The sequence below is a fragment of the Soonwooa buanensis genome, assembly GCF_900167905.1.
Lineage (GTDB): Bacteria > Bacteroidota > Bacteroidia > Flavobacteriales > Weeksellaceae > Soonwooa > Soonwooa buanensis.
In genome coordinates this window covers 1-115,343 of sequence record NZ_FUYZ01000003.1, presented here as the reverse complement: position 1 = coordinate 115,343, position 115,343 = coordinate 1, and the positions used below count along the sequence as shown (strand labels likewise).

Annotated in this window: 107 protein-coding genes and 1 tRNA gene (1 of these 108 running past the window's edge); 54 read left to right on the top strand and 54 right to left on the bottom strand. The window is 36.0% G+C overall.

The annotated features are described in order from the left end of the window. The 5 genes from B5X62_RS05850 to B5X62_RS05830 form a co-directional block, all read right to left on the bottom strand. Positions 1–452: the beginning of a DUF6080 domain-containing protein gene (locus B5X62_RS05850; protein ID WP_144038311.1), read on the bottom strand. Its footprint begins 823 nt before the window's first position; 452 of the gene's 1,275 nt are visible here — the first part of the coding sequence; its start codon is at positions 450–452; its stop codon lies off the left edge, out of view. Between the two features lie 104 nt (positions 453–556). Then, positions 557–2,098, bottom strand: a complete 1,542-nt coding sequence (locus B5X62_RS05845) for a protein adenylyltransferase SelO (protein WP_079666475.1) — start codon at positions 2,096–2,098, stop codon at positions 557–559. A gap of 36 nt (positions 2,099–2,134) precedes the next feature. Next, positions 2,135–4,507: a penicillin-binding protein 1A gene (locus B5X62_RS05840; protein ID WP_079666474.1), complete on the bottom strand. Its 2,373-nt coding sequence runs from the start codon at positions 4,505–4,507 to the stop codon at positions 2,135–2,137. Between the two features lie 7 nt (positions 4,508–4,514). Continuing rightward, positions 4,515–4,979, bottom strand: coding sequence for a gliding motility lipoprotein GldH (locus B5X62_RS05835; RefSeq protein ID WP_079666713.1), 465 nt, complete (start codon positions 4,977–4,979; stop codon positions 4,515–4,517). Continuing rightward, positions 4,972–6,399, bottom strand: a complete 1,428-nt coding sequence (locus tag B5X62_RS05830) for a PSP1 domain-containing protein (protein WP_079666473.1) — start codon at positions 6,397–6,399, stop codon at positions 4,972–4,974. Before B5X62_RS05830 ends, B5X62_RS05835 begins: the two co-directional genes overlap by 8 nt. Positions 6,400–6,777: 378 nt before the next feature. Between B5X62_RS05830 and B5X62_RS05825 the strand changes: the two genes are divergently transcribed. The 5 genes from B5X62_RS05825 (at position 6,778) to B5X62_RS05805 (ending at position 12,959) form a co-directional block, all read left to right on the top strand. Then, positions 6,778–8,013, top strand: a complete 1,236-nt coding sequence (locus B5X62_RS05825; RefSeq protein ID WP_079666472.1) for an OmpP1/FadL family transporter — start codon at positions 6,778–6,780, stop codon at positions 8,011–8,013. A gap of 14 nt (positions 8,014–8,027) precedes the next feature. Then, positions 8,028–9,548 (top strand): SGNH/GDSL hydrolase family protein, encoded by a 1,521-nt coding sequence (locus B5X62_RS05820; protein WP_079666471.1) that lies wholly within the window; start codon positions 8,028–8,030, stop codon positions 9,546–9,548. Positions 9,549–9,641: 93 nt separating this feature from the next. Continuing rightward, positions 9,642–10,583, top strand: a complete 942-nt coding sequence (locus B5X62_RS05815; RefSeq protein ID WP_079666470.1) for a ribose-phosphate pyrophosphokinase — start codon at positions 9,642–9,644, stop codon at positions 10,581–10,583. 68 nt (positions 10,584–10,651) lie between these two features. After that, entirely contained in the window at positions 10,652–11,308 is a 657-nt protein-coding gene (locus B5X62_RS05810; protein WP_079666469.1) for a 50S ribosomal protein L25/general stress protein Ctc, read from the top strand. A 130-nt stretch (positions 11,309–11,438) separates the two neighbouring features. Beyond that, entirely contained in the window at positions 11,439–12,959 is a 1,521-nt protein-coding gene (locus B5X62_RS05805) for a GH3 auxin-responsive promoter family protein (RefSeq protein WP_079666468.1), read from the top strand. Here B5X62_RS05805 and B5X62_RS05800 read toward each other — a convergent pair whose 3' ends face one another. Then, positions 12,960–14,201: a DUF445 domain-containing protein gene (locus B5X62_RS05800; protein WP_079666467.1), complete on the bottom strand. Its 1,242-nt coding sequence runs from the start codon at positions 14,199–14,201 to the stop codon at positions 12,960–12,962. 135 nt (positions 14,202–14,336) lie between these two features. Here B5X62_RS05800 and B5X62_RS05795 point away from each other — a divergent pair, with 135 nt between their 5' ends. The 7 genes from B5X62_RS05795 to B5X62_RS05755 all read left to right on the top strand — a co-directional run bounded on the left by B5X62_RS05795 (position 14,337) and on the right by B5X62_RS05755 (position 25,379). Next, complete coding sequence (locus tag B5X62_RS05795) at positions 14,337–15,557, top strand: aminotransferase class V-fold PLP-dependent enzyme (protein WP_079666466.1); 1,221 nt, start codon at positions 14,337–14,339, stop codon at positions 15,555–15,557. Between the two features lie 191 nt (positions 15,558–15,748). Beyond that, positions 15,749–18,145, top strand: a complete 2,397-nt coding sequence (lon, locus tag B5X62_RS05790; RefSeq protein WP_079666465.1) for an endopeptidase La — start codon at positions 15,749–15,751, stop codon at positions 18,143–18,145. Positions 18,146–18,381: 236 nt separating this feature from the next. Continuing rightward, entirely contained in the window at positions 18,382–18,990 is a 609-nt protein-coding gene (locus B5X62_RS05780) for a class I SAM-dependent methyltransferase (protein ID WP_079666463.1), read from the top strand. 13 nt (positions 18,991–19,003) lie between these two features. Beyond that, on the top strand, positions 19,004–20,884 hold the full coding sequence (htpG, locus tag B5X62_RS05775) for a molecular chaperone HtpG (protein ID WP_079666462.1): 1,881 nt from the start codon (positions 19,004–19,006) through the stop codon (positions 20,882–20,884). A gap of 337 nt (positions 20,885–21,221) precedes the next feature. Continuing rightward, positions 21,222–22,271, top strand: a complete 1,050-nt coding sequence (locus B5X62_RS05765) for a WG repeat-containing protein (RefSeq protein WP_079666460.1) — start codon at positions 21,222–21,224, stop codon at positions 22,269–22,271. Between the two features lie 889 nt (positions 22,272–23,160). Continuing rightward, positions 23,161–24,552, top strand: a complete 1,392-nt coding sequence (locus B5X62_RS05760) for an RtcB family protein (protein WP_079666459.1) — start codon at positions 23,161–23,163, stop codon at positions 24,550–24,552. 308 nt (positions 24,553–24,860) lie between these two features. Continuing rightward, the gene (locus B5X62_RS05755; protein WP_079666458.1) at positions 24,861–25,379 is read left to right on the top strand and encodes a tetratricopeptide repeat protein; all 519 of its coding nucleotides are present in this window, start codon (positions 24,861–24,863) and stop codon (positions 25,377–25,379) included. 19 nt (positions 25,380–25,398) lie between these two features. On the opposite strand, the gene B5X62_RS05750 is transcribed toward B5X62_RS05755, so the two are convergent. The 14 genes from B5X62_RS05750 to B5X62_RS05685 form a co-directional block, all read right to left on the bottom strand. After that, positions 25,399–27,480 carry a hypothetical protein gene (locus B5X62_RS05750; protein WP_079666457.1) on the bottom strand — a complete coding sequence of 694 codons (2,082 nt, stop codon included), beginning with the start codon at positions 27,478–27,480 and terminating at the stop codon, positions 25,399–25,401. Positions 27,481–27,482: 2 nt separating this feature from the next. Further along, complete coding sequence (locus B5X62_RS05745) at positions 27,483–28,037, bottom strand: LptE family protein (RefSeq protein ID WP_144038310.1); 555 nt, start codon at positions 28,035–28,037, stop codon at positions 27,483–27,485. Positions 28,038–28,050: 13 nt separating this feature from the next. Continuing rightward, complete coding sequence (locus B5X62_RS05740) at positions 28,051–29,334, bottom strand: sigma-54 interaction domain-containing protein (RefSeq protein ID WP_079666455.1); 1,284 nt, start codon at positions 29,332–29,334, stop codon at positions 28,051–28,053. A gap of 96 nt (positions 29,335–29,430) precedes the next feature. Beyond that, positions 29,431–29,778 (bottom strand): hypothetical protein, encoded by a 348-nt coding sequence (locus tag B5X62_RS05735; RefSeq protein ID WP_144038309.1) that lies wholly within the window; start codon positions 29,776–29,778, stop codon positions 29,431–29,433. Positions 29,779–29,781: 3 nt separating this feature from the next. Continuing rightward, positions 29,782–30,885, bottom strand: a complete 1,104-nt coding sequence (locus tag B5X62_RS05730; protein WP_079666453.1) for a PDDEXK nuclease domain-containing protein — start codon at positions 30,883–30,885, stop codon at positions 29,782–29,784. A 22-nt stretch (positions 30,886–30,907) separates the two neighbouring features. Then, entirely contained in the window at positions 30,908–32,344 is a 1,437-nt protein-coding gene (gene miaB, locus B5X62_RS05725) for a tRNA (N6-isopentenyl adenosine(37)-C2)-methylthiotransferase MiaB (RefSeq protein ID WP_079666452.1), read from the bottom strand. A 142-nt stretch (positions 32,345–32,486) separates the two neighbouring features. Continuing rightward, positions 32,487–33,176, bottom strand: coding sequence for an energy transducer TonB (locus B5X62_RS05720; RefSeq protein WP_079666451.1), 690 nt, complete (start codon positions 33,174–33,176; stop codon positions 32,487–32,489). Between the two features lie 52 nt (positions 33,177–33,228). After that, positions 33,229–33,960: a hypothetical protein gene (locus B5X62_RS05715; RefSeq protein ID WP_079666450.1), complete on the bottom strand. Its 732-nt coding sequence runs from the start codon at positions 33,958–33,960 to the stop codon at positions 33,229–33,231. Positions 33,961–34,124: 164 nt separating this feature from the next. Continuing rightward, positions 34,125–34,808: a M15 family metallopeptidase gene (locus tag B5X62_RS05710; protein WP_079666449.1), complete on the bottom strand. Its 684-nt coding sequence runs from the start codon at positions 34,806–34,808 to the stop codon at positions 34,125–34,127. Positions 34,809–34,837: 29 nt separating this feature from the next. Next, positions 34,838–36,091, bottom strand: a complete 1,254-nt coding sequence (gene rodA, locus B5X62_RS05705; protein WP_079666448.1) for a rod shape-determining protein RodA — start codon at positions 36,089–36,091, stop codon at positions 34,838–34,840. Then, positions 36,088–38,067: a peptidoglycan D,D-transpeptidase FtsI family protein gene (locus B5X62_RS05700; protein WP_079666447.1), complete on the bottom strand. Its 1,980-nt coding sequence runs from the start codon at positions 38,065–38,067 to the stop codon at positions 36,088–36,090. Before B5X62_RS05700 ends, rodA begins: the two co-directional genes overlap by 4 nt. Continuing rightward, complete coding sequence (locus B5X62_RS05695; RefSeq protein WP_079666446.1) at positions 38,064–38,570, bottom strand: rod shape-determining protein MreD; 507 nt, start codon at positions 38,568–38,570, stop codon at positions 38,064–38,066. Before B5X62_RS05695 ends, B5X62_RS05700 begins: the two co-directional genes overlap by 4 nt. Continuing rightward, entirely contained in the window at positions 38,560–39,414 is an 855-nt protein-coding gene (mreC, locus tag B5X62_RS05690) for a rod shape-determining protein MreC (protein WP_079666445.1), read from the bottom strand. The genes B5X62_RS05695 and mreC overlap by 11 nt, the downstream gene beginning before the upstream one ends. 29 nt (positions 39,415–39,443) lie before the next feature. Next, the gene (locus B5X62_RS05685) at positions 39,444–40,469 is read right to left on the bottom strand and encodes a rod shape-determining protein (protein WP_079666444.1); all 1,026 of its coding nucleotides are present in this window, start codon (positions 40,467–40,469) and stop codon (positions 39,444–39,446) included. 256 nt (positions 40,470–40,725) lie between these two features. On the opposite strand from B5X62_RS05685, the gene hemA reads away from it, so the two are divergent. Genes hemA through hemE form a run of 4 tightly spaced genes read left to right on the top strand, consistent with a single transcriptional unit; the run spans position 40,726 to position 44,622 of the window. Further along, on the top strand, positions 40,726–42,015 hold the full coding sequence (hemA, locus tag B5X62_RS05680; RefSeq protein ID WP_079666443.1) for a glutamyl-tRNA reductase: 1,290 nt from the start codon (positions 40,726–40,728) through the stop codon (positions 42,013–42,015). Further along, positions 41,990–42,904 (top strand): hydroxymethylbilane synthase, encoded by a 915-nt coding sequence (gene hemC / locus B5X62_RS05675; protein ID WP_079666442.1) that lies wholly within the window; start codon positions 41,990–41,992, stop codon positions 42,902–42,904. The genes hemA and hemC overlap by 26 nt, the downstream gene beginning before the upstream one ends. Positions 42,905–42,922: 18 nt before the next feature. Continuing rightward, the gene (locus B5X62_RS05670) at positions 42,923–43,591 is read left to right on the top strand and encodes a uroporphyrinogen-III synthase (RefSeq protein ID WP_079666441.1); all 669 of its coding nucleotides are present in this window, start codon (positions 42,923–42,925) and stop codon (positions 43,589–43,591) included. A 5-nt stretch (positions 43,592–43,596) separates the two neighbouring features. Continuing rightward, positions 43,597–44,622: a uroporphyrinogen decarboxylase gene (hemE, locus tag B5X62_RS05665; protein ID WP_079666440.1), complete on the top strand. Its 1,026-nt coding sequence runs from the start codon at positions 43,597–43,599 to the stop codon at positions 44,620–44,622. A 36-nt stretch (positions 44,623–44,658) separates the two neighbouring features. Here the strand turns inward: hemE and B5X62_RS05660 are convergent, their stop codons facing one another. The 3 genes from B5X62_RS05660 to B5X62_RS05650 form a co-directional block, all read right to left on the bottom strand. After that, positions 44,659–44,919, bottom strand: coding sequence for a hypothetical protein (locus B5X62_RS05660; protein WP_079666439.1), 261 nt, complete (start codon positions 44,917–44,919; stop codon positions 44,659–44,661). Between the two features lie 228 nt (positions 44,920–45,147). Beyond that, positions 45,148–45,453 carry a hypothetical protein gene (locus B5X62_RS05655; protein ID WP_079666438.1) on the bottom strand — a complete coding sequence of 102 codons (306 nt, stop codon included), beginning with the start codon at positions 45,451–45,453 and terminating at the stop codon, positions 45,148–45,150. Between the two features lie 112 nt (positions 45,454–45,565). Beyond that, a complete protein-coding gene (locus B5X62_RS05650) occupies positions 45,566–46,057 on the bottom strand; it encodes a YkgJ family cysteine cluster protein (RefSeq protein ID WP_079666437.1) in 492 nt (163 codons plus the stop codon). A gap of 215 nt (positions 46,058–46,272) precedes the next feature. On the opposite strand from B5X62_RS05650, the gene B5X62_RS05645 reads away from it, so the two are divergent. Further along, a complete protein-coding gene (locus B5X62_RS05645) occupies positions 46,273–46,650 on the top strand; it encodes a group III truncated hemoglobin (protein ID WP_079666436.1) in 378 nt (125 codons plus the stop codon). On the opposite strand, the gene B5X62_RS05640 is transcribed toward B5X62_RS05645, so the two are convergent. Genes B5X62_RS05640 through hflX form a run of 6 tightly spaced genes read right to left on the bottom strand, consistent with a single transcriptional unit; the run spans position 46,647 to position 51,502 of the window. Next, positions 46,647–46,973, bottom strand: coding sequence for a DUF6122 family protein (locus B5X62_RS05640; RefSeq protein ID WP_079666435.1), 327 nt, complete (start codon positions 46,971–46,973; stop codon positions 46,647–46,649). The two genes, B5X62_RS05645 and B5X62_RS05640, sit on opposite strands and share 4 nt — an antisense overlap. Further along, the gene (locus tag B5X62_RS05635) at positions 46,973–47,692 is read right to left on the bottom strand and encodes a DNA alkylation repair protein (RefSeq protein WP_079666434.1); all 720 of its coding nucleotides are present in this window, start codon (positions 47,690–47,692) and stop codon (positions 46,973–46,975) included. Before B5X62_RS05635 ends, B5X62_RS05640 begins: the two co-directional genes overlap by 1 nt. A gap of 5 nt (positions 47,693–47,697) precedes the next feature. Beyond that, positions 47,698–48,330: a CatA-like O-acetyltransferase gene (locus B5X62_RS05630; protein WP_079666433.1), complete on the bottom strand. Its 633-nt coding sequence runs from the start codon at positions 48,328–48,330 to the stop codon at positions 47,698–47,700. Beyond that, on the bottom strand, positions 48,331–49,617 hold the full coding sequence (locus B5X62_RS05625) for a cation:proton antiporter (RefSeq protein WP_079666432.1): 1,287 nt from the start codon (positions 49,615–49,617) through the stop codon (positions 48,331–48,333). 21 nt (positions 49,618–49,638) lie between these two features. Continuing rightward, complete coding sequence (locus B5X62_RS05620; RefSeq protein ID WP_159447629.1) at positions 49,639–50,298, bottom strand: DUF4919 domain-containing protein; 660 nt, start codon at positions 50,296–50,298, stop codon at positions 49,639–49,641. Beyond that, complete coding sequence (hflX, locus tag B5X62_RS05615) at positions 50,288–51,502, bottom strand: GTPase HflX (protein WP_079666430.1); 1,215 nt, start codon at positions 51,500–51,502, stop codon at positions 50,288–50,290. The genes B5X62_RS05620 and hflX overlap by 11 nt, the downstream gene beginning before the upstream one ends. Before the next feature lie 40 nt (positions 51,503–51,542). Here hflX and B5X62_RS05610 point away from each other — a divergent pair, with 40 nt between their 5' ends. Further along, complete coding sequence (locus B5X62_RS05610) at positions 51,543–51,893, top strand: hypothetical protein (protein ID WP_079666429.1); 351 nt, start codon at positions 51,543–51,545, stop codon at positions 51,891–51,893. Here B5X62_RS05610 and B5X62_RS05605 read toward each other — a convergent pair. Together B5X62_RS05605 and B5X62_RS05600 are read right to left on the bottom strand one after the other, a co-directional pair. Continuing rightward, entirely contained in the window at positions 51,890–52,303 is a 414-nt protein-coding gene (locus B5X62_RS05605; protein ID WP_079666712.1) for an OsmC family peroxiredoxin, read from the bottom strand. The two genes, B5X62_RS05610 and B5X62_RS05605, sit on opposite strands and share 4 nt — an antisense overlap. A 17-nt stretch (positions 52,304–52,320) precedes the next feature. Continuing rightward, positions 52,321–52,755, bottom strand: a complete 435-nt coding sequence (locus B5X62_RS05600) for an META domain-containing protein (protein WP_144038307.1) — start codon at positions 52,753–52,755, stop codon at positions 52,321–52,323. Between the two features lie 95 nt (positions 52,756–52,850). Here B5X62_RS05600 and B5X62_RS05595 point away from each other — a divergent pair, with 95 nt between their 5' ends. From B5X62_RS05595 to B5X62_RS05585, 3 genes are all read left to right on the top strand, one after another. Continuing rightward, on the top strand, positions 52,851–54,983 hold the full coding sequence (locus B5X62_RS05595) for a S46 family peptidase (RefSeq protein WP_079666427.1): 2,133 nt from the start codon (positions 52,851–52,853) through the stop codon (positions 54,981–54,983). A gap of 100 nt (positions 54,984–55,083) precedes the next feature. Continuing rightward, entirely contained in the window at positions 55,084–56,151 is a 1,068-nt protein-coding gene (locus B5X62_RS05590; RefSeq protein ID WP_079666426.1) for a calcium:cation antiporter, read from the top strand. 2 nt (positions 56,152–56,153) lie between these two features. Beyond that, the gene (locus B5X62_RS05585) at positions 56,154–56,672 is read left to right on the top strand and encodes a GNAT family N-acetyltransferase (RefSeq protein WP_079666425.1); all 519 of its coding nucleotides are present in this window, start codon (positions 56,154–56,156) and stop codon (positions 56,670–56,672) included. A 236-nt stretch (positions 56,673–56,908) separates the two neighbouring features. On the opposite strand, the gene bcp is transcribed toward B5X62_RS05585, so the two are convergent. Beyond that, on the bottom strand, positions 56,909–57,358 hold the full coding sequence (gene bcp, locus B5X62_RS05580; RefSeq protein WP_079666711.1) for a thioredoxin-dependent thiol peroxidase: 450 nt from the start codon (positions 57,356–57,358) through the stop codon (positions 56,909–56,911). A gap of 28 nt (positions 57,359–57,386) precedes the next feature. Here bcp and nth point away from each other — a divergent pair, with 28 nt between their 5' ends. Beyond that, positions 57,387–58,007: an endonuclease III gene (gene nth / locus B5X62_RS05575; protein ID WP_079666424.1), complete on the top strand. Its 621-nt coding sequence runs from the start codon at positions 57,387–57,389 to the stop codon at positions 58,005–58,007. 56 nt (positions 58,008–58,063) lie between these two features. Here nth and B5X62_RS05570 read toward each other — a convergent pair whose 3' ends face one another. Then, on the bottom strand, positions 58,064–59,875 hold the full coding sequence (locus B5X62_RS05570; RefSeq protein ID WP_079666423.1) for a DUF885 domain-containing protein: 1,812 nt from the start codon (positions 59,873–59,875) through the stop codon (positions 58,064–58,066). Positions 59,876–60,044: 169 nt separating this feature from the next. On the opposite strand from B5X62_RS05570, the gene B5X62_RS05565 reads away from it, so the two are divergent. The 6 genes from B5X62_RS05565 to B5X62_RS05540 all read left to right on the top strand — a co-directional run bounded on the left by B5X62_RS05565 (position 60,045) and on the right by B5X62_RS05540 (position 64,342). Continuing rightward, positions 60,045–60,503: a hypothetical protein gene (locus B5X62_RS05565; protein ID WP_079666422.1), complete on the top strand. Its 459-nt coding sequence runs from the start codon at positions 60,045–60,047 to the stop codon at positions 60,501–60,503. A gap of 96 nt (positions 60,504–60,599) precedes the next feature. Further along, positions 60,600–61,529, top strand: coding sequence for a ferric siderophore ABC transporter substrate-binding protein (locus B5X62_RS05560; protein ID WP_245797159.1), 930 nt, complete (start codon positions 60,600–60,602; stop codon positions 61,527–61,529). Positions 61,530–61,586: 57 nt separating this feature from the next. Continuing rightward, positions 61,587–62,225 (top strand): MotA/TolQ/ExbB proton channel family protein, encoded by a 639-nt coding sequence (locus B5X62_RS05555; RefSeq protein ID WP_079666421.1) that lies wholly within the window; start codon positions 61,587–61,589, stop codon positions 62,223–62,225. A gap of 1 nt (position 62,226) precedes the next feature. After that, the gene (locus tag B5X62_RS05550) at positions 62,227–62,877 is read left to right on the top strand and encodes a hypothetical protein (protein ID WP_079666420.1); all 651 of its coding nucleotides are present in this window, start codon (positions 62,227–62,229) and stop codon (positions 62,875–62,877) included. A 74-nt stretch (positions 62,878–62,951) separates the two neighbouring features. Further along, the gene (locus tag B5X62_RS05545; RefSeq protein ID WP_079666419.1) at positions 62,952–64,220 is read left to right on the top strand and encodes a bifunctional folylpolyglutamate synthase/dihydrofolate synthase; all 1,269 of its coding nucleotides are present in this window, start codon (positions 62,952–62,954) and stop codon (positions 64,218–64,220) included. A gap of 47 nt (positions 64,221–64,267) precedes the next feature. Continuing rightward, positions 64,268–64,342 (top strand) — tRNA-Val (locus B5X62_RS05540). A 428-nt stretch (positions 64,343–64,770) separates the two neighbouring features. Here the strand turns inward: B5X62_RS05540 and B5X62_RS05535 are convergent. The 4 genes from B5X62_RS05535 to B5X62_RS05520 form a co-directional block, all read right to left on the bottom strand. After that, a complete protein-coding gene (locus B5X62_RS05535) occupies positions 64,771–65,061 on the bottom strand; it encodes a hypothetical protein (RefSeq protein WP_079666709.1) in 291 nt (96 codons plus the stop codon). Between the two features lie 114 nt (positions 65,062–65,175). Continuing rightward, positions 65,176–65,796: a hypothetical protein gene (locus B5X62_RS05530; protein WP_079666418.1), complete on the bottom strand. Its 621-nt coding sequence runs from the start codon at positions 65,794–65,796 to the stop codon at positions 65,176–65,178. Beyond that, positions 65,796–66,182, bottom strand: a complete 387-nt coding sequence (locus B5X62_RS05525) for a hypothetical protein (protein ID WP_079666417.1) — start codon at positions 66,180–66,182, stop codon at positions 65,796–65,798. The genes B5X62_RS05530 and B5X62_RS05525 overlap by 1 nt, the downstream gene beginning before the upstream one ends. A 28-nt stretch (positions 66,183–66,210) precedes the next feature. Beyond that, on the bottom strand, positions 66,211–67,095 hold the full coding sequence (locus tag B5X62_RS05520; protein ID WP_079666416.1) for a cupin-like domain-containing protein: 885 nt from the start codon (positions 67,093–67,095) through the stop codon (positions 66,211–66,213). Positions 67,096–67,322: 227 nt separating this feature from the next. Here B5X62_RS05520 and B5X62_RS05515 point away from each other — a divergent pair, with 227 nt between their 5' ends. The 5 genes from B5X62_RS05515 (at position 67,323) to porW (ending at position 74,812) form a co-directional block, all read left to right on the top strand. Then, positions 67,323–70,031: a Plug and carboxypeptidase regulatory-like domain-containing protein gene (locus B5X62_RS05515; RefSeq protein ID WP_079666415.1), complete on the top strand. Its 2,709-nt coding sequence runs from the start codon at positions 67,323–67,325 to the stop codon at positions 70,029–70,031. Between the two features lie 96 nt (positions 70,032–70,127). Then, positions 70,128–71,018, top strand: coding sequence for a GLPGLI family protein (locus B5X62_RS05510; protein ID WP_079666414.1), 891 nt, complete (start codon positions 70,128–70,130; stop codon positions 71,016–71,018). 66 nt (positions 71,019–71,084) lie between these two features. Continuing rightward, positions 71,085–71,606, top strand: a complete 522-nt coding sequence (locus B5X62_RS05505) for a KdsC family phosphatase (RefSeq protein WP_079666413.1) — start codon at positions 71,085–71,087, stop codon at positions 71,604–71,606. 1 nt (position 71,607) lies between these two features. Further along, the gene (locus B5X62_RS05500) at positions 71,608–72,186 is read left to right on the top strand and encodes a Maf family nucleotide pyrophosphatase (RefSeq protein WP_079666708.1); all 579 of its coding nucleotides are present in this window, start codon (positions 71,608–71,610) and stop codon (positions 72,184–72,186) included. 85 nt (positions 72,187–72,271) lie between these two features. Continuing rightward, a complete protein-coding gene (gene porW / locus B5X62_RS05495) occupies positions 72,272–74,812 on the top strand; it encodes a type IX secretion system periplasmic lipoprotein PorW/SprE (RefSeq protein WP_079666412.1) in 2,541 nt (846 codons plus the stop codon). A 44-nt stretch (positions 74,813–74,856) separates the two neighbouring features. Here porW and B5X62_RS05490 read toward each other — a convergent pair whose 3' ends face one another. From B5X62_RS05490 to miaE, 3 genes are all read right to left on the bottom strand, one after another. Further along, positions 74,857–76,233, bottom strand: coding sequence for a tryptophanase (locus B5X62_RS05490; RefSeq protein ID WP_079666411.1), 1,377 nt, complete (start codon positions 76,231–76,233; stop codon positions 74,857–74,859). Positions 76,234–76,326: 93 nt separating this feature from the next. Continuing rightward, the gene (locus B5X62_RS05485) at positions 76,327–76,941 is read right to left on the bottom strand and encodes a DUF502 domain-containing protein (protein ID WP_079666410.1); all 615 of its coding nucleotides are present in this window, start codon (positions 76,939–76,941) and stop codon (positions 76,327–76,329) included. Position 76,942: 1 nt separating this feature from the next. Continuing rightward, positions 76,943–77,521: a MiaE family protein gene (miaE, locus tag B5X62_RS05480; protein WP_079666409.1), complete on the bottom strand. Its 579-nt coding sequence runs from the start codon at positions 77,519–77,521 to the stop codon at positions 76,943–76,945. 66 nt (positions 77,522–77,587) lie between these two features. Between miaE and B5X62_RS05475 the strand changes: the two genes are divergently transcribed. Continuing rightward, the gene (locus B5X62_RS05475; protein WP_079666408.1) at positions 77,588–78,448 is read left to right on the top strand and encodes a DUF4846 domain-containing protein; all 861 of its coding nucleotides are present in this window, start codon (positions 77,588–77,590) and stop codon (positions 78,446–78,448) included. A 116-nt stretch (positions 78,449–78,564) separates the two neighbouring features. After that, the gene (locus tag B5X62_RS05470) at positions 78,565–78,801 is read left to right on the top strand and encodes a hypothetical protein (protein WP_079666407.1); all 237 of its coding nucleotides are present in this window, start codon (positions 78,565–78,567) and stop codon (positions 78,799–78,801) included. Positions 78,802–78,829: 28 nt separating this feature from the next. Here the strand turns inward: B5X62_RS05470 and B5X62_RS05465 are convergent, their stop codons facing one another. Then, complete coding sequence (locus tag B5X62_RS05465) at positions 78,830–79,921, bottom strand: acyltransferase family protein (RefSeq protein WP_079666406.1); 1,092 nt, start codon at positions 79,919–79,921, stop codon at positions 78,830–78,832. A gap of 147 nt (positions 79,922–80,068) precedes the next feature. Between B5X62_RS05465 and mutL the strand changes: the two genes are divergently transcribed. From mutL to B5X62_RS15440, 4 genes are read left to right on the top strand one after another with little or no spacing between them, the layout of a single operon-like run. Next, positions 80,069–81,862 carry a DNA mismatch repair endonuclease MutL gene (gene mutL, locus B5X62_RS05460; protein WP_079666405.1) on the top strand — a complete coding sequence of 598 codons (1,794 nt, stop codon included), beginning with the start codon at positions 80,069–80,071 and terminating at the stop codon, positions 81,860–81,862. 3 nt (positions 81,863–81,865) lie between these two features. Continuing rightward, a complete protein-coding gene (locus tag B5X62_RS05455) occupies positions 81,866–82,618 on the top strand; it encodes a rhomboid family intramembrane serine protease (protein ID WP_079666404.1) in 753 nt (250 codons plus the stop codon). After that, the gene (locus tag B5X62_RS05450; protein WP_079666403.1) at positions 82,618–83,598 is read left to right on the top strand and encodes an endonuclease/exonuclease/phosphatase family protein; all 981 of its coding nucleotides are present in this window, start codon (positions 82,618–82,620) and stop codon (positions 83,596–83,598) included. Before B5X62_RS05455 ends, B5X62_RS05450 begins: the two co-directional genes overlap by 1 nt. A 4-nt stretch (positions 83,599–83,602) precedes the next feature. Continuing rightward, positions 83,603–83,974, top strand: a complete 372-nt coding sequence (locus B5X62_RS15440; RefSeq protein ID WP_144038305.1) for a hypothetical protein — start codon at positions 83,603–83,605, stop codon at positions 83,972–83,974. A gap of 21 nt (positions 83,975–83,995) precedes the next feature. Here the strand turns inward: B5X62_RS15440 and B5X62_RS05440 are convergent, their stop codons facing one another. From B5X62_RS05440 to B5X62_RS05415, 6 genes are all read right to left on the bottom strand, one after another. Continuing rightward, entirely contained in the window at positions 83,996–84,679 is a 684-nt protein-coding gene (locus tag B5X62_RS05440) for a hypothetical protein (protein ID WP_079666402.1), read from the bottom strand. A 102-nt stretch (positions 84,680–84,781) separates the two neighbouring features. After that, entirely contained in the window at positions 84,782–85,867 is a 1,086-nt protein-coding gene (gene prfA, locus B5X62_RS05435; RefSeq protein WP_079666401.1) for a peptide chain release factor 1, read from the bottom strand. A 212-nt stretch (positions 85,868–86,079) separates the two neighbouring features. Then, positions 86,080–86,439, bottom strand: coding sequence for a DUF4260 domain-containing protein (locus B5X62_RS05430; RefSeq protein ID WP_079666400.1), 360 nt, complete (start codon positions 86,437–86,439; stop codon positions 86,080–86,082). A 127-nt stretch (positions 86,440–86,566) separates the two neighbouring features. Beyond that, on the bottom strand, positions 86,567–86,839 hold the full coding sequence (locus B5X62_RS05425; protein WP_079666399.1) for a hypothetical protein: 273 nt from the start codon (positions 86,837–86,839) through the stop codon (positions 86,567–86,569). 121 nt (positions 86,840–86,960) lie between these two features. Further along, on the bottom strand, positions 86,961–87,509 hold the full coding sequence (locus B5X62_RS05420) for a HutD family protein (RefSeq protein ID WP_079666398.1): 549 nt from the start codon (positions 87,507–87,509) through the stop codon (positions 86,961–86,963). A gap of 267 nt (positions 87,510–87,776) precedes the next feature. Continuing rightward, a complete protein-coding gene (locus tag B5X62_RS05415) occupies positions 87,777–89,384 on the bottom strand; it encodes a fumarate hydratase (RefSeq protein ID WP_079666707.1) in 1,608 nt (535 codons plus the stop codon). A 166-nt stretch (positions 89,385–89,550) separates the two neighbouring features. Between B5X62_RS05415 and B5X62_RS05410 the strand changes: the two genes are divergently transcribed. The 6 genes from B5X62_RS05410 (at position 89,551) to fumC (ending at position 97,094) form a co-directional block, all read left to right on the top strand. Next, positions 89,551–90,309 carry a Rossmann-fold NAD(P)-binding domain-containing protein gene (locus B5X62_RS05410; RefSeq protein WP_079666397.1) on the top strand — a complete coding sequence of 253 codons (759 nt, stop codon included), beginning with the start codon at positions 89,551–89,553 and terminating at the stop codon, positions 90,307–90,309. Between the two features lie 141 nt (positions 90,310–90,450). Then, the gene (locus tag B5X62_RS05405; RefSeq protein WP_079666396.1) at positions 90,451–91,452 is read left to right on the top strand and encodes a helix-turn-helix domain-containing protein; all 1,002 of its coding nucleotides are present in this window, start codon (positions 90,451–90,453) and stop codon (positions 91,450–91,452) included. Between the two features lie 374 nt (positions 91,453–91,826). Next, entirely contained in the window at positions 91,827–92,066 is a 240-nt protein-coding gene (locus B5X62_RS05400; RefSeq protein WP_079666395.1) for a hypothetical protein, read from the top strand. Between the two features lie 29 nt (positions 92,067–92,095). Continuing rightward, complete coding sequence (locus B5X62_RS05395; protein ID WP_079666394.1) at positions 92,096–93,907, top strand: serine hydrolase; 1,812 nt, start codon at positions 92,096–92,098, stop codon at positions 93,905–93,907. A gap of 291 nt (positions 93,908–94,198) precedes the next feature. Beyond that, positions 94,199–95,587 (top strand): tetratricopeptide repeat protein, encoded by a 1,389-nt coding sequence (locus B5X62_RS05390; RefSeq protein WP_144038304.1) that lies wholly within the window; start codon positions 94,199–94,201, stop codon positions 95,585–95,587. Between the two features lie 112 nt (positions 95,588–95,699). Continuing rightward, positions 95,700–97,094 (top strand): class II fumarate hydratase, encoded by a 1,395-nt coding sequence (fumC, locus tag B5X62_RS05385; RefSeq protein ID WP_079666392.1) that lies wholly within the window; start codon positions 95,700–95,702, stop codon positions 97,092–97,094. A 311-nt stretch (positions 97,095–97,405) separates the two neighbouring features. On the opposite strand, the gene B5X62_RS05380 is transcribed toward fumC, so the two are convergent. The 4 genes from B5X62_RS05380 to B5X62_RS05365 form a co-directional block, all read right to left on the bottom strand. Continuing rightward, complete coding sequence (locus B5X62_RS05380) at positions 97,406–99,445, bottom strand: M16 family metallopeptidase (protein ID WP_079666391.1); 2,040 nt, start codon at positions 99,443–99,445, stop codon at positions 97,406–97,408. 4 nt (positions 99,446–99,449) lie between these two features. Next, positions 99,450–100,763 carry a M16 family metallopeptidase gene (locus tag B5X62_RS05375; protein ID WP_079666390.1) on the bottom strand — a complete coding sequence of 438 codons (1,314 nt, stop codon included), beginning with the start codon at positions 100,761–100,763 and terminating at the stop codon, positions 99,450–99,452. Between the two features lie 88 nt (positions 100,764–100,851). After that, complete coding sequence (locus tag B5X62_RS05370; protein WP_079666389.1) at positions 100,852–101,553, bottom strand: ABC transporter ATP-binding protein; 702 nt, start codon at positions 101,551–101,553, stop codon at positions 100,852–100,854. Between the two features lie 12 nt (positions 101,554–101,565). Beyond that, positions 101,566–103,032 (bottom strand): DUF5687 family protein, encoded by a 1,467-nt coding sequence (locus B5X62_RS05365; protein ID WP_079666388.1) that lies wholly within the window; start codon positions 103,030–103,032, stop codon positions 101,566–101,568. Between the two features lie 201 nt (positions 103,033–103,233). Between B5X62_RS05365 and dnaB the strand changes: the two genes are divergently transcribed. From dnaB to B5X62_RS05320, 9 genes are all read left to right on the top strand, one after another. Continuing rightward, positions 103,234–104,853, top strand: a complete 1,620-nt coding sequence (dnaB, locus tag B5X62_RS05360; protein ID WP_079666387.1) for a replicative DNA helicase — start codon at positions 103,234–103,236, stop codon at positions 104,851–104,853. Positions 104,854–104,863: 10 nt separating this feature from the next. Next, a complete protein-coding gene (rnhA, locus tag B5X62_RS05355; RefSeq protein ID WP_079666386.1) occupies positions 104,864–105,340 on the top strand; it encodes a ribonuclease HI in 477 nt (158 codons plus the stop codon). A gap of 192 nt (positions 105,341–105,532) precedes the next feature. Then, complete coding sequence (locus B5X62_RS05350) at positions 105,533–106,159, top strand: NAD(P)H-dependent oxidoreductase (protein ID WP_079666706.1); 627 nt, start codon at positions 105,533–105,535, stop codon at positions 106,157–106,159. Positions 106,160–106,176: 17 nt separating this feature from the next. Next, a complete protein-coding gene (nadB, locus tag B5X62_RS05345) occupies positions 106,177–107,748 on the top strand; it encodes an L-aspartate oxidase (protein WP_079666385.1) in 1,572 nt (523 codons plus the stop codon). A gap of 60 nt (positions 107,749–107,808) precedes the next feature. Then, entirely contained in the window at positions 107,809–108,669 is an 861-nt protein-coding gene (nadC, locus tag B5X62_RS05340) for a carboxylating nicotinate-nucleotide diphosphorylase (protein WP_079666384.1), read from the top strand. Between the two features lie 142 nt (positions 108,670–108,811). Next, on the top strand, positions 108,812–111,415 hold the full coding sequence (locus B5X62_RS05335; protein WP_079666383.1) for a TonB-dependent receptor: 2,604 nt from the start codon (positions 108,812–108,814) through the stop codon (positions 111,413–111,415). Positions 111,416–111,495: 80 nt separating this feature from the next. After that, entirely contained in the window at positions 111,496–111,927 is a 432-nt protein-coding gene (locus B5X62_RS05330; protein WP_079666382.1) for a hypothetical protein, read from the top strand. A gap of 94 nt (positions 111,928–112,021) precedes the next feature. Beyond that, positions 112,022–113,011, top strand: a complete 990-nt coding sequence (locus B5X62_RS05325; protein ID WP_079666381.1) for an aspartate-semialdehyde dehydrogenase — start codon at positions 112,022–112,024, stop codon at positions 113,009–113,011. A 77-nt stretch (positions 113,012–113,088) separates the two neighbouring features. Continuing rightward, positions 113,089–114,093, top strand: a complete 1,005-nt coding sequence (locus B5X62_RS05320) for a cation diffusion facilitator family transporter (RefSeq protein ID WP_079666380.1) — start codon at positions 113,089–113,091, stop codon at positions 114,091–114,093. Here B5X62_RS05320 and B5X62_RS05315 read toward each other — a convergent pair. From B5X62_RS05315 to B5X62_RS15630, 3 genes are all read right to left on the bottom strand, one after another. Beyond that, positions 114,090–114,527: an exosortase F system-associated membrane protein gene (locus B5X62_RS05315; protein WP_079666379.1), complete on the bottom strand. Its 438-nt coding sequence runs from the start codon at positions 114,525–114,527 to the stop codon at positions 114,090–114,092. The two genes, B5X62_RS05320 and B5X62_RS05315, sit on opposite strands and share 4 nt — an antisense overlap. Further along, complete coding sequence (xrtF, locus tag B5X62_RS05310) at positions 114,514–114,993, bottom strand: exosortase family protein XrtF (RefSeq protein ID WP_079666378.1); 480 nt, start codon at positions 114,991–114,993, stop codon at positions 114,514–114,516. The genes B5X62_RS05315 and xrtF overlap by 14 nt, the downstream gene beginning before the upstream one ends. A 170-nt stretch (positions 114,994–115,163) precedes the next feature. Then, on the bottom strand, positions 115,164–115,343 hold a 180-nt coding region (locus B5X62_RS15630), incomplete at its 5' end, for an integrase core domain-containing protein (RefSeq protein ID WP_079666377.1).

The following is a 115,343-nucleotide window of genomic DNA, read 5'->3' as shown; positions in this document are numbered from 1 at the left end:
GACAATAAAATATTAGTGGTGAAAAGTCCAAAAAATATAACAATCAAAAGACTTAACCAAAGTGGAAGTTTAATAATGTTTTGTAAATACTTAAAAACCTGAACGATTGACAAACTTACTATAAAACTTGAACAAAGCGCCAAAACAATTCTAAAGTCAGCATTCATTTTTCCATTAGAAATCCAAAGCGCAAATTCGCGGATCCAATCAAAAAAATAATTGGAAAGCGGATGTCTTTCAAAACCGCCACCAGTCATGACAATTGCGCGATTGTCAAAACTAAAATAGGCATCCCACGGAATGCGGTCATCAAAAACGATCCTGAAATTCTTAGCAATAAAATAGGCAAAACTCGAATAACAACTTAGTGCAACAGCAAAAACAATCCATTCCCATTTCTTTGATGGAAAAACAAGTTTCAGAATATTGATAAAATAAGTCTTAATCTTCAAATTAAAAATTTTTGCAAAAGTAAGGATTGTAGCAAAACAAAGCGATTAAAAAGCAAAAGCCTTTCAGAACTTCGAATTCTGAAAGGAATATTTTATTTAAAATTCTACGAACTACACGACAGTTGCGAGCAGCCGTAGATTAAATTATACTTTTGAGGACGTTTTTGGTTAAGGCTTGCGTCGCCTTTTTGATAAGGATTTTTTAAAGTTTTTAAAAGAACATCAAATTTAGTTTGGTCGCCGTTTTCCAAATCTTGTATCGCTTCGTACAACAAGTAATTTCTTAAAATAAATTGCGGATTATTTTTTAACATCAATTGTTGCGGATCATCTTTTGAAATTTTATTTTGCGCTAAACGTTCTTGATAAGATCTTAAAAACAAATTAATCCTTTCTAAATCTTCTGTTTTGGGAACCGAATAAAATGTTGAAATAAATTTCTGTGCATCAAGATTATCTTCCAAAATATTATCAGTCAAAACATTAAAAAACAAAGTGTAATCCAACTTAAGATCTTGCATCATTTGCTGCCAAGTCGTAAAAAATTGATCGTCATTTTTTAATAAAACATCAAAACCGAATTTCTTGCAAAGCATCTCGTCATGAAGTTTCCAGAAATTAGAAGCATAATCTTCCAAAACTGTTTGTAAAGCTTTTTCATCTTTAATCACAGGAAATAAAGAATTGGCCAATTGTAAGAGATTCCAATGCGCAATTTGGGCTTGTTTTCCAAAAGCGTAACGCTTTCCTGGCAAATCGGTTGTATTGGGTGTAAACTCCAAATCATATTCGTCCATCATCGAATATGGACCGTAATCGATTGTTAAACCCAGAATCGACATATTATCGGTATTCATCACACCATGCACAAAACCAACGCGATACCATTCGATAATCATTTTGGCGGTACGATCTGCAATAGCTTTAAAGAAATCCAAGTTTTTTGTTTCGGAATTGATTTTAACCTCATCAAAATAGTTTTCGATCGCAAAGTCAATAAGTTTTTGCAACGTATCAAATTCTTTGCGAGCTGACAACAATTCAAAATGTCCAAATCTCAGAAAAGATTCTGCAACGCGAAGCACCGCAGCACCTTGCTCTTGTTTGGGATGTCCATCGTAGGCAATATCTCGAGTCACCAATTCGCCTGTTTTAACCAAACTTAAAGCTCTGGTGGTCGGAACTCCTAGATGAAACATCGCTTCACTCATTAAAAACTCTCGAACCGACGATCGCAAAACGGCGCGTCCATCAGCAAAACGCGAATATGGCGTTGCGCCAACACCTTTCCATTGTAATTCGAAACTTTGATTATTTTTATTCTTGATTTCACCAGCAAAAATTGCACGTCCATCGCCCAGTTGTCCAGCCCAATTTCCGAATTGATGTCCAGCATAAGCTGTAGCGTAAGTTTCGATAGTTGCGGGCAAATTTTGAGCCGCCAAAAAATCTAAATCTTGATCTAGATTACCAAGACCAATCTCTTGACTTAACTCTTCATTAAAAGCAATGAGTTCAATTTTATTAAATTCGGCAGGAAGCACATTTGCGAAAAGAAATCCTGGTGTTTGTCTTTGATGTAGATCTCCAGAAAAATCTCCTGGAAAAGAGTCAACAAACTTATGTGTAATATTTTTAATATTCATTGTTAAAAAAAGCCCACAAATTGTGGGCTTTGGAATTTATTTATTAAAATCTATATCGTCAGTCGTATTAACTTTTTCATTAATATTCTCTTCCTTTTTAGGTCCAGAATTATTATGATTAGTTGGAGGTGGCGTTGGATTTTTGATTTCATCCATTGTCCTTAATCCGCCTTCGTCACCATAACCACCACGAAGTCCGCTAAGGTCAGAACAACTTCCTGTCCAATCGCTTGGTTTTATAAATTTATCTTCTGGTGAGATATTTAATGTTTTATCTGCGTATACTTTTTTCATATATATTGCCCAAATCGGCAATGCCATTTTCGCACCTTGACCTTCGCCAGTACTTCTAAAGTGCGTTGCACGGTCTTCCCAACCAACCCAAACACCAGTTGCCAATTTAGGAGCAATCCCCATAAACCAACCATCGGAGTTTTTCTGAGTTGTACCAGTTTTACCAGCAATTTCAGCAGCTTGTACACCTCGACGTTTAAGCTCTCCCGAAGCTGTACCAAATTCGGTTACACCTTTCATTAAGTCAATCATCGTGTACGCATACATCTCGTTCATGACTTCTTTAACAATAGGTTTCACTTCTTTAATCACGCGTCCGTTGGCATCTTCAATACGCCAAATCATCTCTGGCTTGGTATAGTTACCGAAGTTTGCAAACGTACTATACGCACCTAGCATTTCATAAATTGTAATATCCGATGTACCTAATGCCATTGGTAAACTTGTATCAATCGGGTCTGTAACTCCGAGATCTCTAGCTGTTTGAATGACATTTTTAGTTCCAACCATTTCAGCAAGACGAATAGCCACAGGGTTTTTGGAATGCGCAATGGCGTCTTTAAGTGTTAACATTGCACCGTTACCTGGTACTGACCAATTACCTTTAGAATAAGTAGCATTCGATACCTGAGAACAAGGCGTCATCCCAAGATGCATAATCGCCGTTGCATAAACAAAAGGTTTAAAAGTTGAACCTACTTGACGTTTACCCTGTTTAACGTGATCATACTGGAAATGCTGCCAGTTGATACCACCAACCCAAGCTTTGATATCACCTGTCTGCGGATCCATCGACATCAAACCTGCTTGTGCAATTTGCTTGTGATAACGGATAGAATCCCATGGTGACATTTCAATTTCTTCTTCACCATTCCAAGTGAAACGCGTCATTTTAGTTGGTGTTTTGAAATCCATCATAATAGAATCTTCTGGCATGCCTTCAGCTTTCATTTGCTTGTAACGACCAGTTCTTCTAACGGCAGACATCATCAGTGCTTCAATCTGTTTCTTATTCAAATTATAATAAGGACGATTGGAGTTGTATTTCATCTCGTTATCGAAATTCTTTTGCAGAGAAGTCAAGTGCTCTTTAATAGCTTCCTCGGCATATTTTTGCATTTTAGAATCTAGAGTAACATAGATTTTCAAACCATTTTTATAAAGGTTAAGTTCTTTACCAGTTTGCTTTTCGTATTCTGTAAGATATTGTTGAATCTCTTTTCTTAAATAAAATTTATAATAAGCAGAATAATCTTCTTCAACCTTTTCAATTGGTGAAAACGTAACAGTTATAGGAGTTGCAATGGCTTGCTCGTATGTTGACTGATCTATATAACCAGTATCCAACATCTGCTTAAGTACAACATCACGACGATTTTTTGACCTCTCAGGATTACGGTAAGGATTGTTTCTACGAGGGGCTTCTAGCATTGCTACAAAAGTCGCAGATTCAGGTAAAGTTAATTGACTAGCCGACTTATTAAAATAAACCTTAGATGCCAACTCAATACCTTTAGCATTGAAAAGAAAGTCCATCTTGTTAAAATACAAAGTAATGATTTCTTCTTTAGTATATCGTTTTTCTAAACTTACAGCAACACACCATTCTTTCAACTTTTGGAAGGCACGTTGAAACTTATTCTGAGAAGCTTGTCCAGTAAACAACAACTTCGCTAACTGCTGAGAAATTGTAGAACCTCCACCTCTATCGCCACCAAAATAAACGGCTCTCGCAATCGACTTTAAGTCAATACCAGAGTGCTCCTTAAAACGTTCGTCCTCTTTTGCTTGTAACGCGTACACCAAATAAGGTGGCAACTGCTTGTAAGTAACAGGAATAGTTTTTTCTTTTTCAAACTTACCAAGAAGCTGATTGTCAGAAGAATAAATTTCTGATGCGACATAAATATCTGGGTTATCCAAATCCTTCACATCTGGCATATCGCCGACAAATCCTTGTGAAACAGCAAAAAATAATCCCGAAATCCCAAGAATTACTGCTATTAATCCTAACCAAATAAATTTAATCCATCTTTTAGTACCAGAAGATGTTTTTTTCTTCTTTGGTGGTAATGGAAATCCACTTGCAGGTTTTGATTTTTTATTGTCTTCCATATATTATTTATGGCTTTACATTTACAATTTTAACGCCCAAATCTTCAATTCCTGGCAGATTATCTTTTCGCATCGCTTGTATCACGCCTATGCTAAATTGACCATCTTTCGGAAATTTGAAATCTGATTTGTACTGAAACAATATCTCTTTAGTATCTCCAAATCCGCTTCCTAGCCATTGACCATTAGGTTTTGCAAGGACATAATTGAGCGTATCTTTCGACAAAACTTTTTTCTTGTCATCTAGAATTGTACCAATTAATCGCAGATTACTATAAGGATAGTTGTCATTGTTTCTAACGACAAATATAATATTTTTCGGATTTTGATGATCTTTCACCTCAAAAGTTAATTCTTGGATTTTATTTTTATTCCAAGAACCAGCCAAAGATTGCATACTAACAACCTCATTGGCATCATTACAACTAATACAAAATAGTCCCAAAACAAAGACTCCTAAAAACTTACGCATTGTTCCCATTATTGGAATTAGGATTAGAATTTGGTTTTTTATGAAACTTCTTTTTATTGTTAAAAGGTTTTTTAGCCTTTGGCGCTTCTGCATTGTTAGCTTCTGCAGAAACTTCAACTTTCTTCACCTCTTTTCTTACTTCTTTTTGCGCATTTCCATTTTGGTTATTTTGACCATTTTGGTTAGGCTTAGAAGAATTTCGGTTTTGGTTTTGTCCAGAATTGTTACGCTCTCTTCTTTCGCGATTATTGTTCGGTCGATCAGAGTTATTTTGATCATTAGAACTACGATCGTTATTGCGATTTCGAGGATTCTTTTTATTATTTGGACGTGATTTCTTTTCAAAACGATCTAGGCTACTTTCTTGGATTAAATCCACATTAGCAACCGGCGCGCTTTGAGCCTTGAAATCTTCCAAAGCTGGCGATGGTTTTCCTTCTTGATTAACAGAAATCATCATCTTAACATCCGTAATATCAATATCATACCAAGCCATAGAATTTTCTACGTAAGCAAACCACATTTTTCTTTTAAAAACGTCGATTTTAATACAAAAAGCTTTTCCTTTTTCGGTATTTAAAACAGTATTGGTTGCAGGAAAATCGCGTAAAGTGTCCATATAACTATCCAGTTCGTAGTTAAGACAACATTTAAGCTTTCCACATTGACCAGCCAATTTTTGAGGGTTGATACTCAGTTGCTGATAACGCGCTGCATTGGTATTAACAGATCTAAAATCTGTTAACCAAGTCGAACAACAAAGCTCTCTACCACACGATCCAATACCACCAACTTTCGCTGACTCTTGACGGAAGCCAATCTGCTTCATGTCAATTTTTGTACGGAAAGCGCCTGCATATTCTTTAATCAACTGACGAAAATCGACGCGAGAATCGGCTGTGTAATAAAAAGTGATTTTGGAACCATCACCTTGGTATTCTACATCGGTGATCTTCATCGCTAGACCAATTGAATATGCAATTTTTCTAGCCTGAATTTTCACATCGTTTTCCTTTTTGCGAAGTTCTTGCCAAACTTCGATGTCCTTTTGTGTAGCGTGTCGATAAACTTTAAGAAGTCCTTCTGTAGAGGTTTTCTTCTTTTTCATCTGGATTTTTACTAATTCTCCAGTTAAACTAACTACGCCAATATCGTGACCGGGATTCGCTTCTAACGTAACGGTGTTACCTGCCGCAAGAGGCAAGTTATTTGTGTTTTTGAAAAAACTTTTTCGATCGTTTTTAAATCTTACTTCTACATATTCGTTAGAAGAAGTGCCTGGGTTTTTGACATCAGACAACCAATCGAAAACATTTAATTTATAGCTATTACCACAAGTATCTACACTGCTACATCCATTCGAGGATTTTGTTCCACATGAATGTCCTGAATCGCCGGATGTCTTACATCCACAACTCATATTAAAATATATTATTCTCGCAAAGTTAACTTTTTTTGATTAAAGTTGTATTGCAGATTTTAGAAATCCTGATTTTATATTTTATCTAAACTTTTATTAAAAACAATTAATATTTAATAATGATATGTTTAATTTATTAACACATCAAAACTTAAAATTAACATAGTTTATTATGGTTTGCATTGCAATGTTTAACATTAAACAAAACATTAAATAAATATAACAAAACCCTCATTAATCCAATATTTAAGATATGTTTTAATCATTTTTAAATTTAAACAAGCTTAAAAACTAAATGCTTGTTTAGTTAATTTTATAAAATTTTAACATTCTTAAAAAAATAAATTTTATATTTGACCATAATATAACATTACTTCTATGAAAAAATTACTTATAACAACGGCTTTAGCAGCAGGTGTTTTATCATACGCAGGTGGATTCCGAGTTTCGTTACAAGGGGTTAAGCAGCTTGCGATGGCACACACAAGTGCACATGCCGAAGATGCGAGTGTGACTTTCTTTAACCCTGCGGGTATGTCCTTCATCCCAGCTAAACTAAGCGTTGTTGCAGGTGGTTTCGGAGCCATAAATAAAGTGACTTTCCAAAATCTTTCTACGCTACAATCTACAGAAACTGACAACCCAATTGGTACACCTTTGTATGCGGCTGTAGCCTATAAAGTAACAGATGATGTGTCATTAGGTTTTAACTTCGCAACACCATTTGGTAGCACCATCCAATGGCCAAGCACTTGGGAAGGCGCTGAAATGGTACAAAAAATGGAGCTAAAGAGTTTCTATTTCCAACCAATGGTTTCTTTTAAACTTGCACCTTGGGCATCATTCGGAGCAAGCTATATTTACGCAAAAGGAAAAGTAGATTGGGACAAAGCAATTACTGGTTACGGAGGAAGTCTTAATATTAATGATGAAAAAGCATCTGGATCTGGTTTCGGTTTTGGTTTTTATTTCCAACCAAACGACAAGTTAGACCTAAGTGTTGCTTACCGTTCTCCAATCGACATGAAAGCTAAAAACGGAACTGCAACATTCAACGTTCCAAAATCTTTATATCCAAATCTAGGTATTGACGCTAATGGTCAAGACAAATTTAAAGCGACACTTCCATTAGTTGACGAATATACATTAGGCGCAACTTATAAAATTACACCAAAGTGGTTAGTATCAGCTGACTTCAACTACACAGGTTGGTCAAGATATGAACGTCTTACTCTTGATTTTGAACATGCTCCAGTTGGCAATCAACCAAACGACCCAACAGTTTTGGTAACACCTAAGAACTTTAAAAACACTAAAACTTTCAGACTTGGTACACAATATATGTTTAATGACATGATTGCTGGTAGATTGGGAGCTTATTACGATGAATCTCCTTATTCTAATGAAAACTTCATCCCAGAAACGCCATCATTTAACTCTTATGTTATTACTGCGGGTCTTGGATTCAAGTTCAACAAATTGGGTGTAGACATTGCTGGAGCTTACGCAATGCCACAAAGTCGTCAAGTTAACAACACGTATTATAACTTCGTTGGACAAGCAAAAGCGAAAGCGTACTACTTCGGTCTTGGTCTATCTTATAACGCGTTCTAAAATTTTAAATCATTATGAAAAAGATATTATTTTCACTATTTAGCATTTCTGCTTTATTAGCAACGCAAAGTTGTAAAACAGATTTTGACACCGACGTTACCGACGTTGTAGTAACTAAAGGCGATGCGGATTTTACAAAATATGTCGCATTAGGCAACTCACTTACTTCGGGTTATAGAGATAATGCATTATACTCTGATGGACAAAACGAATCTTATCCATCGATGATTGCACAACAAATGAAATTAGCTGGTGGTGGTGAATTCAAACAACCAATGATGCCAAATAACATTGGAGGATTCTCAAACCTTCCAGGCTTTGGTGGGAGACTAAATCTTCAGGTTGTTAATGGAAGCTTAGCTCCTGTAGCAAGCGATCCTGGCGGAACTTTAGATAATATTTCAGCAGGTGGACCTTACCAAAACATGGGAGTTCCTGGCGCAAAAGTAGCGCATCTATTAGCTCCTGGTTACGGAAACCCGGCAGGCCTTGCATCTAATCCCGCAACAGCTAACCCATACTTTACAAGATTTGCATCTAATGCTCAGACCTCTGTTATAGCAGATTTCCTAGCTCAAAAACCAACATTTTTCTCTTTATGGATCGGGAACAATGATGCACTTCTATATGCACTAGCAGGAGCTGACTCTTCTGTAGAAACTTTAACACCAGCTGATCAATTTAAAACATATTACAATATGTTAATTGCACAAATTGCGTCTACTAAAGCAAAAGGTGTTATTGCAAATATTCCTGATGTAACAACCATCCCTAACCTTACAACTGTTCCGTACAACCCTTTAACATCTTCTGTTCTTGGTGGAGGAAATATTGCAGTAGGCGAAGCAACAATCGACAAACTGAACGCAAACCTTTATGGTCCTTTAGTACAACTGTTAAAAGCTGTTGGTGGCGGCGACAGAATACAAATGCTAAGCAAAACGGCAGCTAATCCTCTTTTAATAAAGGACGAAAGCTTAAATAACCTAGGCCCAGCAATTACATATGCAGCAGCTAACTCTGGCAACCCAGTTTTAGCGGCATTAGCAACTTACCTTGGTGCTACTTATGGGCAAGCAAGACAAGCAAAAGCAAGTGACTTAATTCCATTAGCTACAAAAAATGCAATTGGAACAGCAGAAGCAGGCGTTCCAGCAGATTTAAGTGCTAGAGGTATTGCATATCCGTTTGCAGATAAATATATCCTTACATCAACTGAAGTTACTGAGGTTAACACTGCAATTGCTAGTTACAACGAAACAATTAAAGCTGCAGCAACTGCTAATGGCTATGCCTTCGTAGATGCTAATGCAAAAATGAAAGAGTTGGCACAAAAATCAGGTATCCAATGGAATGGTGTTAAATACACTGCAACATTTGTAACTGGTGGAGCATTTTCCCTTGATGGTGTGCACCTAACAGGTAGAGGCTACGCAATCGTTGCTAACGAATTCGTTAACGCAATTAACAAACAATACAAGTCAACATTACCATTAGTAGATGTTAACAAGTATTCTGGCGTGAAATTCCCTTAATCCAAAAGACACCAATTATTCTTTATAAAAATAAACCACTTGACTTATCGAGTGGTTTATTTTTTATTAAATTTGCAAAAAATAAAAAGTAAAATGTCAGATCTACAACCCAGCTATCTATTTTCGACAAGAACGAGTAGAGTTTTAGCTGAAAAAATCGCAGAAAATTACGGTCAAGAACTTGGTCACATCATTATTCAAGACTTTAGCGATGGCGAGTTCGAGCCTGTTTTAGAACAATCTGTAAGAGGAGGACGTGTATTTTTAATCGGTTCTACTTTCCCACCAGCAGACAATCTTTTAGAGCTTTTGTTAATGATTGACGCAGCTAAAAGAGCTTCTGCTAAAAACATTACTGTCGTACTTCCATATTACGGTTTGGCAAGACAAGACAGAAAGGACAAACCAAGAGCACCAATTGGCGCAAAACTAGTAGCGAATCTTTTAACAGCTGCAGGAGCAACAAGAATCATGACAATGGATTTACACGCTGATCAAATCCAAGGTTTCTTCGAAATTCCTGTTGATCACCTTTATGCTTCTACAATTTTTGTAGACTACATCCAGTCACTTAATCTTGATGATTTAACAATTGCTTCGCCAGATATGGGTGGTGCAAAAAGAGCCAAAAACTACGCAAGTCATTTAGGTGCTGAAGTCGTTATTTGTTATAAGGAAAGAAAAAAGGCTAACGTTGTTGAAGAGATGTTATTAATTGGTGACGTAACCAACAAAAACGTTATCCTTATTGACGATATGATTGACACTGCAGGTACACTTTGCAAAGCTGCTGATATCCTAATGGAAAAAGGTGCAAAATCTGTGAGAGCTATTGCAACGCATCCAGTTTTATCAGGAAAAGCTTATGATAATATTCAGAATTCTCAAATTTCGGAAGTTATCGTGACAGATTCTATTCCTATTAAAGAAGGTTTATCATCAAAAATTAAAGTATTGAGCTGTGCACCACTTTTCGCAGACGTTATGAAAAGTGTACACGAGCATCATTCTATTAGTGATAAATTTATCATCTAAAAATAAATATTTCGCAATTTCAGAAAATTCTGTATATTTGCACACTTTAAAATTTAAACATTTTTATAATGAAATCTATTACAATTCAAGGTACAAAAAGAGAAAACGTGGGCAAAAAGTCTACTAAAGCTTTACGTGATGCTGAATTAGTTCCTTGTGTTGTTTACGGAGGTACAGAAACTTTGAACTTCTCTGCTGAAGAGAAAGCTTTCAAAGGATTAGTATATACTCCTGAAGCACACACGGTATCTATTGAGGTTGATGGTCAAACGATTGCTGCTGTACTTCAGGACATCCAGTTCCACCCAATTACTGACAAAATTTTACACGCTGACTTCTACCAATTAGCTGCTGACAAGCCAGTTATTATGGAAGTTCCTGTAAGAATTACAGGTCGTGCAAAAGGTGTTGTTTCTGGTGGTGTGTTAAGACAAACTTACCGTAAGTTGAAAGTTAAAGCTATCCCAGCTAACTTACCTGACGAAGTTGTTGTTGACGTTACACCTCTTAAAATTGGTAACAAACTTTATGTTGGTTCTATCAAGAACGAACAATACACTTTCATGCACCCAGACAACGCAGTTATCGTAGCTGTTAAGATGTCTAGAAATGCAATGAAAGGTGGGGCTGCTGCAATGGATGAAGATGATGAAGAAGAAGCTGCAGAAGTTAGAGATCAAAATCCTGATGTACCTACAACAGAAGAGAAATCTACTGAAGCTTAATATTCTTAATTAAAGAATTTATTCTAAATACAAAACCTGTAGCACTGCTGCAGGTTTTTTTGTTTTAAAAATCTTGTTAAAACTAAATTTCAGCTAACAAAATAGGCTCAAAATTATTATATTTGTTGATATGGCGACCAAAGCAATGTTTAACACCGTAGTTAACTGGTTTATTCGACAACGAATAGACCAAATCAATAATTTTATAGACCATCCTATAGAAACTCAAAAAGGTGTTTTATTCTCGCAATTGTTTCACGCCGAAGATACTGTTTACGGGAAAAATTATGGTTTTAAAGATATTTCGAATTATCGAGATTTTCAAAACAATGTCCCAATTGTAACCTACGAAGATTACGAGCCTTATATCGAAAAAGCTCGCCAAGGCATGAAGGATATTATCTGGCCTGGACAAATTAAACATTTTGCAAAATCTTCAGGGACAACTAATGCGAAAAGCAAATTCATTCCTATTTCTGATGAAAGTCTCGAAGATTGTCATTACAAAGCTGGAAAAGATTTAATATCGATTTATGTCAACAACCATCCAGAAAGTGGTTTATTCCAACATAAAAATTTAAGACTTGGTGGAAGTTCAGAAATGTATCAAAACTTCAATACAAAATTTGGTGACCTTTCTGCAATTCTTATTGAAAACTTACCTTTTTGGGTAGAAATCATCAATACGCCAAGCAAAAAAGTATCGTTAATGTCCGAATGGGAAAGTAAGCTAAAAGCCATCGTTTCCGAAGTTGTTAAACAAGATGTCGGCAGTTTAACAGGCGTTCCGAGTTGGATGATGGTACTTCTACGACGCGTTCTTCACGACTCTAACCAACAATATATTACGGATCTTTGGCCAAACTTGGAAGTATTTTTTCACGGCGGAATTAGTTTTAAGCCTTATCGTGATCAATACAACCAAATTACAGGAAAACCTATTCGTTACTACGAAATCTACAATGCTTCGGAAGGATTTTTCGGCATCCAAGACAGATCTGATAGCGACGAAATGTTGCTAATGCTAGATTACGGCATTTTCTACGAATTTATTCCGATGGATACTTTCGGCACAAGTTTACAAAAAGCGATTCCTCTTTCGGAAGTTGAGCTTCATAAAAACTACGCCATGGTGATTACAACCAACGGCGGACTTTGGCGTTACATGATTGGTGACACGGTGAAATTCACTTCATTAAGTCCTTTCAGAATTAAAATCGCTGGTCGTACCAAACATTACATCAATGCTTTTGGTGAAGAATTGATGATTGACAATGTCGAATATGCGATTGCGAAAGCATGTCGCGAGACCAACGCTTTTGTATCGGATTTTACTGGCGCACCAGTTTTTATGACGGGCAATGAAAGCGGCGCCCACGAATGGATTTTCGAATTCACTTCTCAACCAGAATCTTTGGATAGCTTCATTAATATTTTTGATGAAACTTTAAAAACCCTTAACTCTGATTACGAAGCAAAACGTTATAATAACATTACATTAAAACGTCCTGTTGTCCACATTGCAAAACCGAAACTTTTCTACCAATGGATGTCAAATCGTGGTAAATTAGGAGGACAAAATAAAGTCCCAAGATTGAGCAACGACCGCGAATATATTGATCCACTTTTAGTTTTAAATCAAGAAATGTAATTAAAGAAACTGCGCCACAGTATAAATTAGAAGTCCAACCAAACCGCCAACAATTGTCCCATTAATACGGATAAATTGCAGGTCTTTTCCAACTTCTAGTTCTAGTTTTCGACTAAGTTCTTTTCCTTCCCAGTTTCCAACGGTATTACTAATTAAGTTGCCCGCTTCTTTAGTATTTTTTAAAATGTACTTGTAAGCCGTTAATCGAATCCAGCTGTCAATTTTCTTTTGCAGAACTTCATCATTTTGAAGATTATTGGATAACTCGCTAAGATTTTTTTTGATATAAATTTTTAAACTTGACGTCTTAGAAGTTAATTCTGTTCGCAAAGAATCTTTTATAGATAACCAAATATCAGACGCATATTCATTGAGTTTTTCACCATTCAAAAATTCATTTTTAATAACATCAAATTCATTTTCCCATTTCGCTTCCGTTTTTATTTCGTCCGCAAAAACCAAAAGTTTCGATGTAATTTCTTTTCGCAAAGGATGTTGTTGATCATTCTCAATTTCTTCAAAATAATGACTTAAACCCGAGACAATCTTCTCCGAAATTTTTCGGTCAACAGATTTAGGAACGAAAAAATAACTTTCTTTTTCAACACGTTCTTCCACCATTTGCTGGTTTTGAAGAATATAAGTTTTAATCTGACCACTTAGATTCGTGATCAAAGTTTCATGATCATTCTTTTGGATAAGATATTCCAAACCATTACCAAGAAGTTTATTAACTTTAATAGAAGCCGTCATATCTTTTACTTTGTTCGAAATAAAATTGACAACCTCTTTATCGTCCAACTTTAGTAAAATATCAAGCAAAATATTAGAAGCTTCATTCACAAATAAATCCTGATTTTTCTCTTTACCAATCCATTCTCCAGCAAATCCTGAAACTTTTAATTTAAGAATATAAGGTCGAATATTTTCTGGTGCTAAAAAATTATCAACAACAAAATTTCCAAGATTATCGCCAATTTTTGCTTTACTATTTTCGATCAAATTAGTGTGCGGAATCTTGAGTCCCATCGGATGATGAAACAAAGCTGTCACTGCAAACCAATCCGCCAATGCACCAACCATCGCCGCTTCCGAGAAAGCACGGATGTAACCAACCCAATGCGATGGCGTCGACTTTTGGATTATGGTCATGATGATAAATGTGATAGCCATCAACAAAAATAATCCTGTCGCTAGCATTTTATAATTTCGCAGCTGTATTTTTTTCTCAGAATCTGTCATAGTTTTGATGCATCAAATAGCTTTCCAAACAAATGTAAGTTTTCTATTTGATTATTTTTAAAATTATGATTTAAAACCAATTTAAACTTCATTAATAATATTTGCCGTAACTTTGAAGCATTCTAAATAAAGAACATGTTAGACATTCAAAATATAAGAAATCAATTCCCAATTCTAGACCAAGAAATCAACGGAAAACCTCTTGTTTACTTGGATAACGGTGCGTCTTCTCAGAAGCCAATTTCGGTTTTAGAGACTTGGGAAAAATACTATACAACGATTAACGCCAACGTACATCGCGGCATCCACACTTTGAGTCAACTTGCTACAACAGAAATGGAATTGGCAAGACAAAAGGTTCAGAAATTCATTAATGCAAAGCACGAATACGAAGTTATTTTCACAAAAGGTACGACCGAAGGCATCAATTTGATTGCTTATGCGATTACGAATTTGATTAAAAAAGATGACGAAATCATTATTTCGTATCTAGAACACCATTCGAATATTGTTCCGTGGCAAATGCTTTGCGAGAGAACTGGTGCGAAACTTCGCGTTATTCCGATGAACGAAAATGGCATTTTACAAATCGATGTTTTGGATTCTTGGTTAAATGAAAAAACGAAAATTGTTTCTTTAAATCAAATTTCGAATGCGCTTGGTGTTATTAATCCTGTTGAAGAAATTATTGCAAAAACTAGAAAACTGTCAAATGCGTTTGTATTAATTGATGCAGCACAATCTTCACCACATTTACGATTAGACGTTCAGAAGATGGATTGCGATTTCCTTGTTTTTTCTGGACACAAAATGTACGCACCAATGGGAACTGGGATTTTGTACGGAAAAGAATCTTCATTAAATAAGCTTCAACCTTTCCACGGTGGCGGCGAGATGATTGCAACTTGTAGTTTCGAAAAGACAACTTACGCAGATTTACCTTTCCGTTTTGAAGCTGGAACACCCAACGTTGGTGGTAATATCGCACTTGGTGCAGCCATCGACTTCATGGAATCTGTAGGTCTGGAATACATCCAACAACACGAACATTCTTTACTGGAATATGCACAAAGACATTTATTAGAAATCGAAGGCTTAAGAATTTATGCTGAAAAAGCCAATCGTGCTGGCGCCATTTCTTTTAATCTAGAAGGCGTTGGGATTTCGTCGGATGTAGGGATGATTCTCGACAAACAAGGAATTGCCGTAAGAACTGGTCATCACTGTGCGCAACCGATTATGGCGTATTTTGATATCGCGGGGACAGTAAGAGCTAGTTTCGCAGTTTACAATACTTTTGAAGAAATCGACAAATTGGTCGAAGGCGTTAAAAAAGCACAACGAATGTTAGCTTAACAACAAAAAAAATATAATCTGAAAATCCTCCCAACTTGCGGAGGATTTTTGCTTTCTATGACAAAAAATGTTGTGGCATAGGAATTGTGAAATTATACCACTCAATATTTAATCGACTTATTATCCGCAATTTATAGAAAGACAATAAGTTATCACCTTAAAGAAATGACAATTTGTCATCATCATACATTATGACAGAATTTGAAGATATCAACTTTGACGCTATTTTGGAAGACGGATTCGGATTAGTTGCTGAAGAAATTAATATTTCGGAACCAACTGAAAAAGAATTAGACCAAGAGATGTACGCCATTTTGCCAGTGCGCAATATGGTGATGTTCCCAAAAGTTGTAACACCAATTACCGCAGGACGCGAAAAGTCAAAAAAACTATTGGAAGATGCCATGCAATCTAACCAACTGGTTGGGATTTTGACTCAGAAAAACCCGAATGAAGATAATCCTGCTGATAAAGATCTTTACACAATTGGAACTTTAGCGAAAGTTGTAAAAATCATAAAACTTCCTGAAGGCAATATCACAGCGATAACTCGAGGAATCAAACGTTTCAAAATCAAAAATTTTGAAGGACGCGATCCATACTTAACTGCGAAATTAACGCTTATAAAAGACACTAATTCTCGCAACAAGGAAGAATTTGAAGCTTTGATAGAGAACATCAAAGACTTGGCGATGAAGATTATCGAAATCGATCCTAACATCCCAACGGCCGCAAATTTCGCAATTAAAAACATTAATGAAGCAGAGGATTTACTCAACTTTATTGCAGCCAATGGTAATTTTACTTTTGAGAAAAAGCAACGTCTTTTAGAAGAAAAATCTTTAGCAAAACGCGCCGAATTGCTTTACGAAATGATGCATGAAGATTTCCGTCTTTTAGAATTAAAAAATCTAATTCATCAAAAGACAAGCAAAGATCTTGATAAACAACAACGCGAATATTTCCTTAATCAACAAATAAGAACTATTCAAGAAGAATTGGGCGGTGGACCAGATTCTGATGTTGACGAGTTTAAAAACAAAGCAGCTAAACTAAAATGGCCAGCAGATGTTGAGGCGCATTTCCAAAAAGAATTGCAACGTCTACAACGCCAACACCCGAATTCGCCAGATTACAACGTACAACGTAATTATTTGGATTTCTTCACGGACTTACCTTGGGAAAAATATTCTAAAGACGTTTTCGATTTAAAGAAAGCTGAAAAGATTTTGGACAAAGAGCATTTCGGTTTAGAAGATATTAAGAAAAGAATTTTGGAGCATATCGCTGTTCTAAAACTAAAAAGCGATATGAAATCACCAATCCTTTGTCTTTCTGGTCCTCCAGGCGTTGGTAAAACTTCGCTAGGAAAGTCGATTGCTGATGCTTTGGGAAGAAAATACGTTCGCGTTTCTTTGGGTGGTCTTCACGACGAATCCGAAATCCGCGGTCACAGAAAAACCTATATTGGTGCGATGGCAGGTCGAATTCTTCAATCTATTAAAAAGTCTGGAACATCAAATCCTGTGATTATTTTGGACGAAATCGACAAACTCGGAAAAGGTATGCATGGCGATCCAAGCTCAGCAATGTTAGAAGTTTTGGATCCAGAACAAAACAACAGTTTCTACGACAACTTCTTAGAAATGGGTTACGATTTATCGAAAGTGATGTTTATTGCGACAGCCAACAACCTTAGCGAAATCCAACGACCACTTTTGGATCGCATGGAATTGATCAGCATTGCGGGTTATACGTTGGAAGAAAAAATCGAAATCGCAAAACGTCACCTTATCAAAAAACAACTTTCAGAAACTGGTTTGGATTCAAAAGCTTTCAAACTAGGAAATCCTGAAATCAAACATATCATCGATGCGCACACTTCAGAAAGTGGTGTCCGAACTTTGGAAAAGCGTATTGCGTCTATCGCACGTTGGGTAGCTTTACAAATCGCGATGGAAAATGATTACGATCCAAAAATTTCTGTTGAGAAAATCGACGAAATATTGGGCGTTCCGCGTCCTAGCACGTTGTCCGAAGTCAGCAAAGTTCCTGGCGTTGTGACAGGTTTGGCTTGGACCAGCGTCGGCGGCGACATCTTGTTTATCGAGAGTATTTTGTCTAAAGGCAAAGGTACTTTGACGATGACGGGTAACCTTGGCAACGTGATGAAAGAGTCAGCGACGATTGCGCTAGAATACATCAAAGCACATTATGAAGAACTAGGAATTAGCGCCGAAGATTTAGAAAACAAAAACATCCACGTCCACGTTCCAGAAGGCGCTACACCAAAAGATGGACCGTCGGCTGGTATCGCAATGTTGACGTCGATGGTGTCGAGTTACAAAAACAAATCTGTGAAACCTCATTTGGCGATGACTGGCGAGATCACACTTCGTGGAAAAGTCCTGCCAGTGGGCGGTATCAAAGAAAAGCTTTTGGCGGCTACGCGTGCTGGCATCAAAGAAGTTATTCTTTGCGAAGCCAACCGAAAAGATGTCGAAGAAATCAACAAAGACTATCTAAAACACCTGAAAGTCAACTACGTAAGCAAAATGAGCGAAGTCGTAGATTTAGCAATTGTTTAAATTTTTCATATCCATATCAAAAAAGGATTCTAACTGCTTAGAATCCTTTTTTATTTCTTTTATTTGGGCGCCTTTTCCGCCTCCGCCTCCCACTCTTTTGCTCGGCATAGCCTCTCGCAAAAGGAGTTCCGGCTCCGTCGGGGCGCACATTCTTAGCAATATTCTCCACCAAAAAGACAAATTGTCACTTTCTCGGGACTGGTATTTTTTTTGAGTTTTAAAAACAAACAAAAAGTATGAGTCAACAACATTGGGAAAATGTCTACGAAAACAAAACACCAGAGCAAATGAGCTGGACGCAAGATGAATATGCAACTTCGCTTAAGCTTATTCAATCACTTAATGCCGATAAAAATTCAAAAATTATTGATGTTGGCGGTGGTGATGGTAGTTTTGTGCAATCGCTTTTGGATTTAGGATTTCAAGACATTACGGTACTTAACATTTCAGAAGCAGCGATCGAAAACGCCAAAACAAGATTAGGCGACGAGGCTTCAAAAATCAAATGGATTGTTTCGGACATTACAAAATTCCAACCCAATGAGACTTACGATATTTGGCACGATCGTGCGACTTTTCATTTTTTAACAGAGAAAAAAGACATCCAAACTTATGTTGATTTACTGGAAAATAATCTCAACGGAAATTTGGTTATTGGCACATTCTCAACGGATGGACCTCTTAAGTGCAGCGGTCTCGACATTACACAATACAGCGAAAGCAGCATGGAAAATCTTTTGCAAAACAATTTCGAAAAAATCGAATGTTTTACCCAAGATCACAAAACGCCTTTTGACACTACTCAGAATTTTTTGTTTTGCAACTTCAAGAAAATTAACTCATAAAATAAACACAATTATGTCTACAGGAAAGATTAATGTATCAGTGGAAAACATCTTCCCACTTATTAAAAAATTTCTTTACAGCGACCACGAAATATTCCTTAGAGAATTGATCTCTAATGCGACGGATGCAACAACCAAACTAAAACACCTTATCAACATCGGCGAAGCCAAAGTAGAATATGGCAACCCAATGATTGAGGTCAAAATCGACAAAGACGCAAAAACAATCAGCATCAAAGACCAAGGTCTTGGGATGACTGCCGAAGAAGTTGAAAAATACATCAACCAAGTGGCATTTTCGGGTGCTGAAGAGTTTTTAGAAAAATATAAAGATTCGGCAAAAGATGCTGGCATTATCGGACATTTTGGTCTTGGCTTCTACTCTGCTTTTATGGTAGCCGACAAAGTAGAAATCTTCACAAAGTCTTATAAAGACGAACCTGCAGTACATTGGATTTGCGACGGAAGCCCAGAATTCACTTTGGAAGAAACGGACAAATCGGATCGCGGAACCGAAATCCTACTCCACATTGCAGAAGATTCTACCGAATTTTTGGACGATTTCAAAATCCGAGAATTACTTCTTAAGTACAACCGCTTCAACCAAATTCCAATTAAATTTGGAACAAAAACGGAAACACTTCCTTTACCAGAAGGCGCTGCCGAAGATGCAAAACCCGAAACAATTGAAGTGGATGACATCATCAACAACCCGAATCCAGCTTGGACAAAAAATCCATCTGAATTAACCGATGAAGATTACAAAAAATTCTACAGCGAGTTGTATCCAATGCAATTTGAAGATCCTTTGTTCCATATTCATCTTAATGTTGATTATCCATTTAATTTGACCGGGATTTTATTCTTTCCGAAACTATCAAACAGCTTAAACATCGAAAAAGATAAAATTCAACTTTATCAAAATCAAGTTTTTGTAACGGACGAAGTTAAAGGCATTGTTCCTGACTTTTTGATGTTGCTGCGTGGCGTTATCGACTCTCCAGATATTCCGCTAAATGTTTCTAGATCGTACTTACAAGCAGATGGTGCGGTTAAGAAAATTTCGTCTTACATCACGAAAAAAGTGGCAGACAAAATGGTAGAACTTATCCGTAACAACCGCGAAGACTACGAACAAAAATGGAATGACATCAAAGTGGTTATCGAATACGGAATGGTGACGGAAGACAAGTTCTACGAGAAGTCGGACAAGTTTATGCTTTATCCAACAACCGATGGAAAATATCTTCTTTGGGACGAATTAATCGAAAACATTAAAGACAAACAAACCGATAAAAACGGAAAAACAGTTATTCTTTATGCTTCCAACACAGACCTGCAAGACAGCTACATCCAAACGGCGAAAGCTAAAGGTTACGAAGTTCTGTTGATGGATTCGCCTTTGGTACCGCATCTTATTCAGAAATTAGAAAGTACAAAAGACAAAGTTACTTTTGCAAGAGTTGATGCCGATAACATCAACAAATTGATTGAGAAAGACGAACCAGTTATTGCAAAACTTAACGACGGCGAAAAAGAAAATCTTAAAAAATCTATTGAAGAAGCGATTAACTCGCAGACTTACACTGTTCAGTTAGAAGATTTGGATAGCAACGATGCACCATTTAGCATTACGCAACCAGAGTTTATGCGTCGTATGAAGGACATGCAGCAGATGGGCGCGCCGTCGATGTTTGGTAACTTCCCAGAGATGTACAATTTGGTGGTTAATGCTAACAGCGACTTGGCTTCTGACATTCTTAAAACGGACAATTCAGACTCTAAAAACGCAAAAATCCAACAAGCTTTGGATCTTGCAAAACTATCTCAAAACCTACTAAAAGGAAAGGATTTAACAGACTTCATCAAACGTAGTTTTGAGCAATTAAAATAATTTTTCAAATCGAATATCAACAAGAGTGCAGCAAATAATTGTTGCACTTTTTTATTTAATTAAATCAAATTGCCACAAATTTTCTTATTTTTAAACAAGGACTAACAACTAAAAACATGAATTTAAAAAAATCACTTTTCATTCTTATTCTCTGCATTTTAGTATTTTCCCTTGGTGAATATTTAACCAAACTCTATGGGCTAGATCCACCCTACGCTTATCTTTATGTTGGCATGGCTCTAAAACTTTTAGCCTTAATTTCCGTTCTAGTATTTTGCATCGTTTTCATTGTGAAAAAACTTAAAAATCCAAAAAACTGAATTACAAATACGCACAAATGATTTCTCATAATATTGTTTTAAAATTTCTAAGCTTTGTTTTTGTAATTCTCCAAAGCACATTTTTGTTGGCACAAACCAACGAAAAGCTTTATTATTTTTCGACTGCGGACAGCACCAAAGTAGGCGCCAAAACAGAATCAGGGAAAATCATTGTACCCGCAAAATTTTCCAACTATGGAAATTATGATTTCAAAAAACCAATCGAGGAAGCCACAATAGAATTTATCGGAACCGAAAAAGCTAAAGACTATTCATCAAAATTACCTTTGATGCCTGCTGGAGAAGTCTATGACAGAAACGGAAAATTCCTTTATTATCCGCAATGGTTTGACAACGGAATTGACTATTACGAAGAAGGTCTTCGTCGTTATGTCGATGGCAACAAAGTTGGTTTTGCAGACAAAGACGGAAATCTAACAATTCCCGCTCAATGGGATTTTGCAGAACCTTTTCAGTATGGCTATGCGAAAGTCTATGTTGGTGGTTGGAAAAAACAATATGAAAAAGGTGGCGAACATTGGTCTATCGTACCTTCTTCCAAAAAATCAGAAAGTTATCTTATCAACAAAAAAGGCGAAAAAGTAGAGCCTTACAAAACAAAAAAAAATCCAAAAGATTATGAAGTTGGCGGTGTGTATTATCCTTATCCTTTTACATACACCAGCACAGAACAAAAATTTTTGAATAGTCTTAAAAATCTCGATATCATCAACGATATACATTTGGCACCGTGCGATAATTGCGATAAAAAAGAACATCTTCTCGACTTCGAAATCACAGAAAAACCACGAGAATTTTTTCCTTATTACGTAATTCAAGGCTATGTCAGTCAAAGTAAAGAAAGTGATGCTGTATTCATCATTTCTACTGATATGTCAAAAATCTATCATTACAGTTGGGATGGAGAAATAATACCATTGCGAGAATGGATCATCTCAGAATTAGAAGAATTTAAAACCTATTTCGAAACGCATCCCAACAAGCCCAATTACTTCGATGTGGACAAAAGTCTCCAATATTGGAAGAATCTTCCCGAGCAAAAATAATTTCAATAAAATTTGCGTTTTAAAAATTTATTCTATATTTGCACCTGAAAATCAAGTTTAACCAACAAAAAAACGAAGCAAAAATGTTCAGATTCAATCAACATTCAACAGTAGGATTGCCTTTTGCAAAGGCGAGGCTTCGTGGTTTGGTACATTCTTAGAAGAACAGTACAATGAAATATCAAAACCCGAAGTCGCAAGATTTCGGGTTTTTCTTTGCGCAAAATCCAAAACTTAAGTTTTTCCCGAAATTATTTTTATTAGGACCTTATTGACTACGTCGAATAGCAGATAATATTTTTTGTTAGAAGCTATTTGACTTCGTCGAACAGCAGTTCAGTTATTTTTTGAAGCTGTTTCCCGCTTTCCGCTGTATCTTTTTTTGCCAACGCTTTTTTCAAGCCCAAACAAAAAAAGGATGCCGCTTCAAAACGAGGAACGAGTTTCGATGATTCAACTATAAAAATATATAAGTCAGAATCAATCGGGGCTATGATAAAATGCCGTCAAATAAAAAGGCGGTCGTCTGTTCGAGTAGCGAAGCGTATCGAGAACCATTATAAACTTTCTCCACACACTTTGCAAAACTTGTGAATTAACAAAGTCGGAAATGTCGAAAGTCAACACGTCGTCAGTTCGAGTAGCGAGCGTATCGAGAACTATAAAAAAAACAACTTCTCGGTACAATTTTTTTCAAAACCTACTCGAAGGGACGAAGCGGAAAGTGTAGAAAAAAGAGTTCCAAACCTCTTGGGTTGAGAAAGCCCAATAGGTTTAAACAAAAAATCAACTAAAAATTTAGTTGGAGTAAACATTCGCGATGTAAAACCAGTTTCAAGACAAGAGTCTTGGCTCTTGGTTCTAGCATCTTGAATCTAAAATCAAAACAATGGGAAATTTAAAACTAAAAGGAAAAGATATATTAAAACTCGGCTATCCCAACAACCAAAGCGTCAACATCGCTCTGGAAGTCATGAAAAGGAATTTTGCCACCAAAAATATACATCACGTAAAATCCATCTTGAAAGAGATTTTACAAAACCCGCAAAACTTCGAGAAAGATTTGCAGTTCGGACAAATTGCGGAAGCTTTACTGCTTTCTACAAAAAACGAAAAACGAATGCTCAACGCACAAAGAGCCGACTTTCAAATCTTTGGAAACAACATTTCCGAGGAAGCGAAAAACCAATTGTACACGGCATTAAAACTTCCAATTTCGGTTGGTGGTGCTTTGATGCCCGATGCACACAGCGGTTACGGTTTACCAATCGGTGGTGTTTTGGCGGTAGAAAATGCGGTAATTCCGTACGGCGTGGGGATGGATATTGGTTGCAGGATGAGCTTAAGCATTTTGGATACGCCGATTTCATATCTAGATGGTGCCAAAGACAAGTTTGAAAAAGCTTTGGCAGAACATACCAAATTCGGAATGTATGAAACGCACAAATCACACGTCGACCACGAAATTTTCGAACGTGATACGTTTGATTTGATTCCGATTTTGAAAAGATTAAAAGGAAAAGCCATCAAACAAATGGGAAGTTCGGGCGGTGGAAATCACTTTGTAGAATTCGGCGAAGTGGAAATTGTGGAAGAAGATTCACAAATCGGACTTCCGAAAGGAAAATATTTGGGGATTCTTTCGCACAGCGGTTCTCGAGGTTTAGGCGCTGAAATTGCGCAATATTATTCGAGAGTGGCGACAGAACAATGTCCGTTGCCAAAGGAAGCTCAGAATTTTGCTTGGCTGGATTTGAGTACGCACATGGGATTGGAATATTGGACAGCCATGAATCTCGCAGGAGATTACGCTTCGGCTTGTCATGATGATATTCATCGTCGATTGGTGAAAGCTGTTGGCGGTCGTGTAAAAGCCAAAATCGAAAACCATCACAATTTCGCTTGGAAAGAAATCCACAACGGAAAAGAAGTAATCGTCCATCGAAAAGGAGCCACACCAGCCAGCGAAAACGAATTGGGAATGATTCCAGGTTCGATGACGGCGAAAGGTTTTATCGTTCGAGGAAAAGGAAATCCCGAATCGCTAAGTTCGGCATCGCATGGTGCAGGAAGAGCTTATTCGAGAGGTGAATGCCGACAACTTTTCACGCAAAGCGATATTAAAAAAGAGTTGAAGCTAAAAAAAGTGACTCTAATGGGCGGAAATGCCGAGGAAGCACCAATGGCGTACAAAGACATCAATGAAGTGATGAACGCACAAAGTGATTTGGTGGACATCTTGGGAACTTTTCAACCGAGGATTGTGAGAATGGATAAATAAATTGGTTGACAGTTTTTGGTTGTTGGTTACTGGTATTTCGCATTTCGTCAGTTCGAGTAGCGAAGCGTATCGAGAACTTTTTTTAAAAGGACTTCTCGATACGGTTTTTTCAAAACCTACTCGAAGGGACGTTAACGAAACTGACTTTTTGAAAGTCATAATTTTATTAGAAGGGAGGCATTTTTAGCCCCGATTGTAGCAATTGTTTGAGCTCTTTGCAAATGCAGTGGATTTGGAAGGCTTGCAAAAGCGAGTGCGGAAAGCGGGAAACAGCTCCTAAAAAACAAACTTAATAATGTAAAAAAAAAATGAACTTAACTAAAAACAAATATTATTTTGAAGCTTTGGATTGCTATCCGTACAATTTGGCGGATTGCTTGGAAGCTTTGAATTACGCGTTGTCCTACGATCCTGAAGATTCGGATGCGCTTTGCTTGATGGGACGAATTTATAGTGAGCAGTTGAAAAATTATGAGCAGGCGAAAACCTATTTCCAGGAAGCTCTTGCGTGTGATGTCGGGAATGTAACGATTCCGAAATATTATGTTTCTTGCCTTTTAAACAATGAGGATTATGAGGAAGCTTTGAAATTGTTGGATTTCAGTTTTAAAACAAAAGGTATTGATAAGTCGAATATTTTGTACTGGAAATCGGTATATTTTGAAAAGCTGGAGCGTTACGATGAAGCTTTAAAAACAATTAAGGAAGCGAAAAAATTTTCGTACAATAAGGATATGATCGAGTTTTTGGAAAATCGAGAAAAATTTGTTAAGTCAAAAATGCCGAAAAAGAAAGCTACCAAAAAGAAAAAAAAGAGAACCAATTAATTGGTTCTCTTTAGTTTTATTAAGCTTTCCTCTGCTCTTTAATATCTTCTATTTTCTGTGTGAAATAGTCCGTTTTTTCGGGGTGTTTTGCGATTAGCGTTTCGAATGCTTTTATCGCTTTAGAATAAAGTTTTTGCTCTAAATAGAGATTCGCTAAAGTCTCGGTCATCAAGTGAGAAATATCTTCTTTCTTTTCTTTAACAACAAAACTAGCTTCATCCTTTAGCTGTGTAATTTTGGGTTGATTTTCGATAAACTCATCAATCGCTTTTTGTTTTTTGACTTCTTTATCTTTTTCGATTTCAGCGGTACGATCGATCTTTAACCAGTTTTGCCAAGTATTGATAAATTGTCGGACATTGCTTTTTTCTGGTTTTATGTCCTCTTGAGCCGCAACAACTGGTATTTCAACTTCCTTTTGTTGAGCTTCCTCGACAACTTCTTCTACAACTTCTTCATTCGCTTTTTTCTGATCATCAACCATCGCAATGGAGTCGCCAAAAAAGGAAACATTAAAAATCGGTCGCTTCTCTTCCTCGATTTTTTCTGATGTCTCTATTAAATTTTCCTCTTTTTGTTCTACAATTTCAATAGCGGTCTTTGGTTCTTCAACAGATTCTTCAAGCTTAATTTCAGGATTTACAGTTTCTGAAACTTCTTCTTTTGACGGTTCTGGTTTATTATCCTTTTCTGTTGCAGTTACAATATTTGGCGTCTCAACTTTACCAATTAAAGCATCTGGTTGATGTGCGTCAATCGACATTGGTTTCCAAGCTGAGTTTTCTTGAACAGGCTCTTCTTTAGCAACATCAACTATAGTTGGTTCTTGTTCTTTACGCTCTTCTGTCGGAATTTCAGATTTTTCATTTTCTAAAACTTCAACAGACTCTTCTTCTCTAGAAAAAGGTCCAAAATCTAAAGAATGTGCATCATTTAATTCTTCTTTAGAATCAATATTTTCGCTAGTATCGTCGATTACAATTCCTGTAGGTTTTTCTTCAATTTCGACAGGTTTGTGCTCTTTAACTTCAAACTTTGGAGGATTCAGAAATTGATGATGATTTTTTGGAACTTCAAATTTCACTTGTGGTAAAAAGTCGTCAATCGATTCAAAACTAACATCTCTATTTAATTCCTCTTTAATCTCACTTGGTTCAGTTTCGTCCGTAATAACAACGTCTTTAGAACCTTCCTCAACATTCATCACATCTTCTTCTTGTTGCGCTTCAACTTCCGAAGATTCTTCTTTATTTTGAATTAAATTCTCATCGATCGACTCTAAACTTAAATCAGATTCTACTTCAGTTTCTTTTTCCAAAGTTGGTGTTTCATCCGTGATAACAACATCTTTAGAACCTTCCTCAACATTCATCACATCTTCCTCTTGTTGCGCTTCAACTTCCGAAGATTCTTCTTTATTTTGAATTAAATTCTCATCGATCGACTCTAAACTTAAATCAGATTCTACTTCCTCTTCTTTTTCTGAAGTTGGCGTTTCGTCCGTAATAACAACATCTTTAGAACCTTCCTCAACATTCATCACATCTTCCTCTTGTTGCGCTTCAACCTCCGAAGATTCTTCTTTATTTTGAATTAAATTTTCGTCGATCGACTCTAAACTTAAATCAGAATCAACTTCAGTTTCTTTTTCCGAAGTTGGCGTTTCATCCGTAATAATAACATCTTTAGAACCTTCCTCAACATTCATCACATCTTCTTCTTGTTCTGCTTCAACTTCCGAAGATTCTTCTTTATTCTCAGTTAAATTTTCATCAATTTTAGTAGAAACTAAATTTTGGGTTTCTTCAACTGGAGATTCTACAATTGTATCTGTTTTTTCTTCAGATTCAACCTTCGAAGATTCAGCAATATCTTTTTTATTAATGAATTGATACAGAATTTTTTTGTCCGTCGTATATGCAGCAGTCGTTGTCAAGACTTCCTTATATCGCGTCGGATTGTAAAGGTGAATGCCATACAAATAAAGTGCTCTAACATTCTGAACATAAGGTGTATGCTCAATTTGCTTTTCTAAAAGCTGCAAATCATTTGCTTGCATTAATGAGGGTTGCTGAAGAAGCTCAATAATTCGTGCATTCATAATTACCAGTTTGCTACAATATCATTAAAAATTTTGTTGATAATACGTTCGTTAACGATTTTGACCTGAGAAGATTCTATCGTCATCAAATCCATATCGCTGTTAAAAGTTACTTCGTCAGTATAACTTCTGTCAAAACTTTTGCTTTCCTCGCCTGCGACGTGATTTTCGTAATGAACCTTCACCGTAATTGTCAATTTATTCTGAGCCGCTTGGATCATATTACCAGTCTGCGTACTTTCAACTGGCGACGAAATGGTCGTTGGCGCGATGTTATAATCCGTAATTTCTCCTTCTATAATAATATCCGCTTTATCAACAGCGCCTTTCAACGTTGTTCTTTGCGCAAATCTATTTTGTAAAGCCACCGTAAAATCCTGACTTAGATTTGGGTTATTATTTGCAGCATTATTCGGGAAAGGTCTTATCAAAAAAGTCTGAGTTTCAGGACTTAAAGACGAACCTGTAAAACTATAACAACTTACTAAGGATAATAATGGCACAAGTAATGAAAAGAATGCTATCTTTTTCAAAACTTTGGTGCGTGGATTTGACATATTACAATTCATTTTAATCCTCAAGATTATATTGTTTAATTTTTCTGTAAAGCGTACGTTGCGAAATTCCTAACTCATCAGCCGCTTTATTTCTGCGACCACGATGCTTTTCTAAAGCTTTGATAATCAAATCTTTTTCATTATTCTGAAGCGATAAAGATTCTGGTCTAGCTTCTTCCACTTCGATATCCATAATATCTTCGTAGGGATCGTTATCGTCAACATTCATCACATTTGCCGTTTGTACATTCGCGTTGTCATTCGGTTCAAAATACAACAACGAATTCGGATTATGTGCCGCAGGTTCTGGTGTATAGATTTTGTTAATTAAATTCTTTTCTTGATTGCTCAAGTCACCATTTCCACGATTTTTTATCAACTCCGAAGTTAAGGATTTTAGATCATTAATATCGTTTCGCATATCGAAAAGAACCTTGTACATGATTTCTCTCTCGTTTCCAAAGTCCGATTGCGCTTTGTTTGCATTTTGATTCACCAACATTGGCAGATGTTTTTCCATCGGAATATACTCCGCCAACTTTTCGGCTGTGATCTTACGATTACGCTCGACAACCGTCAATTGCTCCACCAAATTTCTTAGCTGACGAACGTTACCCGGAAAACTATAATTTTCTAAATACGTCACTGCTGCTGGTTCCAATTCGAGTTCTGGCATTCTGTATTTTTCAGCAAAATCAATAGCAAATTTTCTAAATAGTAAATGAATGTCGCCTTTTCTTTCGCGCAAAGCAGGCATGTCGATTTGTACGGTGTTCAAACGATAATACAAATCCTCACGAAAACGTCCGTCGTGGATGGCATTCATCATATTAACGTTAGTTGCTGCAACGATTCTTACGTTGGTTTTTTGAATTTGAGAAGAACCCACTTTCATAAATTCTCCACTTTCTAAAACACGAAGCAAACGAACTTGCGTCTGCAAAGGCAATTCACCAACTTCGTCTAAGAATATTGTTCCGCCATCGGCAACTTCAAAATAACCTTTTCGAGTGGAAGTTGCGCCAGTAAAAGCACCTTTTTCATGACCGAAAAGCTCGGAATCTATTGTTCCTTCTGGGATTGCTCCACAATTGACAACAATGTATGGTTGATGTTTTCTTTTAGATTCGGCGTGGATAATTTTTGGAATAAATTCTTTTCCGACACCACTTTCTCCGATAACCAACACGGAAATATCGGTTGGTGCGACTTGTATCGCCTTTTCTAAAGCTCGGTTGAGTGCGGGATAATTCCCGATAATGCCGAAGCGATTTTTTATGTTTTGTAATTCGTTCATTTTCTTTTTTGGATTAAATATTTAATAATTAAATGATTAAAATTGTTTTGATTCTAAAACTTTAATCTTCATTGTAAATCCTCATTCTCTGTAGGATTAAACTAAAATATTATCTTCCAAATTATCTTTGTTACGAATTTTTGATGTTTTTTTGATTAAATCAAATTGCTTTTCTAAGCTTTTTAGTTCTTTGAAATTTGATGAAAATCCAAATGCAAAATTTGATGTTTCATCAACAGAGCAAACCTCTTTCGAAAACTTCTGATTGTATTTTGAAATTAAATGATTAAACTCCTGCAAAAGTTGCTTTGCTTCTTCTTGAGAAACGTTTTTAGCAACATTAGAAGGATTACATTTTACTTTATTTTGAACACAAGAAGTCTTCCCCGATTGGCAAGTGCCAATCAAACTCATTAAAATAATGATGTAGGATAAACTTCTCATTTATTAATCTGTTAATAAGCTTTTCAATTCGTCTTTTGACGGAAGAACCGTCATGTATTTACTGGCAAAAATTTGATCGTTATTTTCGGGCAAAGTATATTCCACCAAAGCATTGCTTTTATCTTGACAAAGGATAATTCCGATGGTTTTATTCTCCCCTTCTATGCGTTTTTCTCGGTCGAAATAGTTAACATACATTTGCATTTGTCCGATATCTTGATGCTTTAATTCGCCAATTTTCAAATCGATTAAAACAAAACATTTCAAAATACGATTGTAAAATACCAAATCTATTCGGAAATGTTTTTCATCAAAAGAAATTCTTTCTTGACGCGCCACAAAAGTGAAACCTTTCCCCAATTCTAAAAGAAACTGCTCCAGTTTATCAATCAACTTTTGCTCTAAATCGTTTTCAGAATAAAAACTTTTATCATTTAAACCCAAAAACTCTAAAACATAAGGATCTTTTATTAAATCCAAAGGTTTCTCGATAATTTGACCTTTTTCGGAAAGCGCCAAAACTTCGTCTTTATTTTTGCTTAAAGAAAGTCTGGCAAACAATCCAGAATCATATTGTCTTTGTAATTCTCGCAGACTCCAATTGTTTTTGAAGGCTTCTATTTCGTAAAAACTTCTTTCATTTCTATCATCAATTCTCATTAATTTGAGATAATGTGACCATGAAAGATTAAAGTTTAATTCGCTTGTAAAAGGCTTATTTTCAACCACTTCAAAATCGCCAGACAGTGTCTGTCCTATTTGGTTTTCAGATTGCGCAGACAGTGTTTGCGGAATTGGGTTTTCGGAATTCGTCAACAGTGTTGACGAAATTGGTTTAGAATAAGTTTTATAAAAAAACCTCATTCTGTCTAAGTTCTCTACAGAAAACCCTCTGCCAAATCTTTCTGTCAAATGAACTGACAATTCTTTCAACAATCCTTTACCATATTCCGCTCTTGCTTCTCCATTCTGTTCTTCTTCCACAATCATTCTACCAATTTCAAAATAGGTATAAACCATAGTTTGATTTACGGTAGATGCAACGCGTTTTCGAGCAATTTCTAAAAGTGCCGAAACTTTGTCGATTAATTGATTTTGAAGATTCACTTTATGTCCAAATTTTTAAAAACTATTCCGCAGTTCTCCCCAAAAGTGTTCCTTGCGTGTTGTCGTACACAAAAACAGACACAATGTCGCCCACTTTTTGACCTTCTAACTTGTCGAAAACGCAAACGGCATTCTGAGAATTACGACCTTTCCATTGGTTTTCGTTCTTTTTGGAAGTTCCTTCAATTAAAATTTCGTGGTTTCTTCCAACGTAACCTGCCATTCTTTTTCTTGACAATTCACCTTGTAAAGCGATAATTTCCGCCAAACGTCTTTGTTTAACATCGGCAGGAATATCGTCTTCCATCTTTTTGTGAGCCGGCGTTCCTGGTCTTTCGGAATAGGCAAACATATAACCGTAATCGTACTCAACTTCGCGCATTAAGCTCAAAGTATCTTGGTGATCTTCCTCAGTTTCTGTGCAGAAACCAACTATCATATCTTGTGAAAACGAAATATCGGGAACGATTTCTTTCGCTTTTTTAATTAAATCTAAATATTCTTGACGTGTGTGCTGACGATTCATCAACTCCAAAATTCTGTCGCTACCGCTTTGAACTGGCAAGTGAACATATTTGCAGATATTTTCGTGTTTCGCCATCATTTCGAACACCGAAGCCGTCATATCGTGTGGATTGGAAGTCGAGAAACGAATTCTCATTTCGGGAACTGCTTTCGCCACCAAATCTAACAATTGAGCAAAATCAACAGCTGTCGCTTTTTGCATTTCTGAAGCTTTTGCAAAATCCTTTTTCGGACCACCGCCATACCATAAATAAGAATCAACATTTTGACCAAGAAGTGTAATTTCTTTGTAGCCATTTGAAGCTAATTCTTTACATTCTTCAAGGATTGAATGCGGGTCGCGACTACGCTCACGCCCTCTCGTGAAAGGCACCACGCAGAATGTACACATATTATCGCAACCTCTGGTAATCGTCACATAAGCCGTTACGCCATTTCCGCCCAAACGAACAGGATTGATGTCGGCATAAGTTTCCTCCTTTGATAAAATTACGTTGATGGCATCTCTACCATCTTCGGTTTCTTTTAAAAGATTAGGTAAATCTCTGTAAGCATCAGGGCCAACAACCAAATCCACCAAATGTTCTTCTTCTAAAAATTTGGTTTTGAGACGCTCTGCCATACAGCCCAAAACGCCAACAGTAAGACTTGGATTTTCCTTTTTTTGATTCTTGAATTGCGACAAACGCATTCTCACGGTTTGTTCCGCTTTTTCACGGATCGAACAAGTATTCAGCAAAATTAAATCTGCTTCTTCAACCTTTGTTGTAGTGTTGTAACCTTGCTCGTTAAGGATGGATGCAACGATTTCGGAATCGGAAAAATTCATTTGGCAACCGTAACTTTCCAAGAATAATTTCTTAGAGTTTTCTGGCTTTTCAGCAATTGCAAATGCTTCTCCTTGCTTGGTTTCGTCTATATATTTTTCTTGCACGGGTTCAAGTTTAAGGTTTAAGGTTTAAAGTTTAAAGCTCATCAACTTTGAACTTTAAACTCGAAACTTTAAACTAATTCAGTTTGCAAAGATACAAAAAGTTGTGACAGAATGGCAGGTGAAAATTTCTGAAAATTTAGTCTTATTTTTTGATATCTGTTATAATTCTCAGGCTAAATCTGTATCTATAATTAAACGGAACACTATTAATTGTGGCTGGACTCCATTTTGTTTTAAGATCTTTAAAAGCCCATAAAATTCTTTTGTCGAAAGATTCTAAACCAGAAGTATTAAGCAATACAACATCTTCCATTTTTCCTTCTTTATTTATGATAAACTCTATCTCCATGAAAAAAATATCGTTCCAAATAAAACGAGATAGATCAATTTTATTCAATAAATCTTTCTTAAAATTCTCTGAAGATTCTTTTGGATTCTTCCCATAGAAAGGATATGTTACTTTAGGCAAATAACCTTCATAATAATTATTAAAAATATCTTGGGGATAAATGATAAAACTTGCGAGTGCTGGTGTCGCCTTCTCGTCTTCATTTGCTGGCAACCATTTTTTCTGGTACTTCGCTACTGTTCGAGCCATATCGTAGGCACATTTATTTTTTTCTAAATAATTCGCATTTAGCTCTTGGACAAAAGAAATTGTGGAATCTGGCATTACCAATACGCGAAATTGATAAATCTCATTTTGATCATTGCAAGTCTTCAAATTCTTTGAAAATACGATATCGTGAAAATCTTTATAATATCCTTTATCTCCTCCAACATAAGGTTCTTGAAATTTAGGATAACTACTTAAGAATTTAGTTTGCGACATATAAAGCTGACACATCGAAAACAATAAAAATAAAAAAATATGCTTTAATCTCTTAGTCATGATTATATAACTCGCCATAGTTGTATAGTTGATTAACATTTATTCTTTGTTTACTATCCATTGGCACACCATTAAATGTCGCAGGTTTCCACTTCAATTTTAGGTGCTTTAGATCTGTTATTATTCTCGAAACTTCAATTTTATCATAATTGCCATCAAGAACAAAATCTTTCATCAACCCTTCTTTGGTAACAGTAAAACTCAAATAAATAGTTTGTTCCATATTCAATCTAAAAGTTTTTTGAAAAATTTTCTTTAGCTGAACATGCAAATAGTCGGCGTCACTAAGCATTTGAGCATGCACTACATTATCACCATAACCTTCCCCTGTTGAATATGCAATTTGGAAAGGATTAATTAAAATTTTAACAATCGACTGAAACTTCTGTCCCTGAATTTCTGCTGGCTGCCAAGATTTAAGCTCTGGGATAATCTCGCGAGCAACATCAAAAGCACATTTATTCTTCTCGACATTTACACTATCCATGTCTTTTATGAACTTAATGGAAGAATCTTTTTCTATTAAAATACTAATATTATAAGTTTCCATTGTGTTGTCACATGGTTTTAGTTCTAATTCTTTAAAGGCTTTACTTAGGTCTTTTTGTAATGCAGTATTGCCTCCTTTATAATAAAATTGGTCAACAGGATAATCACTAAGAATAACTTGGGAAAAAGTAAAGCCGCTAAAACATAGTAACACAAAAAGGAAACTTGCTTTCATTAATATTGTTTATGCGAATATGCGAAATTTCTATTAAAAATGTAAATAAATTATTATCCGAAATCCGTAGCCGTGATTGTAGCGGAAATCCTTTTTGGTGAGAGGCTATGCCGAACCAAAAAGATTGCAGCGGAAAGCAGGTCCTCGGCTTCTAAGAAAAAAAATTACTTTATTGGAAAATCGAAATAAGTTTCGGGAAAAGGTTCATTTTTTAGAGTGAAATGCCACCATTCTTCTTGATATTCTTTGAAGTTGTGTTTCAACATCGCTTGTTTTAGGATTAAGCGATTGGCTTGTTGTTGGGCAGTTATTTGTGGTGCATTTTGATGAGAGATTGTTCCGAAAAAATCAAATGGACTTCCCATGTCGATTTCTTTACCAGTATTGAGATCGACCAAAGTTAAATCGATTGTACTACCGCGCGTATGACCAGATCGAGAGGCGATATAACCGAGCGTAAACAAATCGCGTTTGTCAACATCTGGATAAAATTCGGACTTTGCAATGGTGTCGTTGATGTCTTTTGCCCAAGTTTCGAAACTCGTCACCGAACGCTGTGGACGGTAAGCATCGAAAGCTTTGAGACTATAACCTTGCGCTTTAAGATCTTGCTGAACTTTCTTTAAAGCTTGCGTCGCTGCTTTGGACATGATGAGAACAGGTTTTTCGTAACCGACAACTGGTCGTCCTGTGAAATTGTGCGTTCCGAAATATCGCAAATCAACGATGATATCCTGGATTTCTTTTTGGACATAGACAAAACCTTCTTGCAAATGATCTTCTCTAGAAGCACAAGAATAAAGTCCAAAAAATAAAGAAACAATAAGTAAGAAAGATTTGAAATTCATGGTTTTTGTTTGACCACAAATTACAAAATTTAGACTAAACTGTTTTTGTCAGCGTAATTAAGTTTAAAGAAAATAAAAGTCATTATCGAGAACGCCAACAAAGAACTTCCTCCGTAACTGAAATACGGCAACGGAATACCAACCGTCGGGAACAAGCCCATGACCATCCCAATATTAATGCAAAAGTGAATGAGTAATATCGATGCAAAACAGTATCCAAAAACTCTATTAAAAGTCGATTTTTGGTTCTCAGCTAAATAGTAAATTCGACCAATGTACAAGGCATAACAAATCACCAAAAGCGTACTTCCAAGAAAGCCCCACTCTTCTCCAACGGTACAAAAGATATAATCGGTCTCTTGCTCGGGCACAAATTTACCTTGCGTAACAGAACCTTCTTTGTAACCTTTACCAGTAACGCCGCCTGAGCCAATCGCAGTTTTAGAATATAATAAGTTGTAGCCAATATTATCACGAAATTCTTTTCGAGATTCACCTTTGTAAAGAACTTCAATTCTTTGCTTTTGATGCGTTGGTAGCTTCTCAAAAACGTTGGGGGAAAAATACGCCAATGCAGACAAACCAATAATCCCTACAATTGTGAAAATTAGTCGGTTAATATCACGTCTCAAATAATTAAGATTCAACACAATATATATTAGACCAATCAAAACAATTGCGCCTACCATATACCATGGACTTTCCTCCATTGGATCATTAATATAGTTCGCTATTAAGAAAATCGCTGCTAATGTAAATACAACTCCAAAGACTTTTCCGCTAAGCCCTTCTCTGTAAAGTGCAATAAAAAAAGCTCCAAACACCAACAACGATCCAACATCTGGAATAGCCAAAACTACGACTGCCGGAATACCAATAATTGCTAAAATCGTTATTAAGGATTTTCTATTATTAAGGTTAAAATCAGAGCCCGACACATAATTAGCAACCATTAAAGCGGTTCCTATCTTTGCAAATTCTACAGGCTGCATTGTAAATCCTCCAAACTTATACCAGTTTCGTTGTCCTAAAATTTCGGTCCCGAATGGGAAAAGCCCCACTAAAAGTAAAACACCTCCGACATATATAATGCCCGACATGTTTTCAAAAAATTTAGTTCTGGTAAAGAAAATTATTAAACCTATAAAAAGCGAAATACAAAAAAATGTTAGTTGCTTTGTTCCTAAAGATGGATTAACACTGTTAATATTAAGAATTGCAAAAACACAAATCACCAAATAAAGTCCAAGTCCTAGCTTGTCTATGCCTTCTGCCCACTTCATCGTCTTACAGGTTTTGTTGGGTTAGTAGTCTTTCTATTTTTGTCCGTGTTTTCTGCTTTCACACTAATTGCCTTTAGGCTATCTTGAAGTTTTTTTAATTTAAGTGAATCTGGTTTTGGTGGAACATATTTACCGATTCTTTTCAGATATTCAGTCCATTGACGGCGATATTCTGGTTGAAAGCTGGATGTAATCATCTTTTTGTAAAGATGTTCTCGTTTAATCTCACCTAATAAATAACGCTCTGCAATCACTGTACAAGCTGGACCTGCCCAAGTTGCACCAAAACCTGCGTGTTCCATAACTGCAGCCACAACAATTTTTGGTTTGTCAGCTGGCGCAATTAATACAAAAATGGAGTTATCTTTCCCTTGCGGAACTTGCGCTGTACCAGTTTTTGCAAGCTGTGTAAAATCATTAGATTTAAGACTACGTCCTGTACCACGCAACATTACGGCTTCCATACCTTGTAGAACGGGTTCAAAATATTTAGGATCAACCTTTGTATATTTTTTTTGTTTAAATAAAGGATTTGGATTTGGTTTTCCATCAATATTTTTAACAATATGTGGCGTTATAAACCAACCACGATTAGCAATAGCCGCCGTAAAATTTGCAAGCTGCATCGGCGTCGTCAAAATATCACCTTGTCCCATCCCGTTGAACACGGCGTTAATTGGTTTCCACTTAGGGCCGTTTCGTTTGATGTAAGTATTTTCACTTGGCATATAACCTTTACTACCCGTTGCAAGGTCGTTGTTCATATAAACGCCAAGTCCAAAACTCGCCATAATATCTTTCCACTCGTGCATACCTTTTGAAGGGTTGCCTGGGTATTTATTTAAAATTGCTAAATAAGCGTAAGAAAAATAACAGTTACTGGACACTTGGATAGAAGGAATCAATGGATCAGCGCCACCATGTCCTTTGATACGCACGCCCATATAACTAAAACCTCCACCACACGGGAAGATTGTTTTCTCAGTCATAACGCCCATTTGCATTGCAGAAAGTGCTGTCACCAATTTGAAAGTAGAACCTGGAGGATACGCCGCTTGAACAGATCGATCAAACATCGGTTGATTGATACTATCATTCACCAATCGATAAATATTTTTCATTTTATCGGGACCTGTAAACAAATTAGGATCGATATCTGGACCCGTCGCCATGGTTAGAATTTCGCCATTGTTGGGATCTAATGCTACGACTGCACCACGCTTGTTCACCAACATTTCTTCTGCGATACGTTGCAAATCATAGTCAATAGTTAACGTCAAATCTTTACCCGTAACAACATCTTTATCCAGCTCTCCATTTTTGTAAGAACCAATACTTCTTTGACGAATATCTTTCTGAATATATTTAATACCTTTTTCGCCGCGTAGATCTTTTTCGTAAGACTTTTCGACACCACTTTTCCCGATGACATCACCTGGAAGATAGTATAAAGAATCTTTTTTGATGTCCGCAGTGTTAACTTCGTTAGTATAACCCAAAAGGTTACCAGACGTGTTGACTTCGTACTGTCTTTGTGGACGCGAAACAATATTAAACGCAGGAAACTTAAACAATATCTCCTGAACGCGTGCCATATCTTCACGACTCAAATTTTTCATAAAAGTCATTGGTGTTAGCTTGGAGTAATATTGTGTCTTTTCTATGGTCTTAATGGTCTGGATAAACTCAGGTTTTGTAATCTTCATCAAGTTACAAAAGCTAATTGTATCAAAATCAGGACGCATCAAAGCCGCTGTGTAAGAAACTTCGAAAGAAGGTTGGTTACCAACTAATATTTTTCCGTTGCGGTCAAAGATGACGCCACGTTGCGGAATTTCGTATTCAATTTTAATGGAAGTATTCGCTGCATTTAATGCATATCTGTCAGTAAATAATTGTAAATAAGCCAACCTAGCAATAAAAATAATTGCTACAACAATCAAAATACCAGTAAGTTTAAGATATTGAGGCTTCAAATTTTCTGTTTAATTTTAAATGCTAATGCGTAAGCTATGATAAATACAAATGAGATAAGACTGGTAAATACAACGTTTAATAATATTTCGAAAAAACGTTCTGGCTTAAAGAATTCAACATATTGAACAATCAATTGGTGAATAAAAATACTCGTTAAAATAAACACTACAAATTGTAACCATTGCAGCGATTGAAACGAGAAAAAATCTGTCGATGTATCTGTCGATGTTCGGAAAATTAACATTCTAAAATAAGCAATCGTCGTTGTTGCTAAAGCGTTAATTCCCCAAGTCCCAAGAAAAGCATCTACTGATAAACCCAGAATAAAACTTAATGCTAAAAAGTGAAAATTATTTCTGAAAAACGGATAAAACATCACAAATACTGGATAAAGTACCGGAATATATTTTCCGAACAAGGTAATACGATTCAGTAGAAAAACCTGAACCGCAACCAAAATTGCAATTAAAGCGATATCTGAAAATACGTTTCTACTTACCATCTTTATCTATCTGTACTTGTAAAGTATCTTGAATTTTTTGAACTTCAATTTTCTTAAGATTCTTAACGACAAAGACCTTACTGAGAGGTCCCATTTTTTCATTTAATTCCACGGAAACATCCCAGAAACCGGTTTTAGTATCAACCTCATAACCAGCAACTTTCCCAACCATAACGCCTTTCGGGAAAATAGCAGAACGTCCGTCAGTCACAACAGTGTCACCAACTTTTAACGAAACATATTTTGGAATATCCGACAAATGCATCATTCGTGAGTCGTCACCACGCCAACTAAGTGTCCCGAAATATCCAGAATTTTTTAACGCTGCACTGATTTTAATTTTATTAACACTCAATACAGACTGCACCAAGGCATAATGATCTGTTGTATTAATTACAATTCCTGCGATACCATTTGGTGCGATAACACCCATTTTGGCAGCAACGCCTTGCAATTTTCCACGGTTAATCGTAAAATAATTATTTTGACGATTGATGCTGTTGTACACGACTTCACCATCAACAAAAGTATAAATTTGACCACCGCCAATAGTATCGTGAACACGACGAAATTGTGGATTAGCTCCGCCTTCCTTACCATAAAGCTCTTTAAGCAAAGCTTTATTCTGCATTACAAGATCATCATTAATCTGTTTCAGCTTAAGATAAGAAGCACCTTCGTCGATATACCCCGAAACCCAAGCATTGAAAGCGGCTGTTTTTGCAGCTAAAAATGATTGTTGCATCGTGTTTTTCGAAAAAATCAATACCACTGCAATAATTTGCAAGAATATAAAGAAGACGAACAAAGCGTTCTTCGAAAATAATCTCAGCAAATATCCCATCCGTTAAATTCCCTAAAAAAGTTACTAAATTATTTAATCAAGAAATTGAATTTATCCATATTCTTTAAAGCGATACCTGTCCCACGAACAACCGCTCTCAACGGATCTTCTGCTACAAAAACTGGCAATCCTGTTTTTCTATGGATACGATCTGCCAAACCTCTCAACAAAGCACCACCACCAGCTAGATAAATACCAGTTTTGTAAATATCCGCAGCCAATTCTGGAGGTGTTAAAGAAAGTGTTTCCATCACAGCATCTTCGATACGGATGATAGATTTATCTAGAGCTTTAGCAATTTCTTTATAGTTAACCATAATTTCTTTTGGCTTACCTGTAATCAAGTCACGACCTTGTACCGGAATATCCTCGATGTCAACATCCAACTCTTCCACAGCAGACCCAACCTCAATCTTCACACGTTCAGCCGTTCTTTCACCGATGTATAAATTATGGTGCGTTCTCAAATAATAAGCAATATCACTTGTGAAAACATCACCTGCAATTTTCACAGATTTATCACAAACAATACCTCCAAGCGCCACAACAGCAATTTCCGTTGTACCACCACCTATGTCGATAACCATGTTACCCTCAGGTTTTTGCACATCAATACCAACACCAATTGCAGCCGCCATTGGCTCATAGATTAATCTAACTTCTTTTGCATTTACTTTTTGCGCAGAGTCACGAACCGCACGTTTTTCAACTTCAGTAATCCCAGAAGGAATACAGATGACGATTCTTAAAGCAGGTTGAAACAACTTCCCTTTAATGCCTGGAATTTGTTTAATAAACTCTTTAATCATGTGCTCAGAAGCATGAAAATCAGCAATAACTCCATCCTTCAAAGGACGAATAGTTTTGATATCCTCATGCGTCTTCCCTTGCATATGCTTCGCTTGTTCTCCAACAGCGATTGGCTTCCCACTTTGTCTTTCGATTGCCACTATTGATGGCTGATCTATGACTATTTTATTATTGTGAATTATTAATGTATTTGCTGTCCCTAAGTCAATCGCAATTTCTTGCGTAAACATATCTAATAAACCCATTTTCTACCTGTCTATTTTAATTTACAAAGATATAAATTTAACGTGAGTTTAGTGATTTTATCTATACTCAAAAAGGTTAAAGTTTTATTAAAATCAAAAAACTTATCCACAAACACTGACGAAAAATCAATTAGCTTTCGATAACTTCTGAAAACAAGCACTTTAGACTTTGTTAAAACTGAGCATTATCATAGACCAAGTCACTCGCTATCACTACCAATATTCATTTTAAAAGCTTAACTTTGCACCAGCTAAAATGAATCAGAATAAGGACATTTCAAAGACGTCAAATTTTGCAGTATTAAGCGTTAGCTACGAAAAAGCAGACGCCGAAACACGTGGTAAATTTGCGTTTTTTGATGAGCATATCAAATCTTTTGTCAACCAAATTCACGACCAGAATTTTGGCGATGCATTCGTTGTATCCACTTGTAATCGTACCGAAATTTACACGACAACTGCTAATTATTTGCTAATTGCAGAACAATATTGTAAAACTATTGGTGTTAATCTTTCCGAGTTTTTGCAGTATGTTAACATTATCCAAAGAGAAGACGCGGTTTTGCATCTTTTCCGTGTAGCTGCAGGTCTTGAAAGTCAGATTATTGGTGATTTCGAAATTGTATCACAGATTAAAAACGCTTACAACCGATTCAAAAAATATAAAGGAACTTCTAATCCTTATCTGGAACGTGCGATTAACTCGGCGATACAAATTTCAAAAAGAATTAAAACCGAAACTGGCATTAGCAATGGCGCCGCATCTGTATCTTACGCTGCTGTACATTACATTTTGAATCATGTTAATAATGTTTCGGACAAAAATATTTTACTACTTGGCGTTGGCGAAATTGGACAAAACACCATCGAAAACATGGTTAAACATGTCTATCAACCCAAAATAAAAATCGCTAACCGCTCTTTCGAAAAGGCTGAGAAAATTGCAGAAAAGTATAATATTCAGCAAATTGCATTTGACGATTTCCCAGAAGAATTAAAGAAAACTGATATCTTAATTGTCGCAACAGGTGCACAAAAATTTATTGTAAATCCTGACAACTTCCCAGCTGACAAAGAAATGCTGGTAATTGACTTATCGATCCCGAATAACGTCGCAAAAGAAATCGGAACTTTAGAAAAAGTTGATCTTATCGATGTTGATCAATTGTCTCAGCAGATTTCTGAAACGATGGAGCAACGTAAAAAGGAAATCCCAAAGGCTGAAGCGATCATTAAAGAAATGAGCAAAGACTTCACCGAGTGGGAACGCAAAAGAAAATTTGCACCGAGTATCAACAATTTCAAAAACTCTTTGAAACAAATCGAATCTCACGAACTTCATAATATCCACAAACGTCATCAATATGCAAAGGTTGAAGACATGGAGCTTTCTGATAAATTAATACAGAAAATAACCAACCGATTCGCCAAATACATTTTGGAAAATCCTTGGAAAGCCGACGAAGTTTCAAAATTAATGGAAGAGATTTTAGTCCTTCACAACCCCAAAAAGCAGAACAATGACGACGATAAAAATAGGAACTAGAAATAGTCCACTTGCTTTATGGCAAGCCAATGAAGTGGCTGCTAAACTACAAGCTATTGGTCACAAGACCGAGATCGTCCCAATTGTTTCGTCTGGTGATAAAAACCTTACGCAACCTTTATATGCGATGGGCATTACTGGGGTTTTCACAAAAGATCTGGACATCGCTTTACTTAATAAAGACATCGACATCGCAGTACATTCGCTTAAAGACGTACCAACGCAATTGCCGACTGGCACGCAGATTAGCGCAGTTTTGGAAAGAGATTATCCACAAGATGTTTTGGTGAGAAAAACTGACGCAAAAGATAAAGACCTTAAAGATCTTAAAATCGCAACAAGCAGTTTGAGAAGACGCGCTTTTTGGTCGCATACATTCCATAATACAGAGTTTGCAGACATTAGAGGTAACGTACAAACTCGTCTCAAAAAGCTAGAAGATGGTGTTGCCGACGCGACATTATTTTCTTTGGCAGGTCTTAAAAGAATGGAACTTGATATTGACTTCGAAGAAGTTGATTTCCTTTTACAAGCGCCATCACAAGGTGTTGTTTGTATTGCAAATCGTGCAGAAGATATTGATTTAACTGAAGTTTTAAAACAAATTAATCACGACGCCACACAAAAATGCATCCACATCGAACGTGAGTTTTTAAGAACTTTGGAAGGTGGTTGTACTGCGCCAATCGGAGCGCACGCTGAGTTTATCGGTGATAAAATAAGATTCCAAGGGAGACTTTGTTCTCTGGATGGAAAAGATTGCATTAATGTTGATGAAACTATCGACTGGAATCCTGAACAGAACTTCGGAGCAGAAATCGCACAACAAGTTTTAGAAAGAGGCGGAAAAGATATGATGCTTCTAATAAAATCTCAAATTAAACTTTAATTTTAAAAGTCAAAAACAATGCGCCTATTGTTAACCAAACATATCAATGACGCAGACATTTCCAAATTAGGAGATGATATTGTTGTGGACTTTGTGGATGTTATTAGCATCGAAAACCTTAATTTCGAAACAGAAAACATAACTAATAAAGCTTTAATTTTCACAAGCATTAATGCTGTTAAAAGCTTTTTTAATAACGAAACTTCTAAGCAACTAACACCAAAAAATCCGATCTATTGTGTTGGCGAGCAATCTCAAATTTTTTTAGAACAAAAAGGTTTTAAGGTTATTAATACAGAAAAGAACGCCGAAGAACTTTCTAATTATTTTATTAAAGATAATAAAAATGAAACTTATCTTCATTTTTGTGCTGACATTGCTTTAGAAAAGCTTTCGGAAACTTTTAAAAATTTAGGAAAAGATTATAAGAAAATTGTTTCGTACAAGACCAAACTAACGGAACCAATTTATAATAAAGATTTTGATGCTGTTGCATTTTTTAGCCCAAGTGGCGTCAGAAGTTTTGCTGCAAATAACACTTTGGGAGGAAAAACGATATTTTCGATTGGCGATACAACAACCAACGAAATTAAAAATTGGACTTCCGAGAAGATTTTGACTAGCGATAAAAATACTATCGAAGATTTACTAAATCTGATTCGCGACTACGCATCAGACAAAAAATAAAGAATATGATTAAAAACGATTTATATCTAAGAGCTCTGAAAGGCGAAATTGTTGAAAGACCACCAGTGTGGATGATGCGTCAAGCAGGAAGATATCTTCCAGAATTTATCGAATTGCGCAATCAGTACGATTTTTTCACACGTTGTCAAACGCCAGAATTGGCTGCGGAAATCACCGTGCAACCTATCAGAAGATTTCCGTTGGATGCTGCGATTTTGTTTTCGGACATTTTGGTAGTTCCACAAGCGATGGGTATCGATTTCAAAATGAAAGAATCTGTTGGTCCTTGGCTAGACAACCCTATCAGAACTAAAGAGCAAGTTGATGCGATCGAAGTTCCGGATGTTGATGATACTTTAGGTTACGTTTTTGATGCCATCGAATTGACTTTACAAAAACTTGATAATGAGATTCCGTTAATTGGATTTGCTGGAAGTCCGTGGACGATTCTTTGTTATTGTGTGGAAGGAAAAGGTTCTAAGGCTTTTGATATTGCAAAATCATTTTGTTTTACAAATCCAGAAGCTGCACATTCTTTACTTCAAAAGATTACAGATACAACCATTGCTTACCTAAAACGTAAAGTTGAAAAAGGTGTTTCTGCGGTTCAGATTTTTGATTCTTGGGGCGGAATGCTTTCTCCAGCAGATTATCAAGAATTCTCTTGGCAATACATCAACCAAATCGTTGAAGAGCTTAGCTTGGTTTCTCCAGTTGTAGTTTTCGGAAAAGGATGTTGGTTTGCGTTGGAAGAAATGTCAAAATCTAAAGCTTCTGCTTTGGGCGTTGACTGGACGATAACACCAGAAATCGCAAGACAATTAACAAAAAATAATATCACTTTACAAGGTAACTTCGATCCTGCAAGACTACACTCGTCGCCAGATGTTATCAGAAAAATGGTGCATGAGATGATTGACCGTTTTGGGAAAGATAAATACATCGCCAACCTTGGCCATGGTATTCTACCAAATATTCCGGTAGAAAACGCTGAAGCATTTATCCGTGCTGTTGTAGAATGGAAAGCATAAAATAGAAAAACCCGAAGCTTTGCTTCGGGTTTTATTTTAGTTCTTTTTTCTTGCTGTTGGCTCTACAGCTGCTTTTCCATCTTCTTTAGCTCTTGCATTTGCTTTAGCTTGTTCTGATGAACCTGCGTCAGACATTTTTAAAGGCTGAACAATTGTCTCTTGCTTTGCCTTTTCTTTTTTAGGCTTAATAGAAGCTTTTTTCGCCTCCCTCATGTCGGCACTACCTTGCACAGATTGTGCACTCATCAAAGCAACACCGCCAACAAGAAGCATTGCGCTTAGTAAAACTTTTTTCATAACAATTTTTTTGATTTAGTGTCAACTAAATAACGAAATTATTTCCAATAAAAACAATTTTCATTTTAATTTAACATTTTTTAACTTATTGGAAAATAAAGTAAAACGTATTTATTAACTATTTTACAACAATTCTGTACAATAATACAATATTTGATTATTATATAAAAAGACAATCCTCGGAGCTACACTTCCGAGGATTATCAAATCAAAAACTACTCTAATAACTTACTCAACTTTCTCTATTTTTCTAGGCCCTTCTTGCTTTGCAGGTTCTGCCTCTTGTAGCATTGGTTGATCTTTCGCTTTTTCTTTATTCAATTTGCTCTTTAACTTTTTATCGTTCGCGATAATACTTTTATCACTTTCCTTCTTCGTCGTTGCTGGATTTTCTTCTGTCAACTTCGGCGTCGTTTGCACTTCCTCAACAGCAGTGGCTTCTGTAGTTTTAGCTTTCTTTGCTTCTGTAGTTTGCGCACTTACCGCCACCATTCCGCCAGTCATAAAAAGTGCTGCAAAAAATAACTTTTTCATAAATATTCGTTTAGTGTTACAATCTTTAAACGCCGAAATATTTCCCAATAATATTTAGAAATCAAAAATTTAATACATTTTAAAACACTTTAAGAAAGCTTGTGAAAACCAACTACTTCTCCAAAACTTTTCTTAATTTTTCGACGAAAACATAGGTTGCTGGGCAGATTAGCGTATTCTTCAAAGTCAAATTATTGATTTGATAAATCTTCTTTCGATCGGTGTGCGGATACTCGCGACAGGCTTTTGGGCGCACATCATAGATGCTACATTTATTATCATTTGGATCCAAGAAAAAACAAGGCGTCAATTGCAAAACCCAATCTTGATCTTCATCAACACGCAAAAATTTCGTTTCAAAATCCGAAATCTTCATGCGCAAATGTTTAGCGATTCGTTCTTTATCTTTTTCTGTAAAAAGCGGCCCCGTCGTTTTACAACAATTTGCGCAAGATAGACAATCGATTTCCTCAAAAGTCTCTTCATGCGTATCTTCCACAATATAATCGAGGTTTTTCGGCGGTTTTTTCTTTAGTTGTTCCAAGAATTTTTTATGCTCTTTCGACTTTTGCTCCGCCAATTTTTTATAATGTTCAATATCCAAAACCGAATTTTAAGGCTACAAAATTACACATTTTTTTGGCCGCCATTTCCAGCTTTCGCTACTCGCTGTCTCTTGCCGAAGCAAATCCTATCCGAGAGAAGAGCTCAAACAGGCCGCTCAATCTGGGGCGCAGATAGCACTCCGAATTTCATTTAATGATAAAAATCAAAGAAAGCACTAATAACCAATCCATTATAAACCCTAACTTTGTTAATATGAAAGCTTTAGAAACAAGAACTGATATCGAAGAACTCGTAAACAAATTTTATGATAAAGTTGTTATCGATGACACAATCGGATTTTTCTTCACAGACATTGCACAAATCGATCTCAAAAAACATCTACCCAAAATGTACAACTTCTGGGAAAGCATCCTTTTAGGAAATCCCGTGTACGATGGCAATCCGATGCGCGTACATTTCCCACTTAATCAAGTTGTTGCATTAGAAGAACATCATTTTGATCGTTGGCTTGCATTGTGGCAACAGACTTTAGAAGAAAATTTCGAAGGCGAAAATGTAGCGACAGCCCTACTTCGTGCACAAAATATTGCACGGATCATGTCTTATAAAATGAAAATCGCACGCTCCTAGAGATGCGGATTCATTTGCATATCGAGAAAATCTGTAAACATATGGAACAACAATCCAACGCCTAAAATCCTAATATTTCCTTTAAAAAAAAGCATCAGAATATAAACGCCAATCGCCACATAACCATGAAACAAATGGAAACCAACACTTCCTCTGTTCGGGTCAAAAATCGGTGTTGCAAACAGATGATCTACGTCGACCAACATGGTCAACAACATTAGGAAATAAGCTTTCTTCCAATCTTTCCGAAAAAATAGCCAAGCCAACACAATCGGAAAAACGAGATGCAAAAAATAATGAATTATCGGACGTGCAATTTCCATTAGATATTACCTTTTAGATAATCTTGACGAAGATTTTCGTCCAACTTTTCGATAGCGTAACGCAAACAAGTACGAGGCATTTCTTTATAATGTAGATTCAGAAAATCCAGAAGTTCTTGCTCATCTTTACCGCCCATTTCGCGCAGTAACCAGCCATTGGCTTTATGCATCAAATCGTGAGGATGTTTTAGGTTTCGAACAACAAATTCTTTTGTCAACTCAAACTCGCCTTTTTTAATGTAATGCATCGTCCCGACAACTGCAATGCGCTTATGCCACATTTCATCGGACTTTGATAGCTTTCGTAGTAATTCTGGTTGATCATTTTCAAAAGCGAATCTTCCCAAAATTTTATAACACGTACTATCCACCAAATCCCAATTGTTGACAAATTCTAAATTGTTAAGATAGAAATCGACCACTTCTTGTTGAACCGCCTTATCTTTTTTAGCTTTCTCAAACTTAAGAACCAACATCAACAAAGCTGTCAAACGCTCCTCGTGATATTTGGAAGACAACAATTGTTTTAGTTCTTTTAAACTAATTTTTTCGTAGAAAGCTTTGGCAACCAAACGCTGATCCGGAACTTTAACGCCCAAAAACAAATCGCCTTCGCCATATTCGCCTTCGCCAGTTTTAAAAAATCTAGGGAAAAATTCTTTCTTTTCAGGAATTGCTAAATCCTGCAAAGCTGCTTTTATATCTTCAACAATTATCATTTTTTTTAAACCAAATTTAGTTGCTTTTGAAACTCTTCCAAATACATCGCAATATGTCGTCCGTCCATTAATCCGTGATGTGCTTCAACAGAAATCGGCATCATCTTTCGACCATTTTTTTCATAAAATTTACCAAAGACAATTCTCGGAATACTTTCTTTATTATTAACATTCGCAGGATGCAAAATCGAAGTGAATTGATGCCACGGAAACGTCGAATGTCTTATTAAGTTTAAGTCCAAATCATCATTGCTAAGTCTGAGTCCAGTTGATTCTTGCACAGCTTTTATTTCACTTTGTAAAGCTTCATTAAAAGTTTTAAAATCGTTAGAAAAATCCATAAAAGCAAATCCGAAAGTTCCGTCTTCCCTTGCAATCGTCGATCCAGCGTGGATTACGTCGTATTGAAAAACTTTGCCGTTGTCGATTCTCAATTTAAAAGCGTCAACTTTATTAACCGCAACCATCGACTTATGCAGATAGTGCGCAAAGAAAGATTCTTTTCTATCTTTTGCTAACCTAAAAGTTTCGGTACAATCAACCTCTGTAACAATACCAAAGGACGGCATATCCATATTCGAAAACAAATTGAAATGCTCTTTGCGATTCCAAGTTTCGATGTTAATTTCACGCTTCATTTAATGCAAATTTTCAGAGATTTGTTCATCTTGCAACTCTTCTTCAGTTGCAATTTTCTTAGGATTTGCCACCTTACCAATACTTAAGCCTTGTACAATAATCGAGAAAACAACTACGCAATATGTGATACTTAATATAATCGTGCTGTATTCACTCTTCGGGACAGACATCGCTAACGCAATGGAAACACCGCCACGAATACCGCCCCAAACCAAAACTTTAACCGTTTGTGGTGTAAACCTCGATTTGAAAGACATGAACTGCGTCGGTCCCCAAATCGATATAAATCTTGCAACCAAGACGATTGCAATAGCAATAAGACCAGGAATCATATAATGATCCAAATCTTTTATCATTAATAATTCGAAGCCGATAAATAGGAATAGAACAGCGTTTAAGATTTCGTCGATTAACTCCCAAAATTTAATTAAATAATCTTGGGTGATGGATTTCATTTTGAAATTTTTATTAAAATTCCCCATAAACAATCCGGCTGCAACCATCGTCAACGGACCCGAAATATGTAATTGTTTTGCAATAAGATAACCTCCCATAACTACGGACAATGTCACCAAAACAGAGATAATATAATCATCCACTTCGCGCATTAATCTCGATGTGAAATACCCCAAAAGCACACCCAGCAAAATACCGCCACCAGCTTCCTGAATTAACAATAGTCCAATACTTTCAGCTGTAATATCAATATCGACACCTGTCGCCAACTGCAACAACACAGCAAAAACCACAACTGCCATACCATCATTAAATAAGGATTCACCAGCAACTTTAGTCTCTAATGATTTTGAAACATTAGCTTGTTTTAAAATACTTAAAACCGCAACTGGATCGGTTGGAGAAATTAAAGCACCAAAAACCAAACAGTATAACAAAGGCATTTCGATACCGACCAAAGGCAAAATATAAAACACCCCAAAGCCTACAATAAAGGTAGAAATAACAACGCCGACTGTGGAAAAAACAACAACGGGCCAAATTTGTTCTTTTAGATCATTGATGTTAATATGGATTCCTCCTGCAAAGAGTAAAAAATTCAGCATCGCTCCCATAAGAACTTCCGTGAAGTTGATGCTATTCATAAGGTCGTGAAGATGACCAAAAGTCCGAGGCAGAACAGCCTCACCAAAAAATACTAAAAATATAGAAACGGCAATCGCAATTACCATGATACCGATCGTGCTCGGTAATTTTAAAAATCGATAATTAATGTAAGAAAATATCGATGCCAGTACAATTAAGACTGAGAATGAGTAATATAACTCCATTTATTTGTTTTAAATTAAATTCTATTCTGGGGCATAACCCACAACGTTAATGTATATTTTTTCGCCATCTTTTTCCCAAATATCCATCATCCCGTCTTTGGTTGATTTTGAAGAACGTTTATAATTTTGAAAAGGGACTTTCAGAAGGTTCAACAAGACATATTCTTCTCCAACCGTGTTAACGAGATAAGGAGAATCCTCTTTGTTGCCCTCGCCAGAGGTAAGAACTGTGGCAGAAATCATTCTGAATTTTTGTATCGTCCAGACGAATTTGTTTTGATCTTTTTCTTGCTCATAACATTGCAAAAGTATCAGCAAAACCTCAAGATTAGTCGGCGCTTTGAAGTGTAAATCTTCACCAATTTTTATCGCTTCTTTAAAATCCCGTTGCTGAAATTTTTCACGAAACTTGCTAAAGTTCGGATTCATTTCTTCAAGGTGATGATCTGTAAACTTGGTACCGTAATACAAATTAAAAGCTTCTGTACTATCGATAGACTGCGGCATTCCTCGGAATTTGAACAACAATCTTTCGTAATAATAAGGCGACTCTTTGTCTTGTACATTTTTTTTGATTTCAGAAAAATCAATTTTATTTTGACCAAAAGCAAAACCTCCTAAAATTAAAAATCCTAGAAAAAATAAGCTTTTGATCAAGTTTAGTTTTAAATTATTCTTCATCTTCATCCTCAAAATATTCGAACAAGAAATCGTTGTATGGGAAGCGCGAGATATGAATTTTCATAACCTCATCATAGATCATTTTTTTCATCTCCGAAAAATTCTCTTTTGTCAATGCAGAAATGAAAACTGTTGGATATTTGGACTTTGCCATCCACGTTTTTTTCCATTCTTCTAAAGAGATATTTTTGCGTGTTGACGGCGTTAGATCATCATCATCTTTTTTCTCATAAGAAAAATCATCGATCTTGTTAAACACCATAATCATCGGCTTTTGATGCGCATTAATCTCCATCAAAATCTGATTAACAGATGCGATATGATCTTCGAAACTTTCGTGCGAAATATCCACAACATGAATCAACAAATCCGCCTCACGAACCTCATCCAAAGTTGACTTAAACGACTCTACCAATTGCGTAGGAAGCTTTCTGATAAACCCAACAGTGTCTGTCAAAAGGAAAGGCAAATTGCCGATGACAACCTTTCTCACAGTCGTGTCAAGCGTTGCAAACAATTTGTTCTCTGCGAACACTTCCGACTTCGAAAGTGCATTCATCAAAGTTGATTTCCCAACATTGGTATAACCAACCAAAGCAGCACGCACAACCTTTCCGCGGTTGTTGCGTTGCGTCGCCATTTGCTTGTCGATGGTTTTCAATTTTTCTTTCAGCAATGTAATTCGGTCACGAATAATACGTCTATCGGTTTCGATTTCCGTTTCCCCTGGACCACGCATCCCAATTCCCCCTTTTTGTCTTTCGAGGTGGGTCCACATTCTGGTTAATCGTGGTAAAAGATATTGATACTGAGCCAATTCCACTTGCGTTCTCGCATAAGAAGTCTGCGCTCTTTGCGCAAAAATATCGAGGATAAGATTGGTTCTGTCAAGGATTTTAACTTCAATTTCGCGTTCAAGATTTTTAAGTTGAGAAGGCGAAAGTTCGTCATCGAAAATCACGGTTCCGATTTCATTTTCTTTAACATAAGCTTTTATCTCTTCAGCTTTTCCGCTTCCAACAAAAGTTTTAGAATCTGGTTGAGTCAATTTTTGGGTAAAACGTTTTTCGACAGTTGCGCCCGCCGTGTACGCCAAAAACTCCAACTCATCCATATATTCTTGAAGTTTTTCTTCGTCTTGATCTCTGGTTACAAGTCCTACCAATACGGCTTTTTCGTACTGATGTGTTTTTTTATCTAGCATTAAATATGTATCTTTTTGTAAGTTTCACAAGATAGTTTTTTTGAATAAAAAATGCAAAAAAACAAAGCTTATTTTTTTACTAATTTTAAAAATTATGAAGCCTACAGATTTTGAAATTTTATTGGATCATTTGCAAAATGTTTTGAAACTAGAATTAAACAATGAAGATTCTAGCAGAGTTTGTTTTGCTTTTGAAAATGAAGAACTGAGAGATGATTTTAAAATCTCTTTTACACCAAATGATGTAGAATTATATTTAATTAAAATCAAAAACTATTGCAATAAAACCTCATCAATAAAGGATTTTATTATAAATAAAAATTCCAAAATACCTCTGCCGAAAACCGCAGAACTATTTTGGAATGTTATTAAATTTGATACAAAAAACTAAGAAACCAAAGTTGCCATCAAGGTTTTTTCGAAACTAAAAGCAACACTTACTGGGCAAGTTTCTTTCGCGTTAGCAGCAATTTTTTGAAACTCTTCTTCTGAAATTCCTGGTATTTTTGCTGTTAAAGTCAACTCGGATCTTGCGATTTTTCCATCTTCGAATAGGACCACGGATGTCGTCTCTAAACTTTCTGGCACATAACCCGCTTCCGTCAAATCTGCAGAAGTTTTCATGGTGAAACATCCCGCATGTGCTGCTGCCAAAAGCTCTTCAGGATTTGTCCCAATCCCATCTTCGAATCTACTTTTGAAGGAATATTGCGTTTTATCTAAAACCTTACTGGCAGTTGTCAAATGACCACTTCCCTCTTTTACGGTGCCGGTCCATACGGCTGTTGCTTGTCTTTTCATACTATTTTGTTTTAAGGTTAATCCCAATCAGCAGCTACAAATTCCATGACAATTTTGTCGTTTTGATATAATTTTAAGAAATGTCCTTCAATTTTATATCGATTAACAGTGCCTAATTCGTTTCTGAAAACATATTCTAAAACATCTGAGTCGATACATTTTTTAGAAGAATTTTCTTTGGTTTTAAATTTAATTTTATCAGCATTAACTTGAAGCACTTCAACTAAAAAATCACCACAACCAAGATTGGCTTTCCTGCCAGAATATTGCGTCAGATCTAGCTGCGCTTTATTTTTCATTAATTTTTCTTTAGTAAAACCTGTAATAGACGTTAACATCCATTGTCGTTCTAACTCGATGGGTAAGTTCTGTTTCGAAATCAAAGCTTTACAATTTAAAAGCATAAATAAAGGGATGAGAAAAAGAAAATATTTTGATTTTATAAGTTTCATTTCAGCTAAAATTTGGGTTAAACATCATTTTAACACTCTAAAATTAAGACTTTATAGAATAAATTGAGTAAATTAGCCAGCAAAAATTTTACTCTATGAAAAGAATATTTTTAGCACTTACTTTTCTTTTGAGTTTTGCTCAGATGAGAGCAGACGAAGGAATGTGGCTATTAATGCTTATCAAGCGTCTTAATGGCGTTGACATGCAAAAAGAAGGCCTAAAATTGACGCCTGAAGAAATCTATTCGGTTAACAACTCAAGTCTTAAAGACGCTATCGTGCAATTCGGTGGTGGATGTACGGCAGAAGTTGTATCTAAAGAAGGTTTATTATTCACTAACCACCATTGTGGATACGGTAACATCGCAGCGCTTTCTACACCAGAAAAAGACTATTTAACAAATGGTTTTTGGGCAATGAAGAGAAGCGAAGAACTTCCTGCTAAAGGTCTTTCTGTAAGATTCTTAGTAAGAATGGATGATGCAACACAAAGAATTACTTCTAAATTGAATAACAGTATGTCTCTTGAGGACAGAAAAAAAGTTATCGATGCAGAATATAAAGCTATCCAAGCTGAAAACAGCGAAAACGGAAAATATACTGTCATCGTAAGAGATTTCTTTAACGGTAATGAGTTCTATTATTTCGTATATCAAGATTACAAAGACGTTAGATTAGTTGGTACACCTCCTAACTCATTAGGAAAATTCGGTGGAGACACTGACAACTGGGAGTGGCCAAGACATACTGCAGATTTCTCAGTATTCAGAATTTACTCTGATGCTAGTGGAAACCCAGCAGAATATTCTCTTAACAACGTTCCGTTAAAACCTAAGCATTCTTTACCTGTTTCTCTTAAAGGATACAAGCCTGGTGATTTTGCAATGATCATGGGTTATCCTGGTAGAACTAACCGTTATTTAACATCTTATGGCATTAAGCAAATGGTAGAAAAAGACTATCCAGCTTGGGTAGAAGCTTCTAAAGTTGCTATGGATGTTATGAAAAAATATATGGACAAAGACCAAGCTGTTAAGTTAGGTTATGCGTCTCAATATGCATCTGTTGCTAACTATTGGAAAAACAGACAAGGTACAATTGATGCTGTTATCAAAAACGGAACAATTGCTGACAAACAAAAAGTAGAGCAAGCTTACTCGCAATGGGCGGCTATGCCAGATAATAATGCAACGTACTTCGGAGTTCTTCCTAACATCGATGCTTATTACAAACAAGTTTCTAACAGAAATGTTGAAAGAAACTACATGTCTCAACTTTCGAGAAACGCTAAATATGTGAGTATTGCTGCATCTTTAGGAAGCATGTTCAAAACTTATGCTGACCAAGATGACAACGGAAAAGCTCAAATGAAGCAAAAGGTAACTGACGCTATCAATAGAGTGTACGAAACTTTCAATCCTCAATTGGAAGGTAATATGTTAACAGCGATGTTTAACCTTTATCAATTAAGAGTTAACAAAGAAGTTGCATCTCCTACAATTATGAAGACTGACATCCCTTCTCTTGCGAATGTAGCGTTTGCTTCTATTTTTGCTAACAAAGATTCTGCTATGAAATTCTTAAACAACCCAGATAGATTAGCTATCGATGCGGATCCACTTAAGAAAATCGCTGACGGTATCGTTACTGAACAAAAATTAGCTGGCGAAACTTATGAGAAAGTAGATGATAATTTTGCTAACAACACAAGATTATTCTTAGACGGATTGAGAAAATCTCAACCTAACAAAAGCTTCTATCCAGATGCTAACTCAACAATGAGATTAACTTATGGATCTATCGACACGCTTCCAAAAAGAGCTGATAGAAACTACAAAGGCATCAAAGAAAACTACTACACAACTATCGATGGTATGGTTGCTAAGTACAAAAAAGGAGATGAAGAATTTGATCTTCCTACGAAATTAATTAGCCAAGCTAAGAAAAAAGATTTCGGTCAATATGCTGACAAAGACGGTAACCTATATGTTAACTTCTTATCAAACAATGACATTACAGGTGGTAACTCTGGATCTCCAATCTTAGACGCTAACGGTCACCTAATCGGACTTGCTTTCGATGGTAACAGTGAAGCTTTGAGTGGTGATATCGTTTTCGAACCTGCATTACAAAGAACCATCAACGTTGATGCAAGATTTGTACTTTGGGTAATTGACAAATTCTCTGGCGCTGGTCACCTTATCAGCGAAATGGAACTTTCTAAATAATCCTTACAGATTTATAAATATTAAAGAGACGCTAAATTTAGCGTCTCTTTTTTTTGCATCTTTTTTCAAAAAATTGTATTTTGTGACAAATAGAATTTCGATGAAGCTCAAACTGCACTGGACACACGTATTCCCGATTTTAGCATGGATATATTACTTTACGGGAATCACAGATAACAACGGCTGGTTCAGTTTAATAGGAGCCGTGTTACTCATAACATGTGTTTTGTCAGCAGTTCATCACGCCGAAGTTGTCGCGTTAAAAGTCGGCGAGCCATTCGGAACCATCATTCTTGCTCTAGCCATCACCATTATCGAAGTTGCGCTTATTATATCACTTATGATTGCAGGTGGCGATTCGGCAGTTACTTTAGCACGTGATACCGTTTTTGCTGCCATTATGTTAATCTTAAATGGAATTCTCGGTGCTTGCCTTTTGGTTGGTGGTGCAAAGTTTCATGAGCAATATTTTGCAAGATCTTCCGCCAATACAGCTTTGGTAAGCTTAGTTGCTATTTTGGTTTTAACATTGGTTCTCCCAAATTATACAACAAGTATTAATGCTCCATTGTTTAACAATGCACAGTTAATATTCTTTGCGATAGCTTCTCTTGTCATCTACGGAACTTTCCTGATGGTGCAAACCGTCCGTCACCGTAACTATTTTCTAGCAGAAGGCGAAGGCGAGCATGATAATGTTGTTCCTCCAACTAATACTAATACAATCGTTAGTTTGGTTTATCTCTTAATTTGTCTCGGAATTGTTGTGCTAATGGCGAAAGCGCTTTCTCCAAAAATTGAAGAAATTGTGCACAATGCTGGCGCTCCCAAATCCTTAGTCGGTGTTATTATTGCAGCAGTTGTGCTTCTACCAGAAGGCGTTGCCGCGATAAAAGCTGCTCGAAGAAATCATTTGCAAACCAGTCTTAATCTTGCATTAGGTTCTGCATTAGCGAGTATTGGGCTTACGATTCCTGCAGTTGCTATTGTTTGTTTAATCTACGATTTCCCATTAGTGTTAGGCCTTGATATCAAATCGATGGTGTTAATGGCGTTATCATTATATATTGTAATGCTCTCGCTAAATCGAGGAAAAACCAATGTCTTATATGGCGTTGTACTTCTCGTGGTGTTAATGGCTTATATTTTCACTGTAATTGTACCCTAAAGATGAGTTACAAAAGTTTTGAAACCGAAAGACTTATTCTAAAACCAACAGATTTAGAAGATGTAGATTTTATTTTTGAATTGATGAACTCGCCAAAATGGATTGAATATATTGGCGACCGAAACATCAAAACAAAAGAGGATGCTAAACAATACATCATCGATCGACATATTCCGAATTTTGAAAAAAATGGTTTTGGAAGTTATACTTTAATTTTAAAAGAAAACGGAAACAAAATTGGTTCGAGTGGACTTTTTAAAAGAGAAACTCTAGAAGTCGTTGATATTGGATTTGCTTTTCTTGACGGCTTTGACGGTAAAGGTTATGGCTATGAATCTTCAAAGAAAATCTTAGAAGTTGCAAAATCGGAATTTGAATTAAAAAAAGTGTCAGCAATTACACTTCCTACTAATATTGCATCTCAAAAACTTATCGAAAAACTTGGTTTGAGTTATCAAAAAATGGTAAAACCTTTTGCTGATGACGATGACGAATTAATGTATTACGAAATGGATTTGTAGTTTTTATTAAAACAAATTCTACTGTTTCAAAATTTTCTTAGAACGCCGAATCTGCGTGAGGGCGAAGCGCATTGTTGGAGCTCTTTGTTGTGGTGGCTGAGCGGAGTCGAAGCCACCACAACAAAAGCGACTGCGCGTAGACCGACCCGCTTGTTTTGGCGGCTGGGAAACCTCATAGGTTTTTTGAAAACCTATGAGGTTTTAGCCAAGGGAAAACAAAGGGGCACGCCCAAATTTTAAGATTCTAAAATCTGCGCCGCGTGGTCTTTGGTTTTTACTTTTTCGATAACTTCGGTACAAATGGAATTTTCGTCAAACACAAAAGTCGTTCTGACAATGCCCATAAATTCTCGTCCCATAAATTTCTTAAGCTGCCAAACACCAAATTTCTCGATAATATCGTGGCTTTCGTCAGCTAACAAATCGAAGGGCAATTCGTTTTTAGTGGCGAAATTTAATTGACGCTTTTCGGAATCTGCGCTAACGCCTAGTAATTGATAACCTTGCTTTTTTAGCACCGAATAATTGTCGCGAAGATTGCATGCTTCTGCCGTACAACCAGGCGTACTTGCCTTTGGATAAAAGAAAACAACTAATTTTTTACCTTTAAAATCGGAAGACTTAATTATTTTTCCGTTTTGATTTTTGGCTTCGAATTCTGGAAGCGCATCACCTACATTCAACATTTCTTTTTTGTGTAAATTTACGTCCAATATGACAAAAAAACAAAGAGCCCAAATCGTCTTGGACGAATTGGAAAAATTATACCCTGTGCAACCAATCCCGTTGCACCACACCGATCCATTCACACTTTTAGTAGCTGTGGCATTGTCTGCACAAACGACCGACAAAAAGGTTAACGAAATTTCGCCAGCCTTATTCGAAGTTGCTGGAACGCCGCAGCGCATGGCAAAATTGGAAGAATGGGAAATAAAAGAACTCATCAAAGAAATTGGCCTTAGCAATACCAAAGCAAAAAATTTAAAAAAAATGTCTGAGCTTTTGTTAGAACGCCACAACGGCGAAGTTCCGCAGACTTTTGAAGAATTGGAAGCTTTGCCAGGCGTGGGACATAAAACAGCGTCGGTTGTTATGAGTCAAGCTTTTGGAGTTCCAGCTTTTCCTGTAGACACGCACATCCATCGCCTTATGAAACAATGGAAATTGACGGAAGGTAAAAATGTTGTCCAAACCGAAAACGACGCCAAAAAACTTTGGCCAGAAAATACTTGGAACAAGCTACATCTTCAGATCATTTTCTATGGTCGAGAATACTCACCAGCACGAGGAAAAGGGGAAAAAGATTTTATCACGAAAATGCTTTTTGAGAAGTAAAATACCAGCGGCGCCGAATCGGAGATTCGGCGCCGCTGGATTATAACATCAATTATTTATTTTTGTTTTTTAGACCAAAGATTCATTTTTCGATCTAAGACATCTAACGGCAAACAACCTTGGCTAAGCACTTCATCATGGAAAGCCGCAATGTTAAACTTCTTGCCCAATTGTTTTTGGTATTTGTCACGAAGTTCACGGATTTTTAATGCACCAATTTTATAGCTTAAAGCTTGACCTGGCATCGCCATGTAACGCTCCACTTCTGCAGTTGCACCAGCTTCATCATAAGCAACGTTACTCAAGAAATATTTAATCGCTTCCTCACGATTCATTTGACCTGTATGCAAACCTGTATCGATCACCAAACGTACGGCACGTAACATTTCGTCACTTAAAGAACCCATTTTTTGGTAAGGATCTGTATAAAGTCCAAATTCAGGACCTAAAGATTCGCAGTACAACGCCCAACCTTCACCATAAGCGCCTAACCATCCAAATCGCATGAATTTCGGCAACTTAGTGTTTTCTTGCTGTAACGAAACTTGATAATGATGTCCTGGAATCGCTTCATGCAAGAATAAAGATTCCATTCCAGAGGTTACATTAAACTTTTTGGGATCAGGAATCGGAATATAAAAAATCCCTGGACGTTTGCCATCTGGTGTGCCTTGGATATATTCTGCACTAGCACTCGCTTCACGGAACTTTTCGGTTTGACGAATCTCAAAAGGTGTTTTTGGTGTTACATTAAACATCGTCTGAAGCTTTGGCGTGATTTTATCCAAAATTGATTGAAAACCATCCAAAATTTCTTTTGACGTTTTATAAGGCATTGCCTTCGGATCTTGTTTTACAAACGTTAAAAACTCTTCCAAACTTCCTTTGAAACCGACTTTATTTTTAACAACATCCATTTCTTTACGGATTCGCTCCACTTCTTTAAGACCTAAAGCATGGATATCTTCTGGTGTTTTATCGGTCGTTGTCCAACTTTTAACATAGTATTTATAAATATTATCGCCGGAAGGAAGCGCATTGTAACCGTCTGTCAATCTAGCTTTCGGAAGATATTCATCTTTTAAAAACGTATGCATTTTTATGTATGCAGGGACAATTTTACTTTTAATAGCTTCTTGATAAAGTTTAGCGTATTTATTAGCAGAAACAGGTTTAAAGTTCTGTGGTAAATTTTTGATCGGACCAAAGAAAATATTTTTATTAAAATCCAAAGTATTAATCTCCTCAGCCGCCATTTGGTCAATCATTTTAACAACCAAAGATTTTGGAAGAACAACGCCTTTTGACATCCCTGTTCTGAAATTTGTAATCGCTGCATCCATCCAAAGCGGAAATTGATCCATACGCTTTAGCCAATTTTCATAATCCAATTCGGTTTTGAAAGGTTGACCTCCTTTCCCACTTCCGAACAACGGAAACTCCAATGGCAAACCAGAAAATTGCGTGAACGGTATATATTCTGGATGATAAACATAGCGTTCCACCTTATCTTTAAGTGTCGCATCTAGAACATCGTACACCACTTTATCTTCATCCGAAAGCCCATCATAATCGACTTGCTTGAGCTGTTTTTGTACATCGTTATAAAACGAAATTTCTTTAGAAATAAATTCTGGTGCAATATTAATCGGCAATTGATCATTGTACAAACTATCACCTTGCGCTGTGGACTCCAAAGGATACATCTTGAGATATTCCTCATAATATTTATCAGCGATGTCGTTTAGGTTAGAACCTTTGTTAGGTTGATCTTGAACTTTCTGCACAGGCGAATCATTCTTTTTGCAAGAGCTCGCAGCAACAAGTATCAAAACACCAAGGCTTATATTAATTAGTATCTTCTTCATATTACAAATTGGACTTATAGCTAACAAAATTAACGAAATCTCATAACTTTTCAATTATAATAATTGATGTAAAATTTTAAAACAAAAATTTTCCCAATTAAATCAATTTTTTATCTTTGTTCCAATACAATAATCAATTTAAAAACAAACAACATTAGTAAACCTTACAATGAAAGGGCTATTAAAAATTTATCATCCGGATGAAACTTTAAAATATCACATCCAGAACACGTATTGCAAAGCAGTCTACAACAATTCGTTAAACACTTTGGAAGTTGAAATAATTACGGATGACTCTCTAGATCATGTAGATGACGATTCGCTTCAGTACAATTTTCCACAATTGTCGTTCAAAGTTTCCGACTTTCCTATTAACTCCGAAAATCTTCAAAATCAAAGTTTTAAAATCGATGACAATGACGATGTAGTCTATACGGAAGTTGATCTGTTCGACGACGAAGATGCTTATCTTTATGAAAATGAATTAAGCTTTGACCTTAACGAAAATGGTGAATTACAACTTTTTTGGGAAGGTGAGATAGATGACTTCTACACAGGTAGCGACGAGACGATTCCATTTAAGCTAAAATGTCATTTCAAACAAGATGACATCGAAGTTGATGACTAGTCGATAATTTAACCTAATAATATAAAACCTATCTAACTCGTTATAGTAACAATTTATAACGACAGATAGGCTTTTCTGTAATAAAACCAAAAGTAAATGTATCAAGATCTAGACGACATAGTATTTGAAGACCGACATAAAGCTTACGGCGCTTATGCTTTTCGTAAACATTATGACCATACACTTACGAAGGCTTTATTAATAGGAGTTTCCGTATTTTTATTATTGTTTTTATTGTTCTTTTCAGGAGTAAAAGCGCCCAATGACAAAAAAAATGAGCATGAAGACATGGTACAAATGGATGTTACCAATATGCTCATAAACTTCGGAGACAACACCAACGGAAAAGGCATCGAAGAACCGAAAAAATCAGAATCTAGCCCTGCTCCACTTACTGAAAAACATCAGGAAGAGATTGCAGAAGTCGAAAAACCAAGCATCGAAAAGGCTGACAAACCAATTCCTGAAAACACAGTCCCTGTCCCAACACGAGAAAAAGCGGTTGTTGTTACACCAAAAGCTTCTAAAGCTGATAAAAAAGCGAAAACCAATACGACGTCTACAACGGTTGCTAAATCTGATGCCTCAACAAAAATAAAAGGTCCGATAAAGAAAGAAGGCGGAACTGGCGATGGCCGAGGTAACGCCGCAATTGGAAACTTACTTGCAGGGCGTGGTACAAAAGGATCAAGCCAAGGTACTGGCTCTGGTAGCGGAAATGCTGGAGATCCGCTTGGAGGCGCAGGAGATGGCGACAGCAAAATTGGCGTCGATAGAAAATTGGTTGGCTTTATCCCCGGAACTATGGGACGTGGTGGCGCACAGCCAAAACATGATTGTTCTGGATCTGGTAGCATAAGTATTGCCTACACAGTTGACAAAGCAGGAAATGTTATTTCTGCATCGCGTGCTGGCGGCGTTTCGGATCCTTGTGTTGTGTCGACTTCTATTAAATGGGTGAAGCAATATGTGAAAGCGGAAAAATCTTCTGTTTCATCAAAAGGAACCTATAAAATCGTGTTTTAAATTTCTTTAAAACCTAATAATAACCTAACTTTAACGTCATAAAATTTTTAAAATCAAATGGCAGACAAACATATTTCTGTATTAGAATTTCTTTTTGGTGGTGGACTTATTGAGACACTTATCGTTATCATTTTATTTCTTATCGGATTGGCGGTATGTTACTTCTTTGTAGTTCGTGTTTTAAAACTTAATAAAGAAAATAAAGTTGATCCTTATTTGATTAAAAATATTAATGACATGCTCAGCGAAGCGCGTGTTGATGCGGCTATTGATTTTTGTAGAAGAGATGATTCTCCCGAAGCACGTTGTATAGAAAAAGGACTTTCGCGTGTTGGTCGACCGATCAGCGAAATTTCTAACGCAATGGAAACTCAAGCACAGGTTGAAGTTCATTATGCTGAAAAATACGTTAATTATTTAGCAAGTTTTTCTGGTATTGCGCCTATTTTGGGAAGCATTGGAAGTGTCATTGCATTTGCTTCTATTTTTTCTGGGATGAGTCATACCTCAATTGATTCTCAACAAGTAATGTCAGCAGCTTTCTATAAAGCCTTATCTCCAGCTTTGGTTGGATTAATTGTTGGTTTTTTAGCCTACATTTTTAATAATTATTTAGTAGCTAAAATCGATTATATGGTGATGAAAATTCAATACCATACCAACGAGTTTTTAGACGTTATTAATAAGCCTGCATAAGATGATTTTCCGCAGAAAAACCAAAGCTTTAACTGGAACTCCTGTTGGGATCTACATTGTCCTTGCCTTATTGGTGATTAGTTTGTTTTGGGCAAATTCTAGATTCACACATCCCGAAGCTAGCATACCCAATGCGGCTATCGATAGTCTTGTGGTTGCGCCTGAAACTATAGCTGAAGAACCTGAAATAGACAGTCTTTCAAAACCTGAAATTTACGTCCCTGATGTTGCGGTACAGCCTATCGATACTGTTGTCACAAAACCTAATGCTAAAGAAGAACCTCTTATAACAAAGGAAGACGAAAATATCGCTAACCAAAAGAAAGAGGATTTAAAAGCTAAAAAAGAGGAAGACAAAAAATCTAAAGAGCCTAAGAAAACGAAAATCGGTACAGAACGAAAATTAACAGCTTTTATCCCTGGAACAATGGGCAAAGCTGGAAAATTGCCTACTAATAATTGCAAAGCTAAAGGCGAATTAAGCATGTACATTACTGTGGACGAAGCCGGAAATGTGACTTCTGCTGGCCGTAACAAAGGAATTTCGGATCCATGTGCGGTTACCGCCGCTGTTATTTGGTTGAAAAAATACGTGAAAGCGGAGAAAAAAACCAACGAAACATCAACTGGAACTTACACCATTAAGTTTTAAATTTTTATTAAACTTTTGAATCTTTATCAATCTAAAGATTCTCAGCATTACTTTTACACCATAATTAAAAAATTATGTCGTTAAAATCTCCTAAAGAATTTACAGAACAAAATTATCAAGACGCCATCGATTGGCTATTTGCGCAAGTTCCCTACTATCAACGTGATGGACAATCTGCCTACAAACCAGGTTTACAAAATATCATCAAACTTTGTCAGCATTTCGGAAATCCTCAAGACAGCCTAAAATGCATCCACATTGGCGGAACCAACGGCAAAGGTTCTACGAGTAATATGTTAGCTTCCATTCTTCAAGAATCTGGTTACAAAGTCGGACTTTACAATTCACCACATTTAATCCATTTTACAGAACGCATCAAAGTTGACGGAAAACAATGTGACAAGCATTTTGTATATGAAATGATTCTGAAATTGCAAGAACTTCCTGACGAGATTCAGCCATCTTTTTTTGAATTTACAACCATTATGGCATTTGAGTTTTTTAAACGCCAAAATGTCGATTATGCGATAATTGAAGTTGGTCTTGGCGGACGACTAGATGCTACCAATATTATTAAAGCTTTGGTGAGCGCTATTACAAATGTACAGTTAGATCATCAAAATGTTTTGGGTGATACAATCGAAGAAATCGCATTCGAAAAGGCTGGTATTATTAAAGCTAATGTTCCGATAATTTCTGGTGATGAAAATCCAATCGTCAAAGATATTATCAAAAATAAGGCTTTAGAAGTTGGCGCAATGTATATCGATGCCACAGAATTAAATATCGACTATCCATCGGACTTACAAGGCATTTATCAAGCGAAAAATAAAAAGGTAGTATTTGCGATTGTTGAAGAATTAAAAAAACTTGGATTAAATATAACTGAAGAAAATATCCGTGAAGGCTTTCTTAATGTTCATAAAAATACTGGTTTTATCGGACGTTGGTTTATTTTCGCCGAAAAACCGTTGACAATTTGCGACACAGGACATAACCAAGCGGGGTTAGAGCAAGTTTTTGCACAACTTAATAGTTATCCACAAAAAAAACACATTGTTTTAGGCTTTGTCAATGACAAAAAAATAGATGAAGTCATGAAAATTCTTCCAGAAAACTCGACTTACTATTTTGTAAAACCGGCTATACATCGTGGTCGACACCCAGAAGATTATAAAAATCTATTAGAAGAATCGAAAATTTTTTATAAAATTTTTGACAATGTACAAGACGGCTATCTTGCTGCAAAACAAGAAGCTACAGATGAGGAAATTGTTTTTATTGGTGGAAGCAACTTTGTTGTAGGAGAATTTTTAGAAAAAAATTTGGAGAGTAAAGAATAAGTTGTATATTTGCACCACTCAAAACGAGAAAATAAATCTCGAAAAGAGGGTTCTTAGCTCAGTTGGTTCAGAGCATCTCGTTTACACCGAGAGGGTCGGGGGTTCGAATCCCTCAGGACCCACACAAAATCCCAAGTCGAAAGATTTGGGATTTTTTATTTCTATACACTTCCCTATTCATAAGCTTTTACAGAGATCTTAATTTAATGAACAAAATTTTAAAACCTCAATTTTTGAAATTAGAGGCATACTTTTAGGTGGCCAAATTTTATTCTAAAATAAAACGACAATCAAACACTGGATAATATAGCTAATCAACATCTTTAAAGCAATCTCGATAGTACATTTACCCTCCACGAATAGAGCGTTTTTTTGCATTTCATGTCCCTCACAAAACCAAACTGAGAAAATCGAAAAGTTAAACCCGAACAAAACTAACGTCAAATTACTTCGTTTTCTATCTTCAACACTTCCTAGATCAGTAAAACAAAAAACCTTGCTTCAGAAATTCCGAAACAAGGTTCACGCTAAAAATAAAAGTTATGAAAAATTATTTGTTTTCTTTGTATCGCTTATCAGGCGTACCATCTTTTTTAAGATGCTGACTTTGCTTATAACGTTTATCAGGTGTACCGTCTTTTTTTAGCTTTACAGTTGTTGTTTTTGTATCTGTTACTACCGCTTTTCCACCAGAAGATTTTACTTCTTTTACTTCTGTTTTCTTAAGCGTTGTTGTATTGGCTTTTACTGGAGTTGTTTTCGTAGCTGTCGGTTGTGTACTTTGCGCCGTTGCAAACCCCAATCCTAAACTTAAAGCTACAACTACTAGTATTTTTTTCATCTTACTTTGGTTGTGAATTCTTTGGTAAATGTATAGCATTAATTGATTCACGAAAACGAATTTCAGAATTTTAACTATAAATTATTAAAGATTAAAAAAATATTAAAAGAAATATTAAAAATTAATACGATAAGCCGCACTGAAATTTAAAAACCAAGCCTTAGAATAAAACCGCTCAATATCGGGGTTTTGATTGCGAATACTAGCTGTATAATAGTTAAGTTTTGTTCCTAAAATTACTTGTTGCACACCTTCACGATCTAGAGTATAAAGTAATTTTCCGCCTATGTGAAAACCTGCGTTGCCTTCACTAAATTTCCCGCCCTTATCAATAAATTTTGAAGAAATCCTGTAAATGCTAGCTCCGGCAAGACCTTCTAGGTCGACATCCTCTCCAAGATTATATTTATAAACTCCTGACACTTCGATATTATGCATGCTCGCAGCGGACATATAACCAAACAAACCTCCATTACTCTCTTTATCAAGATTTGCGGTCATATAATTGTAGTCGGCACTTAAACCAAAATTTTTGTAAACATATAAGGTGCCGCCAAGCCCAAAACCAACAAATGGAGACAAAGCTTTATTCATCGAATTATTCCCAATAGCTTTCATAACACGAACGTTCGGTTCGATAGAAAAGGACATCTCTTCTAGCAGTGGTTTTTTCTTTCTTGATTGCGAAAAAAAAATTGCTGGCACAATTAAGAAAAGTAGCCCAAATCTTGACATTACTTAAATTTTATTTCATTAAAAATTAAATAAGTAACTCCTGAGGGTATAATAATACTAAGAGAATCTCCATCTATTTTGCATTGGGGATTACCGCCGGAAAAACTTTCTATTTTTGATTTAAATAAAAGTTTATAATCCCCTGTGGTGTATGGACCAGCAACGACGAATTGTCCATTGTCCTTCGGAAAAGTTTCGCCGATAATACGATTATTACTCACCAAATGTATTGGAGAAATCATCAGATTACTTGCACTTTTTGGACCAAGAGTCATTTTGCCTTCCACGTATGCTCTAAATAAGTCCGAGTCATCGCTACTTTTACAAGAAACTGTAAATAGCACAACACAACTGAAAATACTTAAATTTCGAATTATTTTAAACATACTGTAGGAAAGGATTTAAACTCAAAATCTACTTTCTCGGAAGTCCGCGTTTCAAAGCATAATTTGCTCTTTCTATGGCTTTTTTCTCTTTCCAAGTCATGTATCTAATTTTGAAGTTTTTCTTCATAAAGTTGTCAAAAGTTCTTTGTACAGTAAGATTCCAAAGCGAGTGTGCTTTTACGCCCCAAGATTTGTCCCAAGCTCTTAACGAAATTGAGAAACTTCCGTCCAAATATTTCATCCAATGCCACCAACCAGTTGGCATAAACAGCGTATCACCATGTTCCAAAAAACACTCGATACCCTCAACGCCATCTAATGCTGGGAAGTTTTTGAAATCAGGATTTTCGATATCATAATCTTCCAATGCATAAGTCGCATAAGGTATTTGATACAATCTATCTTTCCATTTGTAATCGAAAAGCATGATATGTTTTCTTCCATTAAAATGTGTGTGGAAGATGTGCGCCATATCGATATCGTAATGTAAAAAAGTTACAGAACCTTTCCCTCCGAAGAACATGTTTGGGTATTTATCTAAAAAACCGCCCATTAATTCTTTAGGAGAAATGTAATCATCTAATAATTTTGGAGCGCTTTTAATCGGATCAAATAAGAAAATTCTAAGATCTGTTGGCTCTCTTTGTATCAAATCGATATAATCTCCAAACTTCATTTTCGCTGCGGAAGCGTTAATTGGTGCAGCTGGATCAGCTTTAGAGCTGTCATACAAAGGCACCTCAACATCACCTACAGCCTGCTTCATATAGTCCATCGTCCACTTTTGGTAAGCTGGCCATTTTTTAGCCATATTCTTGATAACCACCGGTGTACGGGTTTTAAGGTATTTATTTTCGAACTCCTCTTTCGTGATGTCATCAACAACATCAATCGGTTTCAGAATGATTCCCATTTTGCTTAACTTAATATGTTACAAAATTATTAATTTTTTGTGGAGTGTGGTCAAAAAAAATAGTTTTTAATTATAATGATTCTAAATTATTTTATCTATTAAAATCTGCTATTGCCGATTAACACTAACAAAATTGACAAGGATTTAACTTTTCATCAAAATATTTCTCAAACAACTGTAACAAAAAAATTAAACTTCTACTAATTGTTTAGTGATACAGTAACTATATGAAAAATCTACTCAGTTTTATTTTGGTATTTTGTTGTTCAATAATTGTTTTAGCTCAAAAAACAATTAGCGGAAACATTACCGACTCTAACGGAAAAGCATTACCAAGCGCCAGTGTAACTATTGAGGAACCTGGCAAAAACGCAATTCTGGCTTATGCAATATCCAATTCTAAAGGTGAATACAAGATTATTTTCACCTCATCAGAAAGCGATGTGATTTTAAAGGTTAAAGCTTTTAATCAAAAAACGCAAAGCAAAACCATCAAAAATGCTGATCAAACTCAAAACTTCTCACTAGCTGGCGAAACAACCGAAATTGAAGAAGTAAAAATTAAAACCAAACTAATCACCAAAAAAGGTGACACGATTTCTTACGACATCAAAGCTTTCGAAAACAAATCGGACCGTAGTCTTGCTGATGTTTTGAAAAAGATGCCAGGTATCGAAGTTAATAAAGATGGTACTGTACTTTATCAAGGTGAGCCGATTAATAAATTTTACGTTAACGGAAAAGACTTAATGGAAGGCGGTTACGGAACAATTAACAATTCGCTTCCAAAAGATGCCGTTGCTAAAGTTGAAGTTCTTGAGAACCATCAGCCAGTTAAAATTTTGCAAGACAAAGTCCCTTCAGAAAACGCTGCGCTTAATATTAAACTAAAAAAATCGGTGACGATGACGGGGCGTGGCGAGGTTGGCGCTGGCTTTAGTCCTTTTCTTTGGAATGTTAAATTAACGCCAATGTTTTTTGGGCAGAAAAATCAATGGGTCGTTAACTATAAAGCGAATAACAATGGCGAATCTGTAGAGAATGAAGGCAACATGCTTTCTTTTGGATCGCGTTGGGAAGGTCGTCGATCGCAAGCATCACAAAAATCTTGGACCAATGTAGAAACGGCGGGCACACCCAATATTGGAGAAAAAAGATATTTGTTAAACAATGTTCATTTCTTCTCGGCTAATTTGTTGACAAGTCCTTTCAAAAATAAAGAATGGGAATTAAAAGCCAATGCATCTTATACCAACAACAGCATCAAACGTGAGGATTATCAAGTTAGCGTTTATGATGTTGGCTCCAGAACAGTACCATTGGGCGGAACTTTTACGTCAAGTACCTCTAATAATTTCTATGACAATGCTGCAAAAGGAGAACTAATCTTCACTAAAAATGCAAAAAAAGGTTTCTTCAAAAACACAACAACTTGGAATAGTTTCTGGAATACAGATCGCGCAAAAGTTGACAATTATCTACCACCAGCTGTTGGAGAAACGAATGCTATTCATAAAATGGCAATGGAAGATCTTAACTCACCGAGTGGTATTTTCCAAAATTCGTTAAGTACGATTGTACCTTGGAAGGAAAAGCTTTTCAACGTGATGAGTTATGTCAAATATCAAAAAGATAGACAAACGATGAGCATTAATCCAGGAAGTTATCTTATTGACTTTGGATTCGGAAATTATAGTAAGATCAACCAATATGCGACTTCAAAAACCTTAGAAGTTGATCATTCGGTGTCGGTAGGATTTAGCTACAAAAAATGGACTTTCACGCCAGAAGTTGGTTTAAATATGAATTTTAATAACTTAAATTCTGCGATTAATGGTGAAGTTGGCGGCACCAATCACTTTCTGGGAAGCGATATGCTTAACGATGTTGACTGGAACGAAATCCAACCATACACACAGTTGGGCGTTAATTTCAAATCTCAAAATTTTAATCTGAATATGACTTTGCCTGTTAATTTCTACGGCATTACATATAGAGATAATATCCGCAACAAATATCTTGACCAAAGCAAAACGGTTTTTGAACCCACTTTATTTGCAAATTATGAGTTTGCTTCATTCTTCAAACTTTGGGCTTTTGCTAACCAAAAATACGATTTCGGAAACTTTGGATTCTTGTATGGCGGAAAAATGCTAACAAGCCCAACAAGTCTTAGAGTGCGTAGTGCGGACAACATCGAAATGCCAGAATATTTAACAAGAAGCATTGGCTCTAGATTAGAATACCGAAATCCTCTTAACAATTTGTTCTTCAATGTTAGATATAATTATTCGACTAACAAAAGAAACATTATTGAATCTTACAAAACCAACGGTTTCACAAATGAGTTAGTGTTGGAAACAATGGACAACACGTCTAAAAGTCAAACCGAAAGCGCGGAAATTGGAAAGTATTTCCCTAAGTATAAAATGAACTTATCAGTATCTGCCACCAATACAGACTCTAATTCGTTTTCATTTTTTAACGATCTACGCGAAACAGATTCTAACCGACAAAATTTAGGAATTAAATTTAATAATGCTTATTTCAGTTGGTTAAGTGTTGATTACAATGTTGGTTTTAACTGGTCAAAAAGTAGCAACACAACTGACAATATCGATGTGAAAACGTCTGGCTGGAATCATAATCTAAGCACTTACATCTACCCTAGCGAAAATCACACTTTTGGATTCTTCTGGGATGATTTGACAACAAAAGTAAAAGGCACTAATTTCCGAAACTCTTTCTTTGACGTCTCTTATCAATACACTTGGGTTAAAAAGAAAATTGATTTTGAGCTAAAATGGTTAAACATCGCAAATCGTAAAGTCTATGAAACAGTTAGTGTAGACGTTGCACAAAGCTTGATCTCAACTAACCAAATGTACATACGACCAAGTCAGTTTATGTTTACTGTTAAATTTAATTTTAAATAAATTTTAAAATCAGAATATTATAATTTTTCAATAAAAAAATATTTCGCTGAAACATTGCGAAATATTTTTTACATTCGTATAACTAATTTTTTAGTCATGAAACATTTACATCTACTTTTATTACTTCTTAGCATTTCCATTTTTGGACAAGGCACGCGCATCGCCTACGAGTATGAATTTGCGCCAAACATCAATCAAAAAGATTCGATAAAAAAAGAAACTGTCTTTCTCGATATTCGAAAAGATGGCAGCAAATTCTACAGTCAAAAAAAATTTTTAGCAGATTCTCTACGCGATGAGTACATGAAAAAAATGCGCGCAACAGGAAGCACGAATTTCAATTTTAAAGGTACCAATCCTGGCGCTGTTAAATACACGGTAGAAAAGTCTTATCCTGATTTTAATATTGTTCTTAAAACGCCAATCAATACAAACAATTATGCCATTAAAAACGAAAAAGCCATCGTTTGGAAAATTGAACCCGACACAAAAAAGATAGACAAATTCACGGCTCAAAAAGCAACGACAGAATTTGGAGGAAGAAGCTGGACAGCATGGTTCACGCAAGAATTACCTTTCCAAGATGGACCTTACAAATTCTCTGGACTTCCTGGTTTAATATTAGAAATGCAAGATGCTACGGGCACACACGCTTACAAATTCATTGGACTTAAAAAATTTGATGATGTCGAAATTAAAGAAAGTGCGAATGACAGCAATGGCAGAACAACTGTGATAATCGGCGGTAGCAAAGGGAAACCTCTTGACGTTACAGAAGCGAAGTTTACACAATTATGGAAAGAATACAAAAACGATCCTGTAAAAGATATGCGCCAGATGCTAAGCCAAGGCAATGTCAAAATAAAAATGAATATGGACGGTAAAGAAATAACTGATACCAATGACATTATCAGAAATATGGAAAAAAGCCAGAAGGAAAGTATCAAAAACGATAACAATCCTATCGAACCAAGTTTGTTTCCTTAATTTGATTTCAAAATTCACTAATATTTATTACATTTATAATCCCTTATCAACAAGGGATTTTTTATTATGAGCTATTTAGAAAAACTAAAAAATATACGTGCTTTTGTCTTCGATGTGGACGGTGTTTTCACAGACGGAAGCGTCTATCTTCTTCCCGACAAAAATATGTCTCGCGTTATGAATGTGCTAGACGGTTACGCCGTTGTTAAAGCGATAAAAGCAGGTTACAAAATTGCGGTTATCACAGGCGGAGATGATCCTATGGTGCGTCATCGCATCGACTATTTAGGGATTAAAGATTATTATGCAAAGTCAGCTCATAAAGTGTCGGATTATACAGATTTTAAACTAAAATATCAGATCGACGACTCCAAAGTTTTGATGATGGGTGACGACATTCCGGATATTGGTATTATGAAACAAGTCGCGATTGCGGCAGCACCAGCTAACGCCGTACCAGAAGTTAAAGACATCGCAGATTATATCTCGCCCATCGAAGGTGGAAAGGGCGCAGTACGTGATGTTATCGAACAAGTTATGAAAATTCAAAATCGTTGGAATCTAGAAGATGACACCAAATCAACCTAAAATGAAGTTATTGTTAGCCTCAGCGTCGCCACGTCGTCAAGAACTTTTAGCATCATTAAATTTTCCTTTCGAAGTTGTAAAAATTAACTGCGACGAGTCTTATCCCGAAGATTTAGCAACAAAAGATATTGCTGGTTTTGTAGCCAAAACAAAAGCTGAAGCCTATAAAGATTTAAAAGAAAATGAAATCCTTTTGACTTCGGACACGATTGTCGCTTTGGAAGACGAAATTCTTTTAAAACCAAAAAACGCAAACGAAGCCTTTGATATGTTAAAAAAACTGTCAGGCAAAACACATCAAGTCTACACATCAATTTGTATTAAAACGCTTGATAATTTAATAACAGAAACCGATTGCGCCGATGTGACAATGCAAATTATCTCAGATGACGAGATCAATTATTATATCGAAAAATACAAACCTTTTGACAAAGCTGGTAGTTACGGCATACAAGAATGGTTGGGGATGAGCAAAATCGAAAACATCAACGGGAGCTATTATAGCATTATGGGACTTCCGACACATTTGGTGTATAAATATCTGTCAAAATACTTTCCTGTTGAAGGATTCTTGATATAAATTCGTTTTTAAAAAGAAAAAGATTATTTTTACAAAAATTAATGTTTTAAATAATAAATTGCCTTTTAGCAAGTTATCTACTTAAATGAGAAAATTCGCCTTTATTATACTTTCTATTTTTGTTGTTGTTGGATGTACACCTCGTAAAAAGAAGACGAAGAGTGGCCCGATGAATCGCTTTTCTACCTATTATAACACCATGTTTAATAGTAAAGAAGCCTTTAATACAGAAATGCAAAATCGTACTAAAAGTTTTAAAGACAACTTTTACGAAGCTTATATTCCGATTCTTACTACAGAAGATGTAGCAACGGAAGTTTCTAACTTTGGTGCAGGAAACCCGATGACCAACATGAGCGGCAACAAAGGTCCTGCTTCGCCCAATGCAAATTCTACAATGGGAGGAAGTCCATCGCGACCTAGTACTTCTGGAAAAGGAGCATCTATTTTACAAATTGCAGAAGCCAAAGCATTAAAAACGATTTCAAAAAACTCAGTTCTTGTTAACGGTGTAGAGAAGAACTCGTATATGTTTGACGCTTATATGTTATTGGCAAAATCTAGAATGTATCAGGGTAAAAACCTTGAAGCTCTAGATGCGCTAGGTTATATTTTTAATAATATGCCAAAACATAAACGCATTAACACTGCAAGAATTTATCAAGCCGAAATCTATGCTAAACTAAAAGACTATCAAAAAGCAGATCGCCTTTTCGTTGAACTTAAGGATGAAAAACTTAACAAAGAAGAAAAAAGAACTTTAAGTATTTTCTACTCTGAAATGTTATTAAAATGGGGCAAAAAGAATGATGCTGTAACCGAGTTAGAAGAAGCTTTTGAGTATAATAAAGTTAGAAAAACAAGAAGTAGAATTGCTTATCTACGTGGACAAATCTTGGCAGAATTAGGTAAAAAGCAAGAAGCTAGAGAGTCTTTCACAACGGCTTACAAATATGCTTATGATTTCGAATTCGAGGTTAAAACGCAAATCCAAATTGCTAAAACATTCGATAATACCAACGACAATTATGACGAAGCTTTAGCTTATCTAGAAAAGATAGCTAAAAAAGGAACTTACGCTTCTCGTAAAAACGAATTGTATTATGCTATGGGGCTTTTAGCGCTTAATGCAAAGCAAGATAAAGACGCAGATTCTTTGTTTAGAAAATCGATTTCAGCAAAAGTATCGGATCCACAAATCAGAGGTTTAGCATTTTCAGAAATTGGAAAAAAATATTTTGCACAAGACGATTATTTGACAGCGGGCGCTTACTACGATAGTGCGTTGGCGGTTATGACTTACGCACCAGAAAAAGCACGTCTCACAGAGCTTACAACCAATATTAAAAAGCTTTCGAAAAACTATTATTTAATAAAGAAAAATGATAGTATTCTTGCACTTACAAAAATGTCTAAAGAGCAACAAGAAGCCTATTTTGCAAAGCATATTGATAAGTTGAAAGCGAAAGAAGCCGCAGAAGAAATCGAAAGAAAAAGAGCTGAGCGATCAAAAGGTTTTGACACTGGCGATTACAATGCTAACTCGATGTTCGCCAACTCTGGCGCTGGGACTTTCGGAGACATCAATATGGCTGGTGATAACAAAAGTACATTCTACTTTGCAAATACCAACAATATCCCGCGTGGAGAGACTAACTTTAAGCAGATCTGGGGCAACAGAACATTAGCTGACAACTGGCGTTACTCTGCTAAATCTCAAACGATAGAAGATCTTAAAAACGAAGCATTAGGTGTAACAACTGCGCCCGATCCTCGTCGTTTTGAACCAAGTTTTTATACAGAAAAAATACCGAGCAATACTTCGGATATTGCAAAGCTTAAAAAAGATAGAGATACGGCAAGTCTAGGTTTAGGAATTATGTTTGAGAACTTCTTTAGCAATTCTAAATTAGCGACTAAAACACTTTATGACCTTGTAGACGGGCAGCCTGACGAGGACACAGAACTGAAAGCGCTTTATCAAGCATTTGTTGTTAATTATGAAAAAAATCCTGGTGCTGCAGAACGTGCAAAAACCATGATTTTGGAAAAATATCCGTACACTTCGTATGCAGAGTTTGTAAAAAATCCTCGTGATAAAAACTTCAACAAGTCGTCTGAAGATGTTCAGAAAAAATATGAAGAAGCTTACAAACTTTATGACGAAGGAAAATACCAAGCCTCTTCAGAATTAATTCTTAAAACCATTGACGAAAACAAAAAAGACGCTTTGGTTCCGAAATTATATTTATTAAATGCTTATAACGCTGGAAAATCTGCTGGTAAAGAAATCATGATTCTTCAGCTTGAGCAGATTGTTCTTAACTATGCCAATACTATGGAAGGCGACAAAGCAAAACAACTTCTTAAGTATTTGAAAAGTGATATTAAACTTGAAATGACAGACGGCGAAGGTAAAAAGATTGCTCCTACCGAACCTCAGAAAGTCAATAATGCGCCAAATCCGGATGAGGAAAAGTCTATCAAAATGAGAAGTATAGAAGCTACTCCAAGACCAGGACGTCCAGGAATCAATCAAACAGAAGGCCCACCAAAGCCTAAAATGCAAGCGATTTCTCCTGATGCTGCAGACGCTTCTATTCAACAATTAAAAAGTGAAAAATAAAAAAACCGACACTCAGCTGAGTGTCGGTTTTTTTTGTATTATGTTTAAGCTTTATCTAGCTTCACAGTAAAGTGTCTTAAAATCGCTGGTTCTTTCACAATCTTGTAACCTTTGGTGATATCGTTTCTACGCTCATAGACATTGCTAACAGCCGCTGCAATATAATCCATGTGATTGTTAGTATAAGTCCTTCTCGGAATTGCTAAACGAAGAAGCTCTAATTTTGGATAACGATTTTCACGCGTTTCGGGATCACGATCGGCTAACAAAGTTCCGATTTCTACACCACGAATACCTGCTTCAATATAAAGTTCGAGACCTAAAGTCTGTGCCGGAAATTCTTCACGAGAAATATTTGGTAAGAAACTAAGTGCATCTACAAATACAGCATGTCCACCAATTGGCTTTTGTACAGGCACACCGTACTCTATTAATTTATTTCCTAGATATTCAACTTGCGAGATTCGACTTTCCAGATAAGCACTTTCTGTCGCCTCGTCCAGACCAACTGCCAAAGCCGCCATATCTCTTCCCGCCATTCCACCATAAGTGATGAAACCTTCGTAGATAATCGTGAAATTAGAAGCTTTTTCAAAAACCTCTTGATTGTTAAGTGCGATAAATCCACCGATATTCACCAATCCATCTTTCTTTGACGACATCGTCATACCATCACCATAAGAGAACATTTCTTTACAAATTTCTTTGATGCTTCTCTCCTTTTGACCCTCTTCTCTTTGTTGAACAAAATAAGCGTTTTCTGCAAATCTCGCTGAGTCAAAATAAACTGGAATTCCATATTTATTCGACAATTCTCTAACCGCTTTTATGTTTTCTAAAGATACAGGTTGACCACCAGAAGAATTACAAGTCACGGTAACTAAACAAAACGGAATATTTTCTTTTGGATGGGATTTATAAACCTCTTCAAGTTTGTTAAGATCGATATTTCCTTTGAAAGGATAAAGATCATTAATATCAAAAGCTTCATCAATAGTACAATCGATAGCGTGCGCTTTACGGAATTCGATATGACCTTTAGTCGTGTCAAAATGTGAATTCCCTGGTACAACATCGCCTTCTTTTACTAAAACTGAAAACAATACATTTTCCGCTGCACGACCTTGGTGCGTTGGTAGTAGATAAGGAAATCCTGTAATTCTTTCAACAGTCGATTGCAATTCTTGGAACGAGCGAGAACCTGCATAACTTTCGTCACCAGTCATCAAAGCTGCCCATTGTTGGTCAGACATTGCACCAGTTCCGCTATCAGTTAATAAATCAATAAATACTTGTGACGATTTTAAATTGAATAAATTATAGTCAGCCTCTTTTAGCCATTGTTCTCTTTGCTCTCGTGTAGACTGTTGGATATTTTCAACCATTTTAATTCTAAATGGCTCTGCATAAGGTAATTTCATATAAATAATGTTTTGTAGATTTTTAAAAATTGATTTTTTCTAAGTCAAATGTGTTTTTAACCTAAAGTGTTTTTCATATTTAAAAATCAAACATCATTCTGGTGCTTTGAAAACGTTATCATCGCTATGGAATCCAGCAACACCACCACTTACTGCAAACTTCATTGCTTCGGCAGCGCTCATGCCATCAACTTCTTTTATATTATTAAATTTAGTTACAATAACCCAACCCGAAACGGCGTAAGAATGCGGAAGATAAACCGCAATCATCCCATCCATTTTAACGGCTGACATATCGTTTTGAGTTAAAAACCCGATGCGCCAAACTTCTGGGTTCTCATTGGTTTTAACCCAAACAGGCACATTGAATTTCTTTTTATCACCAACAAAAGAACCCATCACATCTTTAAGCGACGTGTAGATAAATTTGATGCCCGGCGTATGTTCGAGGATGTAGTCAACGCTATCAACGATAATTCGACCGATGATAAATTTGTTCCCAAAATAGCCGATAAGTGTCGTCGCAGCAATCACCACTACGAAAACCAATCCCGGAAACTTCTCGGATACAGACGGAATAATGTTATCGATACTAAAAACAATGTACCAAATAATCCATGCCGTAACCGCCAAAGGCCCGATAATAACAAGACCTTGTAAAAAATTTCGGAACGCTAATCCTATATAGTCGTTGAATCCTCTCTTCATATTATCCGTGGATGGTTTCTTTATTTCCGTAAGAACGGATAATTTGGGACTCGTAGTCTAGCCACTCTTCCCAACGTTGATTTACTTTTTCGGGATCGCCCAATTGACGTGCAAATCCTATGAAAGTTGTATAATGATTCGCTTCCGAAACCATCAATTCATGATAGAATTTCTTTAGCTTTTCGTCTTTAATATTTTCTGTTAAAACTTTGAAACGTTCGCAACTTCTAGCTTCAATCATCGCAGCAAAAAGCATTTTGTCAACAATTAAATCTTCACGACTTCCTTGCACAACAAATTTGATTAAATCATTTACGTAATCGTCTTTTCTTGGTCGTCCCAAAACGCCACCACGTTCTTTGATAATCTCATGCACTTGGTTGAAGTGGTCTAACTCTTCTTGTGCAATCGCCAAAAGTTCGGTAACAATTTCGGGATATTCTGGCAACATCGTAATCAATCCAATCGCATTAGTGGCTGCTTTTTGTTCGCACCAAGCGTGGTCAGTTAATATTTCTTCCAAATTGCCTTCTGCAATATTTGCCCAACGCGGATCCGTAAGTAGCTTTAACCTAAACATTTCAATTTTTTTCGTAAAAATAAGAATTTTAAGCGCATTTCCTTTATTTTTAATACAAATTCAGGAATGATGAAAATTTTTAAATTAATAATTCTAAGTCTTGTCGTAATTGCTTGTAATAAACAAGAAAAAATTATAGAAAAACCTGCATTAAATTCTCCAGAACTGAAAGCTGAAAACATTACATTAATCAATCCAAAAGCTAATATTTTAAAAGATAGACTTCTTCCGATTTCTGGTTTTAAAAGAGTTGAAACGCCAGCCAATTCTTGGGAAAATTTTCTACAAAATCTAAAACTGCAGGATTTTGGAAAACCAATTCTTAAATATGATGGCTCCGAAATATCTGATCAAAAGCATCATGTTGGGATTTTGACTTATGACATTGGGACAACCGACTTGCAACAATGCGCCGATGCGTTGATACGACTTCGGGCTGAGTATTTATTTAAAAATGAAAAATATAGCGACATCCATTTTCGATTTACAAGCGGTGATAATTATTCTTGGGACTCTTATGCAAAAGGTATTCGCCCAATCATCAACGGAAATTCGGTGAGGTTTTCGCAATCTGCAAACACAAATCAGTTGAATAATTATCAAGAATTTAGAAAATATTTAGACATAATTTACACTTACGCAGGGACAATTTCTTTAGCTCGAGATTTAAAATTGGATTCCAACAAAAAAGAATTTGAAATCGGTGATTTAATTATCACGCCAGGAAGCCCTGGTCACGTTGTGATGGTTGTTGACAAAATCGAAAACGGCGCCCAAAAACGTTATGCTTTGATCGAAGGTTATACGCCAGCACAATCGATACATATTCTTTCTGAAAACGAAAATCCTTGGTTTGATCAAAAAATTAGCGACAATATCCCAACGCCGAGATATCATTTTAAAAACGCTGTTATTAAACATTTTTAAAATTTAAGTTTATAAAAAACCCGCAATACATTTACGAACTAAATATAATTTTGGTACAATAATTGTGAATTTGAAAAACATTTAACACAATACATCAACATAACAAAATCAAAATTATGGAAAGCAACTTATCAACAAGACTTAAAAGCGTTCTGATTATGCTTTTATCTTTCTTCAGCACTGGACTTATCTTTGCTCAAGACAAAGGCGCAGATTTAACTGTTGACATTAACACCAACAAAGGAGGTGGCGCTGGCGAATGGTACACCAACCCAACTTATCTCATTATCGGTGGCGTTGTACTTATCATTATTATCGCACTTATTATGCGAGGTGGCGGAAGCAAAAACTAAATATTAACAAAAAAAACATAACCGTTTCTTAACTAGAGGCGGTTTTTTTTCGCAAAATATTTAAAATTTTCCAGCCAAAAGCATCTACTTTTTTAAGTCCTTCTGCAATGATAACTGCAAGTACAACATTGATAATATAAACTGGAATTAAAAGCAAAATCCAATTAACATCATCTTTGAAAGGCACAACAATAAAGTAAATTAAAGATGAACTTATCCCTTGCGAAAAGTAAAAGAAAATCGCATTATTTCCGATATACGTCAAAAAGTTTTTATTATTGATTTTCAAACGATTATAACCAACAAACAAGGTGACAACTGCAAAAAGCGTCCAAATAATATATGGTAATTTCGGCGGAAATTTATTCTTATTTAGTTTATAAAACATCTCACCTCCGTAATACCAAAACATTCCGACCAAAGCGATTGCCACAATTCCATACAAAACAGGAATCATCTTTGTAGGGATTTTTTTCCCACGCATCTGATGCGCAATCAAAAACACAGCAAAGTAAAACGCGACATAACCAACTTGTCCATTTGGATAATATTGCGGAAATAAATTGAAAATCAAGGTTAAAGCGACACAAAGTCCGATAAACCAATTGATATGTTTGGGGAAGAATTTAAGAACTAAAACCCCAAAAACCGTCAAAATGTAATAAACCTTAAGATACCAAAAACTTCCCATCACAACAGGGAAAGTATCAGCATTAGAATATTGATGGAGATACCAATTTCCTAGATTTTGCCATTGTGGTTCTACAGAAATATTCTGCGGAACATATTTCCCACCAAATGTCGAATAGAACGATTTGAGCCAATCCATCGAGAAAAATGTCAAACCAAAAACCTTGAACAAATAATCTAAAACAAAAAGAAAAGTCACAAAAATCATATACGTGACCTGTAATTTCAACAATCGATAAAAAGTCTTTTCGATGTTATTACCAGAAGTTATTCCGCTAAGGGCGTAAAACAAAATCACATCAAAAAACAAAGACATCACACGCACTTCTGTCGGCACATAAAACTGTCCTGACCAAAAAACCGTGTGGATAAAAATTACTGAAAGTGTTGCAAAACCTTTTGCAAAATCAATATATAAATCTCTTTTCATTCAGATTATCAAATAATTAAAGGATAAAATTTTATTAAAAATTTGACAACAATATACAACAGAATTAGCGTTTATTAAGACATTTTCACAAACATTTAATTTTTGAGCCTCGATACTTATCCGTATTTTTGGGGGTTAATAAGAAATATGTCAGATATTATACAACTTTTACCCGATCACGTTGCCAACCAAATTGCTGCTGGAGAAGTTGTCCAACGTCCCGCCTCCATCGTTAAAGAATTGATGGAGAATGCAATAGACGCTGGCGCTAGCAAGGTAGAACTTATAGTTCGTAATGCTGGAAAAAATCTGATTCAGGTTGTTGATAACGGCGTTGGCATGTCCGACACCGATGCAAGATTGGCGTTTGAACGTCATGCGACTTCCAAAATTAAAAGCACCGAAGATATTTTTAAAATCGCAACCAAAGGTTTTCGTGGCGAAGCTTTAGCCTCGATTGCTGCTGTTGCTCAGGTGGAATTAAAAACTAAAAAAGCCGAAGCTTCTGTTGGGACTAACATCTACATCGAAGGTGGCGAATTGCAGTTTCAGGAACCTGTACAAACTTTGGAAGGTTCTAACTTTCTAATTAAAAATTTGTTTTTCAATGTACCTGCACGACGCAAGTTTTTGAAAAACGACAATATAGAATTCCGTCATATCATCGACGAATTCCAGCGTGTGGCATTGGCTCACGAAAATGTAGAGTTCGAAATGTTCCACAACGACGAGCCTATTTTCCGACTGAGAAAAGGCGGACAAATGCAACGCATCGTGGAAGTTTTCGGAAGAAAAATTCAACCACTTTTAATCCCGATTAAAGAAGACTTGGGTTGGGTAACGCTTAACGGATTTGTTGCAAAACCAGAAGGCGCTAAGAAAACCCGTGGCGAACAGTTTTTCTTCGTTAATGGAAGATATTTCCGCAGTCCTTATCTGAGCAAAGCTGTACAAGAGGCGTTTGAAGGACTTTTGCAACCAGGTTATATTCCGAGTTTTTTCTTGTATTTGGAGCTTGATCCAGAGAAAATCGACGTTAATATTCATCCTCAAAAAACGGAAGTAAAATTCGAGGACGAAGCTTTAATTTTTGCTCTTCTACGTTCAACAATTAAAAAAGCTTTAGGAATTTATAACATTGCGCCCAGTTTGGATTTTGATAGAGATCCTGCGATGGATGCTTTCTTCCAGCCGCAACCGAGCAAAGCTAACATTGAAACTAGCAGCAGCGGAGGATCTTCATTTTCGAAAGCGGTAAAAGTTGATCGAAGTTTTAATCCATTTACTTCTGAAAAACCTTCTGCAATCGAAAGTTTTAATCTGTCAGAAATGTACAATGCCGATGTGCCAACTGCGGAACCTTCGAAAATTAATCTTTTTGAGGACGACGACGATTTGGAGGAAGATCTTTTCCGACTTCCAAATGGCTATTGGTTGTTTAACAAAGATGGAAAAACCTTGATGCTGGATTTGGGAAGAATACATCGTGTGATTTTGCAATCGCAGCAGAAAGAATTTAAACCAAATAAAAACGGGCAACACCTTCTCTTTTCGATTGAATATCATCTCAACGAAATTGAAAAAAACAAATACAAATCGATTAAAAAATATTTGCCATCACTTGGATTCGATATGGTTATTGCACACGATAATGTGTTAAGAATCAACGCAGTGCCAGAAGGTCTTAAAGAATCTGCGGTTGCCGGATTTTTAGAAAAAATATTTGAGATTTTAGATTACAGAACCGAAGATGACTTCATGAGTTTTTACCAAGATCAATGGTTAAAAGTACACAGCAAATCTAAATTCGATTTTATTTATAAAACTGAAGTAGAACAACTTATAAAAGATTTTATCGACTTAGGCTTTCCACAATATACCGCTTCTGGCAAGAAGTGTTTTGAGGAAATACCTTTCGATGATTTTAAAAATAAATTTTAAAATATGTTTCAAAATATTACGCCAATTACAAAGAACATTATCATTATCAATGTTATTGTTTTTGTAGCTACATTACTTTTAGAAAACTACGGAATATTTGTAACACAGTGGCTTGCTGGCTTTTTTCCGCTGTCGCCTAATTTCCGTTCTTGGCAAATTATTACGCATATGTTTATGCACGGAAGCATTATGCACATTGCATTTAACATGTTAACTTTATTGAGTTTTGGACCTGTTTTAGAACAAGTTTTGGGAGGAAAAAAATTTACAATTTTGTACTTTTTAGCAGGTATCGGAGGTTTTGCTCTTTACAACATTATCAATCTTGTAGAGGTTTTTAGAATTACACAATTTCTAAAAGAAAACGATTATAATATTAACGAAATCTATAAATACGCAACTATCGGCTACGTTGGTGATATGCCTTTTACGTCTTCGAATCCAGAAGTTCAAGAGAAAGCGCAGTCTTTGTTCAACATCTTAAGAACGCCAATGGTAGGTGCTTCAGGCGCCATTTTTGGAGTTGTTGCGGCATTCTCGACATTATTCCCAAATGCGAAATTGATGTTCATGTTTATACCAGCGCCAATCAAAGCAAAATATCTTTTACCAATTATTATTTTGATTTCGGTATTCTTAGGTGTAGGACAATTTAGTTGGGATAATGTAGCACATTTTGCACATATTGGTGGCGCATTAGTCGGCTATCTCTACATCAGAAACTGGAAAAAACACAATAACATTATTGGTGGATAATGAAGGTTTTTAATTTCATTTTAACGATAGGACATTTAGTTATTGCAAGCTTGCTAATGGCAATGCTGCTTAATAATTGGATATCGCCAAGCCAAATTTCATTATTGAATTTGTTGTCTTTAGGTTTTCCTATCTTAATGATTTTAAATATTTTACTTTGTATCTATTGGATTATTTTATTTAAGAAAAGAGCAATTTTATTTTTAGTAATTTCGATTTTATTTATTACGCCAACGCGTCGATGGATTAATTATTCGCCAGAGAAAAAATACAAAGCAGATTTTACACTGATGAGCTTTAATGTAAGAAACGGCACGATGGGTAAAGAAGAAATTGAAAACTATATTTCTGAAAAAGACCCTGATATTGTTCTGCTACAAGAAGCATCAATTGAATTTAATCTCACAAAATATCCTCATAAACTTCAACAATTTCCACATATTCAGTGTTATTCAAAATTTCCTATTGAAAAATTTGAAGATATTAAAACGCAAGTTGATATAGGCAATAGTTTTTATACCGATATTAATATTAAGGGAAAAACAATACGTTTTGTAAACATCTATATGGAACCCTTTCAGATTGATAAGCAAATGGTTAGACCAACCAAATCCATGAACGAAAACGAAGCGAAAGCAAAAGGTTTAGTAAAGAAAATGCTTCCTATTTTTAAGGAACATCAAATCCAAATGCAAAACACGATGACTGCGGTGGACAAATCACCTTATCCTGTTGTCTTTGCTGGAGACTTTAATGCAGTTCCTAATTCTTACGAATATTATTTGGCTTCAAAAAATCTAAAAGATGCTTTTGTGGAAGCAGGAAGTGGAAGCGGAACAAGCTTTCATGAATTTAAATTTCCAATAAAAATTGACCATATTTTCACATCAGAATCGATAAAAGCTTTAAATTATCGTGTTGACAGAAGTGTTCATATTTCGGATCATTTTCCAGTTTTAGCAAGTTTTAAAATCCAATAAAACGATGACAAAATATCTAATTATCCTAGGCGCAATTATTCTTACATCATGTTCAAAAAAAACTGATGTCAACGCCAGTGTGGAAATTCCTGAGAAGTTAGATTATGACACTATTGCGATTGATTCTTTCGCACCTGGAGCAACGCCAGCTAATATGGCACCAAAGGTAATTGTCGTTAAAGATAGCGCTGCTGAGGCCAAAAAGAAAGAATTGGAAACCCAAATTAAAGATCTCGAAAAAAAGAAAAAAGAAGAAGAAAAAAAGAAAGCCGACGAGAAGGAGAAAGCAAAAAAGACTGAAACCGAAAAAACTAAAGAAAAGTCCAAAGAAGAATCTTCGCAAACTCTGACGCCTCCGCCTCCAATTGCTAATTAACTCAAAAATTGCGAAAGTTATTTAATTTCCTAAATAAATATCCTTTAAATTTCCGGTCATTGTTTTAGAAATATTATCTCCGATGTAATATAATTTAGAGTCGAATTTTCTTTGATAAAGATTTACTTTTTGATCGACTTTAACTTCGACAGCTTGTGTTCCATAAGCTTCAGTCAATACTTTAAAGATTTTATTAACATCTTTTTCAGTTAATGATTTAGTCGTTTTATTTTGATAGGCATTAAGCGATTCTTGTAAACTAATATTTGGTTTTTTAAAACTAAACGTATAATTGACTTCTGCAATTTTATCACCTTTAATAAAAGGATTGTCCACTAATTTTACTTCTTTAATTTTGTAAGAAGAATCCCAAAGATTCTGAAACATCGCCATAAAAAATTCTCCTACAGAGGCTTTTACGGACTCCGAAATATCTTTAGAAAAATTAGCATCTATAAACTTATCAGTACTAGCTTTAACTTCTTCGACAACAGCTTTTTTACTTAGATTACCATAGACATCGCTTCCTTTGCTTGTTGGTCGTAGATAATCATTAAGTTCTGCGATGGCGCCATCGTTCATATTCATCATTGCTCGAAAATACAAGCCAAAAACCTCATCTGGCTTTTTAACTTCTTCTTGAGCAAAAATCACTTGCGCAGAAAACAGAGCGACAAGAATAAACGAAATTTTAAAATACTTCATAATGTGTTTTTTCAAGCATTAAATTAAAAATAAAATTCCAATTAAAAACAAAAAAGCTCCGAACGATTTGTCCAGAGCTTTATATAGTTTAAAAGAAATCAATTACATTCCTTCTTCTTCGCCTTTCATTTTCTCAGCATTTTCAGCCATGATAACCGCATCAATCATTTCGCCGATATCGCCATTCATGTACGAATCAAGATTATAAATCGACTTATTAATTCTGTGATCCGTCACACGACCTTGCGGATAATTGTAAGTTTTGATCTTTGCAGAACGGTCACCAGTTGACACCATCGACTTTCTTTGCGCTGCGATATCACCTTGCACTTTTTGCAACTCGATGTCATACAATTTTGTACGAAGCATTTCCATCGCCAATTCGCGGTTAGCAAGCTGAGAACGAGCTTGTTGACAAACAACAACCAATCCAGATGGCTTGTGCGTTAACTGAACTTTCGTTTCAACCTTGTTAACGTTCTGTCCACCAGCACCTCCCGAACGAGACGTTTGCATTTCGATATCAGCAGGATTTAGTTCAAAATCAACTTCTTCGGCTTCTGGTAAAACCGCAATCGTAATCGCCGATGTATGCACACGACCCTGAGATTCCGTTTCAGGAACACGTTGCACGCGATGCACACCAGACTCGAATTTCATCACACCATACACGCCGTCGCCTTCAACCTTCATAATCAATTCTTTGTAGCCTTTCGCAGCTTCGTTAGAATCCGTCACTTCATGTCTCCAACCTTTGGTTTTAAAGTACATCGTGTACATTCTGTAGATATCTTCCACAAAAATCGCCGCTTCGTCACCTCCAGTTCCGGCACGTAATTCCACGATAACGTTTTTGTCATCAGCAGGATCTTTCGGTATCAAAAGAACTTTCAACTCCTCTTCCAACGCAGGAATTTTGTCGATAGCCTCTTGTTTTTCCATTTTTGCTAAATCCACCAAATCTTTGTCTGATCCATCAGCAATGATTTCGTCAGATTCTTCAATAGCATCCAAAGCGCCTTTGTATTGGTCATAGACAACAACAATTTTTCCTAAATCGCTGTATTCTTTGTTAAGTGTCGAATATCGTTTTTGGTCGTTGATAACATCCGGTTGGATGATCAGATCAGCAACTTCGTTATATCGTTGTTTTATCGCTTCCAGTTTTGGAATCAGAGATTTTGACATCGTGTAATTTTAAGAATGCAAAAATACGAATTTTCAATGAATTATTTTTTTGGCTGTGCCCCTTTTGTTTTGCCAATGCTAAAGCCTTACAAAAACAAGCGGGTCGGTCTACGCGCAGTCGCTTTTCTTGTGGAGGCTTCGGCTCCGCTCAGCCACCACAATAAAGAGCTCCAACAATGCGCTTCGCCCTCACAGAGACTACTAACCGTAAATTATTTCTTATCCTTCCCTATTCTGCCCAAATGCGTGTTCTGGAAACTATCTTCGTATTTTAATCCATAACCAACAATTCTATCAAAAGCAGAATGTCCCAACAAAATAGAACCAACAACTTCCAATACCGTTAATCCAAATAAATAACCTGCGATATAAACTAAAACCGCAATTCCCCAATGATGGAAAAGATTATAGAAAAACGCACCAACTTTGGTGTTTACCAAATAACCTAACATAGAAATGTCTGGCGCAAAAAACAATCCCACATACCACCACCATGACCACTCAGTATGTGCAAATGCAAGAATTGATATAATCAAAATGGCTACATATTCTAATTTCAAAAGTACTTTCATAGTCACAATTTACATAAATTTAAATTTCATAATAAAGCAAAAAAAGCTTTCCGAATAAATTCGAAAAGCTTTTTAATATATGTTGTTTCGCTTTGAGTGCAATTCCCAAAACAGAAATTGCCAACTCTTAGTGGTGACCGTGCGTTGCAGGCTTCTCACCAGCAGGTCTTTCGTAGATTACTTCTACACCTTCTTGCTCGTATAGTTTTTGGTAACGTACTTTTTCTGGATCAAAGTTTTTATTGATTTTTCCAAAATATTCAGCAACACCTTCTGTTAACCAAAGTGGAACGATAAAAGTTGCGAACATAAAAATACACCAAAATCCAGCCAAGAACATTGTAATAAAATAGATAGTCCAAAGGAACTGGTAAAACGGCCAAAATGCTGATAACATCATTTTCTTAATTATTTAAGGCAAAAATAGGACATTTTTCTTTTTCTGCAAAAGTTTTACTTATGATTTTTATTTTAAAATTTTTAACATAAAAACCAATTGACTATTTAAGATGATAATAACTTTAGATTTTAATAAAACTACAAATGATTTTTTGTTGACTTTTTACGCTTATTTCTTGTTGACTTAGATTTTCTATCACCAATAAATCGTCTACTTCCAATGTTATTTTTTGATTATTTAATTGTATTTCAGTTTCTACTTTTGCAAAAACAAAGATAAAATCCGCAATGGAATGATTAAATTCGGTTAAGATTTCGACTTTTGAAAACGCGACAGATTTGGAAACCATTACATTAAAATCATTACCTAAACTATGCGAAACAATTTCATCGTTGGAGTCGAATACAAAAACATCTTGTTGCGAATAATGCTCTATTTTATCGTTTCTTCTGATATTTAAATCATTATCTAGCATCACCAAAAAACGTTGAAAATTTTCAAAACGAGTGAAAATAGAAGGTTCTTTTTCTATAGAAGCAGCGCTGATTCGAAATAAAAAATCTCTCTTTGCATAGTTTGTTTCTGGTGGATAGATGAAATACTCGAAGGTTTTTCCGCCATCCCAAATCGAAGGAGTAATATGTTGTTTTGAGATTTTAATATATTTCATTTTAATGAGAGAATTTTTAATCCATATTTTGCAGTAGGCTATATGCCTTAAGCTTTAAGCGATGAAGCTACAATTTATAAATTGGATCAAGCTAGAATATCTATTTTTATTTAATAGACGGGCAGATAGCGTATTGCATAAAGCCTAATGCGTAAAGCAAGTTTAAATCTAATTACGATTATAATTAAAAAACGGCTGCAAAGTTTTATTTACAACCGTTTTCATTTTATAAGTATTTTTAAACTTTTCGTAAAGTTTCTTCTCAGTTTAATGCGCCAAATTTGCAAAGAAATCGTTGCCTTTATCATCGGTAATGATGAACGCAGGGAAATTAACGACTTCAATTTTACGCACCGCTTCCATTCCTAATTCTGGGAAATCTACCACTTCAACAGATTTGATGTTGTCTTTCGCCAAAATTGCAGCTGGACCACCGATAGAACCTAAGTAGAACCCGCCATATTTTCCGCAAGCGTTGGTTACGTCTTTACTTCTGTTTCCTTTCGCAAGCATCACCATACTTCCTCCGTTTGCTTGGAATTCGTCCACATAAACGTCCATTCTACCCGCGGTTGTTGGTCCGAAACTTCCTGAAGGCATTCCTTCTGGAGTTTTTGCTGGCCCTGCGTAATAAATTGGATGATTTTTGAAATACTCTGGCATTGGTTTTCCTGCGTCCAACAATTCTTTGATTTTTGCATGAGCAATATCTCTTGCAACGATTAAAGTTCCGTTCAGTTTCAAACGTGTTTTGATTGGATATTTTGATAATTCAGCCAAGATTTCTGGCATAGGTTTGTTCAAATCAATGGTTACAGGCTCTTCCAAATGTGGCGGTGTTGCAGGTAAGAATTTCTCTGGATTGGTTTCCAATTGCTCCAAGAAAATACCGTCTTTGGTGATTTTTCCTTTGATATTTCTATCCGCAGAACACGAAACGCCCATTCCAACGGGACAAGAAGCCGCGTGACGAGGCAAACGAATCACACGAACATCATGCGTTAAATACTTTCCCCCAAACTGCGCTCCAATTGCACTTTCTTGGCAAATTTTCTGAACTCTTTTTTCCCATTCCAAATCACGGAAGGCTTGACCGCCCATGTTTCCTTCAGTCGGAAGATTATCATAATAACCAGCACTTGCTTTTTTAACCGCTGCCAAATTAGCTTCCGCAGAAGTTCCGCCAATCACCAAAGCCAAGTGGTAAGGAGGACAAGCCGCCGTTCCCAAATCCATAATTCTTTCTCTCACGAAAGCGTCCAAAGAAGCTTCATTCAACAAAGATTTTGTTTTTTGATATAAGAAAGTCTTATTGGCAGAACCTCCACCTTTTGCTAAAAATAAAAATTTGTAAGCATCGCCTTCTTCCGCATAGATATCAATTTGAGCAGGCAAGTTAGAGCCCGAATTTTTCTCATCAAACATCGTTAAAGGAACGATTTGAGAATATCTTAAATTCTGCTCTTGATACGTATTGTAAATTCCTTTCGAAATCCATTCTGCGTCGTTTGCGCCTGTGTAAACATTTTCACCTTTTTTAGCAACGCAAATCGCCGTTCCTGTATCTTGACAAGATGGCAAAGCACCTTGAACCGCCACCGCCGCGTTTTGAAGCAAATTGTAAGCAACAAATCTGTCGTTATCTGTAGCTTCTGGGTCGTCGATAATGTTTTTTAGCTTTTGTAAATGAGCTGAACGAAGCATGAAAGAAACATCTTTCAAAGCGTTTTCTGCAAGAAGTTCCAAAGCTTTTGGGTCAACGGTTAAGATTTCCCTGTCGCCCAATTTCTCCACTTTTACGAAGTCAGAAGAAAGCTTTTTGTATTGTGTATCGTCTTTTAAAATAGGAAATGGTTCCTGATAAGAAAATTCCATAATTTGATTGATTTCTGAAATAAAATTAATTCCCGTAAAATTAAGCATTGCAAAATGCTCTACTTGAACAAAATGAGTAAAATCAGTAAAGCTTATTGATATTTATAATGATTATAAATTGGCTCTGAAAATTATTCTTCCTAATTTTAAACAACGAAAGTTTGGAATGAAAAAAATAGGAATTATCGGTTGCGGTTGGTTGGGTTTTAGAATGGCAAAACATTTTTTTTCAACGCATGAAATTTTTGCGACAACAACGTCTGATGATAAAATAAAAATGCTTTCTGACTTGAGTTTTCAAGCATTTAAAATTGATTTTGATACAGGTGAATTTTTAAAACCGAATGAAATTTGGAAGAATTTAGATGTTATCATTATCACGATTCCTTTTTCTAAATCTGCGGATTTTGAAGTTTTAAAAAACAGATTCGAAAATCTAAGTTCTTTCCTTAAAAATTTTGAAAAACCAATTTTCTTGATGAGTTCTATAGGAGTTTATCCTCAAATTGAGGAAGAAATCTCAGAAACTAATTTGGATGAAAGTTTACTGAATCCAAATATTTTCGGGATTGAAAATTTAATGAAAAAGAATTTTCCGCAAATCAACATTCTGCGTTTAGGCGGATTGATGGGCGATGACCGCTATTTGAGTAAGTATAAAATTAAAGAACCGCAACAAATCGTGAATCACATTCATTTTGAAGACATTTCTAGAATTGTTGAAAAAATAATTGACGAAAATTTACAATCGAAAACCTATAATTTGGTCGCGCCTTTGCATCCAACAAAACAACAAGTTGTAGATTTTCAAACCAAGAATATTGAAGCAAAAATTGAAGAAAGCTTTGGACGTAAAATTATTTCTACAAATTTAGAAAATGATTTGAAGTACGAATTTCTTCATCCTGACCCGAGAAAATTCTAAAACAAAGGAATTTTTGATACAACAAGCAAGCTTAATTTGCGATATTCCTTAAAAATAAATTAAAACACTACTTTTTTCATAAATTATTAAACTTTTAATTATGTTTTTAACATACATTTGTTTTAAACTAATTATTCTCTCATGGAACTTCCAAAATCGATTCGTTTTTCTTCTACAATCGCCGACCCAGAAGCATATATCAAAGAAATGTTTCAAATGCATCCAGATGCGATTCACGACGAACATTCGGGATTTATCGAGATTAACAATGGGATTTTAGATTCTTCTTTTCGCTATGAGCTTTTAGAACAGGATTTATTTTTGTTCACTTTTAGCAGCTATAGTCCTGTAGATGCTGAATACGAGTTTCTTCCAAACCCAAACTCCGAATATCTTACGATGGTTTTTTATTTTACTGAAACACGGACGAAAAACCCTTTATATCTGAAATTGGAAGAGCAATTTTATTCGAGCGACCAAATTTCTATGTTTTTTAATGGAAAAATGAACGCGGAGATTTTCATAAAATCAAAATTAAAAGCGTTTGGATTACGTTTAGACATTCACAAAAATTGGATTGAGAGAAACATTAATCCTATTCAAATTAAAAATAATACTGCTTTTAACGAAATAATCGAAGGTAATAGAAAAACAAGCATTTCTACAAAAACAGAGATTTACAAAGATTTAGTAACCGAAATTTGTACGCAAATTTCAAAAGAATCGCTTTCAAAAAGTTTGAATTTAAAGGCATTATCGTATAATTTAATCAGTAAATTTTTTGATGAAGAATTTGATAGCAATCCGGAAATTAAATTGATAAAAATAAGTTACGGAGAGCTGAAATCTGCTTTAAACTGGATGGAAAAACACGTCAATGGAGAGTTTCCAGGCAGCGATTTTCTGGCAGATTTATGTTGCATTTCCGAGAGTTCATTTAGTAAAAAGTTCAAAACCAATTTTAGGATTTCTCCTGCTCATTATTTTCGAAATTTAAAAATGAAAGAAGCACTAAACCTCCTGCAATTGGGCTATAACGTAAAAGATGTAGCTTATAAATTAGATTATAAAGACGTTTCTGCATTCGGAAGGTCATTTAAGCAAATCTATGGTAAAAGCCCTGCTTTGTATGTAAAAAGTTAATTTTTTTGCACATTTTTTTGCGTTTTCCGCACATTCTAGACCGCTAACTTTACACTTCCATAAACTAATAACCATGGAAGCTCCTTTATATCCTGTTTTTTATAGGGAAGAAAAATTCTTCAAGAAAACGTTTCTTGAATTTTATTTTTTTCTCGAATAAATAATGGGATTTTTTGTGCAAAAAAATCAACTAAAACTAAACCAATAAAAACTAATAACCATGAAAAAAGAATCTTTAACCATCGGCATCTGCCTCTGCATTGCAGTGGGAATGATCTGTTTTGCCATTTGCTTTCTAAAATGTCTCGAAAGCGTAAGTTCTACCATGAATTCTGCAATTATTGCTAGTAATCATGCTCTAAGACGACCCTAAAATGAGAACAAAATTATTTACCCTGTGCTTTGGATGCTCTATACTAATAGTTTCCAAAGCACAAACCGTGGTAAAAAAAGACTTTGATAATTCTAAACCAAAATCTCATTTAATGAATATTGCAGACATTGAAAAATCGTTTAAAACCATATATGTAATTGTGCAAAAAGACTCTGTGAAGCAGCAAAATGAGCGTAAAAAACAAGTTGCCCTTATAAATAAAAGACTGCAAAAAAAATAAAAAACGTCTAACTATAAAAACTAGTTAAAATGAAATTAAGCTCACCAAAAACATTGTTTTTTGCATTGACCCTCGTTGTAAACACAGCGTTTGCTCAAGAAAAAGCGGAAACAAGCGAAGCAAAGCCAATCAACATTGAGAAGCAATTAAAAGGCTTTGATGATTATGCTAATAAATTATTAAAAGATTGGAACTGCCCAGGTATCGGCGTAGGAGTAGTTTACAAAGGAAAACTTGTTTTCGCCAAAGGTTACGGTTACCGCGACTATGGCAAAAAACTACCCGTCACACCAAACACTTTATTTCAGATTGCTTCCAACACCAAACTATTTACCGCTGTTTCTGCGGGTATGTTGGTAGATGATGGCAAGCTATCATGGGACAAACCCATAAAAAACGATGTGCCAACACTCAACTTCTATAACAATGATTTAAACAACACGGTAACCCTGCAAGACATGCTGGGACACAGAACTGGCATCTCTCGCCACGATATGGTTTGGTTTAAATCAAACATTACAGGGAAACAAATCTTTGATAAAATAAAATACCTGGAACCATCCGCACCTTTGCGCACCAAGTTTCTCTACAACAACCTATTATTTTCAACCATAGGCCAAATTATAAGCCAAAAATCAGGCAAATCTTACGAAGCCTTCGTACATGAGAATATTCTCAACCCACTGCAAATGACTACTTCCACCTTTGAGGAAGCTGCCATGCGAAAAACAGGAGATTTTGTTGTGCCATACAACGAAAAAAGAGATTCCGACATATTGTATGAAATACCCATTTATTTTGATGGCGAAGGCTTAAATCCTGCTGGTGGATTGATGTCTAATATCAACGATATTTCTCATTGGTTGATGGCACTAATGAATGATGGGAAATACAATGGCAAGCAAGTAATTCCTTCTGATGTTTTAAAAGCTACTTTAGAACCAGGATTATCATTACCCAATTCACCCAAATATAACGAAATACTCAATGCCAATTATGGGCTAGCACGCATGTCTGTTCCATATCGTGGGCATTTGTTGCTAATGCATGGCGGAGATTTAAACGGCATACATTCACAAATTTCTATGATGCCGAAAGATAACATAGGCGTAGTGGTGTTTGTTATTGGAGATCAAAGTGCCGTTTTGTACAATACCATTACCTCTAATGTTTATGAGCGACTACTAGGTTTATCACAAACCCCTTGGAGCGAACGTTTACTAAAAGATCATATCGATGCCAAAAAAGCAGATAAAGAAGCCAGAAGCAAAGCAACAAATAGCCAAATACCCAACACCAAACCATCGCATCCAATAGCAGATTACCTTGGGGATTTCTCCAATGAACCTTATGGAACGATTACCATTTCCCAAAAAGACAAAGATTTACAATTTAAACTCAATAATCTTATACTTCCACTTCATCATTATCATTATGACCGTTTTGATACTGATAATGATGAAAACTTGGGACAATATTCTATCAATTACAGAACCAATCCACAAGGCGACATCGATGGATTTACAATTTCTTTAGACGAAGGTGAAGTGTTCTTCAACAAAAAAGTAGATGCTAATTTTAGCAACCCGCAAAAATTAAAAATCTACGAAGGCAAATACGAATCCGCAGGAACTATTGTAACTGTTGCTTTAAAAAACGATCAACTAACAATTTCAATACCCGGACAACCCGATTATCAATTGGTCCCGTATAAAGAAAATGAATTTAAGCTAAAAGAATTTTCTGATATTAAAGTGGTATTCAAACTTGAAAACGGAAAAGTGACTTCTGTTACTCAAGTTTCTAGTACTGGCGAATTTGAATTAAAAAAGAAAGAGTAATAGTAAAATCCAACAGAAATTTAAAAACCTGTGTTTGTAAATAGCTCTAACATTAAAGATTAGTTCCGTTTTTTACAGCAAATGATGTTGAAAGTTTCTGGAATAACTTAATTTTTTTTTGATGAATATATGGGATTCTCCGAAAAATGATAAGTAAAAGTCAATAGCACCAAAATTGTTTTTGCAAAAGTAGGCGGATTTGCAAAAGGTAAGTAGGATGAGAATTTAAGTTTTTTTATTCGATGAAATTACAGTCAGATTAATCATAAATTAAGTTTTTAAAAATATAGAATGAAAAGCTTTTTGAAATATCACTCAAGAATTTTGCTAATCATGTTATTGATTTTTGGAGTTCATGTTTTTGCCCAAAAACCAACTAAAGATTACAAATCTGAACTAAAAAAAATTGGCGATTTATACATTCAATATCAAAAAGAAGGTAAAACGGATAAAATTCTTGACATGGCGCAGGAATTTTATCCTTTAGCTGTAAAGTCTGGTAACGACACCATCATGCAAAAAGCATACAATCTGCTTGGAAACGCTTATAGCGGGACAAGCGAATTTGGTCTTGCGCTAGACTATTATCTAAAATCCCTGGCGTTATCAGAAAAACTGAAAACTGATTTCAGGACGGCAATTGCCAACGAAAATCTTAGTTTTTGCTTTTACCAAATTGGGAACTATCAAAAAGGTGCGGAAACTGGGAAAAAAGCAGTGAATATACTTTTGTCTTTGCCAAAAAAAGAGAAGGAATACCCTGGTTATATTCCTAACATGATAAATTCTTATGATAATTTTGCCCTTAATCTTTTAAAATTAAATAGAATAAACGAAGCATTAGCAAGCGTAAAAAAAGGACTGATTTATGCAAAAAAAAGCACACATCCAGATGATATTTATTTCACTACAGGGATTGTTACAGATTATGCTTTAATCAATTTCAAAGCAGGAAATTTTTCTGAAGCCGAACTCAATTTTAAAAAAGTAGATTCTATTGTGCGAGCAAATTCTATGGAGCAATCTTTGGCTTACAATTCCACGAGCTATGCAGAACTTCTTTATGCTAATGGGCGAAGTCAAGAAGCCATAAAGATTGCCAAAGACGGCTTTGATGCCGCTATCAAAACCAAAGATAAACTGAGCGCCATTGGTCTTGCAGATATTTTGCAAAAAGCCTACGACCAAGAGAAAAATATTGCAAAAGCGTACGAATATTCAAAAATTTCTAATGAGTTGCGCAATGAAATTTATACGGCACATAATTTAACAACACTCCAAAATCTCACTTTCAAAAGAGAAAACATAGAGCGGGAAATGGCTTTAAAAAAAGAAAAAGAAAAACAAGAAAGAGCCGAAAATCTACAAAATGCCGCCATTGCTATTGGACTTTTAGCGTTTTTAATTTTATTTTTAATCATCAGTCACAAAGTGAAAGTTCATCCTAATTTTATCCGGTTTTTAGGCACCTTTTCCATGCTTTTGGTTTTTGAATTTCTAAACTTATTGCTTCATCCTTATATCGGCGAATGGACGCATCACCAACCTTTTTTGATGTTATTGTCTTTAGCGTGTATCGCCGGAATCCTAATTCCCTTACACCACAAATTAGAACATTTAATCGTGCACAAACTTTTAGAAAAAAATGAAAAGTTAAAACGACAAAAGCCAAAAATTTGAAGGTTTTTTGTTTTTCTAAAAAATCAAAATTGTTTTAATCTATGTTAAAAAAAATGCTGTGCTAAGCTATTCTTTGTAACTTTATTGTAATTAAAAATTAATTTTTTAAAATATGGATTACAGAATAGAACATGACACAATGGGCGAAGTAAAAGTGCCTGCTAATAAATATTGGGGAGCACAAACGGAGCGTTCACGCAACAATTTCAAAATCGGCCCCGAAGGTTCGATGCCGCATGAAATTATCGAAGCTTTTGCGTATTTAAAAAAAGCTGCAGCGCTTACTAATGCAGATTTAGGCGTACTTCCAAAAGAAAAAAGCGATATGATAGGAAAAGTGGCTGATGAGATTTTAGCAGGAAAACTAAATGATCAATTTCCTTTGGTGATTTGGCAAACTGGCTCTGGAACGCAATCGAACATGAATGTAAACGAAGTAATTTCCAACCGTGCTCATGTTTTGAATGGTGGAGCGTTGGGTGAAAAATCTGAAATCCATCCAAATGATGATGTCAACAAATCGCAGTCGTCAAATGATACGTATCCAACGGCAATGCACATCGCGGCTTATGCAAAAGTGGTTGATGTAGTCATTCCTGCAGTTGAGAAACTAAAAGTTACATTGAAGGAAAAATCGGAAGCTTTTAAAGATATTGTAAAGATTGGTAGAACGCATTTAATGGACGCAACGCCGCTGACTTTAGGTCAAGAATTTTCGGGATACGCCGCACAATTGGAGTTTGGATTGCGAGCTTTGAAAAATACACTTCCGCATCTTTCAGAGCTCGCATTAGGCGGAACGGCAGTCGGAACAGGGTTGAACACGCCAAAAGGTTACGATGTAAAAGTTGCAGAATATATTTCAAAATTAACAGGACATCCTTTCATCACGGCGGAAAATAAATTCGAAGCTTTGGCGGCACATGATGCGATTGTAGAATCTCACGGTGCCTTGAAGCAATTGGCGGTGTCATTATTTAAAATTGCACAAGACATCCGAATGTTGGCTTCGGGACCACGCTCCGGAATTGGAGAAATCCACATTCCTGAAAATGAGCCCGGTTCTTCCATTATGCCTGGAAAAGTAAATCCAACGCAAAATGAAGCATTGACGATGGTTTGCGCGCAAGTTTTAGGAAACGACACCACAATTTCATTTGCTGGAACGCAAGGAAATTACGAGTTGAATGTTTTCAAACCTGTGATGGCTTACAACTTTTTGCAATCGGCTCAATTGATTGCAGATGCTTGTATTTCCTTTAATGATCATTGCGCGGTTGGAATTGAACCCAACTTGCCAAGAATTAAAGAATTAGTAGATAAATCCTTGATGTTGGTAACTGCATTGAACACGCATATCGGCTACGAAAACGCAGCAAAAATTGCAAAAACCGCTCATAAAAACGGAACAACTTTAAAAGTAGAAGCCGTAAATCTTGGTTTGGTAACGCCTGAACAATTTGACGCTTGGGTAAAACCTGAAGATATGGTGGGAAGTTTGAAATAGATGCAAGAGTCGAGAGCCAAGAGCCAAGATTGAGAATTGAAATTTTTTATTTAATGAAACCTTGAATTTGTAGAGGATATTATTTAAAGAAATGTTAAACCCTGAAAGGCTTTGAAAGCCTTTCAGGTTTTTTTTGAATAACCAAGATTGATAGCAGTTGATTGTTGCGCCCCCGATAGAAGCGGTTACCCCACAGCGAGCTGAAAGCGAGCGAGGAGTAAAAGCGGATAGCGGGAAAAGGCGCCCAAATAAAAACAAAAAAAACTCCGAGATAGAACTCGGAGTTTTATATTTAAACTAAAAATTTCGGTTTACTTGAAATCTGCGTCTTTAGCTTTGTTTAACTCGCACTTACTTACAACGAAATCAAGGCTTTGCCCCATCATCGATTGCGAAATTTTATATGGAAGTTTAACACCATCAACAGCTTTGTAATCGCCGTATGTTGTTGGGATTGTAACCTCTTGACCGTTCATTTTTTGTGTTTTGGTTTCACCAGTTTTAAGACCTGAGGCTACACTGTAATAGTAAACCGTCGATCCATCTTTGATCGCGTAAGAATCTTCGCCGTTGATCTTCTCGATACCTGATACTTTAAGAGCAGATTTCTTGGCAAAAGCTACTTCTGGAAACAATTCTTTATCGTTTGCAAACTCAGCTTTCATCTCCGCAGGAAGATCCATCGTTTGACCTTGCGCAGTCATTTTACCATTAACACCGTCGAATACTACTTTTTGCATACTGTTGCCCATCACCTTCATGTCCATCAACATTTTGCCTCCTTTAGCTTTTACCATTGTCATATCCAAATTCATACCCTGAACCGAAGCAGCCGCCGTTGTAGCAATAGATGTCACCTTATCCAAAGCAGCCTTACCTCCAATTGCAGTAATGTATTTGTCAGCAACTTGCGCCGCTGTAACATCTATTTTTTGAACTGTCGGTTTTGAAATTTTGTTGGCATCTTTGTCATAATAGTTAACGGCGAAACCTAGTTTTTCTAAACCATCGGCAACTTCTGATGTCTTACCAGCTACAAAAATTCTACTTTGGTTAGGAAGAATATTAGCTTTGGCTGCGTTTTGAACATCTTCAACGCTTACATTGTCGATCGCCTTAAGATAGTTAGCATAAAAATCTTTTGGAAGGTTATAAATTTCTGAATTAACCGCAAATTTCGCCATAGTTTCTGGCTTTTCCATTGAACGGATAAAGTCGCCTTTTAACTTCGCTTTTGCATTAGCCAATTCTTCAGGTTTGATCGTCGAAATACCTTTTAATTCATTTAAAAATTCAGTAACAGCTTTGTCCGTCACTTCGTTTCTTACACTAGACTCAGCATTGAATTCCGGTGAATATTTACTGGTTGACAAACTTGAATAAGCACCATAAGTAAAGGCATTTTTCTCACGAAGATTCATGAAAAGACGCGCTTCGCCGCCGCCGCCAAGAATGTAATTCGCGATTGTTGCAGCGAAAAACTGAGGGTCTTTCATCTGAAGCGTTGTGATATTCCCAACCGAAATTACAGATTGTACCGCAGATGGCACATCGATCATTTCGATTTCTGTTTTAGCAACATTCTTAGCTGGTTCAACCGCAGGAATTGTTGTTGAAGATTTTTTCCATGCATTAAATTTGCTTTCAACAAGTTTTTTAACATCTTTAAATTTAACATCACCAACAACAACTAAATAAGCGTTGTTTGGCGCAAAATATTTAGAATAAACATCTTGAACGTCATTCAACTGAATTGCATTGATTGAAGCTTCTGTTTCGAACTCACCTCTTGCAGTATTTTTACCGTAGATAACAGCATTAGAAACTTTTGAAGCGATGGACTGTGCACTTTTTTCGTCAAGTTTTAAAGCTTCGATGCTTCTTTCTTTAGATTTCTGAATTTCGTCAGCAGAGAATTTAGGATTAATCGCCGCATCTGCCATCAAACCAAGGATTTCTGGAAAATATTTTGACAAGGTATTTGCAAAAGCACCATTCGAACTAAAATTAATTGTCGAACCTAAAAAGTCAACTCTTTTGTTGAAATCGTCTTTTGACATTGTTGTCGTTCCGTTTCCTAATTGGTCTGCCATAATGCTGTTAACGCCAACTATTTTGCCTTCATATACAGGCGGACGATCCATAGAAAGTGTTACGTTAACTCGCGGAAGTTTGTGGTTTTCTACAACCATAACCGTCAAACCATTGCTAAGTTTGAAAGTCTGAGGTGTTGCAATATTGATGCTAGGCGTTGGACCAGCTTTCGGCATTGCGTTGATATCTATTTTTTGAGCCATCGTCATTCCTGAAATCAGAAAACTTGCGGCTATATATGTAAGTTGCTTTTTCATTTGATTATTTTTTTTCAGGTAGATAATTGATGATTACTCTTTGGTTAGGATTAAGATACTTCTTCGCTGCGTTTCTTAGATCCTCTTTAGTTACAGAACGATAGATGTCAATTTGTTTATTAATCAAGTTAGTATCGCCATATAACACATTGTATGTTGCCAAAGAACTTGCAATCCCCTGAATGCTCGAGTTTGCGTTTACAAACTGATTCTCAACAATGTTCTGAAGTTTTTGATAATCTTCGTCAGAGATAAGGTTGGTTTGTAATTTTACGATTTCGGCATCAATATCTTTTTGTAAAACATCTTTGCTTGTAGATCCCATCGGAATTGCAAAAAATGCGAAAATACCATAATCTTCTAGACCCAAGTTAATCGCTTGTACTTCTAAAGCCTTCTTCTCTTGGTCCACTAATTTTTTATAAAGAACAGATGATTTTCCATTTGATAAATAAGTCGAAAGCATGCTCAAAGCATAAGATTCTTTATCACGACTTCCTGGCACTCTGTAAGAAAATAAATAAGCTGGAAGTTGGATGTTAGGATCATTCCAAGTTACTTCCTTAGCTTGCGTAATTGGATCTTCTTTTATTGTTGTTCTTTTAACTTCTGGACCTTTTGGAATAGAACCATAATATTCTTCGATCCATTTTTTAGTTTCATCTTTTTTGAAATCACCTGCTACAACCAAAGTTGCGTTGTTTGGCGAATAATATTTTTTGAAGAAATCCTGAAACTCTTCCAATTTCGCACTATTAAGATCTTCCATTGTACCAATTGTTGTCCAACGGTAAGGATGTTTTGCGAAAAGGTTGGTTTGTAAAGCTGTCAAAAGATTACCGTAAGGTTGGTTATCCATACGCAATCTTTTTTCTTCCTTTACAACTTCGCGTTGTGTATCAACACCAATTTGGTTAATGATCGGCTGACGCAATCTGTCAGCTTCCATCCAAAGACCTAATTGTAAGTTGTTACTAGGAAAAGTTTCGTAGTAGTAAGTTCTATCATTAGTCGTATTGGCATTGTTAGTTCCACCGTTTGATGATACTATTTTGAACCAATCTCCTCTTTTAATATTTTTTGTCCCTTCGAATAAAAGGTGCTCAAAAAAGTGTGCAAAACCACTTCTTCCAACTTCCTCATCTTTAGCACCAACATGGTACATAACGCCCGTCGTTACAACAGGTGCCGAGTTGTCTTGATGCAAAATAACGTGCATCCCGTTCGGAAGGTTATACTCCTCGAATTTGATTTCTTGCGCGTTCATCAGCATTCCTGTCAATGCTAAAGCCGCCGTAGATAAAAATTTTAATTTCATTTTTGACTTTGGTTAATCTCCTCAATAGGTAACAAAAAATTCGATTTTGTTACAGTTTCATTAATATTTTTCTAAATTTTAAACAAAATTAAAGGCCTTCTGCAAAAAAAGCTTCCAACTCTTGAAGGGTTTCTGGCGAGGTTTGGATATCGCGAACCAATTCTCCTTTGTTGAGAACAACTATTCTTTCGGAAATTTCGGTGGTGTGCGCCAAATCGTGACTAGAAATCAAAAATGTTGACTCCGAATTTTGAGACCAATTTCTCACCAAATTTTTAAGTTTGATTTGTGTCGTAGGATCGAGATTCGCAAAAGGCTCATCCAAAACAATAATTTCTGGTTTACCAATCAAAGCACCAACAATCCCAACTTTTTTCATATTTCCTTTAGAAAGATCACGAATATATTTTTTTGAGTTTAAAATTTCTCCATTAAAAAAATCATCAAACTGCTTAAGAAACTCATCAACACTCGCTTTGTTCTGTCCACGCAATTCGCCCAAGAAATAAAAATATTCTTCTGGCGTCAAATAGCCAATCAAAAAACTTTCGTCAATAAAAGCCGACACTTTGTTTTTCCAGTTTTCGGATGTGTTAACTTTTTCGCCATCAATTGTCACAGAACCTGTCGTTGCTTCTATCAAGTCCAAAAGCAAACTAAATAATGTTGTTTTTCCTGCGCCATTATTACCAACCAAACCAATCGTTTGACCTTTAGGAAATTCTAGATTTTCGATTTTTAAAACCGTTCTGTCTCCGTATGTTTTTGATAAATTATTTATAGATATCATGATTTTCTTTTTTTAAGTTGTTTTTTTGAAAGCGGTTAAAGTGTCGTATTTTTCCTTTTTGTAAAGTCGAACGATGTAATCGAATATTTTTTCACGAATCAAAAATCCAATAACACCAAGTATTGCAATCGCGGCAACGGCGGCAACTGTCCCGAAAAACGTACTTGTTACACCATAGATTAACATTGGCAATGCCATTTTCGGAATCGCTAACAATATATTTTTAAAACTAAAATTATTCTGTTGTCCCATCGATTTTTTTGCGGCATTAAGATCGATAGGATTTTTGTTAAACGCACCCGAAAGCAGCGTCACTTGTGAGTTAACGCCGATATTATAAAGTCCAGCCGCAAAGAAGGTGAAATAAACTTCCCAACCGAAATATGCATAAAATAAAGCGAAAATCATCGACACAAAAGTCACAATATTTACGAGCCACCATTTTGCTTTTAGATAATCTTTGTAAGGGACATTTAACGTCATCATCAACGGATAATATGAGCTATCGAAAGACGGCACTTTTTGACCAAACAACATTTGGAAGCCGCCCGTCACAAAAATCCCTAGAAACATCATCATTGTTGGCGTTTTGTAAGTTGGACTTGCAAACATCAATAATCCGTAAAACAAAAATAAAAATCCGCCCATTGCTACAGATTTTGCAGCTTTGCTACGTTTCAGCATTCGGATGTCGTTGTTAAGAAAAGTTCCCATAATCCCAAATCTATTCAAGAATTGAATATTCTCGGTTTGACCTTCTTCTTTTTTTAATTCAAGACCTTTATCAAGATAAAAATTGGATTTAATTTGTTTAAAAACCAAAAACAATAAAGGAATAAATATCAAAACCGGAACAATACAAAGCCAAGGTTTTGTGTAAAACGAGTAAAATAATTGCCCAGAAAAATATCGAAAATTGATAATTCCATAATAATCTAAAGTCGCCAAAACCAACAAAGATCCTCCAATGATGTAAGCAATAATGTCTTTACCGTTCATTAAAATATTAATGAGATTGCTGATAAAGTACAGACACATAATAGCAAATAGCCACGCCAAACTTCCTATAATACTGTAACCATTTATCAATAATAAAACTACAAACGGGACGTACAGAAAGGCATTTCCCCAAGTAAAAAATGACAAAAATGTCTTCGAAATTAGATATTTCACCACCGTATTTTTAGGAATATTCATGGTTAAAAAAGCCTTGATATTCTGCGTCGGCATCTGCTGCACAAAGTATCTCAAAAACACATCCGCCAAAAAAGCATACAACAAAAACTGTCCAACAAAATACAGAGGATCTGTCAGAAGTTTTTCTTTTGGATAATAAAAAGCCGCAACGCTAACCCCAACAAATGCTATCAGAAAATACACAATAAGCATCGCTTGCAAAATCTTCATCACAAGATTGGAGGCAAAACTGCTGGATCGCATAAAGTTCCTGAATTCTAAAACTGCAAAACGTTTGATCATATCAGTAAGATTTAAAATAAAAACTCGTATATAAATTTAGTTGAATTAAATGCAACATTGTTACAGTTTCGAGATTAAAACTTGGTTAAAATTTAAGTTATCAACATCAAAAACTCCTTTAACAAAAGACTTTTATCACTTTTACAATTTTTTGTGAAGAACTTGATTTTACACAATTTTTAAAAGCTCTATCTTTGTAAAATGGCTCAGAAAGAAACCTTATCGTCGCTTACACAAGGCAATTTTGCTAAAGAATTATCGATTTCTGATGGCAAAATGCCACCTAATGCTGTTGATTTTGAAAAACTTGTTATCGGTACTTTTTTAATTGATAGAAAAGGGCTTGACCACTCTATTGACTTACTAACGCCCGAAGTTTTTTACGATCCTCGACATCAGACGATATTTTCTGCCATTTTAAAACTATACGAAAGCAACTCGCCGATCGATATGATGACGGTTATTCAGGAGTTAAAAAGAACTGAAAAACTAAATCTGGCAGGTGGCGACCATTACATCATCGACTTGACTTTGGGTGTCAGCTCGTCTGCACACATCGAATATCACGTTCGTGTGATTTTGGAAAAATATATTCTTCGTTCACTAATTAATGTTTCGGCTAACGTTATCGATACTTCTTATAAAGAATCAACTGACGTCTTCGAACTTCTTGACAAAGCCGAACAATCCTTTTTCGAAATTACCAACGGAACGATTAAAAAAGGATTCGACACCGCAAACTCTTTGGTAAAAGAAGCGATTGACAAGATTAAATCGCTTAAAGATAAAGAAGGGCTTTCTGGTGTACCATCAGGATTCACAGCTTTGGATAAAGAAACGGGAGGTTGGCAAAATTCCGACCTTATCATTATTGCAGCACGTCCTGCGATGGGTAAAACTGCTTTTATTCTTTCGATGGCGAGAAACATCACGGTTGATAACAATATTCCACTTGCGCTTTTCTCTCTGGAGATGGCGTCTGTACAGTTGATCACAAGGATGATCGCTTCAGAAACTGGGATTTCTTCAGAAAATTTAAGGAAAGGAACTTTGTCCGATCAAGAATGGAGCAGCCTTTTTACCAATGTCTCGGCTTTGGAAAATGCACCTCTTTTCATTGATGAAACGCCATCGCTTTCGATTTTTGACTTCCGTGCAAAATGCCGACGTCTTGTAATGCAACATGGCGTTAGGATTATCATGGTCGATTATCTTCAGCTGATGACAGCAAGTTCTGGAAAAGGAGGTGGAAACCGTGAACAAGAAATTGCAATGATTTCTCGATCTTTAAAAGCGATTGCAAAAGAACTTAACGTCCCAGTGATTGCACTTTCGCAGTTATCAAGAACTGTGGAAACGCGTCCAGGAAAGCGTCCAATGCTTTCGGATCTTAGAGAATCTGGAGCGATTGAGCAGGATGCCGATATTGTATCTTTTATTTTCCGTCCTGAGTATTACAAAATTGCTGTTTGGGATAATGACGAAGAAGGTGCAGAAACACAAACCGAAAACCAAGCCGAGATTATCATCGCAAAACACCGTAACGGTGCAACAGCCGATGTTAGATTAGCATTCCATAAACATATTGGTAAGTTTGCAGATTTAGAAACTTTAGGCAATTCTTATTATGGAGGATTTGGTGGTGGTGCACCATCGCCTAGCGGTGGAGGATTTGGCGGTGGCGCTTTTGAAGCTCCGGATTTTGCTAAAATTACTGTAACTGGTGATCCTAATTCTGTTTTTGGTCCGCCGACACCTTCTAGCGGACAAGTTTCTGGTTCTGCAATGAACGATGACGATGATGATGAAATGCCTTTCTAAAATTTAGAGTTTGAAAATCGAAATTTTTACCGACGGTGCATGTAGTGGCAATCCCGGAAAAGGCGGATTCGGAATCTTGATGCGCGTCCCCGAGAAACAATATCAAAAACATTTTTCGGCCGGCTTCCGACTAACGACCAACAATCGTATGGAATTGATGGCTGTTGTTGTGGCTCTTTCCAAAATAAAAGACGAAGGGCACGACATCCATATCTTTACCGATAGTAAATATGTATCGGACGCGATTAACCAAAACTGGATAGCTGGTTGGGTAAAACGTGGTTGGAAAAATGTGAAAAACCCTGATCTTTGGCAAGCTTTAATTCCTTTTCTTAAAACACATTCTCCGAAATTCCATTGGATAAAAGGTCACGCTGGACACGCGGAAAACGAATTGGTCGATCAACTTGCTGTTAAAGCTTCGCAAGGCGCAAATCTACAAATCGACGATTTTTTTGAAAATCAAAACAAAGGCGGATTATTCTAAATTCTGTTCCGAAAATCTTCTTTGGAAACCTAATCTCCTAGCCCAGATTGAACGGCATGTTGGAGCTCATCTTGTATTTTGTAAAGGCAAAAGCTTTGGAAAATACAAGATAGCGACTAGTGAAAGCTGGAATTGCTCCTAATTAACAAAACTTTAGAATTAATTTTGAAGATGGTTGATTATCTTTGTTACATGAATTATCTAGAGGCTTTGGCTTGGCGCTATTCTGTAAAGAAATTTAGTGGTGAAAAAATCGATTCGAAATCCTTGCAAAATATTTTGGAAGCGGGGCGACTGTCGGTAAGTTCGCTGGGGTTGCAGCCTTACAAATTGATTGTTATCGAATCTGATGCGCAGAAAGAAAAGATAATGCCTGCTTTTTATAACAAGTCGCAAGTGAGCACTTGTTCGCATGTTGTTGCGATTGTTTCGAAAACGAAAATCGATTCGGAATACGTTGACGGCTACTTTTCGCACATCTCTAAGGAACGAAATATCGATTTGGAAATACTTGCCGCGTTTAGAAAAAACATCGAACAATACACTTCGAGCCATACTGAAATTGACCTAAGACATTGGTCTGAAAAACAAGCTTATATACTTCTTGGAACCATGATTGTCGCTGCTGCAGAAGAAGGTGTTGACACTTGTCCGATGGAAGGCTTTCGACACGATGTTTTGTCAGAACTTTTGGAATTAAATATGGAAGAAGAACGCGTTGCGGTGGTTTTGACTTTAGGAAAAAGAGCTGATGATGATGGGTTTCAGCATTTGAAAAAAGTTAGAAAACCTGTCGAAAAATTTATTAAATTTATTTAAAACTAGCACAAAACAATATGATAAAAACGGATGTTTTAGTAATAGGATCGGGCATTTCTGGATTGTCCTATGCTATAAAAATTTCGGAGAAGTTGCCAGACACCAAAATAATGATTGTCACCAAGGCAGACGAAGATGAAAGCAATACGAAGTACGCGCAAGGCGGACTCGCTGTAGTCACTGATTTTCAGAACGATAACTTCCAAAAACATATTGACGATACGATACGTGCTGGTGATGGAGAAAACGATCCCGACGTTGTAAAAATGGTGGTGGAAGAAGCGCCAAAACGTTTTAACGAAATCGTTGAATGGGGCGCAAAATTTGATCAAGAAAACGGAAAATTTGCACTTGGACGCGAAGGCGGTCATACCGAAAATAGAATTGTCCATCACAAAGACATCACTGGTTTTGAAATCGAACGTGCTCTTTTGGAAACGGCGCGTAATTCTCCAAATATCGAAATCCTTCCATATCATTATGTGATCGACTTGTTGACGCAACATCACGTTCCAGGAAAAGAGTTGGATCCAGAAAACATCCATTGTTACGGCGCTTATATCTTGGACGAAAAGCAAAAACAAATCAAAAAAATAACTGCGAAAATAACTTTGGTGGCGACGGGTGGTGCTGGTCACGTTTATAAAAATACGACTAATCCAATTATCGCAACAGGCGACGGAATTGCCTTTGTAGCAAGAGCTTACGGCAAAGTTAGCAATATGCAATATTATCAATTCCATCCAACAGCGCTGTATTCGAAGCTTGACGGAATGTTATTTTTGATTTCGGAAGCTGTTCGTGGTGATGGCGCAAAACTTCGCACCAAGAACGGAAAACCTTTTATGCAAAAATACGATCCGCGTGAAGAATTGGCTTCTCGTGACATCGTTGCTCGTGCGATTGACAACGAAATGAAAACCTCAGGTGACGAATATGTTGGCCTTGATTGTCGCGAAATGGACAAGGAAAAATTCATGAAACATTTCCCAAACATCTATAATAAATGTCTGAGCGAAGGTATTGATCCTTTCAAACAACTGATTCCGGTAGTTCCTGCTGCACATTATTTGATGGGCGGCATTAACATTGATAAAGATGGACAATCGTCTATCAGAAATCTTTTTGCTGTTGGAGAATGTACCAACTCTGGACTTCATGGCGCTAATAGACTAGCATCCAATTCGTTACTAGAAGGTTTAGTTTTCGGGCATAATGCCGCTTTGAAATCCATGACTTTGCTTGAAGAGAATAATTTCAACTTCGATGATCTAAAAGCCATCCCCGAGTGGAATGAAGATGGCATGAAAATAATGGATGAAATGGTTTTGGTAACTTATCTCAGAAAACAACTTCAAGAAATGATGAGCGATTTGGTAAGTATTGTTAGAAGCAACGAACGTCTAAAAATTGCAAAGAAAAAACATCAAGATATTTCCGAAGCGGTAAGCGAATTGTACAACTACTCTATTCTTTCGCCGCAACTTTCAGAGCTTAGAAATCTTGTTAGCGTTTCGGGACTTATTATCGACCAATCTTTAGAAATGAAACAAAATAAAGGTGCATTTTACAATAAAGACTTTGCATAAACCTGCTAAAGTTAAACTTTAATTATTTTAAATTAAGTAATATATTTTCAATTATTTATCATGAAAAAACCATCATACGTAACCAACAAAGCATTACAGACTTTTATAAAAGCTGCGATACAAGAAGATATTAACACAGGCGACCACTCAACCTTAGCGACTATTCCAAAAGAACTTGAGCAACAAGCTAAGCTTTTGGTTAAGGAAAATTGTATTTTGGCAGGCGTTGATATGGCTGTAGAGATTTTCAAATATGTGGATAAAGATCTGAGTGTTGAAGTTTTTATTAATGATGGTGAACAAGCAAAAGTTGGTGAAATTGCTTTTTTAGTATCTGGAAAAGCACAATCTATCCTAACAGCCGAACGTTTGGTTCTCAATTGTATGCAACGTATGAGTGGTATTGCTACTTTAACCCACGAATGGGATCAAAGATTGGTTGGTACTAAAACCAAACTACTAGACACGCGTAAAACAACTCCTAATTTTAGAATCTGTGAAAAATGGGCTGTTGCTATCGGCGGCGGAACTAACCATAGATATGGATTGTACGATATGATTATGTTAAAAGACAATCATATTGACTATAACGGAAGTATTACAAATGCCGTTAATATGGCAAAAGATTATATTCAAAAGAATAAATTGAAACTAAAAATTGAAGTCGAAACTCGCAATCTAAAAGAAGTTTCTGAAGCCATCGATGCTAAAGTAGACCGAATAATGCTCGACAATATGGATGTGAAAACGATGAAAGAAGCAGTCGAATTAATCGATGGAAAATGTGAAAGCGAGGCTTCCGGAGGTATCACGAGAGAACAACTTAAAGAGATTGCAGCAACAGGTGTCACTTATATTTCGGCTGGAGCCTTAACACATTCTGCGGACAATATCGACCTGAGTCTCAAGGCAGTTAAGTAGCATTTGTTAATTTTTATTTAACATAATGTTAACTGAATATTAAATTTCTTGTAAACTGACAAATGTTAATTGTTTGTTAAAACGTGGTTCATTTATATTTCTGAAATTTGCAGAGTCAAATAAATATAGTAATTCATATCAAATGAAAAGCAACTTCGGAAGACGATCATTATCAATCGTTTTAACACTATCAACAGCGAGCATCTATTTTGCTCAGCAAAAACCGATCGACACACTAAAATCGAATGATATCGATGAAGTGGTTATCACAAAGGGGGTAACAGACATCGCTAAAGACAGAAAAACACCTGTAGCTGTTTCAACAATTAAGGCTGCACAGATTGTAGAAAGATTAGGTAACCAAGAATTGGTTGAAATCTTAAATACAACACCTTCAGTTTACGCTACAAAAGGTGGTGGTGGATTTGGAGATTCAGGTATTACAATGCGTGGTTTCGAAAGTAAGAATATCGCTGTTATGGTTAACGGTATGCCTGTTAACGATATGGAAGGAGGTTCTGTATACATGTCAAACTGGACAGGTCTTGCTGATGTAACTAGTACAATGCAAGTACAAAGAGGTTTAGGTTCTTCTAAACTAGCTATCGCTTCAGTTGGTGGTACGCTTAATTTCGTAACTAGAGCTGCTGACATGAAGCAAGGTGGTGTCGTAAGATTAGGTATTGGTAACAATGACTTCTTAAAAACATCTTTCGCTTATAATACTGGTAAGTCAGAAAACGGTTGGTCTTCATCATTCTTAATGGCAAGACAATCTGGTTCAACATACATCGAGAATACAGATTATGAAGCTTATACTTACTTCTTTGCTTTAGGTTTTCAACCTAGCAAAAAACATAACTTGCAGTTTATGATCACTTCATCGCCACAATGGCATGATCAAAGATCTTATGCGCCAACAATTTCTAATTACATTAAATACAATCCAGATAAAGATGGTACGCCATACAGACAGTATAATTCAGATTTTGGATATTTAACTCAACCAAATGGTAAAAGAGTTGGAATTGCTAACGCAATGAATTATTATGCAAAACCAGTATTGATGCTAAACTGGGATTGGAATATTAGTGATAAATCTACTTTAAGTACAGTTGCTTACATGTCTAACGGACGTGGTGGTGGAGCAAGAAATGCTGGAAAAGTTGGAGGAAAAGGAATGCAAGATTTTGTAGATAACGAAGGGCACTACAATTTTGATCAAATCTTTGCAGCAAATGCAGCAGTAACACCAACAGTTGGTGTACAAGGTAATACATTGGTTAGAACATCAAGTGTTAACTCACATAACTGGTATGGTATCTTAATGAATTTCCAACATAAGATTAATGATAATTGGAACTTCTCAATTGGTACAGATGATAGATATTACTATGGTTACCATTACCAAGTTTTATCGGATCTTTATGGAGCTTCTGGATACACAGATGCGACTAATAAAAATCTGCCAACAAATAACTTGATTAGAAAAACTTACGACTACAAAAAATTATCATGGAATCCTTTCGGTGGAGCTAATGCACCAATGGAAGACAGAATGGTATTTAGTAATGACGGAGAAGTATTGTGGTATAGTGGATTTGGACAAGTTGAATATTCAACAGAAAAAGTATCTGCATTCTTACAAGGATCAGTATCTAACCAAGCTTATCAAAGAATTGATGATTTCGTAAAACCAGGGACTTTACAACAAGGTCAAGCTGTTGATAGAAAAACAGGTTTCAAAAATATCTTTGGTTATAACATCAAAGGGGGTGCTAACTATAATATCGATGAACAAAACAACGTTTTTGCTAACATCGGTTACTATAGCAAACAACCATTTATGTCAGCAGTATATCCAAGTAACCAACAAGTGCTTAACCCGAATTTAACTAATGAAAAAATCTTCTCTGCAGAATTAGGTTACGGATTCAGAGCGCACAATTTTAACGCAAAAGTTAACTTGTATAGAACTGAATGGAAAGACAGATTTTTTAGAAAAACTGGGATTAAAGATATCGACGGTCTAGGCAATAATGGTTATTCTGAGATCAGTGGAATTACTCAAATACATATGGGTGCTGAGTTTGAAGGAAACTACAAAGTAAACAAATATCTAGAATTCAACGGGATGTTCTCTTATGGCGATTACCAATATAAAGGTAATGCACAAGGATCTAACTTCCTAGATGACAACACGCCAGTTGCAATTAACGGATCTAATCAAACAACACTTTACTTGGATAAAGTAAAAGTTGGTGGTTCTGGTAGCAACAGTATTCCACAGATGACAGCATCTTTAGGAGCAACAATTTCTCCAGTTACAGACCTTAAAATCTATGGAGATTGGCAGTATGTTGGCAAAATTTATTCTTCTTTAAATGTTGCTGAATTTGATAAACAAGGTAAAACAGCTCTTGAGTTGCCTAACTTTAACTTACTTAATATAGGTGCTTCTTATAAGATTAGATTGAACGACAAATCACAATTCTTCACAATTGGAGTTAATGTTAATAATTTGTTGGATACTACTTACATCCAAGATGGTTCAACTAATATTAAAGTTAAAACTGTTGCTGATTTTACTGATAAAACTGTTGGGGGAGTTACAACAACTGCACAACAACAATTTGACACATACATCAACAATCCTAATAACTTCTATAAAGGATTGGATGCTTCAAACAGAGTTTATTTCGGATTTGGAAGAACTTGGTCAACAAGTTTATCATTCAATTTCTAAGAAATTTAATATTAATACATCTCAAATCCCGGCCTTTGGTCGGGATTTTTGCTATCTTTGTTAACCTAAAATAAAAGACTATGGAATTTTACAACATTTTAATTAACGCACACAAAGGATTCGCTTATCTTGAGCTTTTGTTAGTTGCCTTATTCTTAGTAGCCTTATTAATGACGATGTTCGGTTACAGTGGCAAAGTCAATAACTTTTTAAAGAAAACAACATTGTTTACAATGATTTTCTTCCACATTCAATTACTAATTGGTGTTATCATGTTAGCTGTAACTTTCTCAAAAGGCTTAGACATGGGCGCTGTAATGAAAAACGCAGACTTAAGATTCCAATATGTAGAACATCCTTTCTCGATGTTAATTGGCGTAATCTTAATGACGATCATCAACAAAAAAGTTAAAACTGCCGAAACAATCAACTTAAAAGTGGTTATCATGGGTATTTTAGCGATTGCATTATTTGCATTTGCATTCCCTTGGGCAAAAGTTTTCGGAGCTTAAATTAGTTTTGAATTATGAATTATGAGTTACTAAGTTTACACTTATAATTTTTTAATCATTAAATATTAAACCCTTAAAACCTTTATTTAAATCAATGAAAATAGCAGTAGTTGGCGCTACCGGAATGGTAGGACAAGTGATGTTGAAAGTTCTTGAGGAAAGAAATTTCCCTATAACCGAGCTAATCCCCGTAGCTTCTGAAAGATCTATCGGTAGCAAGGTCAAATACAAAGGAACTGAGTACGAAGTGGTATCCATGCAAACTGCTATTGACAAAAAGCCTGAAATAGCAATCTTCTCTGCTGGCGGAGGTACGTCTCTAGATTGGGCGCCAAAGTTTGCAGAAGCTGGTATTTTTGTGATTGATAATTCTTCTGCTTGGAGAATGGACCCGACTAAAAAATTGGTGGTTCCAGAAATCAATGCAGATGTTTTAGAAAAAGAAGATAAAATCATTGCAAATCCTAACTGCTCGACCATTCAGTTGGTGATGGTTCTTCATCCTTTAAATAAAAAATACGACATCAAACGTGTTGTAGTTTCGACTTATCAATCGGTTACAGGAACTGGAAAAGCGGCTGTTGACCAATTGAATGCCGAGATCGAAGGTAAAGATGCAGACAAAGTTTATCCTTATCAAATTTTCAAAAATGCGTTGCCGCATTGTGACGTATTTGCTGATGACGACTACACCAAAGAGGAAATTAAATTAATGAAAGAGCCTAAAAAGATTTTGGGTGATGACAGTTTTAATTTGACGGCGACGGCGGTTAGAGTTCCTGTACAAGGTGGACATTCTGAAAGTGTTAACATCGAATTCGAAAACGAATTTGATCTTGATGAAGTTAAAAAAATACTTTCTGAAACTCCTGGTGTTACCGTTTTGGATGATGTTAAAAACAACCAATATCCAATGCCGTTAATGGCGGAAGGTAAAGATGATGTTTTTGTTGGAAGAATCCGTAGAGATATTTCGCAACCGAAAACACTTAACTGTTGGATTGTCGCAGATAACCTCCGAAAAGGCGCTGCAACCAACGCAGTACAAATCGCTGAATATCTTTTAGATAAGAAATTAGTATAAACCAAATGCTCACCAAAAAGTGGGCATTTTTTTATTATTAGATTAACCGAACAAAAGACAAATCTATTTTCAAACTTATGAATTCTAGCGGTCAAAATATCAGCAAAAATAATTTTCGATTCCAGCGAAATGTTGCCATCATCGGGATTGTATTATTTGTTGCAAAGCTCATTGCTTGGCGCTTAACAAACTCTGATGCTGTATTCTCCGACGCTATGGAAAGCATCGTCAACATCATTGCTGCCTTCATGGGGCTTTACTCGCTTTATGTTGCAGCGAAACCCAAAGACGAAGATCATCCTTATGGCCACGGAAAAGTCGAATTTATAACTTCTGGCGTCGAAGGTACACTAATTATATTTGCAGGTGTTGTCATCATCGTACAGGCGGTTAATTCTCTTTTAAGCAACAACATTCCAGGCAAATTGGATTGGGGAATGCTGATCGTAGCTATTACTGCAATTATCAATTATGTGATGGGTTATATTTCGTTACAAAAAGGTTTAAAAGAAAAATCTTTGGTGCTGCAAAGTTCGGGCAAGCATTTGATGAGCGACACCATTACAACTGGTGGTGTAGTTTTGAGTTTAATCATAGTTTATTTCACTAAAATCTATTGGCTTGATGCTATAGTAGCTTTGGCTTTTGGCGTTTACATCATCTATATTGGTTATAAAATCGTTCGTAAATCACTCAGTGGAATTATGGACGAGCAAGACATCAAACTTGTCGAAAAAGTCGCTGATATCTTAGAAAAAAATCGTGAGGAAGATTGGATCGATGTCCACAATATGAAAATTCAACAATTTGGTGCAAATCTTCACATCGACGCGCACATCACACTTCCCTACTATTACTCGCTGCGAGAAGCTCATCAAGAGATGGAAAAAGTGATTTTAGTTCTAGCCAAAAATGCAAAACGTCAGATAGAATTTAATTTTCACATGGATGATTGTAAGCCAAAATCTTGTGAAGTTTGTCAACTTAAAAACTGTCCCGTTCGCGAAAAAGAATTTTTAAAAAGAATCACTTGGACTGCGCAAAATATTACGCAACCCGATAAACACGACAGAAATAATTAAGACGACTTCGTTAACAAATGTTTTCTGTAATAAAATATCGGTACAATTAGCAACAAAGTCATCGGTTGAATAACAAATCTTCGGATGTAAAAAGCGAACAAATTTCCGATTTCGAAGTTGGTATAGATACAGTAAAGATAGATTGGAAAGACGATTGCATAGACCAGAAGCATTAAAACAACTGCTTGTTTAGTCCAAATTTTATTTCGAAATAAATTCTGAATAATAATTGTTGAAAAAATCAAATTAAGAAAAAACCTCAGCAAATAGCTTAAAATAAGTTTTGTATCATCAAATTTTGGAAAGCTACTTCCGTCCAATTCATTTTTAAAATAAGCTAAAAAAGGATCATAAAATAGTTTATCTTCCAAAAATCTAACTGCGATTAATCCTGCAAGTCCCAGAATAACAAAAAGAATATTAAGCGGCTTCATCTTCCTTTTTTAATGCAAAAAACTTGATCCAAACAATCCATAAAACAATCACTGTTCCATAGATAATCGCAGGAAAAACATAATCATGAAACATCTTCCCATATTGCGGAAAATCTGACATCACCATATTAAGACAAGCGATTCGGACAAAATTCATCACATGCAGCGCAACCAAGCCAAGAATGACAAACACAATGGTTTTTGCACCTTTATAAAACGCAAAGATGAACGCAACGAACATAATCATCACCGAAATCGCATTGCAGCCTTCCACCATTCTGGTCAAATATTCGCCTTGAATAATAAACCGAATTCCCTCCTTCCCGACGCCATCTTGTAAGCTTGATGTAAAACCACAAGTATTTTGGAACCAATTAGCCTGTCCGGCAACCCAACGTGAAAACGGATCGATAACTGCGTTGTCGAACCGATTAAGATACAATTGATACAATAAAAGTAAAACCATGTCATGTCCTGAAATAGGTTGACTCTTTTTGGTTAATATTTAGGATTTGCTTCACGATTTAAAAATAGGAATTTTTGTTTTTAATGTCGGAATAAAATTTGGAAAAATTTCCTTCGCTTTGTCCAGTTGATTTTCCCACATTTTTTTACCGATTTTTTTCACCAACAACATCATGCAGATTTTTTTGAATAAGATTTATAAATGTGTTTATTGAACTCGTTATGAGCTTGCGCAGGCGTCTTCAAATCTAGACTCCAATGCGTTCTTTCGTTGTTGTATATGCCCACAGCTTCTTTAATCATTTTTTGAGCGGTTTTTAAATCTTTAATGACATTTTTAAATCCAAATTC

Bases quoted from the DNA above. Each gene is read 5' to 3' on its own strand.
- B5X62_RS05660 (WP_079666439.1), bottom strand. From the start codon at position 44,919: ATGAAAAAAGTTTTACTAAGCGCAATGCTTCTTGTTGGCGGTGTTGCT.
- B5X62_RS05425 (WP_079666399.1), bottom strand. From the start codon at position 86,839: ATGATGTTATCAGCATTTTGGCCGTTTTACCAGTTCCTTTGGACTATC.
- B5X62_RS05600 (WP_144038307.1), bottom strand. From the start codon at position 52,755: ATGAAACTTATAAAATCAAAATATTTTCTTTTTCTCATCCCTTTATTT.
- B5X62_RS05685 (WP_079666444.1), bottom strand. From the start codon at position 40,469: ATGGGTTTATTAGATATGTTTACGCAAGAAATTGCGATTGACTTAGGG.
- B5X62_RS05370 (WP_079666389.1), bottom strand. From the start codon at position 101,553: ATGATATCTATAAATAATTTATCAAAAACATACGGAGACAGAACGGTT.
- B5X62_RS05520 (WP_079666416.1), bottom strand. From the start codon at position 67,095: ATGGGAATCATTCTGAAACCGATTGATGTTGTTGATGACATCACGAAA.
- B5X62_RS05455 (WP_079666404.1), top strand. From the start codon at position 81,866: ATGTTTCAAAATATTACGCCAATTACAAAGAACATTATCATTATCAAT.
- B5X62_RS05500 (WP_079666708.1), top strand. From the start codon at position 71,608: ATGAAGTTATTGTTAGCCTCAGCGTCGCCACGTCGTCAAGAACTTTTA.
- B5X62_RS05485 (WP_079666410.1), bottom strand. From the start codon at position 76,941: ATGAAGAGAGGATTCAACGACTATATAGGATTAGCGTTCCGAAATTTT.
- B5X62_RS05565 (WP_079666422.1), top strand. From the start codon at position 60,045: ATGAAAGGGCTATTAAAAATTTATCATCCGGATGAAACTTTAAAATAT.
- B5X62_RS05780 (WP_079666463.1), top strand. From the start codon at position 18,382: ATGAGTCAACAACATTGGGAAAATGTCTACGAAAACAAAACACCAGAG.
- B5X62_RS05645 (WP_079666436.1), top strand. From the start codon at position 46,273: ATGAAAGCTTTAGAAACAAGAACTGATATCGAAGAACTCGTAAACAAA.
- B5X62_RS05380 (WP_079666391.1), bottom strand. From the start codon at position 99,445: ATGAAAAAGCAACTTACATATATAGCCGCAAGTTTTCTGATTTCAGGA.
- B5X62_RS05810 (WP_079666469.1), top strand. From the start codon at position 10,652: ATGAAATCTATTACAATTCAAGGTACAAAAAGAGAAAACGTGGGCAAA.
- B5X62_RS05750 (WP_079666457.1), bottom strand. From the start codon at position 27,480: ATGAATGCACGAATTATTGAGCTTCTTCAGCAACCCTCATTAATGCAA.
- B5X62_RS05710 (WP_079666449.1), bottom strand. From the start codon at position 34,808: ATGAATTTCAAATCTTTCTTACTTATTGTTTCTTTATTTTTTGGACTT.
- xrtF (WP_079666378.1), bottom strand. From the start codon at position 114,993: ATGGTTTTACTTTTATTGTATCAATTGTATCTTAATCGGTTCGACAAC.
- B5X62_RS15440 (WP_144038305.1), top strand. From the start codon at position 83,603: ATGACAAAATATCTAATTATCCTAGGCGCAATTATTCTTACATCATGT.
- B5X62_RS05835 (WP_079666713.1), bottom strand. From the start codon at position 4,979: ATGCGTAAGTTTTTAGGAGTCTTTGTTTTGGGACTATTTTGTATTAGT.
- mreC (WP_079666445.1), bottom strand. From the start codon at position 39,414: ATGGGATATTTGCTGAGATTATTTTCGAAGAACGCTTTGTTCGTCTTC.
- B5X62_RS05760 (WP_079666459.1), top strand. From the start codon at position 23,161: ATGGGAAATTTAAAACTAAAAGGAAAAGATATATTAAAACTCGGCTAT.
- B5X62_RS05620 (WP_159447629.1), bottom strand. From the start codon at position 50,298: ATGAAGAATAATTTAAAACTAAACTTGATCAAAAGCTTATTTTTTCTA.
- B5X62_RS05695 (WP_079666446.1), bottom strand. From the start codon at position 38,570: ATGGTAAGTAGAAACGTATTTTCAGATATCGCTTTAATTGCAATTTTG.
- B5X62_RS05805 (WP_079666468.1), top strand. From the start codon at position 11,439: ATGGCGACCAAAGCAATGTTTAACACCGTAGTTAACTGGTTTATTCGA.
- nadB (WP_079666385.1), top strand. From the start codon at position 106,177: ATGATAAAAACGGATGTTTTAGTAATAGGATCGGGCATTTCTGGATTG.
- B5X62_RS05560 (WP_245797159.1), top strand. From the start codon at position 60,600: ATGTATCAAGATCTAGACGACATAGTATTTGAAGACCGACATAAAGCT.
- B5X62_RS05410 (WP_079666397.1), top strand. From the start codon at position 89,551: ATGAAAAAAATAGGAATTATCGGTTGCGGTTGGTTGGGTTTTAGAATG.
- B5X62_RS05640 (WP_079666435.1), bottom strand. From the start codon at position 46,973: ATGGAAATTGCACGTCCGATAATTCATTATTTTTTGCATCTCGTTTTT.
- B5X62_RS05605 (WP_079666712.1), bottom strand. From the start codon at position 52,303: ATGAAAAGACAAGCAACAGCCGTATGGACCGGCACCGTAAAAGAGGGA.
- B5X62_RS05365 (WP_079666388.1), bottom strand. From the start codon at position 103,032: ATGATCAAACGTTTTGCAGTTTTAGAATTCAGGAACTTTATGCGATCC.
- B5X62_RS05800 (WP_079666467.1), bottom strand. From the start codon at position 14,201: ATGACAGATTCTGAGAAAAAAATACAGCTGCGAAATTATAAAATGCTA.
- B5X62_RS05740 (WP_079666455.1), bottom strand. From the start codon at position 29,334: ATGAACGAATTACAAAACATAAAAAATCGCTTCGGCATTATCGGGAAT.
- B5X62_RS05715 (WP_079666450.1), bottom strand. From the start codon at position 33,960: ATGAAAGCAAGTTTCCTTTTTGTGTTACTATGTTTTAGCGGCTTTACT.
- B5X62_RS05825 (WP_079666472.1), top strand. From the start codon at position 6,778: ATGAAAAAATTACTTATAACAACGGCTTTAGCAGCAGGTGTTTTATCA.
- B5X62_RS05405 (WP_079666396.1), top strand. From the start codon at position 90,451: ATGGAACTTCCAAAATCGATTCGTTTTTCTTCTACAATCGCCGACCCA.
- B5X62_RS05795 (WP_079666466.1), top strand. From the start codon at position 14,337: ATGTTAGACATTCAAAATATAAGAAATCAATTCCCAATTCTAGACCAA.
- nth (WP_079666424.1), top strand. From the start codon at position 57,387: ATGACAAAAAAACAAAGAGCCCAAATCGTCTTGGACGAATTGGAAAAA.
- B5X62_RS05525 (WP_079666417.1), bottom strand. From the start codon at position 66,182: ATGTTTAAAATAATTCGAAATTTAAGTATTTTCAGTTGTGTTGTGCTA.
- B5X62_RS05590 (WP_079666426.1), top strand. From the start codon at position 55,084: ATGAAGCTCAAACTGCACTGGACACACGTATTCCCGATTTTAGCATGG.
- B5X62_RS05470 (WP_079666407.1), top strand. From the start codon at position 78,565: ATGGAAAGCAACTTATCAACAAGACTTAAAAGCGTTCTGATTATGCTT.
- nadC (WP_079666384.1), top strand. From the start codon at position 107,809: ATGAAAAAACCATCATACGTAACCAACAAAGCATTACAGACTTTTATA.
- B5X62_RS05555 (WP_079666421.1), top strand. From the start codon at position 61,587: ATGGCAGACAAACATATTTCTGTATTAGAATTTCTTTTTGGTGGTGGA.
- B5X62_RS05585 (WP_079666425.1), top strand. From the start codon at position 56,154: ATGAGTTACAAAAGTTTTGAAACCGAAAGACTTATTCTAAAACCAACA.
- B5X62_RS05840 (WP_079666474.1), bottom strand. From the start codon at position 4,507: ATGGAAGACAATAAAAAATCAAAACCTGCAAGTGGATTTCCATTACCA.
- porW (WP_079666412.1), top strand. From the start codon at position 72,272: ATGAGAAAATTCGCCTTTATTATACTTTCTATTTTTGTTGTTGTTGGA.
- B5X62_RS05320 (WP_079666380.1), top strand. From the start codon at position 113,089: ATGAATTCTAGCGGTCAAAATATCAGCAAAAATAATTTTCGATTCCAG.
- B5X62_RS05535 (WP_079666709.1), bottom strand. From the start codon at position 65,061: ATGAAAAAAATACTAGTAGTTGTAGCTTTAAGTTTAGGATTGGGGTTT.
- B5X62_RS05315 (WP_079666379.1), bottom strand. From the start codon at position 114,527: ATGAAGCCGCTTAATATTCTTTTTGTTATTCTGGGACTTGCAGGATTA.
- B5X62_RS05570 (WP_079666423.1), bottom strand. From the start codon at position 59,875: ATGAAGAAGATACTAATTAATATAAGCCTTGGTGTTTTGATACTTGTT.
- B5X62_RS05655 (WP_079666438.1), bottom strand. From the start codon at position 45,453: ATGAAAAAGTTATTTTTTGCAGCACTTTTTATGACTGGCGGAATGGTG.
- B5X62_RS05325 (WP_079666381.1), top strand. From the start codon at position 112,022: ATGAAAATAGCAGTAGTTGGCGCTACCGGAATGGTAGGACAAGTGATG.
- B5X62_RS05845 (WP_079666475.1), bottom strand. From the start codon at position 2,098: ATGAATATTAAAAATATTACACATAAGTTTGTTGACTCTTTTCCAGGA.
- B5X62_RS05390 (WP_144038304.1), top strand. From the start codon at position 94,199: ATGAAAAGCTTTTTGAAATATCACTCAAGAATTTTGCTAATCATGTTA.
- B5X62_RS05595 (WP_079666427.1), top strand. From the start codon at position 52,851: ATGAAAAGAATATTTTTAGCACTTACTTTTCTTTTGAGTTTTGCTCAG.
- B5X62_RS05755 (WP_079666458.1), top strand. From the start codon at position 24,861: ATGAACTTAACTAAAAACAAATATTATTTTGAAGCTTTGGATTGCTAT.
- B5X62_RS05330 (WP_079666382.1), top strand. From the start codon at position 111,496: ATGGAATTTTACAACATTTTAATTAACGCACACAAAGGATTCGCTTAT.
- B5X62_RS05670 (WP_079666441.1), top strand. From the start codon at position 42,923: ATGCGCCTATTGTTAACCAAACATATCAATGACGCAGACATTTCCAAA.
- B5X62_RS05830 (WP_079666473.1), bottom strand. From the start codon at position 6,399: ATGAGTTGTGGATGTAAGACATCCGGCGATTCAGGACATTCATGTGGA.
- B5X62_RS05490 (WP_079666411.1), bottom strand. From the start codon at position 76,233: ATGAAATTACCTTATGCAGAGCCATTTAGAATTAAAATGGTTGAAAAT.
- B5X62_RS05635 (WP_079666434.1), bottom strand. From the start codon at position 47,692: ATGATAATTGTTGAAGATATAAAAGCAGCTTTGCAGGATTTAGCAATT.
- B5X62_RS05550 (WP_079666420.1), top strand. From the start codon at position 62,227: ATGATTTTCCGCAGAAAAACCAAAGCTTTAACTGGAACTCCTGTTGGG.
- miaE (WP_079666409.1), bottom strand. From the start codon at position 77,521: ATGTTTAGGTTAAAGCTACTTACGGATCCGCGTTGGGCAAATATTGCA.
- bcp (WP_079666711.1), bottom strand. From the start codon at position 57,358: ATGTTGAATGTAGGTGATGCGCTTCCAGAATTCGAAGCCAAAAATCAA.
- fumC (WP_079666392.1), top strand. From the start codon at position 95,700: ATGGATTACAGAATAGAACATGACACAATGGGCGAAGTAAAAGTGCCT.
- B5X62_RS05505 (WP_079666413.1), top strand. From the start codon at position 71,085: ATGAGCTATTTAGAAAAACTAAAAAATATACGTGCTTTTGTCTTCGAT.
- rodA (WP_079666448.1), bottom strand. From the start codon at position 36,091: ATGAAGTGGGCAGAAGGCATAGACAAGCTAGGACTTGGACTTTATTTG.
- hemE (WP_079666440.1), top strand. From the start codon at position 43,597: ATGATTAAAAACGATTTATATCTAAGAGCTCTGAAAGGCGAAATTGTT.
- B5X62_RS05745 (WP_144038310.1), bottom strand. From the start codon at position 28,037: ATGTCAAATCCACGCACCAAAGTTTTGAAAAAGATAGCATTCTTTTCA.
- B5X62_RS05625 (WP_079666432.1), bottom strand. From the start codon at position 49,617: ATGGAGTTATATTACTCATTCTCAGTCTTAATTGTACTGGCATCGATA.
- lon (WP_079666465.1), top strand. From the start codon at position 15,749: ATGACAGAATTTGAAGATATCAACTTTGACGCTATTTTGGAAGACGGA.
- B5X62_RS05545 (WP_079666419.1), top strand. From the start codon at position 62,952: ATGTCGTTAAAATCTCCTAAAGAATTTACAGAACAAAATTATCAAGAC.
- dnaB (WP_079666387.1), top strand. From the start codon at position 103,234: ATGGCTCAGAAAGAAACCTTATCGTCGCTTACACAAGGCAATTTTGCT.
- B5X62_RS05815 (WP_079666470.1), top strand. From the start codon at position 9,642: ATGTCAGATCTACAACCCAGCTATCTATTTTCGACAAGAACGAGTAGA.
- B5X62_RS05765 (WP_079666460.1), top strand. From the start codon at position 21,222: ATGATTTCTCATAATATTGTTTTAAAATTTCTAAGCTTTGTTTTTGTA.
- B5X62_RS05400 (WP_079666395.1), top strand. From the start codon at position 91,827: ATGAGAACAAAATTATTTACCCTGTGCTTTGGATGCTCTATACTAATA.
- B5X62_RS05735 (WP_144038309.1), bottom strand. From the start codon at position 29,778: ATGAGAAGTTTATCCTACATCATTATTTTAATGAGTTTGATTGGCACT.
- mutL (WP_079666405.1), top strand. From the start codon at position 80,069: ATGTCAGATATTATACAACTTTTACCCGATCACGTTGCCAACCAAATT.
- prfA (WP_079666401.1), bottom strand. From the start codon at position 85,867: ATGTCAAAATCTCTGATTCCAAAACTGGAAGCGATAAAACAACGATAT.
- B5X62_RS05420 (WP_079666398.1), bottom strand. From the start codon at position 87,509: ATGAAATATATTAAAATCTCAAAACAACATATTACTCCTTCGATTTGG.
- B5X62_RS05450 (WP_079666403.1), top strand. From the start codon at position 82,618: ATGAAGGTTTTTAATTTCATTTTAACGATAGGACATTTAGTTATTGCA.
- B5X62_RS05375 (WP_079666390.1), bottom strand. From the start codon at position 100,763: ATGAAATTAAAATTTTTATCTACGGCGGCTTTAGCATTGACAGGAATG.
- hflX (WP_079666430.1), bottom strand. From the start codon at position 51,502: ATGCTAGATAAAAAAACACATCAGTACGAAAAAGCCGTATTGGTAGGA.
- B5X62_RS05335 (WP_079666383.1), top strand. From the start codon at position 108,812: ATGAAAAGCAACTTCGGAAGACGATCATTATCAATCGTTTTAACACTA.
- B5X62_RS05720 (WP_079666451.1), bottom strand. From the start codon at position 33,176: ATGTCGCAAACTAAATTCTTAAGTAGTTATCCTAAATTTCAAGAACCT.
- B5X62_RS05415 (WP_079666707.1), bottom strand. From the start codon at position 89,384: ATGGAATTTTCTTATCAGGAACCATTTCCTATTTTAAAAGACGATACA.
- B5X62_RS05440 (WP_079666402.1), bottom strand. From the start codon at position 84,679: ATGAAGTATTTTAAAATTTCGTTTATTCTTGTCGCTCTGTTTTCTGCG.
- B5X62_RS05530 (WP_079666418.1), bottom strand. From the start codon at position 65,796: ATGTCAAGATTTGGGCTACTTTTCTTAATTGTGCCAGCAATTTTTTTT.
- B5X62_RS05515 (WP_079666415.1), top strand. From the start codon at position 67,323: ATGAAAAATCTACTCAGTTTTATTTTGGTATTTTGTTGTTCAATAATT.
- hemA (WP_079666443.1), top strand. From the start codon at position 40,726: ATGAATCAGAATAAGGACATTTCAAAGACGTCAAATTTTGCAGTATTA.
- htpG (WP_079666462.1), top strand. From the start codon at position 19,004: ATGTCTACAGGAAAGATTAATGTATCAGTGGAAAACATCTTCCCACTT.
- B5X62_RS05630 (WP_079666433.1), bottom strand. From the start codon at position 48,330: ATGAAGCGTGAAATTAACATCGAAACTTGGAATCGCAAAGAGCATTTC.
- B5X62_RS05395 (WP_079666394.1), top strand. From the start codon at position 92,096: ATGAAATTAAGCTCACCAAAAACATTGTTTTTTGCATTGACCCTCGTT.
- B5X62_RS05475 (WP_079666408.1), top strand. From the start codon at position 77,588: ATGATGAAAATTTTTAAATTAATAATTCTAAGTCTTGTCGTAATTGCT.
- B5X62_RS05430 (WP_079666400.1), bottom strand. From the start codon at position 86,439: ATGAAAGTACTTTTGAAATTAGAATATGTAGCCATTTTGATTATATCA.
- B5X62_RS05820 (WP_079666471.1), top strand. From the start codon at position 8,028: ATGAAAAAGATATTATTTTCACTATTTAGCATTTCTGCTTTATTAGCA.
- B5X62_RS05465 (WP_079666406.1), bottom strand. From the start codon at position 79,921: ATGAAAAGAGATTTATATATTGATTTTGCAAAAGGTTTTGCAACACTT.
- hemC (WP_079666442.1), top strand. From the start codon at position 41,990: ATGACGACGATAAAAATAGGAACTAGAAATAGTCCACTTGCTTTATGG.
- B5X62_RS05350 (WP_079666706.1), top strand. From the start codon at position 105,533: ATGAATTATCTAGAGGCTTTGGCTTGGCGCTATTCTGTAAAGAAATTT.
- B5X62_RS05510 (WP_079666414.1), top strand. From the start codon at position 70,128: ATGAAACATTTACATCTACTTTTATTACTTCTTAGCATTTCCATTTTT.